Consider the following 112087-nt stretch of genomic DNA (forward strand, 5'->3'; position numbering starts at 1 on the left):
ACATTCCGAACCCGGAAGCTAAGCCTCACAGCGCCGATGGTACTGCAGGGGGGACCCTGTGGGAGAGTAGGACGCCGCCGAACAATTCTTCTGAAGAACCCCCATCCGGATTCCGGATGGGGGTTCTTTGCGTTCTGGTGCTCGGCGCGCCCGGGCACCTCCAGCAGGATGGTTGCCAGGTCGACGCATCCGGGGTCCTCACTAGCCGCTAGAACGTGTCGGAGATTCTTGACGCGTCGGAAATCTCCGACGCATACTGGCCTCATGCCAACGGACGTGTTCGGCGCGCTGGCCAACCCGGTGCGGCGCAGACTGCTCGAAAGCCTGCGAGAAGGCCCTCGCTCCACGGGCGAACTGGCCTCGATGTTCGAGCTCGGGAGGCCCGCGGTCTCCGAGCACCTGGCGGTGCTCCGCGCCGTCGGTCTGGTGCGCGAGGAGCCACGCGGCCGGCACCGCTTCCACCACCTCGAACCGGCCCGACTGGCCGAGGTGAGCGAGTGGCTGCATCCGTTCGAGCACTACTGGAAGCAGCGCCTGGACGCGCTGTCCGATCTCCTGGACGAAGACAACGGGACATGACCGAGAACAACACGATCACCTGCGAGAAGTTCCTGCCCCACCCGCCGGCGGCGGTGTGGAAGGCCCTCACCGACCCCGAGCTGCACGCCCGTTGGTGGGCCGCGGGGGACATCAAGCCCGTCGTCGGACACCGCTTCACCCTCGACATGGGCAACTTCGGCAGCCAGCCCTGCGAGGTGACCGAGGTGGACGACCAGCGGCTGCTGGCCTACCGGTTCGCCGAGGGTTCGCTCGACACCACCATCACCTGGACGCTCCACCCGGAGGGAACGGGCACCCGCCTCGTCCTCGTCCATGCGGGCTTCGACCTCGACTCCCCGATGGGCCGGCAGGCGTACGACGGCATGGGCAGGGGCTGGCCCCACGTCCTCGACCGCCTCGACTCCGTCCTGGGCGAGACGGCATAGGGAGCACACGGGAAGTCGGCCCGGCCGACTTCCCGCTCACGTGGGTCAGCGCTTCAGCAGCGGTTCCGCGATCACCAGCCGGGCGGGCTTCGACGAGTAGCAGTCGCTGCCGGTGCTGTAGGCGATCCCGAGGCGGATGCCGCCGGTGATGTCGAGGTCGATGGTCTGCGGGTTGCCCACGCCGACGGGGAAGGAGGCGAGCTTCCTGTCGTCGACGAACACCTCGACGGTGATCGCGTTGTAGGGCGAGTTGTCGTCGATGCCGACGGCGGAGGCGGTGAAGCGCTTCCAGTTGCGCCCGAGGTTGTAGTCCACCCACCCCCGGTTGGTGCAGGTCGACATCCCGAGCGCGTCGTCGTACGGCTTCGCGTTCAGCGTGCCCGTGACCGGGCGCAGCGGCGAGCCGCTGTTGTCGACGTAGGTCATCAGGCTGAGCCGCTGGGTGTCAGGCCCGGTTCCGGGGGCTGCCGGGGAGGCGGAGCCCGGGGGGCTCGCCGTGACGGTGACCGTCGGGCCTGGCAGGGTGACGGTCAGCCCCGGCACGGTCTGGATCGCGGTGGCCTGCGTCGCGGTCGGCGGACTGACGACGGCGGGAAGGCCGAAGTAGCCGAGCAGGAGCCCCAGCAGGCCGGTGCCGGCGGAGATCAGTGCGGCGATCTCACCGAGCGGGCGCTGACGTTGCGCACCGTCGCCCGGTGCCTCCGGGCCGGGTCCCTGTCGGTGTGGGTCTGGCTGTACGCCGCTCACGGAACAACTCCCCCCAGGCGTCTGGTCGTTGCGCTCGGCAAGTGTTCAGCACGGGGTGCGGCGGCGTCCAGGCATCGGACGCAGGGGAAGTCGGGCGTACGGGGGTTCGGGCGCGCAGGAAGTCGGACGGGTGGGGGAGCCGGCCGCGCAGGAAGTCGGACGGGCCGACTTCCTGCGCGGCGGCCCCCTACTCCTTCGGTGCGAGCGGCGTCAGCGGCAGGGCGACCCGGCTCTCCCAGGCCTGCTCCAGTGCCCGGGTGAACGTCTCCGCGGGCTGGGCGCCCGAGACGCCCAGCCGCCGGTCCAGGACGAAGAACGGCACGCCCGTCGCGCCCATGGCGCTCGCCGTGGCCTCGTCCTCGCGCACCGCCTCCGCGTAGGCCTCCGGATCGGCCAGGACGGCCGCGGCCGCCTCGCCGTCCAGCCCGGCCGCGACGGCCAGCTCGACCAGCCGGCCCGCCTCGAAGGCCGAGCGCTCCTCGGCGAAGTTCGCCCGGTACAGCGCGTCCAGCAACTGCGCCTGGCGGCCGTGCTCCTTGGCGAAGTGCAGCAGGCGGTGCATGTCGAAGGAGTTCGCGGCGTCGCGTCCCTCGCGCAGGTACGGCAGGCCCTCGGCGTGCGCGTTCTCGGCGATCCGGGCCTCCGCCGCCTCGGCCTGCTCCAGGCTCATCCCGTACTTGGCGGCGAGCAGCGGCACGACCGGACGGGCCTCGCGCGGCGCTCGCGGGTCCAGCTCGAAGGAGCGGTGGACGACCTCCACCTCCTCGCGGTGCGGGAAAGCCGTCAGCGCCTGCTCGAACCGGGCCTTGCCGACGTAGCACCACGGACAGTTGATGTCGCTCCAGATCTCCACGCGCACCGCGCCGCACTCCTTCCAGCCTCGCGCGGACCTCCCGCGCCAACGTCCACCGGAACGCCTCCGGGCACCTGGATATTTCTCGCACTGAAATATTCGGGCGAGCCGGTCGGCGGCCTCCCGCCTCAGCGCCGCTCCCACGCCTCGCGCTGGGCGGACACCGTGGGGATGGCGGCGACCGCCTCGGCGAAGCGGCCCTGGGTGCCCAGGATCAAGGCCACGGTTCGGTAGGCCTCGTGTTCGGTGGACGGCCGGAGCACGTCGAGGGCTTCGTCCGCCCGGCCGTCCCGGGCCAGCATCCAGGCCAGCGTGGTGTCCCAGAGACCGGGCTCCCGCTCGCTCAGGGCCTTCGCCTCCGCGGCGCCCTCGGCGTAGCGCTCTGCCTTCCTCGGCTGGGCCGACTACTGGCGGGAGTCGGGGCCCGCTGGGGGACCCGCTGTCGGCGCGGGCTGGGGCGGCGGCGAAGGCGGGTGGCGGGCGCCTGCGGGAGGGAGGGTGCGAGGACGACGCCCACGCGCGGTTCGGCGGGGATCGGATCCCCCAGCACGGCGGCGTCGACGGGCCGTACGGACGGCTCGGCCTCCCGTGGGCGGAGGCGGTCGCGCTGGAGGCCGAGATCAGTACCTGGACGAGGGCGGGTAGGAGGCCTGAGGCGCCGGGCATGGTGCCAGGCGGATCACGCCCCCGGCGACCGGTCTTCCACCGTCGGGTCCCAGAGCCCGCCGGCCTCGCCGCGCGCCAGGTGGTCGGCGTAGACGGCGGCCTTCCAGGCGATCAGCGAGCGGCACTCCTCCAGTTCCCGGATCCGCTCGTCGACCCGCCGCTGGTGGGCGTCCAGCAGCCGCAGCCGTTCGGCCTCGTTGCCCGGGCCCTGCCGCACCAGTTCGGCGAACCGGCGGAGGTCGGCGAGCGGCATCCCGGACTCGCGCAGCCTGACGCAGATCTCCAGCCACTGCACGTCGAGCGCGGCGTACCGGCGGCGCCCGCCCGCTGTGCGCCGCACCGGGCCGACCAGCAGCCCCTCGCGCTCGTAGAAGCGCAGGGCGTGCACGCTGAGCCCGGTGCGCTCGGCCACCTCACCGATGCTGAGTTCCGTCATGTCGTCAGAGCCTAGGAGAACCGGTGGGTAGGGGACTTGATCTAGACCGCACTCCACTTCCTACCGTCGTCGCCATGACCACCAGCACCAGCAGCAGCACGGCCGTCGCCGACCGGCAGCGGCCGACCGGCTCGCCCTTCTCCGCCGCCAGCACCGCCGAGGAGGTCCTGGCGGGCCTCGACCTCTCCGGCCGCACCGCCGTCGTGACCGGCGGCTACTCGGGCCTCGGCCTGGCGACCACCCTGGCACTGACCGCCGCCGGCGCCAGCGTGATCGTCCCGGCCCGCCGCCCGGACGTCGCCCGCGCCGCGCTCCACGGAACCGGGAGCCGGGTCCTCCCGATGGACCTCGCCGACCCCGGGAGCGTGCGCGCCGCCGCCGGGCTGATCCGCGAGGCCACGGACCGCCTCGACCTGCTGCTGGCCGTCGCCGGCGTCATGGCCACCCCGGAGCGGCGCGTCGGTCCTGGCTGGGAGGGGCAGTTGGCCATCAACCACCTCGGGCACTTCCTCCTCGCCTGCGAGCTGTACCCGCTGCTGGCCGCCGCCCCCGACGGCGCCCGCGTCGTCGTCAACAGCTCCGCCGGGCACGCCCTGACCGACATCCGCCGGGACGACCCGCACTTCCGCACCGGCTACGACAAGTGGCTGGCGTACGGCCAGTCCAAGACCGCCAACGCGCTGTTCGCCGTGCAGCTCGACGTGCTCGGGCGGGGCGGCGGCGTCCGGGCGTTCTCGCTCCACCCGGGCAGGATCATCACTGGGCTCCAGCGGGAGATGACCCGGCAGGAGCAGGTCGACCGCGGCTGGGTGGACGCGCAGGGCCGGGTGATCGGCGCGGGCTTCAAGACGGCCTCCCAGGGCGCGGCCACCGGACTGTGGGCGGCCACCTCGCGGCTGCTCGACGGCCGAGGCGGGCTCTACCTGGAGGACTGCGAGGCGGCCCCGGTCTGCGGCCCGGACACCCCGATGGACGATGGCGGCGTCCGCCCGTACGCCGTCGACCCCGACGCGGCCGCCCGGTTGTGGGAGCTGTCCCTCGCCGCGACCGGTGCCGCCCCGGTGCTCCGCTGAGCGGGCCCGTTCCGGGCGGCTCCAGCAGCACGGCTGCTCGCCGACCGTCCGCGCCCGCCGGGCGAGGGCGATCAACTCCTAGGCCGGCGGCAGCAGATCGGACGGGCCGGCGCCCCGGCGGTGACGCACGCGGCACTGACGGGAGTGGGAAGTCGGACCGGCCGACTTCCCACTCCCGCCGGGGAACCGGTCAGCAGGAGATGTTGCCGCCGCCCACGTCGGTGCCCAGGACGCCGACGAACTGCTTGTAGAGGTTGATGCGGCTGTTGCGCTGGTCGGGGTTCTTGCCGTCGCACTCCAGCGCGCCGTTGATGCTGCGGATGGTCTCGCCGAAGCCCTTGTTGTTGACGATGGCGTCGTGCGGGATCATCCTCCCGGCGCCGCTCTGGGTGTTCCAGAACCAGAGGGCCGTCTTCCAGGAGGTCGCCGGGTTTTTCTCGACCTGGTACGGGTCGTGCAGCAGGTCGATGTGCAGGGCGTCGCCGGCCGCCTTGTAGTTGAAGTTCCAGCTCAGCTGGAGCGGCCCGCGCCCGTAGTAGGCGGACTTCCCGGCCGGGCACCCGTACGACTGCGAGGTGTCGCAGTAGTGCGGGTAGTTGGCGGTGTTCTGCTCGACCACGTACCGCAGGCCGCCGGTCTCGTGGCTGACGTTGGCGAGGAAGGCCGCCGCCTCGCGCTTGCGGGTGGCGGCGTCGCCGGTGGTGGCGAACTTCGGGAAGGCGCTCAGCGCGTCGGTCAGGCCCTTGTAGCTGTAGAAGGAGTTCCGGCTCGGGAACATCTTGTCGAACTGGGCCTCGCTGACCACGAAGGAGCCGGCGGCGGAGGCCGGGGCGCTCTGGCCGGCGATGGCGAGGGTGCTCAGCACGGCGGCGGAGGCGGCCAGGGACAGGGTACGAGAGAGCTTCATTGGTCTCCTCGATCTCATTGGCAGGATTGGCACTTCGCTTGCGAAGAACCCCGGCCATCGTGGTTCGTGCCGACCGCCGGCTGAAGCCCTCGGAGGTCTAAACCACCCGTACGAGTCGTATCCGATCCGAAGGGTGGACGGCGGCGCCGCCGGGGTGATCATCGCGCTGTCACCGGCACCGGATAGCCTCCTTCGGAGCGGGACGGAACAGGGCGAGGCCAGTGGGGGAGCAGGGGCTGATGAGCGGTCACACCGACGACGAGGGCGACGAGCGCCTGGCCGCCGAGGGCGAGGTCGCGGTCGCCCGGCTGGCGATCGACTCCGGGGACCTGACGCACGCCGCCGAGCACCTCGGCGACGCGATCCTCGCCGACCCCCAGCTGCCCGAACTGCACGAGGCCCTCGCCGAGTTGTGCGCCGCGGCGGGCGGCCCGGCGGCGGCCCGCGAGCTGTTCCCGCTGGAGGGCCAGGTGTACCTCGGCACCGTGGTCTGCCGGGCCCACGTGGAGGCCGCCGCCGGGGACTGGGACACCGCCGTCGGCCTGCTCGCCTCCGCCGTCCAGTACGAGCCGGCCCGGCCCTGGGCGCGCGCCGCCTGGCTCGCCCGCGAGGACCTGCCCGGCCTGGTCGACCCGGACGCCGTCGCCCAGGCGGTGGCCCGCGCCGCCGGCGCGCTGCCCGACCCGCTCCCGGCCGAACCGGCGGACGCCGTACGGCCGTTCCACGACTTCGTGCAGGCCGTGCTGGCCCGCCACCCCGACCACGTGCTGCTGCTGGCGATGGCCTCCGGCCTGACCCGCCGGCTCGGCGACACCGCCCGCGCCGTCGAACTCGCCGACCGCGCCCACCGGTTGGCCCCCGGCTACCTGCCCGCCGTGATGCTCGGCAACGCCCTGCGCTCGGCCGGCCGCCCGGAACAGGCGCTCGCCGTCTGGGAGGCCGAGCTGGCGAGGACGGCACCGGGCGGCGACGACTCCAGCAGCTACCTCGCCGTCGACGTCGCCGAACTGTACGGCGCCCTCGGCCGCCCCGCCGAGGGCCTGCCCTGGCTGGACAAGGTGCTCGCCGCCGAGCCCGACCACCCCAAGGCGGGCCCGGCCCGGCACGGGCTGCGCCACGCCCTCGACGGCGACCAGGCCCACCTGCTCGCCCTGGCCGACCACCACCGCGCCCACCCCGAGCACGAGTACGCCCTGGAGCTGCTGGAGCGGCTGAGTCACCGGGAGCCCTGGCTCGGCCTGGTCTCCGGCGCCACCGAGGCCACCGTCAACGTGCTGCACCAGGTGCTCTCCGCCCCCGACACCGGCCGCGACACCGAGATCGACTGCACCGCCTCCACCCTGGAGCCGCCCAGTTCGGTGCTGGCCGTCCGGCTCGCGCTGCCGCGCTCCACCGTCGGCTACCAGGCCGTGGGCGAGCCCGACCCCCGGCTGCCGCTGACCGAGCCGACCACCCGGATCTGGGCCTGGGACGGCACCGACCCGCGCCCGGCCGTCGCCCCGCCCGCGCCGCAGAGCGCCGAACTCGTCCGCGCCACCGCCGAGATCTTCTGGCCGACCGTCCCCGCCGCCTACGACCACGCCGTCCGGCTGGCCGGCCTGCCGCTGGACGACCTGCTCGGCGTCCTGGTCCACCCGCCGATGCCGCGCGAGGACGAACTCGGCCGCGCCCTGCTCGCCCACCAGCCCGAACTCTGGGTGCGGGCCGTCCAGGTCTTCGCCTGCCTGGGCATCGCCCACCACCGCACCGACCAGCCCTGGGAGGGCTCCGAGCGCCGCCGGGTGCTGCGGGACCTGCTGCTCGGGCCGGAGGACTGGGTGGTCGAGGCGGCCGGCTTCGCGCTGGTCGCGATCGGCTGGACCGAACCGCAGACCCGGGCCGACGTCGCCGAGCTGCTCCGGCAGCGGCTGCACCACGGCGCCCGGGCCCGCCGCACCCGGGTGGTGACGATCCTGCGCTCGCTCTGCGCGCTGGTGCTCGCCGCGCCCTGGACGTCCGACGAGGACCGGGCGCTCGCCCGGCACCTGACGGCCCGGGAGGACGCCGCCGACGCGGGGGCCGAACCGGAACGGGCGGCGGAACGGGCGCAGGAGCGGGAGCAGCCGAAGGAGACGGCGCGGGCCCCGAAGGAGGAGCCCCGTCCCGGCCGGCTGCGCCGCCTGTTCGGCCGGGGGCAGGGCAGGTCCTAGACCCCGTCCTAGACCCCGGGCAGCGGCTCCTGGTCCACGTCGAACCGGGCCACCCGCTCCGCCGGGTCCCGGCACTCCGGGCCCAGCCGCAGCATCCGTGACTCCGGGTCGTGCAGCGGCCGGTGGCAGCGGCGGCAGGTCACCCGTGGGCGGAGGGTCTGCGCGGTGTCCGTCCCGGGGAGCGGTTCAGCGCCGGTCGGGCCGGTCGGGCCGGTCGCGCCGGTCGCGCCGGGGGGATTGGTCGGGCTGGTCATGGAGAGACGGTAGCCGCCCGCTCCGTCAGGGCCCCCGCCGGTGCGTGACACGATGGCCCCATGGCCACCGACCGCAGCAGCGCAGGAGACCCGGCGCGCACCCTCGCCCTGCTCTGGGGGCTCACCGCCGAGGAGAAGCCCGGCCGGCGCGGGCCACGCCAGGCGCGTTCGACCGGCGAGATCGCCGCCGCCGCGATCGCTCTCGCCGACGCCGAGGGCGTGGACGCCGTCACCATGCGCCGGGTCGCCCAGGAGCTGGGGCTGTCCCCGATGGCGCTCTACACCTACGTGCCGGGCAAGGCCGAGCTGCTCGACCTGATGCTGGACACCGTCTACGCCACGATGCCCCGCAGTGCCCCCGCCGACGAGGGCTGGCGCGCCCGGGTCACCGCCGTCGCGGACGACAACCGGGCCCTGCACCGCGCCCACCCGTGGGTCGCCGCCGTCTCCACCAGCCGTCCGCCGCTCGGTCCCGGCCTGATGGCCAAGTACGAGTACGAGCTGCGCGCCCTTGAGGGCACCGGGCTGCCCGACGTCGACCTGGACGCGGCGCTGACCCACCTGCTCGGCTTCGTCCAGACCTGCGCCCGGATGGCCGCCGACGAGCGCGCCGCCCGGCAGGACAGCGCGATGACCGACGAGCAGTGGTGGGCCGCCAACGCCGAGCTGCTGGCCCGGGTCTTCGACCCCGAGCGCTACCCGGTCGCCGCCCGGGTCGGGGCCGCCGCCGGCGAGGCGCACGGCGGCGCGTACAGCCCGGACCACGCCTACGACTTCGGCCTGGCCCGGCTGCTCGACGGGCTCGACGCCCTCATCGCGGGGCGGTAGCCGGGCCGGCGCGCCCTGCTCACCGCGCGGGGCGCCCTGCTCACCGCGCGGGGCGCAGGCTCACCGCGCGGCGGCCCGCCCGTCGTACTCCCCGCGCGCCGCCTCGACCTCCGGCACCCGCCGCTCCGACCAGTGGGCCAGGGCCGCGACCAGCTCCGCCGCCTCCCGCCCCAGCGGGGTGAGGCTGTAGTCGACCCGCGGCGGGATCACCGGGTGCGCCTCGCGCAGCACGAAGCCGTCCCGCTCCAGCGTCTGGAGGGTCTGGGCGAGCATCTTCTCGCTGACCCCGGAGACCTTGCGGCGCAGTTCGCTGAACCGGTAGCCGCGCTCGTGCAGCGCGCCCAGCACCAGCACGCCCCAGCGGCTGGTGACGTGCTCCAGCACGCCCCGGGAGGGACACATCCGGTCGAAGACGTCGGCGGGGGGCAGCCCGCCGGCCTTCATCTCGCTCACCTTCATGTCAGTACCGTACTTTGAAGTGCGTACTTTCGAAAGGTTAGTGCCGGGCCTAGGGTGAGTTTCGAGGTCGGAACCGCGCGGCAGCCCTCTTGGTGGTCCCGCGCAGCAACCCTGAGGAGCACACCATGTACGTCGTCACCGGTGCCACCGGCCAGCTCGGCCGTCTCGTCGTCGAGCGCCTGCTGGCCGAGGTCCCCGCGAGCGAGGTGGCCGTCGCCGTCCGCTCCGCCGAGAAGGCCGCCGACCTGGCCGAGCGCGGCGTGACCGTCCGCGTCGTCGACTACGACGAGCCGCAGACCCTGGCCGGCGCCTTCGCCGAGGGCGACCGGGTGCTGCTGATCTCGGGCAGCGAGGTCGGCCGCCGGATCCCGCAGCACCGGGCCGTGGTGGAGGCCGCCAAGACGGCCGGGGTCGCGCTGCTCGCCTACACCGGCATCCTGGGGTCGGCCACCTTCCGGCTGGCCGACGAGCACAAGGCGACCGAGGAGCTGATCCTCGCCTCCGGACTGCCGTACGCCTTCCTGCGCAACGGCTGGTACACCGAGAACTACCTGGGCGACGCGGCCGGCACGGTGGCCCGCGGCGTGGTGCTCGGCAGCGCCGGGGAGGGCCGGATCGCCACCGCCCCGCGCCGGGACTACGCGGACGCGGCGGTCGCCGTCCTGGTCGGCGAGGGCCACGAGGGCGGGGTGTACGAGCTGAGCGGCGACGCCGCCTGGAGCCTGCCCGAGCTGGCCGCCGAGCTGGCGAAGGCCTCCGGCGAGCCGGTCGAGCACCGGGACGTGACCCCGGCCGAGCACCTGGACGCGCTGGTCGGCGCCGGCCTGCCGCAGGGCTTCGCCGAGGCCCTGGTGGACGTGGACGCGGGCATCGCGCGCGGCGAGCTGGCCGGCACCACGGGCGACCTGGCCCGGCTGATCGGCCGTCCGACCACCCCGCTCGCCGAGTCCGTCCGCGCGGCCCTGGAGGCCTGAGACGCCGCAGCTCAGGGCCCCGGAACGGCCGGACCGTCCGGCATCCAGGCGATGTCATCCAGGCAATGTCATGACCAAACTCCGGAAACGGAGATGACAGTCGCCCCTCCCGCCCGCTACCGTCGCCTCGACACACGCGCGCGGGAGGGCACTCGGCCATGGCGGGAACAGACCAGCAGGACAACGGCCGGGGCCTCTGGTACGGCGTCGCCGCGTACGGCATCTGGGGCCTGTTCCCCCTGTTCTGGCCGCTGCTGGAACCGGGTGCCGCCGACGACATCCTCGCCAACCGGATGGTCTGGTCCCTGGTCGCGGTCGTCCTGCTGCTGATAGCCCAGCGGCACTGGGGCTGGATACGCCCGCTGCTGCGCCAGCCCCGCCGGCTCGCCATGCTGGCCGGCGCCGCCACCGTGATCTCGGTCAACTGGGGCGTCTACATCTGGGCCGTCAACGCCGGGCACGTGGTCGAGACCAGCCTCGGCTACTTCATCAACCCCCTGGTCACCATCGGCTTCGGCGTCCTGGTGCTCAAGGAGCGGCTGCGCACCGCGCAGTGGACGGCGGTGGGCATCGGCGCCGCCGCCGTCGCGGTGCTGACCGCCGCGTACGGGCAGCTGCCCTGGATCGCGCTCACCCTGGCGCTCTCCTTCGCCACCTACGGCCTGTTGAAGAAGCAGGTCGGGCTGAGCGGGCTGGAGAGCCTGGCGGCCGAGAGCGCCTTCATGTTCCCGTTCGCCCTCGGCTACCTGGTCTACCTGGAGGTCAGCGGGCGCGGCACCTTCGGGCACACGGTGGCCGGCTCGTACGGCTGGGGTCACTCCGGGCTGCTGATGCTCAGCGGGGTGATCACCGCCGTCCCGCTGCTGTTCTTCGGCGCGGCCGCCGTCCGGGTGCCGCTGACCGTGCTCGGGCTGCTGCAGTACCTGGCGCCGGTGTTCCAGTTCCTGATCGGCGTCGCGGTGTTCCACGAGTCCATGCCGCCCGCCCGCTGGGCCGGCTTCGGCCTGGTCTGGGCCGCGCTCGCGCTGCTCACCTGGGACGCGCTGCGCCAGGTGCGGGCCGACCGCGCGGTGCGGGCCGCGGCCGTGCCGCAGCCCGCACCGGTGGCGGCGGCCACCCCGGGGTCCGCCCCGGAAGCCGCCCCCGAGGCCGTCACGCGCTGATGTCCCGGCTGGTGAAGCGGGACCAGGCCGCCGAGCCGAACACGGCGACGTAGGCGGCCTGGAGACCGAGGTCCTTCAGCACGCCGTCCCAGTACATCGGTGCCCGCAGCAGGTCCGCGAAGCTCAGCCAGTAGTGGGAGAACAGGAACGGGCTGACCGCGTCCAGCTGCGGGAAGGCGTCCAGGATCTGGACGGTGACCACCAGCCCGACGGTGGCCGCCATCGCCGCGATGCCGCTGCCGGTGAGGGTGGAGACGAACAGCCCGATCGCCACCAGCCCGGCCAGCGAGGCCGCGACCACCAGGGCCACCAGCAGGGCGCGCAGCAGCGCGTCCCCGAGGCCGATGGTGTCCCCGGAGATCAGCGTGACCGGGCCCAGCGGGAACAGCGCCGCGCCCGCGGCGAGCGCCGTCACCGCCACCGCCGCCGTGGCGGCCGCGCAGAACACCAGCCCGGCGGTGAACTTGGCGGCCAGCAGCCTGGTCCGCCCGGCCGGGGCGACCAGCAGGTAGCGCAGCGTCCCGGCGGCCGCCTCGCCCGCCACCGCGTCCCCGGCGACCACGCCGACCGTCATCGGCAGGAAGACCGGCAGCGCCACCGCGAGCGCCGTGAAGACCAGGAACAGCCCGTTCTGCGTGGTCTGCGCGATGAAGCTCGGGCCGCCGCCGCCCTCGTGCGGACCGTCCGTGTTGAGCTTGACCACCACCCCGATCAGGATCGGCAGCACCGCCAGGATGGCCAGCAGCACCTTGGTGCGCAGCCGGCGGAAGGTCAGGTGCAGCTCGCTGCGGAACAGCGCCAGGAACCCGGCCGTCGTCCGCGGCCGCCGACCCGCCACCGGCGCGAGCGCCTCGGCCTGCGGCGGCGACTCAGCCCGCGACATCGAAACCCTCCCCGGTCAGCGCCACGAAGGCGTCCTCCAACGTGCCCCGCTCCAGCCCGAAACCGTGCACCCGCACCCCGGCCCCGACCAGCGCCGCGCACAGCCTGGGCAGCGCCTCCTCGTCGAGGACGCCGGGCTCGCCGTCCACCCGGTCCTCGCCGGGCACCAGGGCGGTGACCCGGTGGGCCGCCAGCACCTCGGCGGCCCGTGCCACGTCCGGGGTGCGGACCACCAGCCGGCCCTGGGCCCGGGCGGCCAGCTCGGCGACGGTGCCCTGCACCACCAGTCGGCCCCGGGACATCACCGCGGCATGGGTGCAGACCTGCTCGATCTCGTCCAGCAGGTGCGAGGAGAGGAACACCGTGGTGCCCTCCGCCGCGACCTCCCGGACCAGCGTCCGGATCTCCCGCATGCCCTGCGGGTCCAGCCCGTTGGTCGGCTCGTCCAGCACCAGCAGCTCGCGCGGCTGCAGCAGCGCGGAGGCCAGGCCCAGGCGCTGCTTCATGCCCAGCGAGTACGCGCGGGCCTTCTTGCCCGCCGCGGCGCCCAGGCCGACCCGCTCCAGCGCCGCGTCCACCCGCTGCCGGCGGGTGCGCGGGTCGGCGGTCGGGTCGGCGGCGTCGAAGCGCACCAGGTTGTCCCGCCCGGAGAGGAAGCCGTACAGGGCCGGGCCCTCGATCAGCGCGCCCACCCGGGGCAGCACGGTGGCGACGGACTGCGGCATCGGCTCGCCGAGCACGGCGGCCATGCCCGAGGTGGGGGCGATCAGGCCCATCAGCATCCGGATGGTGGTGGTCTTGCCGGAGCCGTTGGGGCCCAGGAAGCCGAAGACGGAGCCGCGCGGCACGGCGAGGTCCAGGCCGTCCACGGCGAGCTGGCCGCCGCGGAAGCGCTTGGTCAGACCGCGGGTCCGGATGACGTCGGCGGAGCCGGCCGAGGACGCGTCGGGAGAGGTGTCGGGGGCGGCGGGGGAAGCGGGGGAAGCGGATGGAACGGGAGCGGGGGCCGGGCGCGGCGCGGCGCCCGTACCCCCGGCCGACTCCGTAACGTCCCCCGTTACGGGAGCCTTGGTCATCCGTCAGTTCACCCCGGCGGCGTGCTGGAGGACCGGCAGGGTCACCGCGCCGGCGAAGACCCGGCCGTCGTCGGTGAGCAGGACGTTGAGCACCTTGGTGCTCACCAGGGTGCCGCCGTCGACCGGCTTGCCGAGCGACTTCACCAGTGCCTGCGGGTTCATCGACCGGGCCGCGTCGCCCCCGCGGCCACCGTGCTTGCCGGCCTTGCCGTCGCCCTTGGGCGCCGCGTCCACGGTGCCGGGCAACTGGGCGGAGACGACCGACGTCCAGCCCTCGCCGATCACGTTCACGCCCGGGTGCCCCTCGGCGCCCTGGTGCCCCTCGCCGCCCCGGTGCGCCCCGGCGCCGCCCGGTGCGCCCTCGGCCGCCGCGTCCGCCTTCCGGTCCGTCACCTTGGCGCCCTTGGGGGCGGTGAACTCGAACGTCTTGGCGTCCGGCTTGGCGAAGGACACCTCGGTGAAGCGGACGTTCAGCACGGTGCTGCCGTCGACGGACGTCACCGTCACCGCCAGTGGCACCCCGTTGTCGGCGTCCACCGCGATCCGGACCTCGGACAGCGTCGAGCCGGACTGGGTGGGCTTCACGCTCAGCTGGTAGGCGTTCTGCCCGGCCACCTTGGCCGTCCCGGCGACCGTCACCGAGGTGGTGCCGGCGCTCGCGGCCAGGAACTGCCTGGCGGCCTCCTGGGGGGTGGTCGGCAGCTCGGACAGTGGCGCCCCGGCGTGCCGCCCCTCGGCGGCCCGCCCGGTCGTGTGCACCGCGCTGTTGGAGGAGCTGTCCCAGGCCCAGGTCTGGTCGCCGTTGTGGACCAGGGTGTAGCCGGACGTCTTCTCCAGCACGTCCACCCGCTGGCGCTCCGGACCGTCCACCGCGACCCGCAGCGTCTGGTCCCCGCCGAGCAGGCCCATCAGCTTGGCCTGCGGGTCCGCGGCGGAGCCCTGGCCGCTGCCGCCGCCGTGCCCGCCGACCGCCCCGCCGAGACCGCCGGCCGCGCCCAGCAGCTGGCCGGGCACCCCGAGGTCGGTGGAGATCGAGACCGTCCCGGAGAGCGTCTGCGCCTCCGAGCCGAGCACCTTGGCGACCAACTGCTCCGCCGACACCGCCGGCAGGTCGGGCGCGCCGTCGGCGGCCAGCGCCGGGACCAGTCCCACCCCTGCGGCGATCACCGCGACGACCGCCACCGGCACCCCGGCGCGCATCAGGACGCGCCGTCGGGAGCGGTACGGCACACCGCCGTCCGGATCGGCCCCCGCCGCCTTCTCAATGGTCATGGCGTCCTCAACTCCTCCGCGAACACGTGTGATTGGCCCTGCCCTCCCATTAGAGGCCGCCGCGCCGCCGCCGTCATCGCCCTGTGGGGCCACATCGGGGTGGCCTTCTTGGGTACGCCGACCCTGAGACGGCCTCAGGGTTCGCTCCATCCGCGGTACCACCCCTGACATAGGCTCGCGCCATGGACGGAACCGCCACGGACTCCAGCACCCCGCCGACCGCCAACGCGATGCGCCGCGCCCTGCGCCGCGCCCGGGACGGCGTCGCCCTCGACGTGACCGAGGCCGCCGTGCTGCTCCAGGCCAGAGGCGACGATCTGCTGGACCTCTGTACGAGCGCCGCCCGGGTCCGGGACGCGGGCCTCGAAGCGGCCGGCCGCCCCGGCGTCATCACCTACTCCAAGAGCGTCTTCATCCCGCTCACCCGGCTCTGCCGCGACAAGTGCCACTACTGCACCTTCGCCACCGTCCCCGGCAAGCTGCGCCGGGAGGGGCACGGGATGTTCATGTCCCCGGACGAGGTGCTGGAGGTGGCCCGCCGGGGCGCCGAACTCGGCTGCAAGGAAGCCCTGATCACGCTCGGCGACAAGCCCGAGGACCGCTGGCCCGAGGCCCGCGAGTGGCTGGACGCGCACGGCTACGACGACACCATCGCCTACGTGCGCGCGATGTCGATCCGGATCCTGGAGGAGACCGGCCTGCTGCCGCACCTCAACCCCGGGGTGCTGGGCTGGACGGACTTCCAGCGCCTCAAGCCGGTCTCCGCCTCCATGGGCATGATGCTGGAGACCACCGCCACCCGGCTGTGGAGCGAGCCCGGCGGCCCGCACTTCGGCTCCCCGGACAAGGAGCCGGCCGTCCGGCTGCGGGTGCTGGAGGACGCCGGGCGCAGCTCCGTCCCGTTCACCAGCGGCCTGCTGATCGGCATCGGCGAGACGTACCAGGAGCGCGCCGAGTCGCTGTTCGCGCTGCGCAGGGTCTCCCGGGCGTACCACGGCGTCCAGGAGCTGATCCTGCAGAACTTCCGGGCCAAGCCGGACACCGCGATGCGCGGCATGCCGGACGCCGAACTGGACGAGCTGGTGGCCACGGTGGCGGTGGCCCGGCACCTGATGGGCCCCGCCGCCTGCCTCCAGGCCCCGCCGAACCTGGTGGACGGCGAGTACGAGCGGCTGATCGCGGCCGGCATCGACGACTGGGGCGGGGTCTCCCCGCTGACCCCGGACCACGTCAACCCCGAGCGCCCCTGGCCGCAGATCGAGCGGCTGGCCGAGCGGTCCGCGGCGGCCGGCTTCGAGCTGCGCGAGCGCCTCGCCGTCTACCCCGAGTACGTGCGCCGCGGCGAGCCCTGGCTGGACCCGCGGGTGCTGCCGCACGTCCGCGCCCTCGCCGACCCGGCCACCGGCCTGGCGGACCCGGACGCGGTGGTCCGAGGCCTGCCCTGGCAGGAACCCGAGGACCTGCCGGAGTCGTACGGGCGCACCGACCTGCACGCCAGCATCGACACCGAGGGCCGCACCGGCGACCGCCGGGCCGACTTCGAGGACGTGTACGGCGACTGGGAGGTGCTGCGCGAGCAGGTGCTCGCGAAGGGCGCCCCCGAGCGCCTCGCCGGGGACCTGCGGGAGGCCCTGGCGGTGGCCGCGGACGACCCGACGCGGCTGACCGACGACCAGGCGCTGGCCCTGTTCCACGCGGACGGCCCGGCCCTGGACGCGCTCTGCCGGATCGCCGACGACGTGCGCCGCGACGCGGTCGGGGAGGACGTCACCTACTGCGTCACCCGGAACATCAACTTCACCAACGTCTGCTACACCGGCTGCCGCTTCTGCGCCTTCGCCCAGCGCCGCACCGACGCGGACGCCTACACCCTCTCCCTGGAGCAGGTCGCCGACCGGGCCGCGCAGGCCTGGGAGGTGGGCGCCACCGAGGTCTGCATGCAGGGCGGCATCCACCCGGACCTGCCCGGCACCGCCTACTTCGACATCGCACGAGCGGTGAAGGAGCGGGTGCCCGGCATCCACGTGCACGCCTTCTCCCCGATGGAGGTGGTCAACGGCGCGACCCGCACCGGGCTGTCGATCCGGGACTGGCTGCAGCGGGCCAAGGAGTCGGGCCTGGACAGCATCCCGGGCACCGCCGCCGAGATCCTGGACGACGAGGTCCGCTGGGTGCTCACCAAGGGCAAGCTGCCGGCCGCCACCTGGGTCGAGGTGGTCACCACCGCGCACGAGCTGGGCCTGCGCTCCTCGTCCACGATGATGTACGGGCACGTGGACACCCCGGCGCACTGGCTGGGCCACCTGCGGCTGCTCGCCGGGATCCAGCAACGGACGGGCGGCTTCACCGAGTTCGTGACCCTGCCGTTCATCCACACCAACGCCCCGGTCTACCTGGCCGGCATCGCCCGGCCCGGCCCGACCGCCCGGGACAACCGCGCGGTGGTCGCCATGGCCCGGCTGCTGCTGCACCCGCACATCCCCAACATCCAGACCAGCTGGGTCAAGCTGGGCGCCGAGGGCGCGGCCGAGATGCTCCGCTCCGGCGCCAACGACCTCGGCGGCACGCTGATGGAGGAGACCATCTCGCGGATGGCCGGCTCGGCGTACGGGAGCTACAAGTCGGTGCGCGACCTCCAGGCGATCGCCGAGGCTGCGGGCCGCCCGCACCGTCAGCGCACCACCACCTACGGCGAGGTGCCGGCCGAGCGGCGGGCCGCGGCGCTGGCCTCGGACGGGCACCTGCCGGCGCTGCTGCCGGTGGTGGACTAGGGCGTGTCCGAACAATTCCCGTCGCACGCCTGGCGCGAATTGTCGGACACGCCCTGAGACCCGTGCCGTCCCGGCCGCCCCGCACGGGCGGCCGGGACGGGGCACCGGACGCCGGGGGAGGGGCCGATCCGATCGGCTCTTCGAATACAGTGCCAGGGCGCGCGGCCGGCCGACCGTCGCGCGGCCCCCACACCCGAGGAAAGGCGCCCCGTCGTGATGCCACTGTGGTCACGCGCCCAGCAGCAGGACTACCGCAGCCGGGTGCGGGGCTGTCTGCTCGGCGGTGCCATCGGCGACGCGCTCGGAGCCGGCGTCGAATTCGAGTCGCTGGAGAAGATCCGGGCCCAGCACGGCCCGCAGGGTGTCACCGGCTACCTCCCCGCGTACGGCCGCACGGGAGCCGTCACCGACGACACCCAGCTCAGCCTCTTCACCGTCGACGGCCTGATCCGCGCCCACATCCGGCGCGACACCGGCAGCTGGCACCCGCCCACCGACCTGCACCTGGCCTATCTGCGCTGGGCCGCCACCCAGCGCGACTGGGGCCCGGACGAGCGCCGCCCCGACCTCGGCTGGCTCGGCCGCGAGGAGTGGCTGTACGCCCAGCGCGCCCCCGGGCAGGGCTGCCTGTCCGGCCTCAGCGGGGCCGAGGCGGAGCGGCTCGGCACCCTGGAGGCCCCGAAGAACCCGCACTCCAAGGGCTGCGGCACGGTGGTGCGGGCGGCGCCCTTCGGGCTGCTCACCACCTGGGAGCCGGGGCTGGTGTTCCAGCTCGCGGTGGAGTGCTCGGTGCTCACTCACGGCCACCCCACCGGCTACCTCGCGGCGGGCGCGCTCGCGGTGATCGTCCAGTCCGTCGCCCGCGGCGGCACCCTGGAGGAGGGCGTGCACCTCGCGCTCGCGCTGCTCTCCGAGCGGCCGGCGCACGAGGAGACCACCGCCGCGCTGCGGGCCGCCCTGGACGCGGTGCGGGCCGGCGAGCCGTCCGCCGAGCGGGTCGAGGCGCTGGGGGAGGGCTGGGTCGCCGAGGAGGCGCTGGCGATCGGGGTCTACTGCGCCCTGGTCGCCCACGACGTGCGCTCGGGCCTGCTGCTCGCCGTCAACCACTCCGGGGACAGCGACTCCACCGGCGCCGTCTGCGGCAACCTGCTCGGGGTGCTGCACGGGGACACCGCGCTGCCGCCGGGCCTGCTGGCCGGGCTCGAAGGGCGCGGGGCGATCCTCGAACTCGCCGACGACTTCGTGCTGGAGCTGGTGCACGGCACCGAACTGCACGACCGGCGGACCCCGGAGGGGGTCAACTGGACCGGCCGCTACCCGGTGGTGAGTTGACCCGGGGCTCCCGGAAACCGGGCCCCCGAAACGGGAGTTGCCCGTAGCGCCGCCGCCGAGGGGCGACGGACACCGCTACGGGCAACTGGTCCGAGTGCGGAACCGGGTGGGCGGTCAGCCCGGGAGCTCACCGAAGAGGCCGCCCGCGGCGGCCGAGGCGAAGGCGTTCCAGGCCTCGGCCGAGAAGCGCAGCTGGGGGCCCCGGGGGTCCTTCGAGTCCCGGACGGCCACCTCCCCCGCTCCTGGGACGGCGATCTCCACGCAGGCGCCCTGGCCCCCGCTGTGACTGCTCTTGCGCCAACCGGCTCCGTACTCGGACGGGGTGATCATTCGTGGAATTCCTTCTCGATGTCGGCTATCAGCGACCGGCTCTCCGCGACACCGAGCGCGGCCGCTCTCAGGTAGTCGTACAGACCGGTATAGCGGCGCACGTCCGCCTCCTTCTCCAGGTAGAGATCGCTCGTCACACCTTCGAAGTAGACAACCGTGGAATCGGCTGACTCCGGGAACTCCAGCAGCGAGAATGTCCCGGTCATGCCGGGATGGGCGCCGTGCGAGAACGGGATCACCTGGATGGTGATGTTCGGGCGCTGGCTGAGCTCCAGCATCTGCCGCAGCTGCTGGGCCATCACCTGCTTGCTGCCGACCTCGCGGCGCAGCACCGCCTCGTCTATGACGGTCCACAGGCTTCCCAGCTGGTTCTCGCCGTGGACGCGCTCCTGGCGCTTCATCCGGACCTGTACCCGGCGCTGCACGGCGACCGCGTCGGTGTCCGGCTGGGTGCCCTCGACCACGGCCTGGGCGTAGTGCTCGGTCTGCAGCAGCCCGGGGACGAAGGAGGACTCGTACGCGCGGATCGAGGAGGCCTCGGCCTCCAGCCCGATGTAGACGCTGTACGGGGTCGGCATGTCGTTGAAGTCGTGCCACCAGCCGCGCTGGCGGGACTCCTTGGCCATCTCCATCAGGCTGGCGCGCAACTGGTCGTCGGGCACCTTGTAGACGTCGCAGAGGTCGCGCACGTCGCGCTGGCTGATGCTGCGGCGGCCGTTCTCCAGCCGGCTGATCTTCGACTGGGAGACCATCAGGCGGCCTGCGACCTCCTCCGCCGTCATGCCCAGGCCCTCGCGGAGCTTGCGCAGCTCCGAACCGAGGCGCCGACGGCGTACGGTGGGATTGACGTTGGCGGACACTTCGACCTCCGGCCGGACCTCTGGTGCTCGTTGGAACGGCAGTCCTCGGAACACTTCGGACATTGGGACCAACCCCCCTGACTCGGAGCAGCATGTCACCTTGGGCCAGGTCGGCGCCGGGGATTCACCGCAGCGCGGTAGAACAGATCATCGGAAAAGCGCTTCCGCGAGACAGCGAAAGCCCCCAGGTGGTAGTGCGGCTCGGTGGCTCGGACAGATGCTGTGGAGACCGCCCCCGGACCGGCCGGCACCTGCCCCGGCCCACGGCACGTGCGGGGGCGGGCGGCTTGCCGGGTGTCCGGGGACGGCGAAGGGGCGGTCGCCGGGCGACTCGCGTCGCGGGGCGACCGCCCCTCGGTGCTCGTGGTGGTGCCGGTGGTGCGTGCGGTGCGTCCGGCGCTCGTCGTGCTCCTGGCGCCGGTGGCACCGGTCGTGCGTCGGGTCGCTCGGCGCCCTCGGGTGGTGCGAGCGGAGCGGCCCGCGCCGCCGGGTGCGCGGCCGGTGGTGTCGGGCGCCGTGAGGGCTGCCCGCCGGGCCGCGCGGACCGTCGTGCTCAGTGGACCGTGGTGCTCGGTCGTCCGTCGTGCTCAGTGGACCGTGGTGCTCGGTCGTCCGTCGTGCTCAGCGTGCGCCGACCCGGGAGGCGGGGACCCGCCCGCCCGAACCCCGGCCCGCCGCACGGGCACCGGGACGGCCGGCGGCGGCCCCGGAACCCTGGGAAGAACGGTTCTGCTGTGCCGGAAGGCCGTTCTGCACGTCCATGACGGCGTGCGCGACCATCCCGCCCAGCGGGTCGTACCGGATCAGGTCGCGCAGCCGCGACCGCGAGGACCGTCCCTCGTTGCCCGGGTACAGGTGCTTGCCCAGCCCGACCGAGTGGGCCAGCGCGGCCAGCGCGGCCGTCCTCGGGTCCGGCGGGACACCGGTGCGGATCGCGGTGTCCAACCGCTGCTTGATCGCGGCGTTGGTGCAGTCGTCGGACGCCTGGTACCGGGTCGTCGGCAGCACCCCGCACACCTGGCCCGGCACGGCCGTGACCATGCCGCAGCGCTCCAGGTGCGCCAGATAGGTCTGCCGCAGCCCCAGCCGGGGCCCGCCGATCCAGTGCGCCGCGCGGACCGGACTGCCGCGTCGGCGCAGCAGTTCCAGTGCGTGGTCAAGGGTCGGGTCGCCGGTCGGCCGTGCGAGCACGACGGCGATCCGGTCTCCCTCCGGTACGATCCGTCCGGCCAGGGACAGCTCGACGAGCTGCGCCCCGGCGAGTCCGAGGTCGAGGGTCTGCGGCTGCGCCGTGGTACCCGTGGTCGGGTCCAAAGCGAGCAGCAAGAGTTCCTCGGGAACAGTTCTGCGGCTCTTGCCCATCCAAGCCTCCCCGCGTGGATGAGAGACAGGGTGACGCCTCTCACACGGGCTTGTCGAGTACGCCTCCGAATCGTGACCTTGCGGTGAGGGCGCGGAACCGGCGGCGGCGGGCCTGGCGTCTGACCGGTGAACAGGCCGTGGCGCGACCGGACGACGACAATAAGCGCCGGTCGGGCGGGGTGTGCACGGCCGGAACGGCCGCCGGTGGCGGAGACTGTACAGGTACACGGGGCGGGGCGTCGGCTTCCCGAAATCGGGTTCGCCGGTGCCCCGCCGGGCGTTGAGGAGGCTGGGATACGTGGGCGAGTCCCCCGACAGGGTGCTGAGGGACGGCGACGAGCGGCAGCGGGACCGCGAGCGCGAACGGACCGGTACGGCGGCGGGCGGCGCCGAGCCGGCCGCGGACGGCTCCGGCCCGGCGGCCGACGGTGCGTCAGCCGCGGCCGCCGCCGAGGCGACCGTCGAGACCTCCGCCGAGGCCTCCTCGGACACCTCCTCGGACGGCCCCGCGGAGACCTCCGGCGAGACGGCCCCGAAGGCGTCCGCCGACGCTCCGGCGACGGCCCCCGGGGGCGGCTCGACCGTACAGCTCCGCGTCCAGGATGTGGACAGCGAGACGACGATGCTGCGGCTGCCGGTGGACAACAAGACCACCGCGCTGCGGCTGCCCGAGGAGCTGGTGAAGGCCGCCGGCAAGGCGAGTTCCGAGGGTGAGGGGGAGAAGGGGGAGTCCTCGTCGGAAACCGTGGAGGCGGCCGAGCCCGCCGGGCGTCCGGTCACCGCCGACCCCCGTCTCACCATGCGGACTGGTGCCGCGGCGGCGGGGAAGGCCGCGGGGAAGGCGGCCGAGCCGTCGGGGGAGACCGGTGCCGAGGGCGTCGCCGAGCCGACGGCCGCACCGGACGGGGCTGCTGACGGAGCGACCGACAAGGCCGACAAAGCCAGCAAGTCCGACAAGGCCGACAAGGCCGCTGAGTCGGAGAAGTCAGAGAAGCCGGAGAAGTCGGATACGGCCGAGGCCGCCGGGGCCGAGGACGACCCGGAGGGCACCGGCGAGGCCGAGGACACCGGCGCCGAGGACACCCCCACCAAGGGCGACGTGACCCTCGCGCTGACCAAGACCGGGCAGCCTGGTCAGCCGTCGGGTCCGGCCGAGAAGCTGGAGAAGCCCGCGCCGCTGCGCGCCTCCGCCGCCCCCGCGGCCGGCACCGTCCCGGAGCCGAAGCCCGAGCCCGAGCCCAAGCCCGAGCCGCGTCCGAAGCCCAGGCCCGTCCCCGAGCCCGAGCCGACCCCCGCTCCGGCGCCGCGTCCGAAGCCGACCCCCGTGCCCGCCCCCGGGCCGGCCCCGAAGCCGCTGCCGCAGCCCGACCCGCGGCCGGTGCCACCGGTCCCGCCGCTGCCCAAGCCCGAGCCGCTTCCCAAGCCCGAGCCGCTGCCCGCGCCGGAGCCGCTGCCGTCGCCGGAGAACACCGCCGAGGCGATGGAGGTCCTGGCCTCCCTCAACGCCCGCCCGGTCTCGCCGCTGCGGCGCGCCCTCAAGCGGGTGACCATCTGGACGGTCTTCCTCGCCGTGGTGCTCGGCGCGCTCGCGGTCGCCCAGCTGCTGCGCCCGCTGCCGGACCCCAAGCTGAAGATGACCGCCGCGGGCGGCTACAGCTTCTCCGGCGACGCGCTCGACCTCGCCTGGCCGGCCAAGGGCCAGTCCGCCGCCGAGGTGGTCGGCATCGGCAGCCTCGGCAGTTCGGGCCCGGAGACGCCGGCCTCGATCGCCAGCGTCACCAAGGTGATGAACGCCTACCTGATCCTGCAGAAGTTCCCGCTGAAGAAGGGGGAGAGCGGGCCGAAGATCACCGTCGACAAGCAGGCCGCGCAGGAGTCCGGCAACGTCGACGAGTCCAAGGTGACGCTCACCGAGGGCCAGGTGCTCACCGAGTACCAGGCGCTGGAACTGCTGATGCTGCCCTCCGCCAACAACGTGGCCCGGCTGCTCGCCCGCTTCCACTCCGGCTCCGAGGCCGAGTTCGTCAAGCTGATGAACGACACCGCGGCCAAGTTCGGCATGGCCAACACCATCTACGCCGACCCGGCGGGCTTCAACGCGGACACCAAGTCCACGGCCAAGGACCAGCTGAAGCTGGCCGAGCAGGTCATGCAGGACGAGATCTTCCGGCAGATCGTCTCCACCCCGGAGACCAACTTCAACAACGCGAAGATCCCCAACACCAACAACCTGATCAACCCGAAGACCGGTGTCATCGGCGTCAAGACCGGCTCCAGCACCCCGGCCGGTGGCTGCCTGATGTGGGCCGCCTACAAGGAGATCGGCGGCGTGAAGCGGCTGATCCTCGGCGTCACGCTGGGCCAGCCGGCCACCTCCTCCGGCCCGGACGGCGGGATCCTGCCCACCGTGCTGAGGGTCAGCGGCAAGCAGATCCAGGCCGCCCAGAACGGCGTCACCGGGCAGACCGTGGTGAAGAAGGGCGACGTCGTCGGGTCGGTGGAGGACGGGCTCGGCCACAAGGTCGCGGTCGTCGCGACCAAGGACCTGGTGGTGGCGGGCTTCCCCGGCATCTCCGGCACGATCACCCTGGACACCCTGAAGATCGGCCACAGCGAGCCGGCCGGCAAGGAGGTCGGCGTGCTGCGGGTCGGCACCGGCGACGACGGCTCGGAGGTCCCGGTGGCCCTCCAGAGCGACCTCAACCCGCCGTCCATCCAGTCCCGGCTGCTGCGCACGCTGTGAGGCGCTGAGCCCGGCGGGCCGTCGAACGCGGCAGGACGAGGAAAGGGAGGAGGGGAGCCGGTCCACCGGCTCCCCTCCTCCCTTTCGCGCGCCCGGCGACGCCCCGCGGACGCGAGTCGAAGACAGGCCCTATACGTCCCGGTCGAGCAGCGCGAGCGTGAGCCCGCCGAGCGGGGTCACCCGGTCCGGGGCGCCGTACCGGGCGCGGAGCAGCTGCGCCTGGTCCGGCGGCATCGTGCCGAGCGGGTCCTCGGTGTCGCCGAGGACGATCAGCCAGATCCGCGACACGTCGCCCAGGCAGGCCTCCGGCTGCGGGCAGGGCGCCGGCGAGAGGTCCTCGGCGTCCTCGGCGCTCCGCGCGACGAAGACCGGGTAGGGGCGCACGTCCGAGGGCAGGTAGTAGCTGACGCCCGGCCAGGCCATCGCCCAGGCCTGGTCACCCAGCGGGGCCGCCATCCCGTCCCCGGCGCGGTAGCCGGCCGAGATCTCCAGGGCCGCCGCCTTGAACGGCTCCACCGAGCGGTTGTGCGACCCCACGTACCGCACCGACTGCAGTTCCGGCAGGGCCTTCACGGCCGGCACCGCGAGCAGCCCGGCGGCCAGCAGCCCGGCCACCGCGGCGGCCCCCCGGGGCTCCCGGCCGAGCCGGCGGGCCAGGCCCGTCACCGCGCCGTACACCGCCCCGGCGCCGCCGCCGGCCAGCGCCGCCCAGGCGGGCACCGTGAACAGCAGGTACCGCCCGAGGAAGTACGAGGTCTCGCCCGACCAGGACACCAGCCAGACGGCCGCCACCGGCAGCACCGCGAGCAGCAGCAGCTGCCAGGCCTGGATCCGCCGGCCGGGCAGCAACAGCGCCAGCAGCGCCAGCGGGAGGAAGGCGTGGAACACGTCCTCCGAGCCGAACAGCACCTCCCCGAAGGAGGTGAGGTCCTCCGTGGAGGGGGTCGGTATCCAGCCCAGCTGCCGGTCCGACTGCCGGCTTCCCAGCAGCACCACCGGCAGCACCGGCAGCGCCGCCACCACGACCGCCAGCGGGTACTGCCACAGCAGCCGCCACTCCACCGCCGAACGGGTCCGCCACAGGTGCAGCGCCACGAGCGCCACCTGCCCGGCGATGGTGCTGAAGGAGATCAGGTGCCCGGCGCCGGCCAGCGCCATGGCCAGGCAGTACGGCACCCAGCGCCGCCAGGACGGCCGGTCCAGCGCCCGCAGCAGGAAGAGCGAGGCCGCCGCGATCGCGCAGGTCACCAGGGCGTAGGAGCGCGCCTCCTGGGCGTACCGGGAGATCTCCGAGGGCACCGCGAGCAGCAGCCCGGCACCGACCGCCGCCACCCGGCTGCCGAACAGCCGCCGGGCGGTGAGCGACACCAGCGCCGCCGCCCCGGCCATCGCCAGCACGGAGGGCATTCGCAGCGCGATCGTCGAGTCGCCGAACACCGCCGTCCAGCCGTGCATCAGCACGTAGTACGCGCCGTTGCTGGCGTCGATGTGCTGGAGCAGCCGGAGCAGGTCGCCCGGCGAGCGGGTGGCCACCGTCCAGGTCGCGATCTCGTCCCGCCACAGGTCCGGCGTCCCCAGCCGGTACCCGCCCACCGCCAGCATGACGAGCGCGGGCCACACCCACACCTGACCCAACAGCCGACCGACCGGGTGCACAGCAGGTCTCATCGAGTCCTTCGTCTCCTTCAACGCGGTGCGCGGGCGCGTCCCACCATGCCGGGCAGGCTACTGGACCAGCCCTGACGCCCCGTCGGCCCCCCGTACCCCCTCCGTCACCCCGCGACCGACCCCCGATCCGGTACGCTGTGAGCGGCCTGGTGGCGTCCGGGCCGCGCCTCAGTAGCTCAGGGGATAGAGCACGGCTCTCCTAAAGCCGGTGTCGCAGGTTCGAATCCTGCCTGGGGCACAAGGTCGCAGGTGTACTGAGGCCCAGGTCAGAGGGGCGATCCCTCCGCTCTGGGCCTCAGCCACTCCTGGGATGTCAGTCCTCCTGTGCCACGTCCGTGCCAGAACCGTCCGGCGGGGCCTCCTTCTCCAGCTCCCGCTGGACCATCTCCCCCATCCGGTCGGCGATGGACCTGTCTCGGCCATCGGTCATGTGCTGGTAGATCAAAGCGGCCCGTGCGGTGCTGTGGCCCATGCGGATCATGAGCTCTCGGGTGCTCGCGCCGCTCCGCGCCGCCAACTCGTTGCCGAAGTGGCGGACGTCGTGGAAGTGCACGTCCTCCGGGAGCCCTGCCTTCACCTTCGCGGCGACCCAGTCGTCCCGGAAGTTGCTCCGGCGGAGCAGGCCTCCGCGTGGCCCGATGAACATGTGGCCGTTCGGGCCCTGCCCCGTGTAGTGCTCCAGGTGGTGCCGGAGGGCGTCCACGATCGAGGCGGGGAAGGCCACCGGTCGGAACCCGGCGCGGCTCTTCGGCGCCTTGTCGTACAGCCTCCCGCTGTACAGCTCGGCCTGGTTCCGGCGGACGCGGAGGACGCGGGCTTCCAGGTCGACGTCCCGCCGGCGGAGAGCGGCCAGCTCACCGAACCGCAGCGTGGTGAACGCGGCGATCAGGACCAGGGCTCGCCACCGGGGGGTGATGGCGCCGGCCACGGCGAAGACCTCGGTCACCGAGAGGACCGGCCGCTCGGGGACGTCGTACGTGTCGGCGCCCTTGATCCGGCACGGGTTGCGCTTGATCAGCTCATCGTCCACGGCCGTGTTCATGATGGCCCGCAGCACCTGGTACGCCTTGACCACAGTCGGCTCGCCCACGCCGGAGTCCAGCAGCCGGGTCCGCCAGGCCCGCACACGCGCCGGGGTGATCTGCATGATGAACCTCGGACCGAGGGTGGGCAGGATGTGCAGTCGGAGCGCGGTCTCGTACCGCTCCCGGGTGGTCTCCTCCAGCCTGCGCTCCTTGAGCCAGCGGGTGGCGTACTCGCCGAAGTTCACCTTGCCGGCGTCCGGATCGACCCACTTTTCGCGGGTGATGTCGGCTTCGAGCTGGCTCAGCCTGACCTCGGCGTCGGTCTTGGTGTCGTACGTCTTCTCGTCGGGCCGCAGCGCTCCCGTGAGCGGGTCGCGGTAGCGGACCTGCCAGCGGCCGGAGGGGAGCTGTCGGACGGCGCCGAAGCGGCGGCGGCTGTTCTTCTTGTTGGCCATCAGGCGGCGTTCCTGTTCGTGGTGCGGCGGGAGGAGATGGGCTGCACGGTGTTCGCGGCGATGAACTCGGCGACGGCGGAGGCCGGGATACGGACGAGGCGGCCGACCTTGACGAAGGTGATCCGGCGCTCCTCGATCAGCCGGCGGGGGAAGCGTTCGCCGCTGGTCTTCCAGGTGCCGAGCATCTCGGCGACCTCGGCGACGTTGAGCAACTGCTCTCGGTCCCCGGGGTTGGGAGTCTTGGCCAAGGTGTCCTCCTGCGGCGGGATGGTGTTCGTGAGCGCTTCCGAGAGCGACGAGTGGTCTTGGGGGCGCCGCAGAACCCGCAGAACCTGCAAAACCCCTCTGTATGGGCCTTGAGCTGCGGGTTTGTTGGCGGGGTTGGTTTCCGCAGAACTCCGGGAAACTCCCGCAAAACCTCGGCCTCTGTGGTGGCTGGTCGGGGTGGTGGGGGTTCTGCGGGAGTTTCCGGAGGTTTTGCGGGAGTGGCGTGGTTTGGTGTTTGTGCTGGTCAGATGGTGTTGGTGGGGGTTTTGCAGGTTCTGCGGGTTCTGCGGCGGGTTCTGGGTGCGGTCAGTTGGTGGAGTGGGTGACGGTGGGGTGGGTCTGGTAGCGAGGGGACGGCGGCCGGCCACCGCGGCTGGTGCGCTTGGGCGGTTCGATCTGCCTGATCCACCCGTGGTCCTCCAGCAGTGCGAGGGCGGGGTCGAGGTCGGCGACGGTGGGGAAGTCCGTGCGGGAGAGGGAGTTGAACAGCTCCCGGCGGCTGATGGACTCGCGGGGGTTGGCGGCGAGCCAGGCCAGGGCGGTGCGGGCCTTGGACAGGGCCGCGTCACTGCCCATGGCGTCAAAGACAGCGAGGGAGTGGGCGGTGAAGTACTCGCCGATGGTCCCGGCGGCGGCCATGGTCTCGCCGCTGATGGCGAGGTCATGGCCATCGGGGTGGGCGGCGAGGTGGAGCAGACCGGCGATTCGGCAGACCGCGCCGTCCAGTTTGGGAGCCCACTTGTTGGTGCCCGCCTGAGCGAGGGCGGCGCCGGGGCGCTGGGCGGCCTCAGTGCGCTTCTGCTGGGCGAGCAGGATCTCGTTCGCCTCGGCGGTGAGGGTGAGGCGCACCATCTCGGTGCGGGCGTGCATGGTGCGGGTGAGAACGCCCATCTGCCGGTCGTACTCGGCGGCTACGTCGTCGGGGATCAGGTCGGGGGTGACGTTGCGGTAGCCGATCATCGACTTCGGCAGCGAGTAGAGGAAGCGGGCGAGCAGACCGCGCGCGTCGGCGCCCTTGGTGTTGGCGAGGTCCTGGAACACCTCGGGCTGCACCGACAGGCCCATGGTCAGGGCCGGGGCGTCGAGGAACTGGGCCTCGCGGCCCTGCCGGTTGACGCGGAGCAGGTCCCCGGCGTGGCCCTTGAGGAACACCTCCATGTTGGGGCTGCCGGAGTAGCGGCCGGCCATGATGTCGAAGATGCCGCCCTCCGGGGAGAGGATCGCGGCCCGGCCGCCCTGGTCGGCCATGAGGGTGGCGAGACCCTCGGGGGTGATGTCGTCGGCGATGAGCTGCGGCTTCGGCGGGATCACCGCGCTCTCGGCCCGCTGGGCCAGGGCGATGGCCTCGGCGGTGGCGCCCTCGCGCTCTTCCAGGTTCGCGGTGGCGGCGCGCTTGGTGGCGGCCTCGGCGGCGGCGCGGGCGACCTTTGCGGCCACCTCCGCCTCGGCGCGGGCGGCGGCGGTCTGCTCCACCAGCTCCTTCTCCACGACGAGCAGGGGCCGGATCATCTCGCCGACCACGGCGGACTTCCGGTTGCCGGGCGGCAGCGCGACGACGGTGTAGACGTTCACCGGCTCGCGCCACCGACCGCGCACGCCCACCTCGGCCTTTCCTCCACAGGCGGTGGACAGGGCGGCCAGGGCCATGCATCCGGCGAGGTCGGGCGGGGTCTGGGTCTCCTCGGCGACGGCGGCGACCATGTCGGCCAGCCAGCCGGGCAGCGTGGTGGTGGGGAACAGCGGGAGCGCGTTGGCCTGGCCGAGGGGGACGGGGCTGTCCCACACGTCGACGGCCTGCGGCGGGGGCTCCAGCTGGTCCCAGCCCTCGCCGAACAGGCTGGTCACGTTCTCGTAGGGCTCTGCGGGGCGAGGGGCGGGTGCGGTCACGAAGACTCCTCCGGGTGTGTGGTCGGGTGGTGAGGGGGCCCGTGCGGGGCCGGGGATGTGTGGGCGCGGCGGGGCCATGGGAGACCGGATAAGCGCTGTTCCGGTCTCCCATGGCGGTGCCCGTGGTCAGGCGGCGCGGGAGGCGTTGGTGGCGGCTTGGAACCCGCGCCGGATGGCGTACTCGCACTCGGAGGACTTCAGGCCGGTCGCCAACCCGGCGTCGAGCAGGGTGTCGTGGGCGAGCTGTTCGTCCAGGGCGCGGGCGTGGATGAGGCGGCCGACGGCGGCGGCGGACGCCCACAGCCGGTTCTTGCGCCCGCCCTCGGTGGTGGCGCGGACCTTGTCGGCCTCACGGGTCAGCACGGCCCGGGTGTAGGCGTCCTGGTGGTGGATCCGCTCCCGCAGGGCCGCCGGGTCCGGGACGGTGACCGGGGCCGCCTTCGGGGCGAAAGCGGCGAGCAGGGCGGGCGGGGCGGGGGTGATGACGCCCGGGTCGGTGCCGGGGGCGAACAGGTAGGGGCCAGCGTCGCCGATGCTCCCGGGGCCGACCAGGTAGCCGCCGGTGCCGCGCACGTCGATGCCGAGCGCGTGACCGCGGGTCTTGCCGACGGAGTTGAGGACGTGGGTGCCGGGCTCGGTGGCCAGCCACAGGTGCCATCCTCCGGACGGGGTGGCGACGGTGGCGGTGGCCGGGACCGTGAACCCGTGCTCGACCTCCAGGGCATGCAGGTCGGCGACGCCGTCCAGGCCATCCTTGACGTCGAGGTCGATACCGATCAGGTACAGCGGCGCCCGGCCGCAGGCGATGCCGTAGCCGCTCGCCCACGGGGCGCGCTGGAACATGCGCCGGATCAGGTCCGGGTCGGTGGTGGCGTCGTGGACGCCGTGGCCGAGCCTGCCGCACTCGCCCCGGCACTGCCCGACCTTGGTGGGCGGGTGCGGGGAGGGCAATGCGGGGGTCTTGTGGGAGGTGAGCGGGAACACGGCGTGCCCGCGCTCGGCGGCGGTCAGAGCCGCGGACAGGGCGCGCTCCCAGTGTTCGGACACGGGAAGCTCCTCTCTGGGCGGGGATTCGGAAAGAAGCCCGGTGCCGGCCTCGCCAACAGCCGCGACCGGCACGGGGGCTGAAGTGCTGTGCCGCTGTTCGGCGCAGACCTTGTGCGAGGGCCTGCGCTCGTCGTCCCGCAGCGGGGTGGGGCGACCGCACCAACGGCACGGGCGGTCGCCCGTGCGGTCGAAGTGGGAGGCGTTGCGCCAGTCGAGCGGGGCGCCCATGGTGTGTCAGTCCTGGCCGGTGCCGCAGGCGCAGTTCTCGGGGGCGGCGCCCTGCCCGATCTGGCAGGCGCAGTAGATGAACCCGAGCGGGGTCTCGGCGGGCTCGCCGCCGGGGCCGTAGCGTCGGACGTCGTCCTCGATCGTGGCGAGTCCGGCGGCGCGGCGGGTGGCGCACGCGTCCGGGCTCTTCTCGATCCCGGTGACGTGGATGCCGAGCGCGCGGGCGGGCAGGTCGAGCCCGCCGACACCGGCGAACAGGTCCACGCCCCGCACGGGCCGGAGCTGCACGGGGAGGTCAGGCAGCACGCCGCACCCGCCCCTCGGGGAAGGCGAGGATGGTCGCGAGCCGGACCGGGGCGGTGGTGGGGGCCGGGGCACCCTCGCCGCCGTCGGGCGGGGCCGTGTCCGTCCGGGCGGTGCGGGTGGCGCGTTCGGCGGCGGACTCGGCGAGCACCTGCTGCACGGCGGTGGAGTCGGCGCGGGCGCCGCGCTGGGAGATGAGGACGGCGGCGCCGAGGACGACGCCGGGGCCGAAGAGGACGGCGGCGGTGATCGCGTCGGTGGTGGTGCTCACGGGGTACCTCCGGTGCGGGCGGCGTGGGCGAGCAGGTTCAGGACGTCGGTGCCGAGCAACGAGGCGCGCTGCTCGATCGCGGTCCAGGAGTCGGGGTCGATGTGCATGAGGGCGGCGAGGGCGGTGGCGGGCTCGCGGTCGGCGGCGGCCTGGAGGGCCTCGCGCAGGTGGACGGCGGCGAGCGGCCGGATCGGGGCGGGGGTGGTCATCGCGGGCGCCGGTTCAGTGGTGGAAGAGGTGGGCGACGGCGGCGAGGGCGGTGTTGACCGGGTCGGCGAGGCCGGTGCTGGCGGTGGTGAAGCCGGAGAGCCAGACGATGACGGCGGTGCCGAGGGTGGTGTGGCGGGCCCGGATGAGGAGGATGGCGGTGATGGCGAGCAGGACGGTGACGCTGATCGTGACGGCCATGGCGGTGCCTTCCGGGGTGGTGGGTGGAGGGCGTTTCGGGGCGGCGCTCGGCCCGCCCGGGTCGGGTCTGGGCGGGCGGTGGAGCCTGTTGTGTGCCTGTAGTGCGGCCTGTCTGTCGCCTGTTGCCTGTCGCCTGTCTGTAGCCTGTAGTCCCGCAGGTCACAGGGGGGATGACAGGCTTTCGGCACGACCGGCCCCCCCTCCGGGGAGGGCGCTACAGGCGACAGACAGGCCGGTTCCGTCAGGCGCCGGCGGGCGGCTCGGGCAGGTGCTGCCGGTGGACGTAGCGGGCCTTGCTGCCCTCGCCGACGCGCACCACTTCGCCGCTCTCGGCCCACGTCTTGAGCCACCCGGCGATGGTCGGGCGGGTGGTGCCGAACTCGGGCTTGAGGATCTTCTCCATGGCGCTGGCGCCGGTGCCCTCGGGCCCGGCCTTGATGAGGAGCATGAGCGCGGCCTCGCGCGCGCCCGGCTCGGCGGCCTTGTCCTCGCGGCCGTTGGTCCAGGTGGACGGGTCGGCCCAGTCGGTGCCGTCCGGGGCGGGCGCGTCCTTGGTGGCGGCGGGCAGCAGCCAGATCGACTCCAGCTCGTCGACCGGCGCGGCGGCGGGGGTGTCCCACCCGGCGGTGGCCTTCCACCCGCCGGCCGGAGCGGCGCCGTTTGCCGGGCCGGACGTGGTGCTCGTCGCGGGGGTGGCTCCGGCGGTGACGGGTTCGGTGCTGGCCCAGAGGTGGCCGCAGCGGTCCATGGTCCAGCGGGCGGTGTAGTCGGCGCCCGCGGCGTCGAGGGAGGGGGCGTCGAGGGCGGGGCGGCGGCGGGCGGTGGCCGCGCTGATCTCCTCGATCATGTCGGGGGTGATGCGTGGCTGGCGGGCCTTGGCGGGCTGCTTGCCCTCGGTGCCGAGCAGCACCGACCCCGGGCCGGAGAAGCTGTCCTCGGCGCGCAGGGCCCGCCAGCCGAAGAGGTGCCCGAGTTCGGAGTCCTCCAGGGCGCCGGTGGCGAGCCTGTTGCTCGCCATCTTGCGGACGAGCGGGTCGGGCAGGACGTCCTGGGTGACGCGCAGGACGGAGATGACGGCGCGGATCGCCATGGCGCGGGCGATGCGGACGACCTCGGAGACCCCGGCGATGATCTGGCGGGCTTCGCGGCTGGCGGCGGCCTCGGCGCCCTCGTCCATGATGATGACGATCTCCGGGATCGTCGGGGAGACGGGCAGTTTGTCGTCGTTGGCGTCGCGCATCGCGTCCTGGTAGGCCGACTTGCGGGTCTTGGCGATGCGGACGGCGGCGGCGAGCATGCGCTTGGCCTCGTCGATGGTGGAGGCGACCCAGTCCACGCCCGGGACGGGGATGTCGGCTCCGGCCCAGCGCGAGCCCTCGCGGCCGATCTGGGCGTCGCGCCAGGCGTTGAGCCAGGGCAGGCCGATGGAGCCGCCGTTGAGGTCGATCACCCACACCAGCACGTCGTTCGTCTGGGTCAGCCGGGCGATGAGGCTGTGGAGCCAGTTGGTCTTGCCGGTGCCGGTGGGGCCGGTGACGATCGTGGAGGCCTGCCGCAGGTCCATCTCCGCCCGGGCCCCGTCGGACAGCAGCGCGACCGGGATCGGGTTGTTGACCGTGGTGGTCTCCTCGATCTCCTCGACGGGGAAGAGGAGTTCGTCGGTGATCACCTTGGTGGTGACCTGGATGAGGACGCGGCGCCGGGAGATGCCGGGCATGACCTGGAGGCCGCAGCCGTCGGGCAGGTCGAGGTCGGAGCCGAGGCCCTCGGCCCGGTCGGCGATGGAGCGGCGGGTGGTGCCGCCCTCGGGGAGTTCGAGTTCGAGGGTGTATCCGGCGCCGGAGGGCCAGTGCTCGATGCCGAGCACGGTGACCTCGACGCCGCAGACCCGCTTGATGCGGTCGGTCCAGTCGGCGGCGAGCTGGCGGCGGGCGCCGATCAGCAGCAGGTGCTGCCGTTTGGCCTGCTCGGTCTCCTCGTGGGCGGCGAACGCGGCGCCGAGGGTGCCGGCGGCGATCCCGGCGACGGCCAGCGAGCCGAGCTCGGGCCACTGCCAGGGGCCGCCGTGGGCGATCGCCCAGGACGACCAGCCGCCCGCGGCCATCCAGCACGTGCCCCGGAACGCCAGGGTGGCGCCGGTGAGCTTGCGGCGCAGGCCGGCGCCGAGGGTGCCGATGGCCCCGGCGGCTCCGGCGGCGAGCGCCCATCCGGCGGGCATGCCGGTGGCGTGGCCGAGCGCGGTGGTCGACAGGGCGCCGAGGGTGCCGTTGAGGGTGCCGGTCAGCAGGCCGTGTCCGGCCTTCCAGTCCAGGCGCGGCCCGGTGGTGGTCTTGGTGTTCTTGGTCATGGTGGCGGTCTCCAGCCGGGAAGGGCGCCGGGCCGTCCACAGGGTGTGGACGGCCCGGCCGGGTGCGAACGCTGGGGAGGGAGCGGGGTGGGTCAGACGTTCCACTTCCGCTCGGCCTCCAGGCCGTTGCGGGGGTTCTCCTGGCGCTCCAGGTCCTCGGCGTGGGCCTTGCGGAAGGTCGGGGAGACTTCCTCCAGGGCGTTGACGACGCGGCCCATCGCCCGGTAGCCGGAGCCGATCTCCTCGACCACGGACGGGTCGACGGGCAGCTGCTCGGCGGCCTTCTCGGCGAGGACCCGCAGCACGTCCTGGAGCGTGGTGAACGCGGTGGGCAGTTCCTCGATCAGGGCCTTGAAGTCGGCCATGGTCTCGGGGTCGAAGGTGGTGGCCGCCTGGAGGATCACGTCGGCGGCGGAGGCGAGGCTGAACGTGGCGGCGGTGCCGTCGAGGGACTCGGACATGGCGTGCTTCTCCTTCGTGGGGGTGCCGAGGGTGATCGGACGGGTCTCGGGGCCCTCGCCCGGCTCCTGCCGGCGGGGGAAGGCACTGGCCAGGGCTTCGGCCATGGCGCGGGACTTGCGGCCGGGGACGTTGACGGTCTCGGCCGGGACCGGGACCTGCGTGCCGTCGGCGGCCTGCTTGCCGAGGATCGCGCCGTCCCGGGTCTGGCGGACGGCGCGGGCACGGGTGGCCAGGCGCTGCCAGGTGCGGCGCATGTGACCGGCGACCTTGCCCTTGTGCTTCCAGTTGCCGGCTAGCGCCGAGCCGAGCCCGACCAGGCCGGTCGCGAGCGCCGCGGCGCCCATCCGGGCCCGGTGCCGCATCGCCGAGCGCCGAAGCGCCGTCGCCTGCACCGGGTTGACCCGCCCGGCCCCGGACGATCCGGCCGGGTTCTTCGGGTTGGCGCCGGAGCCGGTGGCCGGGTCGATACCGGCCGCGCGCAGGGCCTTGGCCTGGCCCTTGGCGACCCGGCGGGCGGTGCGCTCGGCGACCCGCGCCAACCGCTCGTCCCGCCGGGCCGGGCGCTGTGCGGTCCGCCCGGCCGGGGCCGGGTCCTGGAGGCCGGGCAGGCGGGAGGCGGCCTTGGCCAGGGTGTGCACGATCGCCGGCGGCCGGTACCCGCCGGGCCCGTCGTGGCTGTTCCGTCCGGACCGCTTGGACGGCCGGGACACGCCGCCGACGGCGCCGATGTGGTGGGCGGCGGGGGTGGTGGTTCCGGCCGTTCGCGGCATGACCGGCCCCTTCCGGTCGGCGGCGACGGGAGCACCGGCAGCGGCCCGGCGGCCGACCGGGCCGGAGCCCGGCCGGGAGGCGGCACCGGCCGACCCTCCGGAACGGCCATGCGAAGACGCGGAGTTGAAGCCGGTGGTGCGGGCGGGCGGCGAGAAGGAGCCGCCCCGGGCCGCCGCGTGGTGGAAGGCGGCGGCACCGGCGGTGCCCTGGTGGTCGGTGGTGCGGCGGCGGTTGCGGACGCGGCGGGCCAGGCCGCCGAGGGCGGCGGCACCGGCGGCGGCACCGACCACGGCGACCGTGGCGGCGCCGCCCAGCGTCGCGGCCCCGGCCCCGGCCGTCCCGAGGGCGTTGGCGACGGCCACCGCCAGCGGGACGCCCGGCATCGCACCCTGAGGAGCGGGCTGCGGCGCGGACTTGGAGGGCTTCGGGTCGGGGCTCGGCGGGTTCTGGGGGGCGGGAACGACCTCGACCAGCGTCGAGGCGGCCGGTTCGGACATGATGTGCGCTCCGGTTCTCACGTGGACGGACGGTCAGGCGGAGGCGACCAGGGCGGCCATGGTCTCGGCGGCGTGGTGCCACGCCTGGTCGAGCGCGTAGGCGCCGTTCATGCCGTGGTCGGCGAGCCGCACGAAGGTGCCCTTGCCGGTGGCGTCGGCGAGGCGGCGCAGGGGCTCGCGCCGGTCGGCGATGTAGTGCGTCACGGCCGAGAGGGCGAGGGCGGCGGCGACCGGGCCGGGCCGCAGCCGGACGCCCAGCAGCCGGGACCCGGCGAGCAGGGCGGCGGCCTGCGTGGCGGTGTAGGTGGCGACGTGGGCGGCGCAGGCGCGGCGGCCGGCCGCGCTGGACTGCCCGTCGTTGTGGTCGTGGTGGCCCTTGGTCGAGGCCTGGTGGTCGGTCTGGATCCAGTGGTCCGCCACGTCGGCGGCGGCGCGGAGCAGGGCGTAGGCGGCGGCGAAGCGGGCGGCACGGACGCTGGTCATGGAGGCTCCCTGGTCAGGCGGTCGGAGCAGGCAGGGACCCGGACGGCGCCCTCCGGTACGAGGCCGAGGGCGCCGTCTGCGGGGTGAGGGTCAGATCTCGTCGCAGCGGAGCTGGAGGCAGTCGTCGCAGATCGGGATGCTCCACGACTCGTTGTTGAGCTCCAGGGCGAACGGGTCTTCCTGGACGGTGACGTCCGGCTTGCTCTCACCGCAGAAGTGGCAGCTGTCCGTGGCGGGTTCCTCGGAGGTGTCGGCCGAGAGGGTGGTGGGTTCGGGCTGGTGGTAGAAGCCGGTCAGCTTCAGCGGGATGCCGCTGTGGGGGGTGGTGGCGGTGAGCCAGGCGAGCGTGCCGTGCACGGCGGTGTGGTGGTCGACGGCGGCCGGGTCGATGCCGAGGGCGTGCCGCCACTGCTCGAAGTGGTCGAGGCCGTTGTGCAGGGCGACTTCCAGTCCCCACAGGAAGTCGCGGGTGTCGGGCATCCGCAGGTACTGGAGCTGGATGGTCGCGGTGGGCAGGGCCGAGTGGGCGTGCAGCAGGGCCAGCAGGGTGCCGGCCGCGGTGATCTGGTCGGCGGTGGTGGGGCGGAAGTCGGTGGTGGTCACGATGCCTGCTCCTCGGCGCGGGGGGCGGTGTTCTCGGTGGTGGCGGGTACGGCGTGCAGGGCGGGGCGCTCCGAGTCGGCCGTGCCGAACTCCCGGTAGCGGGCGGCGACCCATCCGGTCGACCAGCCGGTCAGCTCGGCCGCACGGCGCTGCGGGAGACCGAGCGCCACGGCGGTTTGGACGGTCAGCCGGGCGTCGTCCTCGGGCAGTCGCTCGGCCGCGGCGGGCGCGGAGAGGAGTTCCTGCCGCAGTCGCTCGGCGTCCTGCGCGGCGGTCTGCTCACGGTCGCGCTCACGGCGCTCACGCTCGCTCGCCTCGCGCTCACGGCGGTGCCGTTCGGCCCGTTCGCTCTCTTCGCGGCGCCGCTGTTCCTGGCGTTCGTCGGCGGCCATTCGCAGCTCGTGTTCACGCTGCTGTGCGGCCATCAGCTCCTCGTGCTCACGGCGCTCACGCTCGGCCCGGTCGGACCGTTCCTGCTCGGTTTGCCGGTCCTCGTGTTCCTGCCGGCGGCGCTCTTCGGCGCGGCGCTCGTGCTCGGCCCGCTCATCGCGCTCACGGGTCTCACGGGCGGCCAGTGCGGCGGCGATTGCCCGCCGGTAGGCCAGCGAGGTCTCCGCCGTGACGATCAGCAGCAGCGGCGCGACCGAGTGGACCGCCACCCCGACCTTGTCGTGATCCAACGCGCTTTGACCCACGTTGAGCAGCACCGTCATGGCGCCGGTCATCCAGCGCAGCACGATCGGCCATCGGCCGCCGTCGCCGCCGAGGCGGGCGAGCGCGCTGTCCAGGCGGACTACGATCACTACCGCCGCGTCCACGACCAGCGGCAGGATCGGGGCCGTCCATTCCCAGCCCTTCGGGCTGTGGTGAGACATCAGCGGGGTCACCGTGAGCATGCTGTAGAGGACCGCGCCGAGCGTGATCGTCCACGTACCCACGGCCAACGCCTTCTCAGCGGACCGGATCTGTTCCTGGTTCATCGGCACCTTCACCGCGACCACCGCCAGACCAGCGGCGAGCGCGCCGTGAGCGAGCGGTGAGCGGCCGTGAGCGCGAGGCTCGTCGTCACGCCGCCACCCGCCCGGTGACCGTGTCGCGGCGGATGACCGCCGGGCGCCGCAGCGGCACCGGGGCCGTGCTCAGCAAGCGCTCGGCGTAGGCGGCCAGCACCGGGTCCTCCCGGCGCAGGTCCGCCACGATGTCCGACGCGGCGTCCATCCGGGCCTCACGCTCGACGGCGCTCTCACCGGGCACACCGGTGAACAGCCGGGTGAACTCCGAGTCGCCGACAAACCCGAGCGCCAGCTCGGCGAACTCGTCCTCGTCCAAGGCCGTCTGGCCTGCAACAATCGACCTCACGGGTCTACCTCTTCCTGGTTGATGAGTGGGCCCGGCGGGGACGGCTCCTCTTCCGGCCAAGGAGTTAGGGAGCCGTCCACCGCGAAGGGCAGTAGGGGGTGAGCTGTGGGTTAGTGCGCCGGCATCGACTCGCTGCCGATGCGGCGACGGGGGCCGGACAGAGCCCGCCGGGTGTCGCTCCAGCGCGGACCGTTGCGGAGCGGGCTCCAGTCCTCGATCAGTCGGCGCTCCTGCTCGCTGATCATGTCCGGGGCGGTCGTCGGACGGGCGGCGAGCAGTTCGTCCACCAGAGCCTCGGCCCGGCCGTTGCGGGTCAGGTCGACCACAGCGCCGCCGTCGGACCCCTTCGCGTCCCGCGTGAACTCCTGCGCCCTGGCGGCGAGGTGTCCCCGGTCCGCCTTGGAGCGGTCCTTGGTGGGCGTCTGCTGCTGGTCCGAGTCGGTGCTGGCGGAGGCCTGGCACGGGTTGCACCGGGTGCCGGTGTTGGCCCGGTTCAGCTTCGTGCCGCACCTGTCGCACTTGGCGGGCTCCTCCTCGGCCACGGCGCGGGACACCGTCCCGGCCTCGGCCAGGGCCGCCGCGCCGGCCGTGAGCACCGTCCGCCAGTCCTGCTCGCCGATCTCACCGCTCCACCGCGGTGCCCGCGTCCCGGTCAGCCGACCGAGACGGCACGCCGCAGCCCGGCGCCGACGCTCGTCGCCCTGGGCCTCCGCCACCCACGCACCCGCCGACATCCGGCAGGAACCGCTGGTCAGCGACGCCACACGGCGGGCGTAGGCGCGTCCGGTCACGGTCGGGGCTGCGGTCGTACGGGGCGTAGCAGGCATGGCGAAGCCTCCTAGGGGCACGTGCGTATCTCAGGGGCGCCCAGACGGGCAAAAGCGGGAGTCGCGGAAGCAAGCAGCACCCGAGCAGTGAGCCTGTCGGCCAACTGGTGCGCACCAGTAGTTTCCAACTGGTGCGCACCAGTGTCAAGTGGTTCGCTGTCGGCCTGTCAGTTCCGGCTGCATCTCTATGGAACTGCGTGCGCCAACAACCCGGTAGCCAGCAGGGGTTAACCCAGTTTTGTTAACCCCCCATGCTGGGCTCCACTGGTGCGGCATGCTGTGGACGAACGGCGTCGCACGGCGGAGGTGGCACATGGCAGAAGGGCTCCGGCGGGCCCGAAAGGATCGCGGCTGGTCTCAGGACCGGCTGGTCCGTGAGATCGTCCGGTACGCCGAGCAGCGGCTTATGGACGTGGCGTCTCCGGCGAGCTTGAAGGTCTACATCTCCGAGTGGGAGAACGGCCGGAGGGCCGTCTCGGACGCCTACGCGACCATTTTGCGTGCCTTGTTCGGGAAGACCGACGACGAGCTATTCGGCGCGCCGCCCCCGGCTGCGCCCACCGCCGATGGCTACGACGCTTTGATCAGCCGTATCGACTCAGCCCGGAGCCTAAGCCTCGGCATGGTGGACGCCCTGCTGGACCAGACGGAGCTGCTGCGGCGTCTCGATCGGCAGATGGGCGCGGCAGCCCTGATCGACCAGATGCGCGCGCACCTTGACGCCTTGGAGGACGCTCTGACCTTTGCTGTCCTTCCGGACGCCAGGCGGCCGGTAGCTACGGCTCTGGCGGGGGCCGCCACCCTCGCGGCCTGGCAGGCACTGGATGCAGGAGCGGTTGAGCGCGCCTGGCGTCACTACGAGCTGGGCAAGAGGGCGGCGTCCGAAGCCGGGCAGCCCATGTACCTGGCTCACGCCATGGCGGAGCAGGCCTACGTCCTGGCTGACGCCGGTCGTCCTGAGATGGCCGTGGACCTGGTGCGCGACGCGCAGCGAACGGGAGGCAGCAGGGTGTCCCCACGGCTTGCGGCCTGGCTGTTCGCGGCGGAGGCCGAGCTGTGCGCGAAGGCGGGGCTCGCGAACGATTGCCAGAGGGCGCTCGACCAGGCGGCGGCCGTGCTGCCGGCAGGAGACGAAGCGCGAGACCCGGACATGCTGAGCATCTTCCTGAACGCCAACCACCTGGCGCGCTGGCGTGGGAACGCCCTTGCGATGCTGGGGGAGGATGACGCGCTGGCGGAGCTGTACGTCGCCCTGGAGGGGATGGATCCCGCCTTCGCGAGGGCTTCAGCGGGGCTGCGATGCGACCTGGCGCAGGCCCACCTGGTGCGGGGAGAGTTCGGCCAAGCCCGAGAACACCTGCAGCAGGCCCGCCTCCTGGCGAACCGAACGGGTTCGGTTCGCTACAGGAGGCGGATTGAGGGTCTTACCGGGCGCCTGTAGGTCGCTGAGGGCGGTTGGCCAGCAGATGGAGCAGGGCGACGAGCGTTCCCGACCCGAGCAACTCGTCCCGAGCGATCATGCCCGGCACCTCGGCAAGGGGAATCCACTCGATCTGTCCGGCCTCCTCGGCGTCGGTCGGTTCTCCGACCTTGGTGGCGCCCCTGGCCACGAAGATTTCGTGGGGGGAGTCGACCATGCCGACCATGGGCTGATAGGTGACCACGTGCTCGACGGCGCCGGGGCGCCAGCCCGTTTCCTCTTCAACCTCCCGAGCGGCGGCGGCGCCGGCGTCTTCACCGGCATCCACGATCCCGCCGGGCAGCTCCCAGCCGAACCTGCCCGGGACGAAGCGGTACCGCCAGAGCATCAGGACGCGGTCCTGGTCGTCCACCACGGCCGTGATGGCAACGTGCTGGAGCCGTACCACGTGGTGCTCAAAGCGCTCGACGCCGGGAGGTTCGACATCGACGAGCGCGAGCTTCACCCACTCGTTGTCGTAGACCAGGCGCTCGCCGTGGATGCGCCACGGCTCCAGCTCCCGCTGCGATGTCTCCGTGGTCGAGTGCTGCCCCTCTGCACTGCGGGCGTTCACGTAGTAGCCGCTTCCCTGTCGGGCGACCACGAGGCCTTCGGCGGCGAGCCGAGACAGAACCAGGCGGACTGTCGTCCGGCCGACGCTCAGGTCGGCCGACAGCTTGCGCTCGGACGGCAGTTTGGTGCCGATGGCGAGTTCGCCGGAGTCGATCCATTTGCGGATGGTTTGCTCCAACCGCTCCGTCTTCTCTCCCATGCCCTTTCGCACTCTCCCGCCCTTCCGACTGGTGCGCGCCAGTCTATGCAGTTTCCATGGTGGCCTTTGTTGGGCCGGAACGGGTGGCTTTCGGTAGGGGCGGCTCGTCGGCAGGTCTGCCCCGATCCGTTGACTGTGGCCGATCGATCTCACCCTGGTGATCCATCAGTTCCCGTGCCACAGCCGTGCCAGGACGGGCGGGGAACCACGGGGAACAGCGGGCGCCAGCGGTGAGGACTCATGCGGGAGTCGCAGTGCCGCAACGGCGCAGGTCAGAGCAGGTAAGCGACACCTGTGCTCCTAAAGCCGGTGTCGCAGGTTCGAATCCTGCCTGGGGCACAGTGAACACGCAGGTCGCAGGCCCTCCCACCCACACCGGGCAGGAGGGCCTGCGGCGTTCCCGGGCCCTCGCCGCCGTTTCCGGGTGACCGTCTCGGGGGCGGCGTACCTCTCCGGGAGGAGGTGGCGGTGGGCGGCCGTCCGCCCACGGAGTGATCATGAAGCAGACCTCGTGCTGACGATGCGCGGCCGCCGCGTCCCTAGGCTCGTCGAGACCCCTGCCGGAGCACCGTTCCCGGTCAGGGCGGACGAGCCGGGGACCCATGACGACGTACCGATACACCGTGGCCGAGCTGCGCGGCCAACTGCGCCAGCTGATCCTGAGCGGCGCAGCGATCGCGCTGGGGGTGGCCTTCCTGATCGCCTCCGTCAGCGGCAGCGGGGCACTGGTGGACTCCTACAGCCAGACCGCGGCCGCCGAGGTCGGGCCCGGTGACATCCAGGTGACCCGGGCCGTCAGGACGGGCGGGCTGGACGCGGCCACCGCGGAGCGGGTGCGGCAGACCGCCGGGGTGGCCGCGGTGGCCCCCCGGCTGACCGGCAAGGGCGGCGTGCTGGCCGCCGACGGGCGGCCGCTCGACCACACCGCCGCGGTCAGCGCCGTCGCCGAGGACCCGGCGCTGCGCTGGCAGCTGCTCAAGGACGGCCGCTGGCCCGCCGGCCCCGGTGAGGTGCTGCTCGACACCGGGACCGCGCACCGGCTGGACGCCGCCGTGGGCGCCGAGGTGCACGTGACCCGGGCCGACGGCACCGCCGCCACCGCCCGGCTGGTGGGCACCCTGGACGAGCGGGGCGCACCGAGCCTCGCCGGAGTGCCGATCATCGGCGTCCCGGCGGACGCGGTCGCCGGCTACGCGACCGGCGTCACCAGCGACCGGCTCGACGTCAGGGTCACCCCCGACGCCTCCCGGACCACGACCGTCGAAGCCCTGCGCACCGCCCTCGGCACCGGCGTCGAGGTGCACACCCGCGAGGCCTCGGTCACCGAGGCGACCCGGCAGAGCAGCACCATGTACGGCGTGGTGCTGGTCGCCGCGCTCTCCTTCGTCCTGATCGCGCTCGCGGTGGCGCGGATGGTGGTCGGCAACACCTTCACGGTGGTGCTCGCCCAGCGGACCCGCCAGCTCGCCCTGCTGCGCTGCGTGGGCGCCGACCGGCAGCAGCTGCGCCGGCTGATCCGCCGCCAGGGCCTGCTGCTCGGGCTGGGCGCCTCGGTGGTGGGCGTGCTGCTGGGGATCGCCCTCGGCGCGCTCGGTACCGCCGTGGTCGGCGGGCTCGACCTCGGGCCGGTGCACCTGTCGCTGATGCCCTCCCCGCTGACCTGCCTGCTCGCCGGGCTGTTCGGCGTGCTGCTGACCCTGCTGGCCGTCCGCGGCCCGGCGAAGGCCGCCGCGGCCGTGCCGCCGATCGCCGCGCTCGGCGGCGCCCCCGCGCCGACCGGCGGGGCGGCCAGGGTGCGGGCCACGGTGTGGACCTCCGGGCTGTTGCTCGGGGGCACGGCGCTGCTGGCGGTCGGCTCGATGACCCCGCCGCCGCTGTCGCTGCTCGCCGTCACCGTCGGTGCCATCGCCAGCTTCTTCGGGGTGCTGCGGCTCTCCCACCGGGTGCTGCCCGCGGTCGTCGCCGTGCTGGGCCGGCCCGCCCGCAGGCTCGGCGGTACGGCCGGGCGGCTCGCCACCCAGCAGCTGCGGCTCAACCCGGGCCGCACCGGGGCCACCGGCTCGGCACTGCTGCTCGGCGTGACCGTGATGGTCGGCGCCGTCACCGCGCTGGACATCACCTCGCAGTCGCTGGTGCCCGTGGTGTCGGCGCGCCAGCCCGGCGTCTTCTCGGCGACGGCCACCGGCGGCGCCCTGCCCGCCGGGGCCCTCGGCGCGCTCGGCGCCGAGCACGGGCTGACCGTCACCCCGGTCCGCTCGGCCACCGTCGACCTCGACGGCCGGCCCACCGTGGTCGCCGCCGTCGACCCCACCCGGCTCAACTCCTCGGCGGACGACGTGGACCGGGCCCGCGGGCTCACCGGCGGCGACGCGCTGAGCGGGCTCGGCGAGACCGGGACGCGCCGGGTCGGCGACGTCGAGCTGCGCCTGCGACCCGGCCGCAGCAGCCTGCCGTTCACCCTGCAGAGCGGCGCCACCCTGCTGGTGACGCCCGCGACCCTGGACCGCCTCGCCCCCGGCGCGCCCGTCACCACGGCCTGGATCAGCCCGGCCACGGGCGACGACCGGCCGACCGCCCGCCGCGCCCTGGACCGCGCCCTCGCCGACCACCCGCAGGTGACCGTCGCCGACACGGCCGCCCAGGCCGACACCCTGCGCTCCCTGCTGGACCGGCTGAAGACCGTCAGCATGGCCCTGCTCTCGTTCTCCGTCGCCATCGCCGGCCTGGGCGTCGCGGCCACCCTGATGCTCAGCATCAGCGAACGCTCCCGCGAGATCGGCATGCTGCGGGCGATCGGCATGTCCCGCGAGCAGCTGCGCCGGATGCTCACCCTGGAGGCCCTGCTCCTCTCCCTGGCCGGCGCCCTGGTCGGGACCGCGCTGGGCGCCGGCTACGGGTGGGCTGCCGCGCGCTCGGTCACCTCGACCGTGGGTACGGTCGGCACCCCGCCCGTCCTGCCGGTGCTGGCCGCCCTGGCGCTGACCGTGCTGGTCGGCCTGGCCGCCGCCGTGCTCCCGGCCCGCCGGGTCGGCCGGATGAGCGCGGTGGCCGCCATGCGGGCCTCCTGACCGCGGTCGCGGTCGCGGCCGGTGCGGCGGGAGCCGGCAGCGGGGCGTCGGGTGCTCAGGCCAGGGTGACCCGGGTCCGGGGCGCGGCCGGCCGGCCGGTGTCGAGGGCGAGGTCCGCGAGGAGGGTCTCGGTCTCGCGGGTGGTGCGCAGGACCACCGGGTCGAGGTCGGCGACGACGACTTCGCGCCGGTCCTCGCTCGCCTCGGCGATCAGCCGGCCGTCCGGGCCCCAGACCGCGCTGCCGCCGCAGGTGTGCCATCCGCCGGTGTGGCCGATGTGGTTGGCGAGCACCGTGTAGACGGTGTTGTCGAGCGCGCGGGCCGGGAACCAGGTGCGGGACTCGTGGTGGCCGTGGCCCATGCTGAACAGCGCGCCGACCAGGTAGGCGTGGCAGCCGTCGAGCGCGGCGGCCCGGGCGTGCTCCGGGAAGCCGGAGTCGTAGCAGATGCCGAGGCCGAGCCGCCAGCCGTCCAGTTCCACGGTGCAGCCGGCCGTCCCCGGGCGGTAGTGCTCGCGTTCGCTCTTGAACAGGTGCTGCTTGTCGTAGCGGGTGACGAAGCCACCGTCCGGCCCGAGGACGAGCGCGGAGATGCGCAGGTCGGCGCCGTCCTGTACGGCGGCTCCGACGATCGCGGCGGTCCCGGTCTCGCGGCAGGCCTCGGCGATCGGCGCGAGACGCGGATCGCCGGGTTGGACCGCGTACTTGGCGGGGTCGGTGCGGATCAGCTCGGGCTCGTATCCGGAGAGGAACTTCTCCGTGAACAGCACCAGCCGGGCACCGGCGCGGGCGGCCTCGCGGATCAGGTCGGCGGCCTGGGCGACGTTGGCGGGTATGTCGCCGGCCACGGCCTGGGCCTGGACGGTGGCGATCCGCAGCGGCTGCTCGGGGTAGCCGGCGGACGGGGCGGGGGAAGCGGGAGCGGAGGTGTCGGACATGGCCGTCACGCTAGCGCGGCGGCCCGCAGGGGGCGGCGGGTTGACGGCGGGTCAGCGACCCGCCCTGCCCGTCCGGTCCCCCTGCCCGTCCTGGGCCTACGCCCGCGGGTCGTGGGGCCCGTCCTCGTCCGGTGCGGCGGCGGTGCGCGAAGGCCGCCCGGCGGACACCGTGACCCGCTGGACCCGGGGCCTGGTGCGCCAGTTGACCCGGCGTACGTCCCGGGCCAGTGCGCCGGGGCGCCAGACCTGGATCACCGCCGTCACGGCGCCCAGCACGATCCCGGCGGCCAGCCAGCCGGCCAGCACGTCGCTGGGCCAGTGCACCCCGAGCGCGACCCTGGTCCAGCCGATGGTCAGCACCGTCGCCGCCGCCACCACGCAGGCGGCGGTCCGGCCGCGACGGTGGACCCGGTACCAGAGCAGGCCGACCAGGACGGCGCAGGTGATCGCCGAGGCCATGGCGTGTCCGGAGGGGAAGCCCGGGCCGCCGGCGTGCGAGACCGGGTCGGTGAAGGTGGGTCGGCTACGGCCGAAGGCCAGCTTCAGGGCCCACAGGGCGCCCCAGCCGATCAGGGTCTGGGCGGCCACCCAGCCGGCCAGCACCCGGGCGCCGATCAACCAGAGCCACCCGGCGGCGATCCCGAGCAGCGTACGCATCGTGACGGTGCCGCCGATGTCCGAGAGGGTCTGCACCGAGGCGGTCCAGATCCGGTGTTCCCGGGCGTAGGTGTGCAGTTCGCCGATCCACTCCTGGTCGAAGCGGACCAGCGGGCGCCACTGGCCGGTGACCAGGACCGCCAGCAGGCCGAACAGCGCGGCACAGCCCAGCGCGAGCGCGGTGTCCCGAAGGAGACTGCGGTTACGCGCGGTGAGGACGGTCGTGCTGTTGGTCAGGTGCATGGCTGACACCTTCCCAGTGTCCTGTGCCGAGCAAGAGCCGGAGTGATAGCGATTCGGCATCTTTTGTGAGGAGGACCTGCGTGCGCCGAAGTGCGGGCGCGGGCGGAAAAGGGGGCGCACGGGGAACGTCGGCGGCTCCTCGCGGGTTCACACGGGTAGGCGGCGACGGGGTGTGGGTCGAGTGAAGAAACCGATCCCGCAACGGTCGTCCGATGGCACGGGGCGTGCCCGACCGGTCACCCAGGGTCCGGAAGCGGGGTGAAACCCGGCAGGATACTGCATCGCCGGGAAGAATCTGAGCGACTTGGGAATGTTGTCCGGAATCTGTTCGTTGGATCGTTACGTGTGAGCCCCCAGGGGCCGCACATCTTGCCCTCACGAGGCAGGCAGGCAGACCTCGGCAACACCAGCAAAGGGAGCAAGCATGGCCACCCGTGCCGTCGTTCGCGACAGGGCCGACCGGAGTCGCGCGGCCCGCCCGACCAACCTCGAGGCCGACCGCGACCTGGTCGGCATGTACCTCGACGAGATCGCCAGGACACCCCTGCTCGATGCCGCCGAGGAGGTCGAGCTCTCGCTGCGGATCGAGGCCGGTGTGTACGCCCAGCACCTGCTGGAGGAGGGCGGACTCCCCGACGGCGTCACGCGTGAGGAGCTGGAGGCGATAGCCGCCGACGCCGAGCGGGCCAAGGACGTCTTCATCCGCTCCAACCTCCGGCTCGTGGTCGCCGTCGCCCGTCGCTACCCGCGCAGCGGCCTGCCGCTGCTGGACCTCATCCAGGAGGGCAACGCGGGCCTGGTGCGCGCCGTCGAGAAGTTCGACTACGCCAAGGGCTTCAAGTTCTCCACGTACGCGACGTGGTGGATCCGGCAGGCGATCACCCGATCCATCGCGGACCAGTCCCGCACCATCCGGCTTCCCGTTCACCTGGTGGAGGAGCTGGGGCGGATCCGGCGCGTCCAGCGGGAGAAGTCCAAGGAGCTGGGCCGCGAGGCTGAGCCGGCCGAGATCGCGGCCGAGCTGGACACCACCGAGGCCCGGATCAAGGACGTGCTGGACTGGGCGCGAGACCCGGTCAGCCTCAACATGTCCGTCGACGACGAGGGCGAGACCCAGTTCGGCGACCTCGTCGAGGACACCGGGGCGACGTCCCCCGAGGACGCCGTGATGGTCATGCTCCGCCGCGAGGAACTGGAGGACCTGATCGGGCGGTTGGACGACCGCACCGCCTCGATCATCCGCTCCCGCTACGGGATGGAGGACGGCCGCGAGCGCACCCTGACCGAGGTGGGCAAGCAGCACGGACTCACCCGCGAGCGGATCCGCCAGATCGAGAAGCACGCGCTGGCCGAACTGAAGAAGATCGCGGACCACGCGGGCTTCGAAGCCGCCTGACGGTCCAGCCGGCCCCACGGGCCGAGCCCCTCACCCGGGCCCTGGCGCGGAGCGCTCCGCACCGGGGCCCGAGGCGTGCCACGGGGCTCTTAGTCTGGAGGGGAGGGACGAACGGACGGAGTGGACGGCGTGAGCGAGCAGGAACAGGGACGGGAAGCGGGCCAGGAGCAGGGCCAGGACCAGGTGCGGGAGCCTCGGAAGGCCTCGGCTGCCAAGGCCCGGCTGGTCTTCCGGGACCCGTTCGACCAGCAGACCAGTGACGACACCGACGCGGGCTGGGGCGACCGCCCCGGGGCCGGGGAGAGCGGTGGGCGGGGGCTGGACTGGTACCTGAGCCAGCGCCCGCCGCACCACGGGGACTGAGGGACGGGGGAGCGGGAACGGGGGAGCGGGACCGCGGGCGACGCGCGCCCACCGGTCAGCGCAGCGGCGTGACCAGCGCGTCGCGGATCTCGGTCAGTAGCTGGACCTCCTTGAGCTCGGCCTCCGCCGCCTTCTCGGCGGCGGACTTGCGGTGGGCCGCCAGCTTGTTCATGGGCAGGATCAGAACGAAGTAGACGACCGCCGCGGTGATCAGGAACTGGAGCGCGGCGCTGAGCACGGATCCCCACAGGATGAGGACCCCGGACGTGACCTCTCCGGTCGGGCTCACCTCGCAGGGCCCCTTGAGGCAGGAACTGTAGGACGCGAGGTCCTTCGTTCCGAATACGCCGACAATCGGATTGATCACGCCTTTGACGAAGGCGTTGATGATGGCGGTGAAGGCCGCGCCGATGACCACGGCCACGGCGAGTTCGACGACATTTCCGCGCAGCAGGAATTCCTTGAAGCCCTTCATGCCGCCTCGAACGACGAAGTCGCATTCCGGTTACGGGTGATCTTCCATAGCCCCGGATTGACAACCCGTCCGGCCCAGCGCGCCCCCGTGGGGCGGCGGCAGACCGGCCCGCGCGGGACCCAGCGCCAGCGCCGCCGCCGTCGCGAGCAGCGCCAGCGCGGGCACCCCGGCCCGCCGTCGCACCGCGCTGCGCCAGCGGTGCCACCCGCCGCACCCGCGCCGGATCGGCGGGAAGCTCGGCAGCTCCTGCCGGGGCGGCACGGCGGGGGCGGGCAGCGGAAGGGAGAAGCTCACGGTCGTCATCGACGCACCTCCGGGTGTCGGCGGGCCGGCCCCTCGCGGACCGGACGAGCCACACGATGGGCGTTTCCGTCGAACTCCGGAAGTCCTTTCCCCAGGCCTGTGGACAACCCGGCCCCTGTGGACGACTTCGTCCACCCACGAGAGTGAGGCGGGCCGGTCCGGCTTGACCGCAAGCCCGTGCGGAGGCGTGCGGAGGCATGCGGAAAGGCCCGCCGCCCCGCGCGGAAGCGGGGTCGACGGGCCTTTCCGAGGACTGCGGGCCGTCCGGGCCGATGCCCGGCGCCGAGGTCAGCTCGCGGCCGGAGCCGGGCTGGACGAGGTCGAGGAGCCGGAGCCCGACGACGACGAAGAAGAGGTCGTGGACGTGCTGGACGACGTCGAAGAGGTCGACGACGACCCGGCGCCCACCGAGCTGCTGGAGGAGGAGCGGCTGTCGGTCCGGTAGAAGCCGGAGCCCTTGAACACGACGCCCACGGCCGAGAAGACCTTGCGGAGCCGTCCCTGGCAGTCGGGGCACGTGGTCAGCGCCTCGTCGGTGAACTTCTGCACCGCCTCCAGGCCGTTGCCGCACTCGGTGCACTGGTACTGGTACGTGGGCACTTGTCTTCCTCCTGGCACTCTCGCCTGATGAGTGCTAACGATGGTCAATGATGCGGTATTCCGCGGGATCAGTCCAGCGACTCCGGTGTGAGATGGACCGGGCCGGGCCGCCGGACCACCGCCGCTCAGCCCTTGGCCGCGCCCACCAGCCGCCCGGTGCCACCGCGTTCCGTCGATCCGGAGCCCGAACCGCCGGCCGGTCCGGCACCCGAACCGGCACCCGAACCGTCGGCCGGAACGTCCCCCGGCGCCACCAGCAGGTGCCGCAGCGAGAACAGCGCGACCAGCCCCAGCCCCGCCCCGACCACGGGCACCAGGAACCCGGTCGAGGGCCCGTGCCCGTCGATCAGCCGGCCCGCCGCCATCGAGCCGACGGCCAGGCCGAGCCCGATGGCGCCGGTCAGCCAGGTGAAGGCCTCCGTCTTCGCCCCGTCCGCGACCAGCGTCTCGACCAGGGTGTAGCCGCTGATCAGGGTCGGCGCGATGGCCAGCCCGCAGACCAGCCCGGCGACGGTCAGCGCGACCAGGTTCGGCATCGCCCACAGCACCGAGCAGCCCAGCACCAGCAGCGCGTAGCTGATCAGCATCCGCTGCTGCACCGGCCGCCGCCAGGCGATGACGCCGTACAGCACACCGGCCAGCATCGAGCCGCCGGCGAAGATCCCGTACACGGTGCCACCGGCGTCGTGCTGTCCGACCGAGTCGGCGAAGGCGTTCACCGACACCTGCATGCCGCCGAACACCGCGCCGACCCCGAGGATGGACCCGGCCAGCAGCCGGACGCCGGGGGAGGCGAGCGCCGAGGCGCGCTTGGTGCCGGGCTGGGGCACGATCCGGGCCGGGGCGGTACGCCGCTGGGCGGCGAAGGCCAGGCCGCCGACGAGGGTCAGCCCGGCCTCGGCGGCCAGGGCGGTGGCCGGGTTGGCGAGGGCGGCGATGCCGGAGGCCAGGATCGGGCCGATCACGAAGGTGAACTCGTCCGTCACGGACTCGAACGCGAACGCGGTGCTCACCCGGGCCGCGGAGGTCTCGGAGGCGCCGTCCGCGGTGAACCTGGCGACCCAGCGGGCCCGGACCATCGCGCCGACCTGCGGCACACTCGCGCCGGCCGGGACGGCGGCCAGGAACAGGCTCCAGGCGGGCGCGTGGCCGAGCGCCAGCGCGATCAGCGCGCCGACCGAGACCGCGTGCACCAGGACGGTCGGCACGAGCACCGCGGCCTGGCCGTAGCGGTCCGCGAGCCGCCCGGTCTGCGGCCCGATCAGGGCCTGGGCGACGGCGGCGACCGCGGTGACCGTACCGGCGGTGCCGTACGACCCGTGGGTCTGGGTGACGAGCAGCAGGATGCCCATGCTGAGCATCGCGTACGGCAGCCGCGCGACGAGGGCGGGGAACAGGAACGTCCAGGCCCCGGGGGTGCGCAGCAGCTCGCCGTACCCGACCCGGGCGGGGGCCGGAGCTGCGGGGGTGGTGGCCGCGTGGTCCGCGGCGGTGTCGACCGTTCGGCGCGCCGTCACGGTCGGTCCTTCCTGCTGCCTGGTAGCGCGGCAGGGCATGGTGGAGCCCCGACGGCGCCGAGAGTCGTCCTCTCGCGCGTCGACCGGGGTAGATACCGGGTCGGGCCGGCCTGGTGGCCGGGGACCGGACCGCGGCCGCCGAGCGGTCGCGCCAACTCTGCGTCAGGCAGATGCTGGGGGTGGTCTAACGATGGTTATACGGCTGGTCGGACCAGCATACAGTTACGCGCGTAGACACCGCCAGCCACCCCCGTCGCCCCCCGCCCCGGCTCCCGGGCGGAAGGCCCGGGAGCCGGGGGGCGGGAGCCGAGGGACGGCCCGGGAGCCGAGGGACCGCCCGGGCTCACCGCCCGTTCAGCCACCCCGCGAGCTTGCCGCCCTTGTCCACGGCCCGCAGCCGCCGCTCCGCCGCCTCGCCGACCTCGTCCGTGGTGACCACCAGCAGCTCGTCCCCGCCGCGCAGCACCGTCGCCTTGTCCGGCACGAAGGAGTTCCCCTCCCGCACGACCAGGGTGACCGCCGCCCCCTTGGGCAGCCGCAGCTCGCTGATCTCCACGCCCGACATCTTCGAGCCGGGGGAGAGCGCGACCGACAGCAGGTGCCCGTGCAGCTTCTCCAGCGGCGCGGACTCGATGCCCAGGTCCTGGCCCATGTCGCCCTCGTCCAGCCGCAGCCGCTTGGCCACCCACGGCAGGGTCGGCCCCTGGAGCAGGGTGAAGACGACGACCAGGATGAAGACGATGTTGAAGACGTCCTCGGCCCGGTGCGCGCCGGACACCACCGGGATGGTGGCGAGCACGATGGGCACCGCCCCGCGCAGGCCGGCCCAGCTCAGCAGCGCCTGCTCGCGGGCCGGCACCTTGAAGGGGGTCAGCGAGAGCATCACCGACAGCGGCCGGGCCAGGAAGACCAGCACCGCGCCGATCACCAGCGCGGGCACCACCGCGTCGCCCATGGACTCGGGCGTGACGAGCAGGCCGAGCAGCACGAACATGCCGATCTGCCCGATCCAGGCCAGTCCGTCGGCGAAGCCCCGGACGGCCGGGCCGTGCGGCAGCTTGGAGTTCCCGAGTATCACCGCGCTGACGTAGACGGCGAGGAAGCCGGAGCCGTGCAGCAGCGCGCCGCCGGCGTACGCGAGCACGGTGAGCGCCATCACGGCGATCGGGTAGAGGCCCGAGGAGGGCAGCGCGACGTGCTTGAGCCCGTAGGCGCCTATCTTGCCGACGGCGAGGCCTATCGCGGCGCCGATCGCCAGCTCGGCGATGATCGTGCCGATCAGGACGTACCAGGAGTCCAGCTCCCCGGTGGTGGCGAAGGCGACGACCAGGATGACCACGGGCGCGTCGTTGAAGCCGGACTCGGCCTCCAGCAGGCCGGTGAGCCGGTTCGGCAGCGGGACCATCCGCAGCACCGAGAAGACGGCGGCCGCGTCGGTCGAGGAGACGATGGCGCCCAGCAGCAGCGAGGTCCGCCAGTCCAGGCCGACCAGCCAGTGGGCGCCGGCCGCGGTGGCGAAGACGCTGACGCCGACGCCGACGGTGGCGAGCGCGGTCGCGGCCGGCATCACCGGCTTGATCTCGCGCCAGCTGGTCTTGAGGCCGCCCTCGGCGAGGATCACCACGAGTGCCGCGTAGCCGAGCACCTGGGTGAGCTCGGCGTTGTTGAAGGTGACACCGATCCCGTTCTGGCCCAGCGCCACACCGATCCCCAGGTAGATCAGCAGGCTGGGCAGCCCTGATCGGGTCGAGAGGCGTACGGCGCCCACCGCGAACAGCAGGATCACGGAGGACTCAAGCAGGAGCTGGTTCAGGTGGGAGACGTTCACGCAGGGGCACCTCGGGCAGGCAGGGGCGGACGGGGTGTCTGGTGGTGCTGTGGGGCCGACGCGTTAAGAAGTCGTCAATACTCCCCTTGTGGATCGTTACGCAGTCTAACATTTTGCCATATCTTTAGCTTGGTCCCCCGTTCACGGTGCCCGGCCCTCTCGGCCTAATGTGGTGCCCTGTCACGGCCGCAGGCCCTGGACACGCCCGCCCGCCCCGAAGTCAGGACCGCAAGGACCCAGATGCCCCGCTCGAAGAAGTTCCGGCGCGCCCGTCTGATCGTGATCGTGCTGGTCGTGCTGCTGGTGGCCGGCGCCGGCTACGGCGGCTACCGCGGGGTCTCCGCGGTCCGCGCCTCCTTCCCGGAGGTCGACGGCAGCGTCAAGGTGGCCGGCCTGAGCGCGCCCGTCGACGTCAAGCGGGACGCCAACGGCATCCCGCAGCTGTACGCCGACACCAACGAGGACCTGTTCCGCGCCCAGGGCTACGTCCAGGCGCAGGACCGTTTCTGGGAGATGGACGTCCGTCGGCACATCACGGCCGGCCGGCTCTCCGAGATGTTCGGGGACGGCCAGGTCGACACCGACGCCTTCGTCCGCACCATGGGCTGGCGGCAGGTGGCGCAGAAGGAGTTCGACACCAAGCTGTCGCCGGAGACCAAGAAGTACCTCCAGGCCTACTCGGACGGCGTGAACGCCTGGCTCGCGGAGCACCCCGGCGGCGCGAAGGCCTCGCTGGAGTACAGCCTGCTCGGCGTCGTCAACAGCGGCTACCAGCCCGAGCAGTGGTCCCCGGTCGACTCGGTGGCCTGGCTCAAGGCGATGGCCTGGAACCTCTCGGGGAACCTCCAGGAGGAGATCGACCGCTCGCTGCTGGCCCAGGACTTCGGCCCGGACAAGATCGCCGAGCTGTACCCGGACTACCCGTACGCCCGCAACGGCACGATCGTGAAGACCGGCACGGTGGCCGGCGACAACTACCGCCCCGCCGACGGCTCCCCGCAGTCCGGCGCGGCCCCCGGCACCGCCACCGCCCAGGGCGCGGCCACCACCAAGGCGCTGCTGCAGGGCCTGACCGACCGGATCGACGCGATGCCGCAGCTGCTCGGCCGCCCCGGCCAGGGCATCGGCTCCAACTCCTGGGTGGTCGCCGGCTCGCACACCACCACCGGCAAGCCGCTGCTGGCCAACGACCCGCACCTCGGCCCCGGCCTGCCCTCGGTCTGGTACCAGATGGGCCTGCACTGCCGGACCAGCTCCCCGGCCTGCCAGTTCGACGTCTCCGGCTTCACCTTCGCGGGCATGCCCGGCGTGGTGATCGGCCACAACAAGGACATCGCCTGGGGCTTCACCAACCTCGGCGCCGACGTCACCGACCTGTACCTGGAGAAGGTCACCGGCCCGGAGACGTACCAGGTGGACGGCAAGGACGTGAAGTTCGACCTCCGCAAGGAGACCATCAAGGTCGCCGGCGGGGAGGACCGCACCATCACCGTCCGCACCACCCAGACCGGCGCCCCGCTGATCTCCGACCAGAGCAGCGAGCAGCAGAACGTCGGCAAGTACGCCCCCAACGGCCCGTCCGCCCCCGACCGCGGCACCAGCGGCTACGGCGTCGCCCTGCAGTGGACGGCGCTCAGCCCCGGCAAGACCATGGACGCCGTCTTCGAGCTGGACAAGGCGAAGAACTGGGACGAGTTCCGCGCCGCCGCCAAGGACTTCACCGTCCCCGCGCAGAACCTGATCTACGCCGACGCCAAGAACATCGGCTACCAGGCCCCGGGCACCATCCCGGTCCGCGGCAAGGGCGACGGCAGCTACCCCGCGCCGGGCTGGGACTCCACGTACCAGTGGAAGGACCCGATCCCCTTCACCGCGCTGCCCTGGAGCCTCAACCCCTCGGCCGGCTACATCGTCACCGCCAACCAGGCCGTGGTGGACCCGAGCTACAAGTACACCCTGACCAAGGACTGGGAGTACGGCACCCGCGCCAAGGAGATCACCGACCAGATCGAGGGCCTGCTCAAGAACAACGGCAAGATCTCGCCGGACGACATGCAGACCCTCCAGCTGGACAACACCAGCGTGATGGCCAAGACGCTGGTCCCGCTGCTGCTCAAGCAGCCGGTCAGCGACCCGTACGTGCGCGAGGCCCAGGACCTGCTGAAGGACTGGAACTTCCACCAGGACGCCGACTCGGCGGCCGCCGCCTACTACAACGGCGTCTGGCGCCAGCTGCTGACCCTGGCCTTCGGGCAGAAGTTCCCGGCCGACCTGCGGGCCAAGGACAACTGCCTGCTGGTCCGCCAGCAGGACGACCCCACCAAGCCGGACAGCTCCACCAAGATCGTCACCGAGTGCGGCACCCGCGAGCCGGGCAAGGCCCAGCCGGACGGCGGCGACCGCTGGACCGAGGTCGTGCGCCAGCAGCTGGAGAAGCCCGACAGCTCGTGGTGGACGTACATCGACGACCAGCACAAGGAGCAGAAGGGCCTGGACAACCTGCTCCAGGAGGCGATGAAGAACGCCCGCCAGGAGCTGACCTCGCTGCTCAGCAAGGACGTCTCCACCTGGAGCTGGGGCCGCCTGCACAAGCTGGAGCTGCGCGAGCAGACCCTCGGCACCGACGACTCCTCGATCGCCTCCGGCGCGGTGCACAAGCTGCTCAACCGCGGCCCGTACCGGCTCTCCGGCGGCTCGGCGGCGGTCGACGCGGCCGGCTGGAACGCGGCGGCCGGCTACCAGGTGGACTGGATCCCGTCGATGCGCATGGTGGTCGACCTGAACGACCTGGACGCCTCGCGCTGGGTCAACGTCGGCGGCGCCTCCGGCCACGCCTTCCACGACAACTACAACGACCAGACCGACCTCTGGCTCAAGGGCAAACTGCTGACCTGGGCCTACTCGCCGGACGCGGTCGAGAAGGCCACCAAGCACAAGCTGGTGCTGACCACCGGCTGACGTCCTAGCCCGTACGGCCAGTACAGCCCGTACAGCCCGTACGGCCGGTAAAGCCCGTACGGCCCGGCCACCGGCGGCCCCGTTCCCCCGAGGGAGCGGGGCCGCCGCCGTTCCCGCCCACGGCCGCCGGCCTCAGCCGAGCCCGCGCACCCCCGAGGGCAGCACCGCCAGGTCCACCGGCCGGTCGTGCGGCTCGGCCGGCACCCGCTCCAGCAGCTCGTGCTCGTACAGCAGCACCGCCAGCACCGGCCGCACCCCCGCCCGCTCCAGCCGGGCCAGCACCCGGTCGTAACTGCCGCCGCCCCGGCCCAGCCGCAGCCCGGAGCGGTCCACCGCCAGGCCCGGCAGCAGCACCACCGCGGCCTCCGTCACCGCCCGCGGGCCGAGCCGCGGGCCGACCGGCTCCAGCAGTCCGCGCCCGGCCGGGGCCAGCGCGTCGGGGCCCGCGTACTCGGCCCAGTCCAGGTCGTTGTCGGCCAGCAGCACCGGCAGCAGCACCCGCACCCCGCGCGCCCGCAGCGCGTCCAGCAGCGGTCCCGTCCCGGGCTCGGAGCCCACCGAGACGTAGGCGGCCACCGTGTCGCCCGCGGCGGCCAGCTCACCGGCGTGCCGGGCCAGCGCGCCGGCCGCCGCCGAGCGTTCCCCGGCGGCCAGTTCGCGCCGTCGGGCCAACAGCCGTGTCCTCAGGCCGCTCTTCTCGTTGGGCATCCGATCCTCGTTCATCCGATCCTCCTGGCCTGCGCACCGTCGACGCGCAGAGCCTGACACGCGAAGGGGCGCCCCCCATTGACCACCCCGCTGCTGGTCCAGGCCCTGGCCGCACTGAGCGTCCCCGCACTGGCCGGCGCCACCGCCCTCGGACTGCGCGGACGGCGGGAACGGGCCGGGGCCGCCGCCGGGGCGCAGCGGCTGCGCGCGCGGATCGCCGAGCTGGAGGACCGCTGCGACGAACTGGAGCGCACCGCCTCCTGCGACCCGCTCACCGGCGTGTGGAACTACCGCCACCTCCAGCTCACCCTGGACCGCGAGATCGAACGGGCCCGCCGGGCCGAGCACACCGAGCAGGCCGAAGGGCCGCGCCCGCTCGCCGTGCTGATGCTGGCCATCACCGGCTTCGACGCGGTCGTCGCCGAGCACGGCCGGGGCCGGGCGGGCGCGGTGCTGCGCGACCTCGCCCAGCGGCTCGCGATGGAGATCCGCCGGGCCGACACCCTCGGCCGCTACGGCGGCGAGGAGTTCCTGGTGGTGCTGCCGGACACCGGCGCCGAGGGCGCCGCGCAGGTCGCCGAACGGCTGGTCTGGTCGGTGCGCCGGCACCTGCTGCTGGACTGGTCCTCCGGCCCGCGCGAGTCCCGTCCCGCCGCCGGCAACGGCCTGACCGCCGCCGCCGGCATCGCCGTACTGCCCGAGGACGGCACCCACGCGGCCGTCCTGCTGCGCGCCGCCGACGCCGCGCTCACCGCGGCCAGGGCGGCCGGCGGCGACTGCTGGCGGCTGTCGACCCGGCCGTCCGAGGAGTCCGACCGACCCGGCGGCGACCGCCCCGAGCAGGCCACTTGCCCGCCCGGTCACGGAGCGGAGGGCGAAGGTGACCGTTCGGAAAAGGCGGGTAGTCTGTCGGCCTGTGTCGGCGGGGACCTGCTCTCCCAGCCGGTCGTGACCCATACACCAGCCACCGTGGCCGGGCCCCGCGACGCGCTGTCCTAGCCGTCCGACTGCGCTCGGCCGGGCGAAAACGTGCCTGAGTAAGGTAAACGCATGACGACGACCAACTCCCGAGTGCCGGTAACCAAGGCCGTGGTTCCCGCGGCCGGACTGGGCACCCGCTTCCTCCCGGCGACCAAGGCCACCCCGAAGGAGATGCTCCCGGTCGTCGACAAGCCGGCGATCCAGTACGTCGTCGAGGAGGCCTCCGCCGCCGGCCTGTCCGACATACTGATGGTCACCGGGCGCAACAAGCGCGCGCTGGAGGACCACTTCGACCGCGCCTACGAGCTGGAGGAGCTGCTGGTCCGCAAGGGCGACGAGCAGCGCCTGGCCAGGGTCCGGGAGTCCGTCGAGCTGGCCAACATGCACTACGTCCGCCAGGGCGACCCGAAGGGCCTGGGCCACGCCGTCTCCGTCGCCGAGCAGCACGTCGCCGGCCAGCCCTTCGCCGTCCTGCTCGGCGACGACCTGATCGACCCGCGCGACCCGCTGCTCTCCCGGATGATCGAGGTGCAGCAGCAGCTCGGCGGCTCCGTCGTCGCGCTGATGGAGGTCGACCCCTCCCAGATCCACCTCTACGGCTGCGCCGCCGTCAAGGCGAACGGCTTCGGCGAGGACGTCTTCCAGGTGACCGACCTGGTCGAGAAGCCCGAGCCCGGCGAGGCCCCGTCGGCCTACGCCGTGATCGGCCGCTACGTCCTCGACCCGCTGGTCTTCGAGGTGCTGCGGGAGACCCCGCCCGGCCGCGGCGGCGAGATCCAGCTGACCGACGCCCTGCGCGAGCTGACCAACCGCGAGGCCGCGGACGGCGGCCAGGTGCACGGCGTGCTCTTCAAGGGCCGCCGCTACGACACCGGCGACCGCGCCGACTACCTGCGCGCTATCGTCCGTCTGGCCGCCGAACGCGAGGACCTGGGCCCGGAGTTCCGCTCCTGGCTGCGGGAGTTCGTCGACACCGAGATGCAGGACTGACACAGGAACGACCACGACCGAGAGCGAGCCGCCGATGACCGGGTCCACCGAGCACAGCACCATGCCCAGCGCCTGCTGCGACACCGGAACGGACCCGGCCCCGGCGGCCCCGCGGCTCTGGACGGTGGACGAGCACCTCGCCGACGTGCTGGCCGCGGTCGGCCCGCTGCCCGCGATCGAGCTCCGGCTGCTCGACGCCCAGGGCTGCCGGCTCGACGAGGACGTGGTCGCCGACGGCGACCTGCCGCCCTTCGACAACAGCTCGATGGACGGCTACGCGGTCCGCACCGCCGACACCGAGGGCGCCACCGACACCTACCCGTCGGTGCTCTCGGTGGTCGGCGACATCGCCGCCGGCGCCGCCGAGCTGCCGAAGGTCGGCCCCGGCCAGGCCGCCCGGATCATGACCGGCGCCCCGCTGCCGCCCGGCGCCCAGGCCGTCGCCCCGGTCGAGTGGACCGACGGCGGCACCGGCACCGGGGTCGCCGCCGACGCGATGACCGCGCCCGTCCCCGACGAGGAGGTCCGGGTGCTGCGCCCGGTCGCCGCGGGCGCGCACATCCGCCGCCGCGGCAGCGACGTCGCGGCCGGCACCCGGGTGCTGGACGGCGGCACCAGGCTCGGCCCCGCCCAGCTCGGCCTGCTCGCCGCGATCGGCCGGCCGACCGTGAAGGTCCGCCCGCGTCCCCGGGTCGTGGTGCTGTCCACCGGCAGCGAGCTGGTCCAGCCCGGCGAGCCGGTCGGCCCCGGGCAGATCGCCGACTCCAACAGCTTCACCCTCACCGCGGCCGCCCAGGAGGCCGGCGCCATCGCCTACCGGGTCGGCGCCGTCCCGGACGACGCCGACCGGCTGCGCGCCGTCCTGGAGGAGCAGCTCGGCCGGGCCGACCTGATCGTCACCAGCGGCGGGGTCAGCGTCGGCGCGTACGACGTGGTCAAGGAGGTCTTCGAGTCCTACGGCGGCGTCGACTTCCGGCGGCTGCGGATGCAGCCGGGCAAGCCGCAGGGCTTCGGCCGGATCGGCGGCGCGGCCGGGGTGCCGCTGCTCGCCCTGCCCGGCAACCCGGTGAGCGCCTACATCTCCTTCGAGCTCTTCGTCCGCCCGGTCATCCGCACCATGCTCGGCGCCGCCGACGTGCACCGCCCGGTCGTCCGCGCGGTGTGTCCGGCGGCGCTGCGCTCCCCGGCCGGCCGCCGGCAGTTCCTGCGCGGCCGTCACTCGGCGGCGGACGGCACGGTCGAGCCGGTGGGTGGCGCCGGATCGCACCTGGTCGGCGCGCTGGCCCGGGCGAACTGCCTGATCGCCGTCCCCGAGGAGACCACCGAACTGCCCGCCGGCAGCGAGGTCGACGTGGTGTTGCTGGACTCCTGATCGGCCACCAGGACCCGGGAACGGTACGGTAGCGCGGTATTCGACCTGCGCGCCCCTGGAGTTCCCCGTGACGACACCTCCCCCCGGCGACCGCCTCACCCACGTCGACGACCAGGGCGCGGCCCGGATGGTCGACGTCTCCGAGAAGGCCACCACCGCGCGCACCGCCGTGGCGGCCGGCCGGGTGCGGGTCTCCCCGCAGGTGGTCGAGCTGCTGCGCGGCGAGGGCGTGCCCAAGGGCGACGCCCTCGCGGTGGCCAGGATCGCCGGGATCATGGGTGCCAAGAAGACCCCGGACCTGATCCCGCTCTGCCACCCGATCGCGGTCTCCGGCGTCAAGGTCGACCTCGCCGTCGCGGACGACGCGGTCGAGATCACCGCCACCGTGAAGACCGCCGACCGCACCGGCGTCGAGATGGAGGCGCTGACCGCCGTCGCGGTGGCCGGGCTGACCGTCGTCGACATGGTCAAGGCGGTGGACAAGGCCGCCACGATCGAGTCCGTCCGGGTGCTGAGCAAGACCGGTGGCAAGAGCGGCGACTGGTTCGCCCCGGAGGTGGACGCATGACGGCCCCGGCCGGGAGGGCGCTGGCCGTCACCGTGTCGAACCGGGCCGCGGCCGGGGTCTACGAGGACCGGGGCGGCCCGCTGCTGGTGGCCGGACTGACCGCGATGGGCTTCACCGCCGACGGCCCCCGGGTCGTCCCGGACGGCGAGCCGGTGGAGGCCGTGCTGCGCGAGGCCGTCGCGGCCGGCTACGACGTGGTGCTGACCACCGGCGGCACCGGCATCTCGCCGATGGACCTCACTCCCGAGATGACCGCCCGGGTGATCGACCGTCAGGTCCCCGGCATCGCCGAGGCGGTCCGCGCGTACGGCCGGGAGAAGGTGCCGACCTCGGCGCTCTCCCGCGGGCTCGCCGGGCTCGCCGGACGTACCCTGATCGTCAACCTGCCGGGCTCGACCGGCGGCGTCAGGGACGGCCTGGCCGTCCTGGAGCCGCTGCTCGCCCACGCCGTCGACCAGCTCGGCGGCGGGGACCACCCCCGGACCGACGCCCCAGCACCCGGGAGAGCGCACTGAACGCCGGTTGGCCGGTAGAACTCCAGGAGGGGGAGGTCGTGCTGCGCCCGATCCGGGCCCGCGACCAGCGCGAGTGGCAGGAGGTCAGCCGCCGCAACCGGGACTGGTTGCGCCGCTGGGAGGCCACCGTCCCGCCCGGCCCGGCGGGTCGGGTGGCCGGCCCCCGGCCGACGTACCGGCAGATGGTCCGCTTCCTGCGCGGCGAGGCCTCGGCCGGCCGGATGCTGCCCTTCGTCGTGGTCCACAAGGGCCGGCTGGTCGGCCAGTTGACCGTCGGCGGGATCACCTGGGGGTCGATGTGCTCGGCCAACATCGGGTACTGGGTGGACGAGGCGGTGGCCGGCCGCGGCATCATCCCGACCGCCGTGGCGCTTTCGGTGGACCACTGCTTCCGCACGCTCGGGCTGCACCGGATCGAGGTCTGCATCCGTCCGGAGAACGCCCCGAGCCGACGGGTGGTGGAAAAGCTCGGCTTCCGCTCGGAGGGAATCCGTCCGCGCTATCTCCACATCGACGGCGACTGGCGCGACCACCTCGTCTACGCGTTGACCGACGAGGAGGTCCCGGAGGGGATGCTGGAGCGCTGGCGGGCGCTCAGTTCCGGGCGCCGTCGAGGTAATTGAATATATGTTCGAAACAAATATCGATATGGCATCGGAGGGGCACCGGACCCCCACAAACAGCGGCAAAATAGTCGGAGAATCAGCTTGATCACACGACACGCCGTGCCAAATTGCTGCCAGGCCTTCCCCGGCGCCCGTACGGTGTGAATCGTGAGCAGTAGCGGCCTTATCTACGCCGTCATCGTAGGGGCCTGGGCCGCCTATCTGGTGCCGATGTGGCTCCGCAGGCAGGACGAACTCAACGAGGCGCGCCCGACGGAACGCTTCAGCACCGCCATCCGCCTGCTGGCCGGGCGTTCGGCGCTGGAGCGGCGGGCAGCCCGGGCCCTGGGCGACGAACCGCGTGACGACGAGCAGAGCAACGACGGTCCTCCCGAACGGGACGCGACCGCCTCCGGCGACCCCGCGCGGGAGCCCGAACCCCCGGCGCAGCGCCCGGTCGAACGGCCGGCCCCCGAGCCGCGGGCCGGAGTCGAACGCCGGGCGCTGCTGCTGGCCCGCCGGCGGCGGATGGTCACCGCCCTCTTCCTCTCCTTCGCGCTCGGCGCGGTGGTCGCCGCAGTGGCCGGACTGGCCTTCCTCTGGGTCCCGGCCGTCCCGGCGGTCCTCCTCACCGTGTACATCGGCCACCTGCGCAAGCTGGAGCGCCAGCGGTACGAGGTGAAGCTCGACCGGGTCCGGGCCGCCCAGGCGGCCGAGCGGCTGCGCAAGCGCGAGCAGCAGCGCGCCGCGGCCCCGGTGCCCGGCGAGGCCCCGGCCGAGGCCCCCGTCGCCGCGGAGCCGGCCCCGGCCCCGCCCGTCGGGGAGCGCGCCGCGCGCCGTGCGCACCTGCGGCTGGCGGCGGACCCTGAGCAGCCCACCGTCTCGGTGCCCTCCGCCTCCGCGGTGGCGGAGGCGACGGAGCACGAGGAGTGGGTCGACGGCATGCGCGAGCGCGGTGCGGCCGGCCCGGACTCCTGGGAGCCGGTGCCCGTCCCGCTGCCGACCTACGTGACCGCCCCGGTCGCCCCCAGGGTCTCCCGCGGCCTCGACCTGTCGTCCCCCGGCACCTGGACGGCGGGCCGCCCCGCGGAGCCCCGCAAGACCCCGCTGTTCGACCAGTACGCCGAGCCGCAGGCTCCCGAGTCGCGCCCGCGCGCGGCCAACGAATGACCAGGGCCACCCCCCGTCGGCACCGCGAACCGGGGGGTGGTCACGGACCCCCTCCGAAAGGTGCTAGAGTTTCTTCTCGTTGGGGCTGTGGCGCAGTCCGGTAGCGCACCTCGTTCGCATCGAGGGGGTCAGGGGTTCGAATCCCCTCAGCTCCACCCAACGACTGTTCACGAGTTCTGCTCGTGAATGGTCACGAGATCCCGCCTGATCCTTGTGATCGGGCGGGATCTCTGCGTTGTGGGGGCCTGTTCGAGGCGGTATCTGACCCGGTGGGCCCCGGGGTGTGGCATTCGGCGGTCTGCGGCGGCGGTTCGGGGGTGGTCCGAGGTGCGGGAGGCGTGCCGGGGCCGCCGCTGGGCCAGGGACCAACGGCGGCTGGGGGTTGGACTCTTCAGGACTCGGGCGGACGTCTCGTTAGTCGGGCGGTGGGGGAAGTCCGTTGGTGGTGAGTGGGATCGGCGTCAGGCCGTCGTGTTCGGCCTGCTCGCTGTCGCCTGCGGTGGGTTCGGTGCTGTTGCTGCGGGTCCAGTCGTGGAGAATCTGCAGGTTGATCATGCAGATCATCAGGGCGAGCAGGATGCTCTGGGCGACTCGGCCGTGGGCGAGGCGCCTCTTGGGGTCGGCGATGTCGATGCGGTGGCCCTTGGCACGGCCGTTGAGGCCTTCGTTGTGGGCTCGGATCGGCTTGTAGGCGTCGTGCCAGTCGGGGCTGAGGTAGTGCCGGTCCTGGCGGAACTTGTCGAGTTTTCCGAGGTCGCCGGGGTGGACGGTGATCGTCGGCTTGCGGCAGATTCTCGGCAGCTGGGATGCGGGCGGTGGCCGCAGGCGCTCGGCGGGGCTGATCTGGACGGTGGGCTTCGCCGATGCGTGGGCGGCGGTGGAGCGGGCGTTGGTCAGGTCGACGACTGCCGGGGGTTCGGCGTCGGGCCGGTGCAGTCGGTTGAAACGCGGGCAGGAGACTGCCGGGGACGGGCCGGCCGCGGGGCATTGAAGGCGGACGGTGCCGTTCGGGGCGGGGCCCTGTTTGAGTTTGAGGAAGTACGGCTCCCGCGTGGCGAGGCGTTCTTCCAGCTTGTCGTCGAGGTCACGGGCGGCCTTGTCGTCCAGGCCGGTGGTCGCGGTGGCGAGCGCCTCGGGCATGCACGGACAGGCGAGGGTGCCGTCGACGAGCATCGCGCCCAGGTGGGTTCCCTGGACGCCGCGCTATTCCTGTTTGTAGTCGAGGGCGAGCTGGTAGCCGAGCCGCCGTGCGGGCTGCTGGAAGTGCTCGCTTCGCTGGTCGGTGTAGGCACGGTCGGCGGCCAGCAGCCCAATCGGCAGGCCCAGAGGGGACAGGGCGTTCAGCGCGTGGACGGCGTTGGGGCCGACGCGCTTGCCGGGCGTGTCCAGCACCAGGCCGAGGGCGAGCTGGGGGTGCTTGCCGACCCGCCGGCCGGCGTTCGCGCGCCCGGCGGGATGACGACGGCTGGCGGCGACCAGGAGCGTCGCGCTGTGCCCGAAGATCCCTTCATCGCTGCCGCCGCTGAAGTGCCAGCCGGCCGTGGTCTCGACGGACGCGAGCTCTCGCCGGTGGCTGGCCGGGTGGTGCCAGGCCGGCACCGAGGTGGTGTCGACGCCGATGTCTCCGCGCCAGTTCTGCAGGTGGCCCCGGCGCTGAGCGAGTCGGACCGTGATCAGTACGAGGCGGTCGCTGATCTCCTGCAGCAGGGCCCGGCGGCGTACGTGCTCGGCGTCGTCGTCCTCCCAGGCGGCGGCGTACTCGCCGGCCTCGGCCAGCGGCAGGCGGCGCCTGCGATCGCACCGGGCAGGGTCGAGGGCGGTGGTCAGGCGGTCGAAGGACCGGTAGAGGCGGCGGGAGAACGCGATCCGCGCCCAGTCGTCCGTGCGGTCGAAGTCGGGGACGCCGAGCCAGGTGCGGGCGGTGGGGGTGAGCTGGTCGAGCAGGATTCGGCAGGCGTCCGCCAGGCTCGCGCTCGCGTTGTAGTGCAGGGCCAGCAGCAGGCCCACCAGCACCGTGCGGACGGGCAGGCCCTCCGGTCCGGGGCGGCCCTGGAGCTCGCCGTCGATGAGCTCCAGGGCGCCGGAGCGGTGGAGCAGGAAGTCGAGCTGGCCGACTTTCGAGTCCGCGATCTGTGCGGGCGCGTCGGTGACCGGCCGCGGCCGGCAGGGTCTGATCTTCTCGGGATCGCGCCACGAGCGCGGCAGGCTCACGCCGGGCGGCCGCGCAGGAGCCGGGCCGCGGTGGCGTCGTCGAGTGGCGGGACGAAGTGCTGGTAGCGGGCGAGGGAGGCGGCGGAGGCGAGCCCCGCGGCCTTGGCGATCAGGGCGTGGTCGATACGGGCCGTCATGAGGTCGACGATCCAGCTGGCCCGCAGCCTTCCAGCCGACAGTGGTGGCAGCCCGCCGGTGGGCCGGTGCAGCAGCGACCAGCCGCTGATGAGGTTCTTGGCGTAGGGCGCGGTTCTGCGCGGGCGGAACAGGTAGCCGCCGCCCGCCAGTTCGACGATCTCGGCCAGGACGTCCTCCCAGTCGGCACGGGCGACCACGGGAGAGCGAGTGACGCCGGTGTGCACCAGCGGATGCCCGCGGCCCTCACTGCGGAGGTCCGGGCCACGGGTGGCGGCAACTTCCCTGGGCATCAGCCCGCAGCCCGCCCCCAGGGCCATCAGGGCGAGAGCGTCAGTTCGCTGCTGGCCGCGCAGGCGGCCCGCCCAGTGCCACAGCCCCGTCAACTCCTGTGCACTATAGGGTTCTTGCGGGTTTGCGGGCGCGTGAAGCCTGGGCGGGACGGGCTCGCCCCGGTCGGTCCAGGCCAGCGCGTCGCGTACGCGCCGCAGCCAGGTGCGGTAGGTCTGCACCGTGGTCGGCGCGACCGATCCCGCCCGGGACAGGACGTAGGCGTCGATGACCTCGCCCCGCAGCCAGGTGTCCGGATCGCGCGGCAGGCCGCTCGCCTCGGCCCACAGGGCCAGAGCGGATGTGACGTGCAGCAGCCGCTCGACGTCGTAGGGCACCGCCATGACGGTGGCGGCGACGATCGACCGAACCAGCGGCGCGACGTCGTCCCAGGCGGGCTGGGCCTGGCGGGGCCGGTAGCGGGCGATCTTCGCGGAGGTGTCTGGATCAAGGACCACGCTCCACGAATACCGGCTGGTCAAGCAGCCGTCAGGCGATTGATCCACTTCGATGGACAGGATGGTGCGAGTATGGTCGGCGGAAGCGCCCGCGTGCGCCCCCCTCGGGAGCTGACCGAGGATCCGGAAGCCTGGCCCCGTCTGGCCTGCGGGGATGTCGGGGCGGAGGTGGTGCGGGAGATCTCCCGCCGCCTTGCCGAGGCTCTTGCCGCCAAGGGGACGAGCCTGCGTCAGGCCGCTTCCGGATCCGGGGTGAACCGGCAGGCGATCGCCGACCTGCTGGCGGGGAGGTCCTGGCCGGACGTCGCGACCGTCGCCCGCCTGGAGAACTTCCTCGCCGTGCCGCTGTATCCGCACCGCGGCTGAACGCGCATCGCGCATGGTGAACGGCCTTTCCGTCCCCGGGGCAGTGTCCCGGGAACGACGAAATAGGCCACGCACCCCCCGAGGTCAGCGGGCTTCCTCTACGCTCGGGGGTGCGTGAACCACTTGATAGGGCCCACGTGAAGGTTCCGAAGAGGCAGCAACCGCGACGGAACCGGTTCCCTCCTCCCTGCCAGGGGAGGAGGGAACACCTCTATGAAGGGCGCGTCGTCAGGCGGCCCCCTTCGCGTACGGCTCCTCGGCGCGGGCGACAGCGAAGACGCCGGCAGGGCCCTCAACGGCCCTGCCGTTCTTCACCAGCCGCTTGCACATCGAGCGGGTCGTCTCGATCGGCGCCCGGCCTTCATGGCCGCTCACCGGCCGGCCCAGCGCCTCGGTGATGTCCCGCACCCGCATCGGCCGCGCCGCTGTGACCAGGATCTGCAGGATCGCTTGCATCCTCTCCCCGGACCTCGCCCTCCCCGTGCCGCCGTCACGGCCACCACCGGGACCGGACAGCGTTCGGCTCGCGGCCTGCTGGCTTGCGACGGCTGGCCGGCTCGGCGGCCAGGCAGATCCGGATTCGTCGGCCTCCGGCGTCGGCGCGGGGGCGGCCTCGGCCGGATCGGGACCCAGGAATGAATCCGCGGTGCCGTCCGTGATCTCGGCGAGCACCTCCGCCAACTGGTCCCGGGCACCACTGGCCCTTTCCAACTCGGCGTGGACCAGCGCGAGTTCCGCCTCCAGTTCCACTTGCCGCCGTCGCAGCCGATCGGTCTTGGCGCTGTAGAACTCCACGGCGGTCCGAAGCCCCGGAGCCGCAGCGGCCTCATCCGTTCCCACGGATCCCATACGCCCTCCCGAGACGTCCCGGCGCACCAGTGCGACCGCAGACATCGTAGGGAATGCCAGACACGTCAGGCAGGCAAACGCCCAACCATGTCTGGCACTTGGGAGAGAAAGACGCCAGACGACGTAGGTCGGAGTCGGCAACCGTAACCGCCTGATGCCGAGACCAGCGGCCCAGCCCAGGTAGCGACTGCGTCGCTGCGCTGCGGTCTTGGGCCCGGCCCGTCGGGGTTGCCAGGCCGTCGGCCATGGCTTGCCGGCCGGCGGGGCCGTCTGGAGTTTCGCGGGAACACGGCTTGGCCGACCACCCCGGACGGCAGCCCCAGTTCCTCAGCTGCTCGTCTGGCAGCTTCACCCGGCCCCGGAGTGCGGGGCGACCAGCACCCCGGACACCATGTGCTCACCATCCGGCTCCGGGAGGCGCCGTGTCCCATAGGCTGGGGCGATGGAGCACCCCAGTGCAGAGTTCCGACAGCTTCCGGAACGCTATCTTCGCCGGCCGTGGCAGGCATCTGATGGTCTTTCCTCATTCGATGTGGAGACGGCCGAGGCGCGAATCGGCCAAGCCCTCCCCGTATCGCTGCGCAGCTTCTACCTGGCCGCAGGCGCCTGCGTGGAACTGCTGAACGGCTACCACGAGTTCGTGCCGATCGAAGCGCTCTGCACCGAAGACGGGCATCTCGTGTTCGCGCACGAGAACCAGGACGTCGTCTCCTGGGGATTCCGTGTCGAGGACCTCGGAGAACCGGACCCCCAGGTGTGGCAACGCGTGAACGACGGCTCCACCGATCCGCCCTGGTACAGCGAGGAAAAGGCACTCGCCGACTTCCTGGGCGAGATGTTCGACTTCCTCGGCGGCGGCGACGTGACGGCTCCGTAGCCGGTTCCGGGACGGCCTCGCCGCCTTCCGGCTGGTGCCGGTATCCGCGCGGGTACGCCACCCTCACCGAGCCGATCCCCGGCACCGGCGCTGAGCCGGAAACAACAGCTCCGAGGGGGAGACGCATGGACGCGGTACCGACCTTCGTGCGCAGTTACCACCGAGCTCTGGGGCGTGCGTCCATGACCATGCTCGGGTGCGGGCTGCTGCTGTTCGTCCTGGCGGTGACGTACCTCATACCGCACGACACTCACGTGGAATCGGTCCTCAACGGTCGGGGTGTACACGTCCGGGGAGTCGTCACGGAGTGCGTGTCAGCAGGCACCAATGGTGACGGTTCCACCTCTGCCAACTCCCAGTGCCGGGTGCGCTTCGCGGCATCCGACGGACGCACCGTCGAAGCGCAGCTGGCTTACGTGACGAGCGACATCGAGAAGGGCCAGAGCGTCACCGTCGTGTACGACCCGCAGGACACCGGGCTTGTCGCCCTTCCTTCGAGCATCGGCTTCTGGAACACCCTCGTCCGGAACGCGCTGGACTGGCTCGCCCTGGTGGCTTCCGTGGTCATGCTGCTCGCCGGGACCGCGGCTCTCGCCTGGTACCTGCGGCTGCGAGGTCGGATGAGGCGGGCATGAGCGCGACAGCGGCCACGCCGGCCGATGTGGCGCGAGCCCGGTCCGAGATTCCGCTCGGCCTGCCGGCTCCGCTACTGGCCCTGTGGAACGTGAGGGACGGTCTGCTCACCGGAACCGGCGTGGCCGTCTACTCGGCCGGGTGCATCGGCGAACGCAACACCACCCACGAGGTCGGACAGTACGCACCGGGTTTCATCCTCATCGGCGACGACAGCGGCGGCCGCGGGTTCCTCCTGCGTGCCGACGATCCGGACTCCGCCGTGTTCTCCTCCGACCTGGGCGATCTGGATCCCGCGGACTTCGACGTCGAGTCCACGGACTTCGCGTCCTGGATCGAATCGCTCTGATGTCCGTGTCCCTGGCGCGGACAAGCGCCCGCTCGGACCGTCGACCCACCCCGGGCCACCGGCGAGGATGCCGAGCCGGACACAAGTGTCCGGCCGAAGGAGGAGTCGGTCGCCGCTTTCGAGCTGTGGGTGGGCCCAGACGCCACGGTCACCCGGCCGGCGCCCTACCCGTGTGACCCTCGCCACCCGGGTGAAGGCGGGCGGCCGAATCGGGAAGCGATCTTCAGCGGCGTGGGAAGCGATCTCCGCGGGGCCGAAACCGCCCCTGGTCAGCTGTACTCGTGAACGGCCCACCCAACAGATCGACTCCGGTCGGTCGACGAAATCCCGCCGGGAGGCAACTCCCGGCGGGATTTCGTGTTTTGGGCCCCGGGTCCACGGCCGGGGCCGTTTCCAGGGTGGCTGTGGGGGAGGTCACATCACCCTTCCGGGCCGGTTTCTGACGCGGTTTGGGGCTCGGAGGGGTCGGTTATGGTGGGTGGGCCCAGACGCTGACGAGGGAACGATCTGGTCTATCTCGACGGGGTGCCATCGCGGTGCGCGAGTTCGGTCTGAAACGGTGGGGGCGGCAGACGGGCCCGGATGGGTCCGGCGGCGCAGCGGAAACCGGAAGACCGAATTCCTGGACCCTCCCGGCGGCCTGTGTGGCGGCGGTGTCACTGGCGGTGTTCGCCTGGTTCCGGCACACCCACGGGGCCACCATGGTCGACATGCTGGTCTACCGGGCCGAGGGCGAGGCCGTCGTCCGCGGCGAGGACCTGTACGCGATGCGGCTGCCCGGCTGGGACCTGCCGGCCACCTACCCCCCGTTCGCGGCGATGCTCTTCGTGCCGAGCACCTGGTTCGACGTGAGCACCCTGCGCGTCCTGGTGATGCTCCTCAACTACGCGCTGCTCGCCGCGGCCGTCCACCTGTCGCTCAAGCTGGCCGGCTGGCCCAGGCAGCACCGCGCGGCCGTGGTGATCCTGGCGACCGGCCTCGGCATCTGGCTGGAGCCGGTCTTCACGACCTTCCAGTACGGCCAGGTCAACCTCGGCATCCTCTGCCTGGTCCTGTGGGACCTGACCCGCCCGGACGGCCACCGCCTCAAGGGCGTGGGGATCGGCCTGGCCACCGCCATCAAGATCACCCCGGGCCTGTTCGCCGTCTACCTGTTCCTGACCGGCAGGGTCAGGGCCGCCCTGGTCTCGGCCGGCACCTTCCTGGCGGCGGGCCTGATCGGCTGGGCCGCGCTGCCGGACGCCTCGTGGGGGTTCTGGACCACCTACCTCTGGGACCCGAGCCGGGTCGGCGTGACCGTCCTGGTGGATAACCAGTCGCTGCGCGGCGCCGTCTGCCGGCTGCTCGACGTCAACGACCCGGGCCCGGTCGGGCTCGTCGCCTCGGCGCTGGTCGCGGCCCTCGGGCTCGGGGTGGCGGTGCTGGCCGGACGCTCGACGCGGATGCTGCGCCGGGCCGACGCCTGGGGCGCGGTCTGCGCCGCGCTCACCGCGCTGCTGGTCTCGCCGATCAGCTGGACCCACCACTGGGTCTGGTGCGTCCCGCTGCTCGCCCTGCTGGCGGTGGAGGCCAGGACCAGGGGCCGGCAGGTGCTGTTCGGCCTGACCCTGCTGGTGTTCCTCTCCCACGTGATGTGGACGGTGCCGCACCGGTGGGGCCGCGGCGTCGCCTGGTACTGGCAGCTGCCCGGCGCGATCTACCCACCGATCGCGATCGCCGTCCTGGTCACCCTGGGCGTACGGCTGTACCGCGCCCGGCGGCAGGCCGCGGACGGCGCCGGGACCCCACTCGCCACCAGGCCGGACCGCGAGGCCGCCCTGACGAACCGGACCTGACGGACCGGACCCGCGGACCCAGACCGGACGGATCGGACCCGACGTGACCACCCAGACCGCACCCCCGCCGCCGGCCGCCGCCGGACCGGCCGCCCGCCGACTGGCCGAGGCCGTCCTGCTCGGCCCGGCCCGGCGCACCGCGCTGCTCACCGCGCTCTGCTTCGCGGTGACCTGCGCCATCGGCCTGCAGGGCTGGACGTCCGTGTCGCTCGGCGGCTTCGACCTCGGCATCTTCGACCAGGGCGTGCGCGGCTACGCCCACTTCGGGCTGCCCGTCTCGACGCTGAAGAGCTTCCACCACGAGTTCCCGCCCGGCTTCTCCCTGCTGGGCGACCACTTCTCGCCGGTGCTGGCGCTGCTCGCGCCGCTGTACTGGATCTGGGACGACCCGCGTTCGCTGATCATCGGGCAGTCGCTGCTGTTCGCGGCCGGGGTGCCGCTGGTCCGGCGGATCGCCGGGCACGCCTTCGCCGCCGCCGAGCCGCGCACCGCCCGCCGGGCCGCCGACCTGGCCGGCCTGGTCTACGGGCTCGGCTGGCCGCTGCTGGTGGCCGCCCGGGTGGGCTTCCACGAGGTCGCCTTCGCGGTGCCGCTGACCCTGCTGATGCTGGAGCGCGGCCTGGCCCGCCGGTACGGCACCGTGGTGCTCGCCGCCCTGCTGCTGTGCTGCACCAAGGAGGACCTCGGTCTGATGGTCGGGGCGTACGGCCTGGTGCTGCTGCTGCGCACCCGCCGCACCGGCGACCGGGCGGGCCGCCTCACCGGTCTCGGGCTGCTGGTGGGCGGGCCGGTCGCCTCGGCGGCCGCCATCACCTGGCTGATCCCGGCGATGGGCGGGGAGCCGGGCTACTACTGGAACTACGGCTCGCTCGGCACGGACGGCGGCGACGCGCTGCGCAACCTGCTGCACGACCCGTTCCTGCTGGTGCAGGCCGCCTTCGACCAGCCGCTCAAGCCGTTGCTGCTGCTCTGGCTGTTCGGCACCACGCTGCTGCTGCCGCTGCGCTCGGCCACCGTGCTGTGCGCGCTGCCGCTGCTGGCCGAGCGGATCCTGTCCAGCAACCCCAACCACTGGTCGATCGCCCGGCACTACGACTCGCTGCTGTGGCCGGTCCTGCTCACCGCCGCGATCGAGGTGCTGGGCCGGCTGAGCGCCGCGGGGCGGCCCGAGCGGAGCGTGCGGCGGGCCCGCCGGCTGGGACTCGGCGCGGCCGGCATCGCCCTGCTGGCCGCGGTGCCGATGGGGCTGCTGCCGCTGGCCGTACCGTCCTCCTGGACGCCCAAGACGAGCGAGGCGGCGCTGGTGCGGGCGGCCGCGCTGATCCCGGACGGGGCGTTCGTCGAGGCGGACAACCAGATCGCGCCGCGGTTGACCGCCCGGACGGACGTGGTGCTGGTGGACGGCACACCGCGCGGGCGCGAGTACGTGCTCACCCGGGGCGACAAGCGGTCCTTCCCGTTCAAGACGGACAAGGAGCAGGCCGAGCGGATCCGGCTGCTGCTGGCGCACGGCTACCGGCAGGTGTGGGCCGAGGACGGGGTCGTGCTGCTGCACCGGGAGGGCGACGAGCCGATCCCCGGCGAGCACGTGCCGGGGCCGGACAGCAAGCCGGTCCAGGACGAGGTCCCGTCCGACGTGGGGCACAACCTGTTCCGTGGCTGAGACGCGCCGGAGGGCCGGCCGGAACGAGTCCGGCCGGCCCTCCGCGGGCTTCTCGGGGGTGCCTCAGGGGCGGTCGGAGCCGGTGTAGCTGCCGCTCGGGTGGGAGCCCTGGGCCGGGACGGCGCCGTAGCGGCCGGGCCGGTGGCCGTGCGGGTGCCGGGTCAGGTTGTAGCCGAGGACGCCGGCCAGCGCGGCCAGGAAGCCGCCGCCGATCGTCCAGTACCAGCGGCTGTTCCAGCCGGAGAACCAGCCGGTGTACCAGTGCTCCTCCTGCGCCACCGGGGCGGCCGCCTTGGCCGTACTGGCGCCGCCGCCGGCCGGCGGGACCAGCGGGGCCTTCAGCTCGCCGCCCTCCGGCTGGGCGTTGTCGGCGTCGCCCTTGGCCGCGACGTGCAGCTTGACCGCGGAGGCCAGGCCGAGGTCGGGCTGCGGGACGTCGCTGACCGACAGCCGCACGTAGTAGGTGCCGGGCAGCGGGTCGCCGGACCACGGCTCGGCCCAGGTGCGGACCTCGCGCAGGGTGCAGTCCAGCGCCAGGGAGGCGGTGCCCTGCTCGGCGGTGGCGTTCTGGGTGCCGGCGGTGCACGCCTGGCGGCGGCGCAGCCCGTCGAAGACCTCGACGGACCAGGTCTGCGGGCCGTGCCGGTCGGCCGTGGGGGCCAGGGTGACGGCCAGGCTGATCGTCGGGGTCTGGCCCTCGGAGGCGCCGAACGCCCAGTACAGGTAGTCACCGGTGGAGACGGCGACGTTGGCGTCCTGGCCGGGGGAGAGGTTGACCGCGGTCAGGAAGGAGGTGCCGGCCTTGGTGGCCGGGGCCGGGGTGCCGCTCGCACTGGCCGAGGGGGAGGGCGAGGCGGCCGAGGCGGTCGGCGCGCCCAGGGCGCTCAGGGCCAGGGCGGGCAGCAGGGCGAGGGCGGCGAGGGCGCCGCGGATCGTCGTACGCATGGTCAGTTCTCCCTCCAGACGGAGATCCGCCAGCGCGCGATCCAGCCGAAGACCAGGCCGAAGGCCAGGCCGGCCAGGGTGAGGGTGAGCAGCAGGATCCAGCCGCGGCCGAGGCCCATCGCGGCGCCCTCCGGGGCGGGCGAGGCGGAGGCCAGGTCGACGGTCAGCTCCAGCGGCATGCCCGGGTCGGCCTGGACGCCGGCCTGCGGGGCCAGCGCGTTGCTCACGACCAGGCAGACGGTGGTCTCCGGCTTGTCCTTGGAGTCCTTGGAGGCCGTGGGGCTCGCGGTGACGTACCCCTTGGAGTCGGCGGTGGACCAGCGCAGGCCGGTGGAGACCACGTCGGTGCGGGAGCTGCCGGCGTCGGTGCCGCGGACCAGCTCCTGGCCGGTCGCGCTGGTGGCCTGGAGCAGCACCCCGTAGTCGCGGGCCACCGGGCGGTCCAGGGCGACGCTGACCGAGGCGCGCAGCTCCTGGCCGGACTTGACCGGGACCTTGTAGACGCGGTGCTCGGAGAACTTCTCGCGGTCGGTGTAGACGCCCGGGGCGAGGACCGGGGCGTTCTCGCACTTGTCGGTGCCGGTGGTCTTGACCGGGGTCACGGTGTAGGTGTCGTTGGAGCGGTCGACCAGCTGCTTCACCTTGTCGGTGAGCTGCTCCTGGGTGCGGACGTCGGTGTAGGTGCCGCCGGTCGCGTTGGCGATGCAGAGCAGCTGCTGGCGGGTCTTGTCGTCGTGGGCCAGGCCCAGGGTGTCGACCACCAGGTGGATGCCCTGGGAGGCGAGCTCGCGGGCGACGTCACAGGGGTCGGGCGGGGTGCAGGTGTCCTCGCCGTCGGTGATCAGCACCACGCGGCGGGTGGTCTCGCCCTTGCCGAGGTCCTGGGCGGCGCCGCGCAGCGCCAGCCCGATCGGGGTGAACCCGGTGGGCCGCAGGGTGGCGACGGCGGTCTTGGCCTCGACCTTGTCGGTCTTGCCGACCGGGTAGAGCTGCTTGGTGTCCTGGCAGCCCAGGGCCTTGTCGTTGCCGGGGTAGGTCGCGCCCAGGGTGCGGATGCCGAACTCGGTCTCCGCGGGCAGCGCGTCGATCACCTCGTTCAGCGACTGCTGGGCCACCGCGATGCGGCTCTTGCCCTGGATGTCCGCTTCCCGCATGGAGCCGCTGACGTCCAGGACGAGGTCGACCCGGGGGGCCTCCTTGGTCTTGGGAGCGGACCCGGCTGATGGTTCGTCGGCGTGGGCGGGCAGGCCGAGGAGCAGCGAGGCGCCCGTTATCGCCAGGGCCGCCAGCAGGCTGCCGAGCCTGGTCTGTGGTCGTCGTCCGGTAGTCACCCGGCCGATACTAGGGATCATCAGTTCGTCATGGCGAAACGAGTCCCGATCGTGCCTCGACCAGCTGCGGCGTGAACTCCGGCGCACGGATGGGGAATTAGCTCACGCCGGCTTTACCGCCGATGGATAGCCTTCCGTACACAACGGGTGGGGACGGGGGCGTGATGGAGCTGACGGCGGTCGGCAAGCGGTACGGGCGGCGGGATCGGTGGATCCTGCGCGGGGTCGATCTGGCGGTCGGGCCGGGCGAGTTGGTGCGGATCGCCGGGCGGAACGGGAGCGGAAAGTCGACGCTGCTGCGGCTGGTCGCCGGGATCGAGCGGCCGAGCACGGGGCGGGTGGTGCGGCCCGGGCCGACGGCCTACGTGCCCGAGCGCTTCCCGCCGGCGCTGCCCTTCGACGCCGTCTCCTACCTGCTGCGGGTCGGCCGGGTGCACGGGCTGTCGGCGGAGCGGGCGCGGCGGCGGGCGCAGGAGTGGCTGGACCGCTTCGGTGTCGCGGACCGGGCGGGCACGCCGCTGAGCCGGCTGTCGAAGGGCACCTGCCAGAAGGTCGCGGTCGCCCAGGCGCTGCTGCCCGAGGCGCGGGTGCTGCTGCTGGACGAGGCCTGGACCGGGCTGGACCCGGAGGCCAGGGCGGTGCTGGACGAGGCCGCCGCCGAGCGGGCGGCGGCGGGCGGCACGGTGCTGTTCGTCGACCACGACCCGGCCCGGCTGGCCGGACTGACCAGCGCCGCGTACCGGGTCGGCACGGACGGCGCGCTGCGGCCCGTCGAGGACGGGGCGGGGGAGCAGGGGCCGCAGGGCCCGGTGATGGAGGTCGAGGTGGACGTCGAGGACGGCGCCCCGCTGCCGCCGCTGCTGCCGGGGGCGCCGGAGGTCACCGCGCTGGCCGGGACGGCGGTGCGGCTGGCGGTCCCGGCCGCGCACTCGGACGCGCTGCTGCGCCGGCTGCTGCTGGGCCGCCCGGCCGTCCGGGTGCTCTCGGTGCGGCGGCGCGAGGAGCCCGGGGCGGGGGAGCGGTGATGGCGCGGATCGGTTCGCTGACCCGGTACCACCTGGAGCTGCTGCTGCGCTCGCACGCCTGGCTGCCGCCGTTCCTGGCGTACGCGCTGCTGCTGGTGGTCGGGGTCGCGGCGGGCGACCCGCTGCTCGGCGGCCTCGGCTTCGGCGCGGGGGTGCTGCTGCCGGTGAGCGCCTGGTACGTGCGCAGCGTGCTGAACGCGGAGCCGCCGGCCTCGCGGGCCTGCCTGGTGGCGGCGGCGGGCCCGGTCCGGGTCCACCTGGGGGCGCTGCTGGCGGCGCTGACGGTGTCGCTGGTGCTGGCGGCCGGTCAGGTGGCGGCGGTGTGGTGGACCAGCGGGTCGGTGGCCAACGCCGGGGCGGAGCGGGAGCCGGGGGCCGGGGTGGCGGTGTCGGCCGGGCTGGTGGCCTCGGCGGTCTGCGCGCTGCTGGGGGTGCTGGCCGGGGCGCTGGCGAACCGTCCGGTGCTGGGCCGGGCGCAGTACGGCATCCCGACGGCGCTGGCGCTGGCCACGCTGCTGCTGGTGGTGCCGTACTCGCCCGCCAACGCGGCGGTGCGCGGGCTGGTGTCGGCGGCCCGGACCGGACGGATCGCCGTGCCGTGGCCGAGCCTGGCGGCCGCCGTCGTGCTGCTGGCCGCGGTCGGCGCGGGGGTGGCGGCACTGGCCGGGCGGCGGCCGGAGTGAGCGGGCGTGCCGGGTGATTCCGGCAATGGCGGACACACCGCACCGAAGAGCCGATAAATATGGATAACACTCGTTAGGGTGCGGAATCGGGACATGGTGCCACCACACGGGCGCCCCTCCCCGGCCTGTCCGACACCCTGGAAGGACCCCGCAGTGAGCAACCTCTTCGCGATCGCCTACCCGGACCTCGCCACCGCCCAGGCGGTGCGCAGCGAGGCGATCGGGCTCCAGAAGCAGAAGCTGATCGAGCTGGAGGACGCGGTCGTCGTCGAGCGTCGCGCGGACGGCCGGATCAAGCTGCACCAGCAGGTCAGCACGACCGGGGCGGGCGCCGCCGGCGGCGCGCTCTGGGGCGGGGTCATCGGCCTGCTGTTCTTCATGCCCCTGGTGGGCGCGGCGGTCGGCGGTGCGACCGGGGCCGCGGTCGGCGCCTCCACCGACATCGGGGTGGACGACGACTTCATGCGCCAGGTCGGCGAGCACCTCCAGCCCGGCACCGCCGCCGTCTTCCTGCTGGTGCGCAAGGCGACCGCCGACAAGGTGGTCCCGGCGCTGGCCCGTTTCGGCGGGCAGATCATCCAGACCTCGCTGTCGGCCGAAGCCGAGGCCGAGCTGAAGGCGACCGTCGAGGCCTCGCGGGCCCAGGCCTCCGTCTGACCCTCCCCGTCTGACCGCCGCTCCCCCCCGGGGCGGACCCGCCCCGCCGCCGGTCCGCCCCGGTCGGCGTCCCCCCGGCCGGCGGCACCGGGTCCTTCCCCATCCCAGGACGGTCCGTGGCGACACCCTCCGCCGTGCCGAGATCCGCCGCCGGGCCGAGCCGGCCGGTGCCGACCAGGCGCACCACCGAGCTCGTCCTGGTGGTCGGCGCCGTCCTGATCGCCGTCTACGGCTACGTCGAGGTCGGCGTCAACCTGGACGGCCACGTGCCGGCCGACGCGGCCGAGTACGGTGCCGCGCTCGGTGTGCTCGCCCTGGCGGCGCACGGCGTGGTCCGGTGGCGGGCCCGGTACGCGGACCCGCTGCTGCTGCCGATCGCGGTGCTGCTGAACGGGATCGGGCTGGTGGTGATCTACCGGCTGGACCGCGCCACGCCGGGGCGCGCCGGTGCCGCCTCCACCCAGCTGCTCTGGTCGGCCCTGGGGGTGGCGCTGTTCATCGCGGTGGTGCTGCTGGTGCGCGACCACCGCCGGCTGCAGCGGTACGCCTACATCGGGGCGCTGCTGGCGCTGGTCCTGCTGGTGCTGCCGATCTTCTTCCCGCCGGTGTACGGCTCCCGGATCTGGATCGTGATCGGGCCGCTCTCCTTCCAGCCGGGGGAGTTCGCCAAGATCCTGCTGGCCGTCTTCTTCGCCGCCTACCTGGCGGTGCACCGGGACGCGCTGGCGCTCACCGGCCGGCGGGTGTGGCGCCTGCAGCTGCCGCCCGGGCGGGTGCTCGGGCCGGTGCTGCTGATCTGGGCGGCGTTCGTCGGCGTCCTGGTGCTGGAGACCGACCTCGGCACCTCGCTGCTGTTCTTCGGCCTGTTCGTGGTGATGCTCTACGTGGCCACCGCGCGCACCGGCTGGATCGCCATCGGCCTGGGCCTGGCCGCCGTCGGGGCGGTGGCGGTGGGCTGGCTCTCGCCGCACGTGCACAGCCGGGTCACGGACTGGCTGGACCCGCTGGGCTCGATCGCGGCGGGCCGGGGCGCCAACCAGATCGCCCAGTCGCTGTTCGCCTTCGCCTGGGGCGGCGAGCTGGGCACCGGGCTCGGCAACGGGCACTCGGTGCTGATCGGCTTCGCCGCCAAGTCGGACTTCATCCTCGCCACCATCGGCGAGGAGCTCGGGCTCACCGGGCTGATCGCGGTGTTCCTGCTGTACGCGGTGCTGGTCTCGCGGGGCTTCAGGACCGGCATCGCGCTGCGCGACCCGTTCGGGCGGCTGCTGGCGATCGGGCTGGCCGCGATCGTCGGGCTCCAGGTGTTCGTGGTGGCGGGCGGGGTGCTCGCGCTGATCCCGCTGACCGGGATGACCATGCCGTTCATCGCCCAGGGCGGCTCCTCGGTGGTCACCAACTGGATCATCGTCGCGCTGCTCGTACGCATGAGCGACACCGCCCGGCGGCCCGCTCCGGAGGAGGTCCGATGACACGCGCGCGGCCCGGGGGCAACGGCCCGCAGGGGCTGCCCGGCATCTCCGTGACCGGTCGCCGGGCGGGCACCTTCTGCCTGCTGCTGATCGCGGCGCTGTGCGCGCAGGCCACCCGGGTGCAGGTGTTCCAGGCGAAGGAGCTCGACCACAACAGCGCCAACCAGCGGCGCACCATCGAGCGCTACGCCCAGCCGCGCGGCGACATCATGGTCGGCTCGGAGCCGGTCACCGGCTCCGAGCCGACCGGTGGCCGGTACGCGTACAAGCGCGGCTACACCGACGGCCCGACCTACGCGGCGGTCACCGGCTTCGCCTCGCAGGCGTACGGCACCACCCAGCTGGAGGCGACCGAGGACGACGTGCTGACCGGCACCGACGGCCGGCTGGCGGGCTGGTCGGTCTGGGACGCCGTCTCCCGCCGGCAGAACCCCGGCGGGGACGTGTACACCACGCTGAACCGGGCCGCCCAGCAGGCCGCGATGCGCGGGCTCGGCGACCAGAAGGGCGCGGTCGCCGCGATCGAGCCGGCCACCGGGCGGATCCTGGCGCTGGCCAGCACGCCCTCCTACGACCCGGGCGCCTTCGCCGGGTACGGCGCCGACGACCAGGCGGCCTGGAACCGGCTGCAGGCCGACGCGGACGAGCCGATGCTCAACCGGGCGCTGCGTCAGACCTACCCGCCGGGCTCGACCTTCAAGGTGGTCACCGCCGCGGCCGCGCTGGCCGACGGGGTGGTCACCGACCCGAACGCGCCGACCGACGCGCCGTACCCGTACGTGCTGCCCGGTACGACCACGCCGCTGGTCAACGACACCCCGGTGTGCGACCGGGCGGGCCTGTCGCTGGCCGAGGCGATGACCGCCAGCTGCAACAGCGTGCTGGGCTACCTGGGGGTGCGGGTCGGGCTGGACCGGATGGCCGCGATCGCCGGGGACTTCGGCTTCAACGACGCGAAGCTGGACGTCCCGGTGCGCGCGGCCCGGTCGAACTTCGACACCCGGATGGACGACGCGCAGCTGGCGCTCTCCTCGATCGGGCAGTTCGACACGGCGGCCACCCCGTTGACGATGGCGATGGTCGCCGCCGGGATCGCCAACGACGGGACGGTGATGCGTCCACAGCTCGTGGACAGGCTGACCAGGAGCGACGGCACCACGGTGCAGCTGATGCGGCCGTCCGTCTACAAGCGGGCGACGACGCCGGCGGTGGCCGCGCAGGTGCGCGGGCTGATGACCGACGTGGTGGAGAAGGGCACCGGCGGCAGCGCCCGGATCGCCGGGGCGGTGGTCGGCGGCAAGACCGGGACGGCCCAGCACGGGGTGGGCAACAGCGGCACGCCGTACGCCTGGTTCATCGCCTGGGCCGCTCCGGCCGGTTCGGACGCGGTGCCACCGGTGGCGGTGGCCGTGGTGGTCGCGGACAGTGACGCCACCGACGTGACGGGTGGTGCGCTGGCCGCGCCGATCGCCCGGTCGGTGATGCGCGCGGTGCTCGGCCGATGACCCCGGCAGGGGTGTTGAGCTGCTGCTTTAACGGTCCGACAGAGGATGTGCCGTTTACGAAGTGTCCGGTTTGTACATCGATATGCGCCGATTCGGACAATGCGCGGGTTGGTACTGTTCGTTTGCGACACTGGTGCTTTCGCCGTGGACTGTCCCATCTTTGTTCGGTTGGTCCCCGATGGCACCCCGTGGCATGTCGGGTGACCAGACGCTAGGACACCCTCCCCCGCCCAGAAGGACCGCAGTTTTGGCCAGCAACACTCTTGGTGCGCGTCTGCTGCGACGCAAGCCCGTCTCGACACTGATCGCCGAGACCGAAGGCAAGGACTCCCTCCCGGCCGGCGCGCCCGAGGAGGGCGGGCGCTCCGGCATCCACCTGCGCCGCTCGATCGGCCTGTGGCAGCTGTCGTCGATCGGCATCGGCGCCACCATCGGCACCGGCATCTTCTTCGTGCTGAACACCGCGGTGCCCTCGGCCGGCCCGGCCGTCATCCTGTCGTTCGTGATCGCCGCGGTCACCGCCGGCCTCACCGCGCTCTGCTACGCCGAGATGGCCTCCGCGATCCCGGTCTCCGGCTCCTCGTACTCCTACGCCTACGCCACCCTCGGTGAGGGCGTCGCCTTCGGCGTCGGCATCTGCCTGCTGATGGAGTACGGCGTCTCCGCCTCCGCCATCGCGGTGACCTGGGCCGAGTACCTGAACAAGTTCTTCGACCTGGCCTTCGGGTTCAAGATCCCCGAGCAGCTGTCCGGCGCGCCGGACAGCACCCACTGGTTCAACCTGCCGGCGCTGCTGCTGGTCGCCATGGTCTGCTTCCTGCTGATCCGCGGCGTGAGCGAGTCGGTCAAGGTCAACGCGGTGATGGTCGCGATCAAGATCGCGATCCTGCTGATGTTCATCTGCGTGGCGCTCACCGGCTTCCACTCCGGCAACCTGACCCCGTTCATGCCGCTCGGCATCGGCGGTGTGCAGGTCGCCGCGTCCAGCATCTTCTTCTCCTTCATCGGCCTGGACGCCGTGTCCACCGCCGGTGAGGAGGTCAAGAACCCGCGCCGCACCCTGCCGCTGGCGATCATCATCTCGCTGGTCGTGGTGACCCTGCTCTACATCCTGGTCGCCGTGGCCGGCATCGGCGCCCAGTCGTGGACCAAGTTCGACGGCCAGGAGGCCGGCCTCGCCCAGATCCTCCAGGACATCACCGGCCAGAGCTGGCCCGCGATGGTCTTCGCGTTCGGCGCGATCGTCTCGATCTTCAGCATCACCCTCGTGGTGATCTACGGCCAGACCCGCATCCTGTACTCGATGGGCCGCGACGGCATGCTGCCCAGGCGCTTCGCCGAGCTCTCCCCGCGCAGCGGCACCCCGGTGTGGAACACCCTCGTGGTGGGCCTCGGCGTGGGCGCGCTGGCCGCGTTCATCCCGCTGCGGGTCCTGGCCGACATCACCAGCCTGGGGACGCTCATCGCCTTCTCGGTGGTCTCGATCGGTGTGATCGTGCTGCGGCGCACCCAGCCCGACCTGCCGCGCGGCTTCAAGGTGCCCGGCTACCCGGTCGTCCCGCTGATCAGCGTCGGCTTCTGCATCTACCTGATCACCGGCCTGCACGCCGACACCTTCCGGGCCGGCGCGATCGCCCTCGCCGTCGCCGTGGTCGTCTACTTCGGCTACAGCATCAAGCACTCCCGGCTGGAGCCGGCCGAGCCGCAGGCCGTCTCCTCGGACAGCAGCGCCGGCTGACCCGCGGACGAACCCCGTGTGAAGGGCCGTCGACCGCCGAGGCGTCCGGCGGCCCTTTTCACGCCATCCCCGTCCGGTGTCCGACGCCATGGCGACACGGCCCGGCTCCCACCCATAACCTTCCACCATGGTGAGCACCCGCACGCCCGGCCACTCCCGCCCGCGCGGCCGCTTCACCGGCCGCCGCAGAACGCCGGCGCAGACCTGCGCGATCGAGTCGTCGTCCAGACCCGGACGACCGCCGCGCGGCTTCTCCGTCCGCCCCTTCCCCCGACAGCGCGGCGAGAGCACCTTTCCGCCCACGCCCGACCGGCCGAACACCGCCGGGCTCGCCGCGCTCGTCTCGACGCGGACCGCCCAACTGCTCGGCTGCCTGGTCGCGGCCGGCTGGGCCGCCGCCTTCCCGCTCGTCTCCGACCTGGACAACCAGCGGGTGTGGGGCCTGATCGCGGCGCCCGCCTACCTCCTGGCCGGACTGCTCTGCCTGACCCTGCCGCGCCGCTTCGCGGCCCGTGCCGCCGCCTCGGTGGCCCTCGTCGGGGCCGTCCTCGTCCCGCTCGGACTGCTCGCCCTGCACGGCCGCCACCAGTCCGAGGTGATGGTGGTCGAACGCTCGGCCCACCTGCTGCTCACCACCGGCACCGCGTACCTGCCGCACCCGGTGGTGGTCACCGACTACAACCCGTACCTGCCGGCGATGTCCCTGTTCGGGATGCCGCGCCAGCTGCTCGGCGACTCCACCGCCTTCGCGAGGGTCGCCGGGGACGCCCGGATCTGGTTCGCGCTGACCTTCTTCGCCTGCCTGCTGGGCGCCTGGCGGCTGCTGCGGCCCACCCGGCCCGGCGGCGGCGACCCGCGCGCGCCGCTGCTTCCGCTGGCCGTCCTCACCGCCTCGCCGCTGATCGCGCTCGCCCTGGCGGTCGGCGGGGTGGACCTGCCGCTGATCGGGGTCTGCTGCCTGGCCATGGCGCTCGCCGAGCGGGACCGCACGGTCGGCGCCGGGCTGGTGCTCGCCCTCGCCTGCACCCTCAAGTGGACGGCCTGGCCCGCGCTGCCCGTCGCCGTCCTGCTGCTCTGGCGGCTGTACGGCCGGCGGCCCGCGGCCAGGACCGCGCTGATCGGGGTCGGGGTGAGCGCGCTGGTGATCCTGCCCTCCGCGCTGACCCAGGCGGACGCGCTGCGCGAACAGGTGGTGCGCTTCCCGCTCGGGATGACGGCGATCCGCACCCCGGCGGGCAGCCCGCTGCCCGGCAAGGTGCTGGCCGGTTTCGGGCCCACCGGGCACGCGATCTCGCTGGCGCTGATGACCGTGGCCCTGGTCGGGGTGGCGATCTGGCTGCTGGCCCGACCGCCGGTCTCCGCGATCGCGGCGGCCGACCTGCTGGCCGCCGGGCTCGCCATCGCCTTCATGCTGGCCCCGGCCGGGCGGTTCGGGTACCTGGCGCTGCCGGCGGTGCTGGTGATCTGGCCCCGGCTGGCGGCCGGGCGCTGGAGCGGACGGCCCCCGCTGCCGACCGCCGCCCGGATACGCGAAAGGCGGCAGCCCGTCCTGCCGCGCCGGTAGGGAACGGGACGAGCCCGCCGGGCCTCCGGGCCGGGCGGGCTCGTCGCTCGTCGGGGGCCTCAGCGACCGCCGGCGGCCTTCAGGATGGAGGCGACGGCCGGGCCGGCCGCGTCCACGCCGTGGCCGCCGCCCTGCACCTCGGAGGCCACCGCGAGGTTGCCGCGGTAGGCGGTGAACCAGCTGTTGGTGACGTCGACCCCGGCGACCTCGGCGGAGCCGGTCTTGGCGCCCGCGTTGTCGGTGATGCCGGCCATCACGTCCCTGGCGGTGCCGCCGGTGGCGGTGGCCGCCATCATCGCCTTCAGCTTGGCGTCCACGTCCGGGGAGAGCGGGCGGGCGGCCTTCTGCTGCGGCAGCTCGGCGACCAGGATCGGCTGCCTGAACTCGCCGCTCTGCACGGTGGCGGTGACCGAGGCGATGGCCAGCGGGTTCATCTGGACCTTGCCCTGGCCGATGTAGTTCATGGCCTGCTCGTCCTTGCTGCCCGGAGTCGGCGGCACCTTGCCGTCGGTGTTCGGCAGGCCGGTCTTCCACTCCAAGCCGATGCCGAACACGTCCTTGGCCGTGCCGGACAGCGTCTCGGGCTTGAGGCTGGTCAGGCCCTGGTCGATGAAGGCGGTGTTGCAGGACATCATGAAGTCCTGCTGGAGCGTGTTGGTCGGGAAGGCGCCCGGGAACGAGTTCGGGATCGCGTGCGGGTTGCTGCTCTTCTCCGGGCAGGCGACCACGGTGTCCGGGTTGACCCCGGACTCCAGCAGTGCCGCCGAGGTGACGATCTTCATCGTCGAGCCCGGCGCGAGCAGCCCGAGGAAGGCCCGGTTCTGGCCGGTGGCCGGCGAGTTGGCGAAGGCCAGCACCTGGCCGGTGCTCGGCTCGATCGCCACGACGGAGCCGGGCTTGCCGGCCAGGTCCGTCATCGCCTTCTCGGCGGCGGCCTGGAGGGTGTTGTCGATGGTCACCTTGAACGGCTTGCCGGGCTTCGGCTCGACGATGGTGAACAGCTTGTCCACGGCGCCCTTGCCGGCCGGGTCGGTGATCACCACCGCGGTGCCCGCGTCCTGGTCCTTGGCCGGGTCCGGCGGCAGCAGCTTGTTGGCGTTGTCCTGGAGGGTGGTCATCAGCGTCGTGGTGAGCGAGGCGCCCTGGATCGGCTTGCCGTTGCGGTCCACCACGGTGGACGGCGGGGCGAAGACCGGCTGGACGGAGATGGTCTCGTTGCCGGACAGGTGCGGGTGGATCACCGACGGCGCCCAGTGCACGGCCGGGGTGTTGTCGCTCATCTTCACGACGCTGAGGAAGCCCTGGTAGTCCCAGGCCCGGTTGGTGCCCGCGAACTCGGCGCGCGCCTTGTACGACATCAGCGTGCCGGTGGGCCCGGGCGTGGCGGACGGCGAGTCGCCGGCGCCCGGCGTGCCGGCACCCGGCGTCGCAGAGGCCGAGGCGGACGGCTTGGCGGCCGGGGCGGGGGTGCCGGTGGCGGCGGCGAAGACCTGCTGGGTGGTCGGGCCGAACGGGGTGAGGGTCAGCGCGCTCGGCTTGACCTGGTCCTTGAACGCGGTCAGGGCGGTGGTGGCCGCGGCCGGGTCGTCGGTGAGCGAGGCCGCCTTGGCGATGTCACCGGCCGCCCAGGCCGTCAGGAAGTCCTTCATCCCGGCAGCCGCCTGCTCGGCCGACGGCGGCTCGGCGACCACGGTGCGCGGCTTCTTGCCGCCGGGGCTGTCGGAGCCGCTCATCAGGCTGTACGCGCCGTAGCCGCCGCCCGCGAGGACGGCGATGGACACGCCGGTGATGATGCCGATCTTCGCGCCACTGCGCATGGTGCAGGTCCCCCAGGGGTCTCGCGGCCGGGCGCAACCGGCCGGGGCCGGAAACGCGGTACCCCTCCACCCTAGGCAGCGCGGATCGGTGCGCCGGCGAATCGCCCGGCACTTGTGACGGATCTGGTACGTGCCGTGCACCGCATACGGACGATTCGTGGGAACCCGGTGCTCGCCGGGCCGGCGGTCAGATCCAGCTGTTGAACCACATCCGCCGGCGCCAGTCCTCCAGCGGGACGGTCTGCCCGGTGAACAGCGGGAAGAAGAAGAGGAAGTTCCAGACGATCAGCAGGATCAGCAGGCCGGCCGCGGTGGAACCGATGATCCGGCGGTCCCGGGAGGCGCCGGCGGGGCCGATCAGGGCGCCGATCAGCATCGTCACCGCGAGCACCAGGAACGGGACGAAGACCACCGCGTAGAAGAGGAAGATCGTCCGCTGCTGGTAGGCGAACCAGGGCAGGTAGCCGGCGGCCAGGCCGCAGAGCAGCGCGCCGGCCCGCCAGTCCCGCCGGGCCGCCCAGCGCCACAGGCAGTAGGCCAGCGCCACGACGCCCGTCCACCACAGCAGCGGGGTGCCGATGCCCAGCACCTCGCGGGCGCAGTCGGCGGCGGTGCAGCCGGCCTGGCCGTACTTGGGGGACTCGTAGAAGAAGGACACCGGCCGGCCCAGCACCAGCCAGGACCACGGGTTGGACTGGTAGGTGTGCGGGTCGCTCAGGCCGACGTGGAAGTCGTAGACCGTCGAGTGGTAGTGCCACAGCGCGCGCAGGGCCTCGGGTATCCACGGGAAGTCGGTGGAGCGGCCGACCGCCCAGTCGCGGCCCCAGCCGCCCTGCCCGGGGGCGGTGCTGCTGGCGAACCAGCCCCACCAGGAGGCGATGTAGACGGCGACCGAGACCACGACGACCGAGACGAAGGCCGGCACCACGTCCCGGGCGAGCACCGCCACGAAGGGGCGCGGGGCGCCGGCCAGGCGGCGGGCGCCGACGTCCCAGAGCACGGTCAGCAGGCCGAAGGCCGCCGCGACGTACAGGCCGCTCCACTTGGTGGCGCAGGTCAGGCCGACGCAGACGCCGGCCGCGATCCGGTACGGGCGCCAGCCCAGGTTCAGCCGCTGGGCGAGCTCGGCGTTCTCGACCCCGCCCAGCCTCGCGGCCAGCAACGCCCGGGTGCGGTCGCGGTCCAGCAGCAGGAAGCCGAAGGCGGCGAGGGTCCAGAACATCACCACCAGGTCGAGCAGGGCGGCCCGGCTGAGCACCAGGTGCAGGCCGTCCACCGAGAGCAGCAGGCCCGCCACGCAGCCCAGCAGCGTGGAGCGGAACATCCGGCGGGCGATCCGGGCCACCATCAGCACCGACAGGGTGCCGAGCAGGGCCACCGCGAACCGCCACCCGAAGGGGTTCATGCCGAACAGCTGCTCGCCCACGCCGATGATCCACTTGCCCACCGGCGGGTGCACCACGTACGAGGGCGTCGCCCGGTACGGGACGGCCGCGCCGGGCGTCATGATCGTGGTGTTGGCGTCCTCCGGCCAGCTGATCTCGTAGCCGCCGTGCCAGAGCGCGTAGGCGTCCTTGGCGTAGTACGTCTCGTCGAAGATGATCGCGTGCGGCTGTCCGAGGTTCGTGAACCGCAGCAGGCCGGCGAACACCGCCACCGCGATCGGCCCGAGCCAGCCGGCCCAGCGGCAGAGGAAGGCCCACAGGCCCTGCGGCAGCGAGACGCCCATCCGCAGCAGCAGCGGCGACCGGGGCACGTCCCGGGGCGTCACCCGGGGGCCGTCCGGCATCGGCGGCACCAGGCGTTCGGTGAGGGGCGCGGTGGGGCGGGCGGTGTAGCCGTACCGGGCCAGGCGCTCGCGCCAGCCGGCGGGTCCGTCCTGCGGTGGACGGGGGGACGGCAGGCCGACACCGCCGTACGCGGAGTGGTCCGTACCAGTGGGCGTCTGCGCCGCCGTGTCGCCGTTCATCCGCCACATCGTAGGGGCGCTCTTCGCACGTGTGTCCGCTCCCTCGGAAGCTGACCGAATCGTCACCAAAAGCCCCGGGCGCGCGGCAGCTGCGAGGATGGGGACCGTGACAGGAGTACTCGTTCTCGCAGGCACCCCCATCGGCGACGTCTCGGACGCCCCGCCCCGACTGGTCGACGAACTGGCCACGGCGGACGTGATCGCGGCCGAAGACACCCGCCGGCTGCGCCGGCTCACCCAGGCACTCGGGGTGACCCCGGCCGGGCGGGTGGTCTCCTACTTCGAGGGCAACGAGGTCGGCCGCACCCCCGAACTGGTCGAGGCGCTGCTCGGCGGCGCCCGGGTGCTGCTGGTCACCGACGCCGGCATGCCCTCCGTCTCCGACCCCGGCTACCGGCTGGTCGCCGCCGCCGTGGCCGCCGACGTCAAGGTCACCGCGGTGCCCGGGCCCTCGGCGGTGCTCACCGCGCTCGCGCTGTCCGGCCTGCCGGTGGACCGCTTCACCTTCGAGGGCTTCCTGCCGCGCAAGAGCGGCGACCGGGCCCGGCAGCTCGCCTCGATCGCCGCCGAGCCGCGCACCATGGTGTTCTTCGAGGCGCCGCACCGGATCGCCGAGGCGCTGACGGCGATGGCCGAGGCGTTCGGGCCGCAGCGGCCGGCCGCCGTCTGCCGCGAGCTCACCAAGACCTACGAGGAGGTCAAGCGCGGGCCGATCGGCGAGTTGGCGACCTGGGCCGCCGACGGTGTCAAGGGCGAGATCACCGTCGTGGTCGCCGGCGCCCCGCCGGCCGCGCCCCAGGAGCTGACCCCGGCCGAGCTGGCCCGGCTGGTGGCCGTCCGCGAGGAGGCCGGGGAGCGCCGCAAGGAGGCCATCGCGGCCGTCGCGGTGGAGCTCTCGCTGCCCAAGCGGGAGGTCTTCGACGCGGTCGTGGCGGCGAAGAAGGAGGGCCTGGAGAACACCCCCGGAAAGGCGCCGGGAAAGTCCCCGGGAGGGGCTCGGGGAAAGGAGTGAACACCGGGGGTTGCGTTGCTCACGGGGAGTCGTACCGTGGAGAGAAGGCCCCGGTAAACACCCGTTGAGCTGAAGCTTCGGTCGCGGTTCCCGGTCTCGGGGAGGCCCTTCGTATAGGGCTCCCCAACCCGCATCCAAGTCTTCACAAGTGGGGCGTCGGCCGAGGTGGTCCGGGCATTCCCTGGAAGGGAAAGACCCAGCCGGACGAGCGTCCGGCGGGCGCTGGGAGACGGCCATGAGCGATGTTGTCGGTAGCCCCCGCAGTGGCGGCGCACTGAGCACGGCCGGTCTGGCCGGCCGGCCGCACACTCCCGTCGAGACCGTACGGGAGGCCTACTCCTTCGCGTGCCTGCGCTGCGCGTACGGCTGGGAGCAGGCGTACGACATCGAGCACCACGTGGCCAAGGACGGCCACGTCGTGTTCGAGTACCACGCCAACGGCGTCCGGGTGCCGTCCCCGCTGCTCAAGCCGACCTGCCCGGGGTGCGGCGGCCACACCGTGCGGATCATGCGCGAGGGCCGGGTCGCCTCCGCCGACCAGCCCTGGCAGCACGCCCCCGGCTACCCGGCGCACGCCGAGCCGGCCGGGACGCCCCCGGTGGCCGAGCCCGTCCGGCCGCGCGGACGCTGGGCCCGGTTCTGGTCGCGGCTCCTGGGCTGACACCGGGGTGACGGGACGGTCCGCCCCCGGCCGGGGAACAACTCGGTCGAGGGCGGTCCGCGCGCCCGACTAAGCTTTCCGACCATGGCGGCCACTGCAGACCACAGCACCACCGGGGCGAACGCCCCGGCGTTCTACGTTTCCACCCCGATCTACTACGTCAACGATCGCCCCCACCTGGGCCACGCGTACACCACCGTGGCGGGCGACGTCCTCACCCGCTGGCACCGCCAGCGCGGCGAGAAGGTGTGGTACCTGACCGGGACCGACGAGCACGGTCAGAAGATCATGCGGACCGCCGAGGCGAACGGCGTCACCCCGCAGGAGTGGTGCGACAAGCTGGTCGAAGAGGCCTGGAAGCCGCTCTGGGAGCACCTGGAGATCGCCAACGACGACTTCATCCGCACCACCGAGGAGCGGCACACCGCCCGGGTGCAGGAGTTCGTCCAGGACCTGTTCGACAAGGGCGAGATCTACAAGGGCGGCTACTCCGGCCCGTACTGCGTCGGCTGCGAGGAGTTCAAGCTCCCGTCCGAGCTGCTCGACGGCGCGACCGCGGACGAGAAGCTCTGCTCCGTGCACAAGCGGCCGGTCGAGTGGCTGGAGGAGGAGAACTACTTCTTCCGCCTCTCCGCCTACGGCCCGCAGCTGCTGGAGTTCTACGCGGCGAACCCGGACTTCATCCAGCCCGCCTCGGCCCGCAACGAGGTGCTGCGCTTCGTCGAGCAGGACCTCAAGGACCTCTCGATCTCCCGCTCCACCTTCGACTGGGGCGTGCCGCTGCCCTGGGACGAGAAGCACGTCCTCTACGTGTGGGTGGACGCGCTGCAGAACTACATCACCGCGGCCGGCTACGGCAGCGACCCGGAGCGCTTCGCCGAGCTGTGGCCCGCCTCGGTCCACCTGGTCGGCAAGGACATCCTCCGCTTCCACGCCGTCATCTGGCCCGCCATGCTGATGGCCGCCGGGCTGCCGCTGCCCAAGCGGGTCGTGGCCAACGGCTGGCTGATGGTCGGCGGCGAGAAGATGTCCAAGTCCAACCTGACCGGCATCGCGCCCACCGACCTGACCTCGCACTTCGGCGTGGACGCCTACCGGTACTACTTCCTCCGGGCGATCCCGTTCGGCACCGACGGCTCGTTCTCCTGGGAGGACTTCACCGCCCGGTACACCTCCGAGCTGGCCAACGACTTCGGCAACCTGGCCTCCCGGGTCGCCGCGATGGTCGGCAAGTACTTCGACGGGGTGCTGCCGGAGGCCACCGCGGCGGGCGACGCCGAGCAGGCCGTCGCGGACGGGCTGACCAGGGCCGCCGAGACGGCCGACCGGAAGATCGGCGAGGAGCTGGACTTCGCCGGCGGCATCGCGGCGATCTTCGAGTTCGTCAAGCAGGTCAACGGCTACCTCACCGAGCAGGAGCCCTGGAAGGTCGCCAAGGACGACTCGGCCGAGGGCCGGGCCCGTCTCGCCACCATCCTCTACACCGCCGCCGAGTCGCTGCGCGCCACTGCCGTGCTGCTCAACCCGGTGATGCCGTCCACCGCCGAGAAGCTGTGGGTCTCGCTGGGCGCCGAGGCCGCCGGGCTCGGCGCGCTCAGCGCCCAGACCGTCGCCACCGTGGCCGACTGGGGCCGGCTGCCCGCCGGTGCCACCGTCACCAAGGGCGAGATCCTCTTCCCGCGCCTCGAAGAGAAGCCGACCGCCTGACATGGCCGCCAAGGACGACGCCCGGTCGACCCCGCCGCCACTGCCGGAACCCCTGGCCGTGGCGGTGGCCGACTCGCACACCCACCTCGACATGCAGTCCGGCACCCCGGCCGAGGGCCTCGCGAAGGCCGCCTCGGTCGGGGTCACCACGGTGGTCCAGGTGGGCTGCGACGTGCCCGGCTCGCGCTGGGCCGCCGAACTGGCGGCGCAGTACGAGCAGGTGCACGCGGCCGTCGCCCTGCACCCGAACGAGGCGCCGAGGATCTTCCTCGGCGACGCGGACGGATGGTCCGGGCAGCAGCGGGTCGCGGGCGGCCGGGCGGCGCTCGACGAGGCGCTCGCCGAGATCGACCGGCTCGCCGCGCTGCCGCAGGTGCTGGCGGTCGGCGAGACCGGCCTGGACTACTTCCGCACCGGGCCGGAGGGCGTGGAGATCCAGAAGGAGTCGTTCCGCCGTCACATCGAGATGGCCAAGCGGCACGGCAAGGCCCTGGTCATCCACGACCGGGACGCCCACGAGGACGTCATCGCCGTCCTGCTGGAGGAGGGCGCCCCGGAGCGGACCGTCTTCCACTGCTACTCCGGCGACGCGGAGATGGCGAAGACCTGCGCCGAACACGGCTGGTACCTCTCCTTCGCCGGCCCGGTCACCTTCAAGGCCAACCAGCCGCTGCGCGACGCCCTGCTCGCCACCCCGCCGGACCGGATCCTGGTCGAGACCGACGCCCCGTTCCTCACGCCGCACCCCTACCGCGGCCGCCCGAACGCCCCGTACCTGATCCCGGTCACGGTGCGCTCGATGGCCGCCACCCTGGGCCTGGCCGAGGACGAGCTGTCCGCGGCCATCGCGGAGAACACGGCGCGGGCCTTCGGGTACTGAGCCGGGGCGGACGGGCTCCGCGCCCCGGCGCCGTTCCCGGTGGAGACCGACCTCGCCGAGGCCGTCGAACTCCGAGGGCCCCGGCGCCCGTATCCTTGGCGCGTGAGCAGCACCGACCCCACCCCTGACAGCCGCCCCCAGTCTCCGGCCGGGGGGACCCCCTTGCTGGGCAGCGCCGACATCCGGGAGCTGGCGGCCGCGTTCGGCGTGAAGCCGACCAAGCAGCGCGGGCAGAACTTCGTCATCGACGGCAACACCGTGCGGCGGATCGTCCGGGCCGCCGACGTGACGGAGCAGGACGCGGTCGTGGAGGTCGGGCCCGGGCTCGGCTCGCTCACGCTGGCGCTGCTCGAGGTGGCGCGGCACGTCACCGCGGTCGAGATCGACCCGGTGCTGGCGCAGCACCTGCCGGACACCGTCGCGGCCCGGATGCCCGGCAAGGCGGACGCCTTCGACCTGGTGTTCAGCGACGCCATGGAGGTCACCGAACTGCCCGGGCCGGCGCCCACCGCGCTGGTCGCCAACCTCCCGTACAACGTCGCGGTGCCCGTCCTGCTGCACATGCTGGCGACCTTCCCCAGCATCGAGCGGACCCTGGTGATGGTGCAGAGCGAGGTCGCCGACCGGCTCGCCGCCAAGCCGGGCAACAAGGTGTACGGCGTGCCGTCGGTCAAGGCCAACTGGTACGCCGACGTGAAGCGGGCCGGCGCCATCGGGCGGAACGTCTTCTGGCCCGCCCCCAACGTCGACTCCGGGCTGGTCTCGCTGATCCGCCGCGAGCCGCCGAAGACCACTGCCAGCCGCGAGGAGGTGTTCGCGGTGGTCGACGCCGCGTTCGCCCAGCGGCGCAAGACCCTGCGCGCCGCGCTGGCCGGCTGGGCCGGCTCCGCCGTCCGGGCCGAGCAGGCGCTCGCGGCCGCCGGGATCGACCACAAGCTGCGCGGCGAGATGCTCACGGTGGAGCAGTTCGCCGCGATCGCCGAACACAAGCCCGCCGAGGACGCCGCGTGATCACCGTACGGGTACCGGCCAAGGTCAACGTCCAGCTGGGGGTCGGCGGGCTGCGCGCCGACGGCTTCCACGACCTGGCCAACGTCTTCTTCGCCGTCGCCCTCGGGGACGAGGTCACGGCCGGTCCCGGAGAGGGCGTGACGCTGAGCTGCTCCGGCCCGGACGCCGCCGTCGTCCCGCTGGACGACAGCAACCTCGCCGCCCGCGCCGCCCGGCTGCTCGCCGCCCACCACGGCATCGCCGACCCCGGCGTGCACCTGCACATCGCCAAGGCCATCCCGGTGGCCGGCGGCATGGCCGGCGGCAGCGCCGACGGAGCGGCGGCACTGGTCGCCTGCGACGCGCTCTGGCAGCTGGACACCCCGCTGCCGGTGCTGCTGGAGCTGGCCGCCGAACTCGGCTCCGACGTGCCGTTCGCCCTGCTCGGCGGCGTCGCGCTCGGCCGCGGCCGGGGTGAGATCCTGGAGCCGCTGGCCGTCGAGGGCACCTTCCACTGGGTCTTCGCGGTCGCCGAGGGCGGCCTGTCCACCCCCGCCGTGTTCCGCGAGTGCGACCGGCTGCGCGAGGAGGCCGGCACCGGCTCCAGCGACACCGACGTCCCCACCCCGGACGCCGATCCGGCGCTGCTCGCCGCGCTCGCCGAGGGCGACACCGTCGCCCTGGCCGCCGCGCTCGCCAACGACCTCCAGCCCGCCGCGCTCTCGCTGCGCCCCGCGCTCGCCGCCACCCTGCGGGCCGGCACCGAGGCGGGCGCGCTCGGGGCGATCGTCTCCGGCTCCGGGCCGACCTGCGCGTTCCTGGCCAAGGACGCCGAGGCCGCCGCCGCGGTGGCCGAGGCGCTGCGGGCCTCCGGCACCTGCCGGACGGCGCACGCCACGCACGGGCCGGTGCCGGGCGCGTCCCTGCTGGGCTGAGGCGGTGGGCGGGCTCGTGGCGGGCCGAGGCGGTGGGCGGGCTCGTGGCGGGCCGAGGCGGTGGGCGGGCTCGTGGCGGGCCGAGGCGGCGGACGGGCTCGTGGCGGACGGGCTCGGGCGGGCTGACGCGGTGAAGGTGCTCCGGCGGGCCCATTAGGCTGGGGAGATCGGGGTGTCCCGACAGGGGAACCCGGCCGTCGAGCGGCGGGCCGCCCCGCGACCGCCGAACCCAGGAGCGCAGCACACGTGGCCGTCAACCTCGCCACCATCGAGTCCGTCACGAAGGTCTACGGCACCCGCACCCTGCTGGACGCGGTCAGCCTGGGCGTCAGCGAGGGCGACCGGATCGGCGTCGTCGGCCGCAACGGCGACGGCAAGACCACCCTCATCCGGATGCTCGCCAAGCTGGAGGAGCCCGACGGCGGCCGGATCACCCACTCCGGCGGGCTCCAGATGGCCGTCCTCACCCAGCACGACTCGCTGGACCCCGAGGCCACCATCCGGCACGAGGTGATCGCCGACCGGGCCGACCACGAGTGGCTCGGCGACGCCCGGATCCGCGACATCATCGAGGGCCTCTTCGGCGGCCTCGACCTGCCCGGGTTCGCCGACGGCCTGGACACCGTCATCGGCCCGCTCTCCGGTGGCGAGCGCCGCCGGATCGCCCTCGCCAAGCTGCTGCTCGGCTCGCCCGACCTGATCATCCTCGACGAGCCCACCAACCACCTCGACGTCGAGGGCATCAACTGGCTCGCCGAGCACCTCCAGAAGCGCCGCTCCGCGCTGGTCTGCGTCACCCACGACCGCTGGTTCCTCGACCAGGTCTGCACCCGGATGTGGGACGTCCAGCACGGCGAGGTGCACGAGTACGAGGGCGGCTACTCCGACTACGTCTTCGCCCGCGCCGAGCGCTCCCGGGTCGAGGCCGTCGAGGAGCAGAAGCGCCAGAACATGGCCCGCAAGGAGCTGGCCTGGCTGCGCCGCGGCGCCCCCGCCCGCACCTCCAAGCCGCGCTACCGGATCGAGGCCGCCAACGCCCTGATCGCGGACGTGCCGGAGACGCGCGACAAGTCCGAGCTGATGAAGTTCGCCAACGCGCGGCTCGGGAAGACGGTCTTCGACCTGGAGGGCGTGACGGTCAAGGCCGGCCCGAAGCTGCTGCTGGAGAACATCACCTGGCAGCTCGGCCCCGGCGACCGGATCGGCCTGCTCGGCGTCAACGGTGCCGGCAAGACCTCGCTGCTGCGCGCGCTGCGCGACGCGTACACGAGCGAGGGCGACGTCCAGCCGGCGTCCGGCGTCATCAAGGTCGGCAAGACGGTCCGGCTGGCGTACCTGTCGCAGGAGGTCGCCGAGCTGGACCCGGCGACCCGGGTGCTCCAGGCCGTCGAGCAGGTCCGCTCGCGGGTCGACCTCGGCAAGGGCCGGGAGATGAGCGCCGGCCAGCTGTGCGAGCAGTTCGGCTTCGGCAAGGACAAGCAGTGGACGCCCGTCGGCGACCTGTCCGGTGGGGAGCGGCGCCGGCTCCAGCTGCTGCGGCTGCTGATGGACGAGCCCAACGTGCTCTTCCTGGACGAGCCCACCAACGACCTGGACATCGAGACGCTCAACCAGCTGGAGGACCTGCTCGACGGCTGGCCCGGCTCGATGATCGTCATCAGCCACGACCGCTTCTTCATCGAGCGCACCACGGACACCGTCCACGCGCTGCTCGGCGACAAGAAGATGCGGATGCTGCCGAACGGCGTCGACGAGTACCTGGAGCGCCGGGCCCGGATGGCCGCCGCGGCTCAGGCCGCGGCTCCCTCGGCCGCCGCGGCCGCGCCGGCCGAGACCGCCGCCGCCGCGGCCGGGCTCTCCGGCGGGGACCTGCGGGCGGCGAAGAAGGAGATGCAGAAGCTGGAGCGGCAGATCGCCAAGCTGGACGAGAAGGAGTCCAAGCTGCACGCCCAACTCGCCGAGCACGCCGCCGACTTCTCCAAGGTCGCGGAGCTGGACACGCAGCTGCGCGCGGTCCGGGAGGAGAAGGAGGAGCTGGAGATGAGCTGGCTGGAGCTGGCCGAGCAGGTCTGATCCGGGGCACCCGGCCCTGATCGGGGGCACCTGGCTCTGATCGCGGTCATCCGGCTCCGGAACGGGGTCGCCTGGCTCCGAGCGGGGTCACCTGGCTCCGATCGGGGTCACCCGGCGGGCCGGTTGCCCAGGAGTGTCTCCAGCTCCTGGGCCGCACGGCCCAGCGCGCTGCGCGTCGGGTCGTGCGGGGCGGCCGGACGGTCCGTCGGGGCTGCCGGGGCCGGCGGGGCCGCCGGCGGGTGGTGCGCCCGGGCGGCGGCGGTCAGTTCGTCCAGTGCGTTCCGCACCCGGTCGACCTCGGACGGGTCCGGCACCCGGCCGCCGTACCGGATCTGCGCGGCGAAGGCCGCCACCGCGCCGCCCAGCCGCTCCAGCGCCGTCGTCGCCGGCAGCCACCGCTCGGCCAGCCGGCCGGTGGGCGGCGGCTCGGCCAAGCCCTGCCGCACCTCCCGGCGGGCGTCCGCCAGTGACCGGTAGGCCGTGCGGCGCAGCCACACCTGGGCGTTGCCGCCGTGGACGTCGCCGTTCCGGAGAGTGGTGTCGAGGACGACGGCGTCGAGGTAGGCCCGCAGCGCCGTCGTGGCGTCGACCAGCCGGGGCTCGATCCGGTGGCGAGGCCGCTCCGGCCACAGCAGGTAGCCGAAGAGCAGGACGATCGCGCTCGCCAGCACGGAGTCCAGGACCCGGGGCCAGAACTCGGCGGCGCTGCTCTGCCCGCCGAGTTGGAGCAGGATCAGCGCCATCGGCGTCATCACCACGGTGTTCAGCCCGTAGTGCGCCGCCGTGGCGTACGGGAGCAGGGCCACGCAGCCGGCCGCCATCGCCGTCAGCGCCCACTCGTCGGTGGTGGCCATCAGCAGCGCCGCGGTCACGGCCACCCCGAGCACCGTGCCCACCGAGCGGCTCACCGCGCGCAGGAACACCGAGCCGAGGTCCGGCTTGAGCACGAAGGCGATCGTCATGGGCACCCAGTAGCTCTTGCTGAGCGGGAAGTTGGCGGTGACCGCCGAGCCGACCGCGATGCACAGCGCGACCCGCAGGCCGTACCGGACCGAGCCCCGGGACAGCAGCCGCGCCCGCAGCCGCCAGGGGTCCGGCGGCGGCGCGGGGGCGGTGCCGATCCGGGTGTCGCGGCCGGCCACGGTGTCGGCGGCGGCGCGCAGGGCCACGTCCAGGGCCTGCCGGGAGGGGGTGTCGGGCCGCCAGTCGGGCACGGCGACCTCGCCGCCGCCCTGCCGGACCGCGGCGGCCAGCCGGGCCGGCACCTCGGCCACCTCCGGCGGGACGGGGCGGCGCGCCCACAGCAGGCCGGTCGCGGCCTCGGTGGCGGCGAGGGCGGCCTCGTACATCCGGCGGCGGCGCTCCTGGCGGTCCCGGTGGTCCCGGCGGCTCGTACGGCTCGTACGGCTCGTACGACTGGTGCGGTTCGTGTGGCTGGTGCGGCTCGTGCCGAGCAGGTCCTGGAGCTGGTTCAGGCGGGCCGTCAGCACCTGGCGCGAGGACGCCGCCCGCGGGCCGCCCAGGTCGACGAGGGTACGGCCGAGCGCCTCGTACGCGGCGGCCAGCGCCCGGTTGCGCGGATCCGCGGCCGGCCGGTTCGGCGCCCCCGCGGGCAGCAGCCCGAGCAGCACCACGAACGCGGCCCCGACCAGCATCATCGGCGGCGCCGCCCACCACGGCCGCGGCAGCGGCATCCCACTGCCCAGCGCTGCCGACACCAGCAGCAGCATCCCGGCCGCCGAACCGCGCGGACCCGTCGCGCTCAACGCGCCGGAGGCGAAGGCGGTCAGCGTCAGCGCGACCCCCAGGCCAAGGCCGTCCGCGCCGGTGTGCTGGAGAGCGGTGCCGATCAGCATGCCGAGCGCGGAGGCGAGCACCGCCGTCCCGATCCTGGCGGCCCGCAACCTGCCCGGCTCGACCCGGTCGTTCATCGTCGCGTGCATCGCCCCGAGCCCGGCGAACACCCCCAGATCCAGCCGGTGCACCACCAGCCCCACCGCCAATGGCAGTGCCATCCCCAACGCTGCCCGCACCATCAGCGCCACCGGCAGCGGCGGCCGCGCGGGCCGTGCGGCACGGGCCCACCAGGGGGAAGGGGAGGCGTCGGAGGAGCTCACGCGGTCACGTCCGTTCTGCGGCCTTGGGTCGCTGCTGTGCGACATTGCGCGGCAGATGGGGCGTACCGGGTCAGTCTACCCAGGGCTGTCGCGGCGCCTCGTACGTGTCAAGTTCGTACCGATCGCGTACGGGCGGGCCAAGGGCCCTGCCGGTCCGACAGGGGGGGTGGCTACGATGACGGAGGAGCAGCCCGTCCACAGGGCGGTCGGTGCGCCGACCAGGACGGTGCGAACCAGAAGTTGACGGTGTGTTGCGGCACGTGGCCGCCCGGGACGCCCGGGTGCGGCCGGCCGTACGGGGGAGAGGTGAACTGCTGTGGCAGGAGCTAACGGGGACGGGTCGGGGACGCCTGCACCGGCGAACCCTTCGGGGGACGCGACGCCGTTCATGCTGGACCAGAAGATCACGTTGCCTTGGGTCGGGGGGATCAACCTCGCACCCATCGTCAGCACGGTGCAGACCAACGTCAGCGCCAGCGACCTGGTGGCGGCCTTCGGCAAGCAGAACGTCAAGGTCGAACTCGACACGCTCACGACGTTCGCGGGCAAGGTCGAGGCCCTGCTCGCCGCGATGGACGGCTCGCCCGCGGCGCCGTACAAGCTTCAGGAACAGAAGCTGACGGGCAAGAGCTTCGCGAGCGCGGAGTTCGCCGAGGCGACGGCCCTGACCAGCGCCTACGAGAAGGTGCACGCCCAGCTGGTCCAGCTGCACAAGGACTTCGTGTCGCAGATCGAGGCGATGAAGAACGCGGTCGTGAAGTCGGCGAGCGCCTACTCGACCAACGAAGACCACACGACGGCCGCCCAGAACGCGGTCGCGAAGGGTGCGGGTGTCACCGCGCCGGCGACCGGGTCAAGCGCCGGCACCGGGAACTTCTGATGGCAGTCGGTGGAGGCGGTTCACGGGGAAACGGGGAGTAGGCAGTGTCAGACGGAACGAACTTCGAAGCGATCGACCACTCTGGGCTCAAGGGCATGGTCACCGGCGCCGAGCCGTCGTTGGTGCTGGACCGTGGCAACAAGCTCCAGGACGCCGGACGCGTTCTGAAGGAGCTCAGCCAGGCGCTCAAGTCGCACATCGGCAACATCACTTGGGAAGGGCCGGCCGCCGAGAGCTTCAAGACCTGGGCAGGCAACCTCCAGCAGTCGGCCGAGCTGCTGGGCAACTACTCGGCGGGCGCGGGCGGGGCCATGCACCAGGCCGGCGAGGCACTCAGCCTGGCCAAGTCCGCCGTGCCGGACGTGCCGACCAGTGACATAGCCACGGTGAACACCCGAAAGCACCAGGGTGCGCCCGACGCCGCGGCCCAGGCGTCGGCCAACTTCACGCTGGAGGGGCCGACCCCCGCGAATCTCGACTCGATCATGAAGAAGCGCAATCCCGGCACGTGGGTCACCGCGGCCGAGGCTGATGCCGCTTCGCAGCGTGTCTACAAGGCACACCAGGAAGCCATCCACCAGATGGAGAAGCTGGGGCAGGCGTACGCCGCTGCGACGACGACGCTGAACGGGCTCGGCGCCGACCTGACCCTGCCGGGGACGCCCGCACCGTCGAATCAGAATGACTCCACGGCGATCTCCCGAGACGGCGGGAGTGGTGGCAGTGCCGGCTCCGGCGGCTCCGTCCGCACCCCTCGCACGGGTGGCGGCAGCGTCGGTGGGTCCAACCCTGGCGGCGGCGAAACCTACGGCGGCGGAAAGGTCCTGCCCCGGGACCCCGGCTCCGGAGGCCCCGGCCCGTCCAACCCGGGCAACACCCCGCCCCCGCCGCACGGTGGCGGCGGCCAGGTGCCACCCGCGCCGCAGGACCCGGGGGCCTCGATCCCGCCGTACCACCCGTCAGACCCGGTGAACCGTCCGGGCACCGACCTCAACAGTCTGCCCCCGTCGCCGACCCTGCCCACCCAGACCGGCCCGTACGGCCCCGGCGGCGGTCACCTGCCCACGGACGGACCGACCACCCTTCCCGGCTACCCGAGCGGGCCGGGTGGCTCGAACAACGGACCCGGCATCCCCGGCGGCGGCCCGGTCCCGGGCTTCCCCGCCGGAACGGGCGGCGGTTCCATCCCGGCCAAGGGTGGCGGCCGCGGCTTCGTCCCCAACAAGGGAGGCGGCCAGATCCCGGCGCGTACGTCCCAGTTCGGCGGCGGCCCGGGGCAGGCGAAGGGCGGCAACCCGGGGCTGCCCAGCGGAACGGTCTTCGGCGCCCGTGAGGCGGGGGCCGGCGGTGGCCGGGTCGGTGGGGCGACCGGCATGGGTGGCGGCATGCACCCCGGCATGGGCGGCGCCCACGGTGGCGCCGTCGGCGCCGGCGGCGGCTCGCGCGCCCGGGGTCTGTCCTCGACCACCGGTGGCACGGTCGGCGGCCGCAAGGGGCCGACGGCCGGCGGGGAGTTCACTCCGGGCGGTACCGGTCTGCGCAACCGCGCGGCGGGCGCTGCCGAAGGCGGCGCCCCGTCCAGGCAGAACGGCATGATGGCGCCCGGAACGGCGGGCCACGGAGGCCGGAACGAGCGCGACCGCCGCAAGCGGGCCGACTACCTGCACGAGGACGAGGAAACCTGGACGAGCGGTACGCCGCACAGCAACCCGGACGTGGTTGAGTAGGACGGCGACAGCTGCCCGGCCACTGGGCCTTCCCAGTGGCCGGGCAGGTTTGTTCGGGGCGCGCTTCCCGGTCGACGGAGAGATTGACGAGGAGTTGTGATGGGGCGGACGAACGCGCGAGCGCGTTGGCGGGCTGCTGCTGCGGCACTTCTGGCGGCGGGGATCGTGGTCGGCCCGGTCGCAGCGCCCGCAGTTGCGGACGGCTCGATTCGCGAAAAGCAGTGGCATCTGGATTCCATGCGCGCATCGGAGATGTGGAAGGTTACCAAGGGGCAGGGGATCACGGTTGCCGTCATTGACGGTGGGTTCAAGTTGGATCACCCCGATCTCGTGGGGCAATTTCTGCCGGGCAAAGACTTCAGTGGCGGATCCGGTGGAGTCGGAACCTATGCCGATGGCCACGGAACCGAGATGTCCAGCTTGATCGCTGGAACCGGAAAGAGCGTTGGCGGGACGGGCGCTTACGGCCTGGCCCCGGGCGTGAAGATTCTTCCGCTCAAGATCAACAACGGGTCCGTCTCGGCGGCGCTTCCGTCTGACTTCATTTCTCAGGTTGGCCAGGCGGTAAATTATGCGGTTGACCAGGGCGCAAAGGTCATCAATATCTCGCAGGGTATGGATGCCGCCAGGTTCTCGTCGGGGGACGTGGGAAGTTTGACCCGGATCCTCGCGGAGGCAAGGTCCAAGGGGGTTCTTGTGGTCGCGAGTGTCGGGAACGAGGCGCAGTCGGGAAATCCCGTGTCTTATCCGGGCGGGCTGCCCAACGTTGTCGGTGTCGGGGCCGTCGATCACGGAGCTACGGTGACCGCGGAATCCGAGAAGGGGTCACAGGTGGTTCTTGCTGCTCCCGGCATGGATATCGTGGCGGCCTGCACTGCGGATACCGGATATTGCCAGAGTCACGGGACATCGGATGCCGCCGCCCTGGTATCGGCCTCGGCTGCTTTGGTTTGGTCGGTGCATCAGGACTGGACCGCGAATCAGGTTTTGCGGGTCCTCATCAATACGGCGGGTAAGCCGCAGGACGGGTCTGTTCGCAACGATCTCATCGGCTACGGCGCCGTGCGGCCGCGTGTCGCGTTGACGGACCCGGGGGATCCTGGTCCCGCGAACGTGTCGCCGCTGGCGACTGACGCGGCTGCGCCGTCGGCGGCTCCGGCGCCTTCGGCGAGTGCGTCCGCTCCCGTGTCGTCGGTGCCGAGCCCGTCGGGGAGTCCGACGGGTGTGGCGGTGGGCGCGCCGTCGGTGCAGCCCCAGGTTGAGGAGTCCTCGGGTTCGAGTAGTCCCCTGCCGATCGTGGCCGGTGTGGTTGTCGGCCTGTTGGTGGTGGCCGGGGTGGTGTTCGCGGTGGTGCGGCGTCGGCGGAAGCCGGCCGGGCAGCCCGACGTGGTCCAGGTGCCGCCGCAGCAGCCGATGGGGGCGGTGCCGCCGCCTCCGCCGTCGTACCAGCCGCCGGTGCCGCCGGAGGACAACCCGTACGCACGATGATCGATCGTCAGCGGACGGCGACGACTGCCCGGCCACTGGACCTTCCCAGTGGCCGGGCAGGCTTGTTCGGGGCGCGCTTCCCGGTCGACGGAGAGATTGACGAGGAGTTGTGATGGGGCGGACGAACGCGCGAGCGCGTTGGCGGGCTACTGCTGCGGCACTTCTGGCGGCGGGGATCGTGGTCGGCCCGGTCGCAGCGCCCGCGGTTGCCGAGGACACGATCCGGCAGCAGCAGTGGCATCTGGAGGCCATGCACGCCCCGGAGATGTGGAAGGTCACCAAGGGGCAGGGCATCACCGTCGCGGTGATCGACAGCGGGTTCAAGTTCGATCATCCGGACCTGGAGGGGCAGTTCCTGCCCGGCCAGGACTTCAGTGGAAGTTCCGGCGGCGTGGGTTCGTTCGCGGACGGCCACGGCACGGCGATCTCCAGCTTCATCGCCGGGACGGGAAAGGGAAACGGGGGCACTGGCGCACAGGGGCTGGCGCCAGGCGTCAAGGTGCTTCCGTTGAAGATCAACACCGGCAAGGTCGGGTCGGTCGTATCGACCGATTTCCTTGGTCAGATCGGGCAGGCCGTCGACTATGCCGTCGCTCAGGGTGCGAAGGTCATCAATATTTCGCAAGGGATCGACGCGGTGACCGCCTTCCCGGCGGATGTGGCAAAACTCAACGGGATCATCGCGGCGGCCAGGGAAAAGGGAGTCCTGGTGTTCGCCGCCGTTGGGAACGAAGCCGAGAAGGGGAATCCCATCGAGTACCCCGGTGCGCTTCCCGGGGTGGTCGGCGTCGGGGCTTCGGATCGAAACGGTACTGTCACGGCGGAGTCCGAACGAGGCCCGCAGGTGGTATTCGTCGCGCCTGGCATGGATATGGTCGCGGCTTGCACCGCGTCCACGGGCTACTGCAAGAGTCACGGCACATCGGATGCGACCGCCGTGGTGTCGGCCTCCGCGGCATTGGTGTGGGCGACGCATCCGAACTGGACGGGCAACCAGGTTCTGCGGGTGCTCATTAATACCGCGGGAAAGCCCAATGACGGGTCTGGCCGCAATGACATCGTCGGTTACGGCGCGGTGCGCCCGCGTGTTGCTCTGACGGACCCGGGGGACCCCGGCCCTGCGAACGTGTCGCCGCTTCCGGTTGGCTCTGCTGCGCCGATGGTGGCCCCGACGCCTACGGCGAGTGCGTCCGCTCCCGCGTCGTCGGTGCCGAGTCCGGCTGACACGCCGGCCGAGGTGGCCGTTGGCGCGCCGTCGGTGCAGCCCAAGGTTGAGGAGTCCTCGGGTTCGAGCAGCCCCCTGCCGATCGTGGCCGGTGTGGTTGTCGGCCTGTTGGTGGTGGCCGGGGTGGTGTTCGCGGTGGTGCGGCGTCGGCGGAAGCCGGCCGGGCAGCCCGAGGTGGTCCAGGTGCCGCCGGTGCCGCCGCAGCAGTCGATGGGGGCGGTGCCGCCGCCTCCGCCGTCGTACCAGCCGCCGGTGCCGCCGGAGGACAACCCGTACGCGAGGTAGCCGAGTTCGGGGTCGGACAGATGCGCGAGGGCGTCGGGTTCATCCTGGCGCCCTCGCGCGCGTTCGTGGGGCGTGAGGGGTGCGGGTGTGCGCCGGGGTCACTCGGGTGGAGGCTGGTGGGGGTGGGGTGGGGGTGGCGAGGGTTGGCGGTATGGATGCGGAGGGTGCTTGGCGGGTCGGGCAGGTGCGGCGGGCGGCGGCTGCGGCGCTGATCGGGACGGCGATCGAGTTCTACGACTTCTTCATTTACGGGACGGCGGCCGCGTTGGTGTTCGGGCCGGTGTTCTTTCCCGGACTGGGCACGGTGGGGGCGCTGTTGGCGGCGTTCTCGGTGTACGCGGTGGCGTTCCTGGCCCGGCCGGTGGGGGCGGTGGTGTTCGGGCACTTCGGGGACCGGGTGGGGCGGAGGGCGACGCTGGTGGTGTCGCTGCTGCTGATGGGGCTGGCGACGGCCGGGGTTGGGCTGCTGCCGGGGTTCGGGGCGTGGGGGTGGTGGGCGCCGGCGGTGCTGGTGGTGCTGAGGGTGTGCCAGGGCATCGGGTTGGGCGGGGAGTGGGGCGGGGCGGCACTGCTGATCGCGGAGAGCGCCCCGGCCGGGCGGCGGGGGCAGTACGGGGGGTTTCTGCAGCTGGGGCCGACGATCGGGTTCGTGCTGGCGAACGGGGTGTTCCTGGCGCTGCAACTCGGCCTGGACGAAGGGGCGTTCCGTGCGTGGGGTTGGCGGGTGCCGTTCCTGGGCTCGTTCGTCATGGTCGCGGTGGGGCTGTTCGTCCGACTGCGGGTCGAGGAGTCGCCGCTGTTCCGGACGGCGGGCCGCCGGGAGCGGCTGCCGGTGCTGGAGGTGCTGCGCGGGCACTGGCGTCCGGTGCTGGCGGGTGGCGGGGCGATCACCGTGGGGTACGCGCTGTTCTACCTGACCACGACGTACGCGCTGGCGTACGCGACCGGCGGGCTCGGGGTGGCGAGCACGCTGGTGCTGTCGATGCTGCTGGTCGGCGCGGTGGGCATGGCGGCGACGGTGTGGCTGAGCGCCTCGCGCAGTGACCGGTGGGGCCGGCGGCGGACGCTGTTCTGGGCGACGGGTCTGGCCGCGGTCTGGGCGCTGGTGCTGTTCCCGCTGCTGGAGACGGTGAGCCGGCCGCTGATGTTCGTCGCCTTGGCGGGGGCGATGGTGCTGCTGGGCGGCATGTTCGGGCCGTTGGCGGCGTTCCTGCCGGAGCTGTTCCCGACCCGGGTGCGCTACACGGGCGCGGCGCTGACGTACAACCTGGGCGGGGTGGTCGGCGGGGCGACGACGCCGCTGGTGGCGACCCGGCTGACCGGGGCGTACGGGACGGCGCAGCCGGTGGGCTGGTACCTGGCGGTGCTGGGGGTGCTGGCGCTGGGGTGTCTGCGGTTGCTGCCGGAGAACACCGGCGCGGAGCTCGACTCGCTGGGCGGCTCGGTGGGCGGGGCGGTGGCCGGTTCGACGGAGGGGCCGGTCGACGGCCCGGTGGACGGCGGACGCCGCCGGGCGCCCCGGTGGGGGACGGACCCGGCGGCGTAGCGGCGCGGGGGCTCAGCCGGCCAGGGCGGCGCGGCCGGCCAGCACGACGGCGGTGTGTCGGGCGACGCGCTCGCCCAGGTGCTCGGCGGTGGCGATGTCGGCCTTGTGGACGCCTTCCGGGCCGGCGTCGACCGGGGACGAGGCGGCGGCGCCGTTGAAGAAGCCGAGCCGGTTGAGGTCGTTCTCGGAGCCGGTGGTGGAGTTCCAGCCGGGCTTGAGGCCGAGGTTGACCCAGTTCATGCCGTGCTGGGCGGCGAGGGTCTGGAAGAAGCCGAGGGTGCCGGCCTTGTCGCCGTTCTTGGAGCCGGAGTTGGTGAAGCCGGCCGCGACCTTGTCCTTCCAGGCGTCGGTGAACCAGCGCTTGCTGGTGGCCTCGGCGAAGGTGTGGAAGGCGCCGGAGGCGGTGCCCATGTAGGTGGGGGAGCCGAAGACGATCGCGTCGGCGCCGTCCAGCTGGGCCCACTGCTCCTCGGTGATGGTGTCGACGGCGATCGTGACGACCTGGGCACCCGCGGCGGCTGCGCCCCGGGCGACGGCCTCGGCGATCACGGCGGTGTGGCCGTAGCCGGAGTGGTAGGCGAGGGCGACGGTCGGACGGACGGCGGTCATGCGGCACTCCAGGGGACGGGCGCGGGCAGGCGTGGGGACGGGAAGGGGTGCGGCGTGGTGGCAGCGACCCCGACTCGGCTGGTCTCCAATATAGACCAGGTCTCCATTGGTTACCAAGGGCGGAATGGAGACCGGCAGGGCTACTCTGGACGCATGACGACGGAGCAAGCGGCGCGGGCTCGGAACGGACGGCCCGCGGAAGCGAACGGGCATGACGCGCAGGACGGGCATGACGTCCGGGGTGGGCGGGAGTACGACGTGTTCGCGCGGCTCTGCCCCAGTCGCGAGGTGTTCGCCGAGCTGGCCGACAAGTGGTCGATGCTGATCCTGGTGAGCCTGCGCCTCTCCGGGGCGCAGCGCTTCTCCGAACTCCAGCGCGGGATCGGCGGGGTCAGTCGCAAGATGCTCACCCAGTCCCTGCGCAACCTGGAGCGCAACGGGCTGGTGCTCCGTACGGTCTTCCCGGAGACGCCGCCGCGGGTGGTCTACGACCTGCTGCCGCTCGGTCGCGAGCTGGCCGGGCTGCTGGACCCGGTCGGCGAGTGGACGGAGCGTCGCGCCGGGCAGATGCTGGCGGCCCGCGAGGAGTTCGACGCGGTGCACGGCGAGGGCTGAGGTCCGCGTACGGCGAGGGTCGAGTTCGGCGCACGGCGAGGGCTGAGCCGTGCTCCGGTCCCCGGTATGGGCGGCACGGAGGCCGATTTCCCTTCCGGGCCCGGAGCCGTGTAATGTCTTCCTTGTTCGAGCGGCCGGGAGAAACACCGGCAAGCGAGCAAGCCCCTATAGCTCAGTCGGTAGAGCGTCTCCATGGTAAGGAGAAGGTCTGCGGTTCGATTCCGCATGGGGGCTCCACTGAAAGACCCTCGCCTCATGGCGGGGGTCTTTCGCGTTTCCCGGCCGGTTCCGCACCGCCGACACGCCACGGCCTAGCGGGCCGGGTGCGGAATGCGCTGTGATGGTGCGTCATCGGCCGCCCGCCCGAGGGGTGCGGGCGCGAGCCGGACCCCGACCTGGAGGGCGTCATGGGTGTTCGACTCGTGGTGGTGGACGACCACCGGCTGCTGGCCGAGGCGCTGGCCACCGCACTTCAACTGCGCGGTCACCGGGTGCTCGCGGTCGGCTCCCCGGCGGGTGCCGCCGCGGATCTGGTGGTCGGGCGGCGGCCGGAGGTGTGCCTGCTGGGGGCGGCCGCGCCGGGGGAGCCGGGCGCCTTCGACGGGCTGCGCCGGATTCGTCGCGAACGCCCCGAGGTGGCCGTGATCGTGCTCGGTCCGGTCGGCGAACTGCACGGGGTGGCGGCGGCGTTCGCGGCCGGAGCGGCCGGGTACGTGCCCAGCGACGAGCGGATCGAGGTGGTCGAGCGGGCCATCGGGCGGGCGCGCGCGGGTGAGGCCGCGGTCGCGGTGGACATCCTGCGCGGGGCCTTCGACCAGCTGCTGCGCCCGGCGGCGGAGCCGGACGACGAGGCCGTCCGGCTGCTGCGACTGCTGACCCGCCGTGAGGTGCAGGTGCTGGCCCGGATCGCGGACGGCGAGGACACCGCGGCGATCGCCGCCGGGATGCGGATCGCCGCCAGCACCGCCCGGACCCACGTCCAGCGGGTGCTGATGAAGCTCGGCGCGCGGACCCGGCTGGAGGCGGCCGCGGTCGCGGCGCGCACCGGTCTGCTGGAGCGGATGGCCGGCGGCTGACGACCCGGTGAACCGGTGGTCGACGACTTGGTGAACCGGTGGCTGACGACTCGGTGAGAAGGCTGGAATCAGTCGTCCGTGTGGTGCGGAGCACCCCGGGGGGATTGGGAGAATGACCCCAGTCGTACGCATTCCGTCGATGGCTTCCGCCCGACGGGCGGACCGTCGTTCGCTGGAGGTCGCAACATGAGTAAGTACCTGGTCACGGGTGGCGCCGGCTACGTCGGCAGTGTGGTCGCCGCCCACCTGCTGGAGGCGGGGCACCAGGTGACCGTCCTGGACGACCTCTCCACCGGTTTCCGCGAGGGCGTCCCGGCCGGTGCCGAGTTCGTCGAGGGCCGGATCCAGGAGGCCGGCAAGGTGCTGGACGGTTCCTTCGACGGCGTGCTGCACTTCGCGGCCTCCTCGCAGGTCGGCGAGTCGGTCGCGGACCCGGAGAAGTACTGGCGCAACAACGTGGCCGGCTCGCTGGAGCTGATCAGCTCGATGCGCGCGGCGGGCGTGCGCAAGCTGGTGTTCTCGTCCACCGCCGCCACCTACGGCGAGCCCGAGGTCGTGCCGATCGCCGAGACCGCCCGTACCGCGCCGACCAACACCTACGGCGCCACCAAGCTCGCCGTGGACCACCTGATCACCAGTGAGGCCGTCGCGCACGGTCTGGCCGCCGTCTCGCTGCGCTACTTCAACGTGGCCGGTGCGTACGGTGCGTACGGTGAGCGGCACGACCCCGAATCGCACCTGATCCCGCTGGTCTTCCAGGCCGCGCTGGGGCAGCGCCCGCACATCGCGGTGTACGGCGACGACTACCCGACCCCGGACGGCACCTGCATCCGCGACTACATCCACGTCGCCGACCTGGCCGAGGCGCACCTGCTGGCGCTGGACACGGCCGAGCCGGGCGAGCACCTGATCTGCAACCTGGGCAACGGCAGCGGTTTCTCGGTGCGCGAGGTGATCGAGTCGGTGAAGCGCGTCACCGGCCGGGAGATCCCGGTGCGGGTCGAGGGCCGCCGGGCCGGCGACCCGGCGGTGCTGGTGGCCTCGGCCGCCCGCGCCCACGAGACGCTCGGCTGGACCCCGCGCCGCCCGAACCTGGACGAGATCGTCGCCGACGCCTGGAAGTTCACCCTGGCGAAGAACAGCCACTGAGCAACAGCGGAACGGCCGCTGGGCAACAGCGGAACGGCCGCTGGGCAACGAGCGCCGGGGAAGGGCCGGCCGGGGGGAGATCCCGGCCCGACCACCGGTGGGGCGCCGCCCCGGGAACGTCCCGGCGCGGCGCCCGGCAGGGGTGTCCGGATGGCCCAAGTCCGGCCACCCGCGCACCTTCTGACGAAACTTCACCGAATCGCCACGAGCGCGTTTCCCGCCCCGTACGCTGAGTGCGGTACCGGTGGGGGCCGGCGCCCATTCGGTCTCACCGGCCACCGGTGGGCGGGTGGAACGGCGGGTCCGGAACGCGGATGCCGGGCCGGTCCCCGCCCCCGGGCTCGGGCGGTCTGAGCAGGGGGAGGGACGATGGCGCGGATTCGCGTCCTGGTGGTCGACGACCACCGGATCTTCGCCGAGGCACTGGCCGCGGCGTTGGCCGCCGAGCCGGACGTGGAGGTGGGGGCGGCCGGCAGCGCCGCCGCCGCCGAGCGGGCCTTGGAGCGTGCGGCCGGCGAGGGCCGCGCCTACGACGTGGCACTGATCGACGCCGACCTCGGAGTCGAGACGGGCGGTACGGGCGGAGTGCCCGGTACGGCCGGGTTACCCGGCGGGCCCGGGGCGGCCGGGCAGCCCGGCGGACCGGGGGCACCCGGAGCCGGAGCCGGCGGAGCGCTCTCCCGTCGGCGGTCGGGCGCGGAGCACGGCGACGAGGCCCGGCACGGCCGCGCCGCCCCGCCCGTACCGCAGCCGCGCCGGCCGGCCGTACCGCCGGGGGCGCCCGTCGCGCTGTCGGGCGGGCCGCTGCCCGGCGCCCGTCCGGTGGTGGACCCGCTGCGGGGCGACCAGCTGAGACCCGCGGCCCCGACGCCCGACGGCATCACCCTGCTGGCCCGGCTCCGCCGCGCCCACCCCGGGCTGCGCGCCGTCGTGCTGGCCGCCGCCGACGACCCGCACCGCGCCGCCCGCGCCCTGCACGCGGGCGCCACCGGCTGGGTGGCCAAGGAGAGTTCGCTGGCCCGGCTGCTCGCGGTGGTCCGGGGCGTGCTGCGGGACGAGACGCACCTGCCGCCCGCGTTGCTCACCGGGGTGATCCGCGAACTCACCACCGCCCGGCGGGACCGCACCGAGAGCGAGCGGCTGGTGGACACCCTGACCCCGCGGGAGAAGCAGATCCTGCGCTGCATGGTCGCGGGCCTCGGCCGGCAGGCCGTGGCGGAGCGGCTCTACCTGTCGCCGCACACCGTCCGGACGCACATGCAGAACGTGCTGGGCAAGCTCGGGGTGCACTCCACGCTGGCGGCCGTCGCGGTCGCCCGCCGGGCCGGGGTCAGTCCCGCCGAGCCGGCCGTGCCCCCGCCGCCCTCGGTGGTCGGCAGCGTCGAACGGCCCTGAGTCGGGAACCGCGGCGACAGAGGAGCCCGGGAGCCGCCGTCAGCCCGGGATGTTGTCGAACGGGGTGACCAGCACCCGCAGCAGCGCGGCGAGTTCGGTCTGCTGGTCGGAGCTGAGCTGGGCGAGCAGTTCGCGTTCGTGGGCGAGCAGCCCGGCGAGCGCCTGGTCGGCGCGGTCGCGGCCGTCGTCGGTGAGCCGGACCAGCACGCCGCGCCGGTCGTCCGGGTCGGGCAGGCGCTTGACCAGGCCCTTGCCGGTGAGCCGGTCGATCCGGTTGGTCATGGTGCCCGAGGTGACCAGGGTCTGGGTGAGCAGCTGGCCGGGGGAGAGCTGGTACGGGGAGCCGGCCCGCCGCAGGGCGGTCAGGACGTCGAACTCCCAGGGCTCCAGGCCGTGCTCGGCGAAGGCGGCGCGGCGGGCGCGGTCCAGGTGCCGGGCGAGCCGGCTGACCCGGCTGAGCACCTCCAGCGGCTCCACGTCGAGGTCGGGGCGCTCCCGGCGCCACGCTGCGACCAGCCTGTCGACCTCGTCCTCCATGACGATCAGTGTATCGGTGGATGTGTCGATGTGAAGTCTCTTGACATCGAGAAATGTGCCGGAGAGGCTAACCGAGATATCTTGATGTCGAGATACTTGCGAGGTGAACCATGACCGGCCCCGTCTGGGACCCGGAGCAGTACCTGCGCTTCGCCGACGAACGCACCCGCCCGCTGCGCGACCTGCTCGCCCGCGTCCCCGCCCTCCCGCACCCCGGTGCCGAGACGATCCTGGACATCGGCTGCGGCCCGGGTAACTCCACCGCCGTCCTGCGCGAGCGCTGGCCGCACGCCCGCCTCACCGGCGTCGACAACTCCGCCCCGATGCTGGCCGCCGCCCGCACCGACGGCGAGCCCGGCGCCGAGTACCTGCTCGCCGACGCCCGCGACTACGACCCGGCCCCGGCCCGGCCGGACCTGATCGTCTCCAACGCCACCCTCCAGTGGGTGGACGGGCACCTGGCGCTGCTGCCGCGCTGGGCGGACGCCCTCCGGCCCGGCGGGGTGCTCGCCTTCCAGGTGCCCGGCAACTTCGACGCCCCCAGCCACACCCTGCTCGCCGACCTGCGCCGCAGCGCCCGCTGGCGGGACGCGCTCGGCGGGGATGCCGTCCGGGCCGTCGTCCACCGGCCCGAGCGCTACCTCGACGCCCTGGCCGCCGCCGGCTGCCTCCCGGACGTCTGGGAGACCACCTACCTGACCCTGCTGCCGGGGACGGACCCGGTCCTGGAGTGGGTCAAGGGCACCGCGCTGCGCCCGGTCCTCACCCGGCTCACCGACCCGGCCGACCGCGCCGCCTTCCTCGCCGAGTACGGGCGGCTGCTGCGCGAGGCCTACCCGGCCGGGGCGCACGGCACGGTGTTCCCGTTCCGGCGGATCTTCGCGGTGGGAACCAGGCAGCCGGACTGAGCCGGACTGAGCCGGACGGGCCGAGCGGGTCGAGTCGGACGGGCCGGGCCGGTTGGGCCGAACGGGGTGGCCCGTGACGGCCCCGGCCGGTCAGGCCCTGCGCTCGCCGACCAGCTTCGGGTGCCGCTCCAGGCCCTCCAGCCCGTGCCAGGCGAGGTTCACCAGGTGCGCCGCCACCGTCGCCTTGTCCGGCTTGCGGACCTCCAGCCACCACTGCCCGGTCAGTGCGACCATCCCGACCAGCATCTGCGAGTACATCGGGGCCAGCCGGGCGTCGAAGCCGCGGGACTTGAACTCCAGGCCCAGGATGTCCTCGACCTGGGTGGCGATGTCGCTGATCAGCGAGGCGAAGGTGCCGGTCGACTGGGCCACCGGGGAATCCCGGACCAGGATCCGGAAGCCGTCCGTCGAGGTGTCGATGTAGTCCATCAGCGCGAAGGCGGCCTGCTCCAGCAGCTCGCGCGAGTGCCCGCCGGTCAGGGCCCCGGTCACCATGTCCAGCAGCAGCTGCATCTCGCGGTCGACGACCACCGCGTAGAGCCCCTCCTTGCCGCCGAAGTGCTCGTACACCACGGGCTTCGACACCCCGGCGCGCTCGGCGATCTCCTCCACCGAGGTGCCGTCGTAGCCGCGCTCCGCGAAGACCGTCCGGCCGATCTCCAGCAGCTGCTCGCGCCGCTGCTTGCCGGTCATCCGGACCCGGCCGCCCCGGCGGCGCGGGGTCGGCGCGGAGCCGCCCTCGCCGGGGCCGGCCGCCGGTGCAGCGGGCCGCGGACGGGCCGGCGCCGAGGCGGGCGCCGCGTCCGTCCGCGTGCTGTGGTGACCGCCTGTGCTGTCTGCGCTGCTCCCGTTCACCCCTACATCATGCTGGAAGCGACGCCTCATGCGGCGCGGCGGGCGGCGATCCGCTGCGCGTCCGGCCAGCGGACGTCCCGGACCCAGCCGGCCAGCTCGAACCAGCGGATCAGCCGGGCCGAGGAGTCGATCTGCCCGCGCAGCACCCCGTGCCGGGCCGCGGTCGGGTCGGCGTGGTGCAGGTTGTGCCAGGACTCGCCGCAGGAGAGCAGGGCGAGCCACCAGACGTTGCCGGAGCGGTCGCGGGAGCGGAACGGGCGCCGGCCGACGGCGTGGCAGATCGAGTTGATCGACCAGGTGACGTGGTGCAGCAGTGCCACCCGGACCAGCGAACCCCAGAAGAAGGCGGACAGCGCCCCTTCCCAGGACAGGCTCACCAGGCCGCCGATCAGCGCGGGCAGCAGCAGCGAGATGCTGGTCCAGAGCCAGAACAGCCGGGAGATCCGCCT

The 112087-nt window shown here is 73.2% G+C and carries 103 protein-coding genes, 4 tRNA genes and 1 rRNA gene (1 of these 108 cut by a window edge); 57 read left to right on the forward strand and 51 right to left on the reverse strand.

Annotated features, from left to right (window positions below; genetic code table 11):
• From rrf to ACIQ87_RS23650, 3 genes are all read left to right on the forward strand, one after another.
• Window positions 1-83 (forward strand): 5S ribosomal RNA (gene rrf, locus ACIQ87_RS23640); the annotation flags it as partial.
• Window positions 84-264: 181 nt separating this feature from the next.
• Window positions 265-579, forward strand: a complete 315-nt coding sequence (locus tag ACIQ87_RS23645; RefSeq protein WP_402409830.1) for an ArsR/SmtB family transcription factor — start codon at window positions 265-267, stop codon at window positions 577-579.
• Window positions 576-986 carry an SRPBCC domain-containing protein gene (locus ACIQ87_RS23650; protein WP_402409831.1) on the forward strand — a complete coding sequence of 137 codons (411 nt, stop codon included), beginning with the start codon at window positions 576-578 and terminating at the stop codon, window positions 984-986. Before ACIQ87_RS23645 ends, ACIQ87_RS23650 begins: the two co-directional genes overlap by 4 nt.
• 45 nt (window positions 987-1031) lie before the next feature.
• Here the strand turns inward: ACIQ87_RS23650 and ACIQ87_RS23655 are convergent, their stop codons facing one another.
• The 4 genes from ACIQ87_RS23655 to ACIQ87_RS23670 all read right to left on the reverse strand — a co-directional run bounded on the left by ACIQ87_RS23655 (window position 1032) and on the right by ACIQ87_RS23670 (window position 3688).
• Complete coding sequence (locus ACIQ87_RS23655; protein ID WP_402409833.1) at window positions 1032-1733, reverse strand: NPCBM/NEW2 domain-containing protein; 702 nt, start codon at window positions 1731-1733, stop codon at window positions 1032-1034.
• Window positions 1734-1920: 187 nt separating this feature from the next.
• Window positions 1921-2592 carry a DsbA family oxidoreductase gene (locus ACIQ87_RS23660; RefSeq protein ID WP_402409835.1) on the reverse strand — a complete coding sequence of 224 codons (672 nt, stop codon included), beginning with the start codon at window positions 2590-2592 and terminating at the stop codon, window positions 1921-1923.
• A gap of 122 nt (window positions 2593-2714) precedes the next feature.
• Window positions 2715-2888: a hypothetical protein gene (locus tag ACIQ87_RS23665; RefSeq protein WP_402409837.1), complete on the reverse strand. Its 174-nt coding sequence runs from the start codon at window positions 2886-2888 to the stop codon at window positions 2715-2717.
• A 377-nt stretch (window positions 2889-3265) separates the two neighbouring features.
• On the reverse strand, window positions 3266-3688 hold the full coding sequence (locus ACIQ87_RS23670) for a MerR family transcriptional regulator (protein ID WP_402409839.1): 423 nt from the start codon (window positions 3686-3688) through the stop codon (window positions 3266-3268).
• A gap of 74 nt (window positions 3689-3762) precedes the next feature.
• On the opposite strand from ACIQ87_RS23670, the gene ACIQ87_RS23675 reads away from it, so the two are divergent.
• Entirely contained in the window at window positions 3763-4761 is a 999-nt protein-coding gene (locus ACIQ87_RS23675; protein ID WP_402409841.1) for an oxidoreductase, read from the forward strand.
• Window positions 4762-4951: 190 nt separating this feature from the next.
• Here ACIQ87_RS23675 and ACIQ87_RS23680 read toward each other — a convergent pair whose 3' ends face one another.
• Window positions 4952-5668, reverse strand: coding sequence for a chitinase (locus ACIQ87_RS23680; RefSeq protein WP_402409842.1), 717 nt, complete (start codon window positions 5666-5668; stop codon window positions 4952-4954).
• 239 nt (window positions 5669-5907) lie between these two features.
• Here ACIQ87_RS23680 and ACIQ87_RS23685 point away from each other — a divergent pair, with 239 nt between their 5' ends.
• Window positions 5908-7857 carry a hypothetical protein gene (locus ACIQ87_RS23685; RefSeq protein ID WP_402409844.1) on the forward strand — a complete coding sequence of 650 codons (1950 nt, stop codon included), beginning with the start codon at window positions 5908-5910 and terminating at the stop codon, window positions 7855-7857.
• Window positions 7858-7865: 8 nt separating this feature from the next.
• On the opposite strand, the gene ACIQ87_RS23690 is transcribed toward ACIQ87_RS23685, so the two are convergent.
• Window positions 7866-8111 (reverse strand): DUF6011 domain-containing protein, encoded by a 246-nt coding sequence (locus ACIQ87_RS23690; protein WP_402409846.1) that lies wholly within the window; start codon window positions 8109-8111, stop codon window positions 7866-7868.
• A gap of 60 nt (window positions 8112-8171) precedes the next feature.
• Between ACIQ87_RS23690 and ACIQ87_RS23695 the strand changes: the two genes are divergently transcribed.
• On the forward strand, window positions 8172-8939 hold the full coding sequence (locus ACIQ87_RS23695) for a TetR/AcrR family transcriptional regulator (RefSeq protein ID WP_402409848.1): 768 nt from the start codon (window positions 8172-8174) through the stop codon (window positions 8937-8939).
• Between the two features lie 60 nt (window positions 8940-8999).
• On the opposite strand, the gene ACIQ87_RS23700 is transcribed toward ACIQ87_RS23695, so the two are convergent.
• Window positions 9000-9398: a winged helix-turn-helix transcriptional regulator gene (locus ACIQ87_RS23700; protein ID WP_402409850.1), complete on the reverse strand. Its 399-nt coding sequence runs from the start codon at window positions 9396-9398 to the stop codon at window positions 9000-9002.
• 125 nt (window positions 9399-9523) lie between these two features.
• Here ACIQ87_RS23700 and ACIQ87_RS23705 point away from each other — a divergent pair, with 125 nt between their 5' ends.
• Complete coding sequence (locus ACIQ87_RS23705; RefSeq protein ID WP_402409852.1) at window positions 9524-10372, forward strand: SDR family oxidoreductase; 849 nt, start codon at window positions 9524-9526, stop codon at window positions 10370-10372.
• A gap of 158 nt (window positions 10373-10530) precedes the next feature.
• Window positions 10531-11535 (forward strand): EamA family transporter RarD, encoded by a 1005-nt coding sequence (gene rarD / locus ACIQ87_RS23710; RefSeq protein WP_402409853.1) that lies wholly within the window; start codon window positions 10531-10533, stop codon window positions 11533-11535.
• Here rarD and ACIQ87_RS23715 read toward each other — a convergent pair.
• The 3 genes from ACIQ87_RS23715 to ACIQ87_RS23725 are packed head-to-tail and all read right to left on the reverse strand — an operon-like array spanning window position 11525 to window position 14765.
• On the reverse strand, window positions 11525-12418 hold the full coding sequence (locus ACIQ87_RS23715; RefSeq protein ID WP_402409854.1) for an ABC transporter permease: 894 nt from the start codon (window positions 12416-12418) through the stop codon (window positions 11525-11527). The two genes, rarD and ACIQ87_RS23715, sit on opposite strands and share 11 nt — an antisense overlap.
• Window positions 12405-13493, reverse strand: coding sequence for an ABC transporter ATP-binding protein (locus tag ACIQ87_RS23720; RefSeq protein WP_402409856.1), 1089 nt, complete (start codon window positions 13491-13493; stop codon window positions 12405-12407). The genes ACIQ87_RS23715 and ACIQ87_RS23720 overlap by 14 nt, the downstream gene beginning before the upstream one ends.
• 3 nt (window positions 13494-13496) lie before the next feature.
• Entirely contained in the window at window positions 13497-14765 is a 1269-nt protein-coding gene (locus ACIQ87_RS23725; RefSeq protein WP_402409857.1) for an outer membrane lipoprotein carrier protein LolA, read from the reverse strand.
• Window positions 14766-14947: 182 nt separating this feature from the next.
• Here ACIQ87_RS23725 and ACIQ87_RS23730 point away from each other — a divergent pair, with 182 nt between their 5' ends.
• On the forward strand, window positions 14948-17536 hold the full coding sequence (locus ACIQ87_RS23730) for a bifunctional FO biosynthesis protein CofGH (protein WP_402409859.1): 2589 nt from the start codon (window positions 14948-14950) through the stop codon (window positions 17534-17536).
• 216 nt (window positions 17537-17752) lie between these two features.
• Window positions 17753-18868 carry an ADP-ribosylglycohydrolase family protein gene (locus ACIQ87_RS23735; RefSeq protein WP_402409860.1) on the forward strand — a complete coding sequence of 372 codons (1116 nt, stop codon included), beginning with the start codon at window positions 17753-17755 and terminating at the stop codon, window positions 18866-18868.
• A gap of 114 nt (window positions 18869-18982) precedes the next feature.
• Here the strand turns inward: ACIQ87_RS23735 and ACIQ87_RS23740 are convergent, their stop codons facing one another.
• The 3 genes from ACIQ87_RS23740 to ACIQ87_RS23750 all read right to left on the reverse strand — a co-directional run bounded on the left by ACIQ87_RS23740 (window position 18983) and on the right by ACIQ87_RS23750 (window position 21420).
• The gene (locus tag ACIQ87_RS23740) at window positions 18983-19198 is read right to left on the reverse strand and encodes a DUF397 domain-containing protein (RefSeq protein WP_392874118.1); all 216 of its coding nucleotides are present in this window, start codon (window positions 19196-19198) and stop codon (window positions 18983-18985) included.
• Complete coding sequence (locus tag ACIQ87_RS23745; protein ID WP_402409861.1) at window positions 19195-20058, reverse strand: helix-turn-helix domain-containing protein; 864 nt, start codon at window positions 20056-20058, stop codon at window positions 19195-19197. Before ACIQ87_RS23745 ends, ACIQ87_RS23740 begins: the two co-directional genes overlap by 4 nt.
• Before the next feature lie 621 nt (window positions 20059-20679).
• Window positions 20680-21420 (reverse strand): GPP34 family phosphoprotein, encoded by a 741-nt coding sequence (locus tag ACIQ87_RS23750; protein ID WP_392914763.1) that lies wholly within the window; start codon window positions 21418-21420, stop codon window positions 20680-20682.
• A gap of 298 nt (window positions 21421-21718) precedes the next feature.
• Between ACIQ87_RS23750 and ACIQ87_RS23755 the strand changes: the two genes are divergently transcribed.
• Window positions 21719-24163, forward strand: coding sequence for a D-alanyl-D-alanine carboxypeptidase (locus ACIQ87_RS23755; RefSeq protein WP_402409863.1), 2445 nt, complete (start codon window positions 21719-21721; stop codon window positions 24161-24163).
• Between the two features lie 129 nt (window positions 24164-24292).
• Here the strand turns inward: ACIQ87_RS23755 and ACIQ87_RS23760 are convergent, their stop codons facing one another.
• A complete protein-coding gene (locus ACIQ87_RS23760) occupies window positions 24293-25831 on the reverse strand; it encodes a glycosyltransferase family 39 protein (RefSeq protein WP_402409865.1) in 1539 nt (512 codons plus the stop codon).
• Between the two features lie 165 nt (window positions 25832-25996).
• Here ACIQ87_RS23760 and ACIQ87_RS23765 point away from each other — a divergent pair.
• Window positions 25997-26069, forward strand: a tRNA-Arg gene (locus ACIQ87_RS23765).
• A gap of 75 nt (window positions 26070-26144) precedes the next feature.
• Here ACIQ87_RS23765 and ACIQ87_RS23770 read toward each other — a convergent pair.
• The 15 genes from ACIQ87_RS23770 to ACIQ87_RS23840 form a co-directional block, all read right to left on the reverse strand.
• Window positions 26145-27311: a tyrosine-type recombinase/integrase gene (locus ACIQ87_RS23770; protein ID WP_402409866.1), complete on the reverse strand. Its 1167-nt coding sequence runs from the start codon at window positions 27309-27311 to the stop codon at window positions 26145-26147.
• Complete coding sequence (locus ACIQ87_RS23775) at window positions 27311-27559, reverse strand: excisionase family DNA-binding protein (protein WP_402409868.1); 249 nt, start codon at window positions 27557-27559, stop codon at window positions 27311-27313. The genes ACIQ87_RS23770 and ACIQ87_RS23775 overlap by 1 nt, the downstream gene beginning before the upstream one ends.
• 325 nt (window positions 27560-27884) lie before the next feature.
• A complete protein-coding gene (locus tag ACIQ87_RS23780) occupies window positions 27885-29465 on the reverse strand; it encodes a YfjI family protein (protein WP_402409870.1) in 1581 nt (526 codons plus the stop codon).
• A gap of 126 nt (window positions 29466-29591) precedes the next feature.
• Window positions 29592-30512 carry a bifunctional DNA primase/polymerase gene (locus ACIQ87_RS23785; protein ID WP_402409872.1) on the reverse strand — a complete coding sequence of 307 codons (921 nt, stop codon included), beginning with the start codon at window positions 30510-30512 and terminating at the stop codon, window positions 29592-29594.
• A gap of 234 nt (window positions 30513-30746) precedes the next feature.
• Window positions 30747-31046 (reverse strand): hypothetical protein, encoded by a 300-nt coding sequence (locus tag ACIQ87_RS23790; protein ID WP_402409874.1) that lies wholly within the window; start codon window positions 31044-31046, stop codon window positions 30747-30749.
• Window positions 31036-31314 (reverse strand): hypothetical protein, encoded by a 279-nt coding sequence (locus ACIQ87_RS23795; protein ID WP_402409876.1) that lies wholly within the window; start codon window positions 31312-31314, stop codon window positions 31036-31038. Before ACIQ87_RS23795 ends, ACIQ87_RS23790 begins: the two co-directional genes overlap by 11 nt.
• A complete protein-coding gene (locus ACIQ87_RS23800) occupies window positions 31311-31523 on the reverse strand; it encodes a hypothetical protein (protein ID WP_402409877.1) in 213 nt (70 codons plus the stop codon). The genes ACIQ87_RS23795 and ACIQ87_RS23800 overlap by 4 nt, the downstream gene beginning before the upstream one ends.
• Before the next feature lie 13 nt (window positions 31524-31536).
• On the reverse strand, window positions 31537-31722 hold the full coding sequence (locus ACIQ87_RS23805; RefSeq protein ID WP_402409879.1) for a hypothetical protein: 186 nt from the start codon (window positions 31720-31722) through the stop codon (window positions 31537-31539).
• Between the two features lie 241 nt (window positions 31723-31963).
• Window positions 31964-34069, reverse strand: coding sequence for a hypothetical protein (locus ACIQ87_RS23810; protein ID WP_402409880.1), 2106 nt, complete (start codon window positions 34067-34069; stop codon window positions 31964-31966).
• Window positions 34070-34161: 92 nt separating this feature from the next.
• Window positions 34162-35799, reverse strand: coding sequence for a hypothetical protein (locus ACIQ87_RS23815; RefSeq protein ID WP_402409882.1), 1638 nt, complete (start codon window positions 35797-35799; stop codon window positions 34162-34164).
• Between the two features lie 33 nt (window positions 35800-35832).
• A complete protein-coding gene (locus ACIQ87_RS23820; protein WP_402409884.1) occupies window positions 35833-36282 on the reverse strand; it encodes a hypothetical protein in 450 nt (149 codons plus the stop codon).
• Between the two features lie 90 nt (window positions 36283-36372).
• Window positions 36373-36885: a hypothetical protein gene (locus tag ACIQ87_RS23825; protein WP_402409886.1), complete on the reverse strand. Its 513-nt coding sequence runs from the start codon at window positions 36883-36885 to the stop codon at window positions 36373-36375.
• Window positions 36882-37865, reverse strand: a complete 984-nt coding sequence (locus ACIQ87_RS23830) for a DUF2637 domain-containing protein (RefSeq protein ID WP_402409888.1) — start codon at window positions 37863-37865, stop codon at window positions 36882-36884. Before ACIQ87_RS23830 ends, ACIQ87_RS23825 begins: the two co-directional genes overlap by 4 nt.
• Before the next feature lie 85 nt (window positions 37866-37950).
• Window positions 37951-38244, reverse strand: a complete 294-nt coding sequence (locus tag ACIQ87_RS23835; protein WP_402409889.1) for a hypothetical protein — start codon at window positions 38242-38244, stop codon at window positions 37951-37953.
• A gap of 110 nt (window positions 38245-38354) precedes the next feature.
• The gene (locus ACIQ87_RS23840; protein ID WP_402409891.1) at window positions 38355-39071 is read right to left on the reverse strand and encodes a hypothetical protein; all 717 of its coding nucleotides are present in this window, start codon (window positions 39069-39071) and stop codon (window positions 38355-38357) included.
• 313 nt (window positions 39072-39384) lie between these two features.
• Between ACIQ87_RS23840 and ACIQ87_RS23845 the strand changes: the two genes are divergently transcribed.
• Window positions 39385-40512, forward strand: a complete 1128-nt coding sequence (locus ACIQ87_RS23845) for an XRE family transcriptional regulator (protein ID WP_402409893.1) — start codon at window positions 39385-39387, stop codon at window positions 40510-40512.
• On the opposite strand, the gene ACIQ87_RS23850 is transcribed toward ACIQ87_RS23845, so the two are convergent.
• Window positions 40496-41302: a GntR family transcriptional regulator gene (locus tag ACIQ87_RS23850; RefSeq protein WP_402409895.1), complete on the reverse strand. Its 807-nt coding sequence runs from the start codon at window positions 41300-41302 to the stop codon at window positions 40496-40498. The genes ACIQ87_RS23845 and ACIQ87_RS23850 overlap by 17 nt on opposite strands.
• Before the next feature lie 270 nt (window positions 41303-41572).
• Here ACIQ87_RS23850 and ACIQ87_RS23855 point away from each other — a divergent pair.
• Window positions 41573-41638 (forward strand) — tRNA-Arg (locus ACIQ87_RS23855).
• A gap of 266 nt (window positions 41639-41904) precedes the next feature.
• Window positions 41905-44370: an FtsX-like permease family protein gene (locus tag ACIQ87_RS23860; RefSeq protein WP_402409897.1), complete on the forward strand. Its 2466-nt coding sequence runs from the start codon at window positions 41905-41907 to the stop codon at window positions 44368-44370.
• Between the two features lie 55 nt (window positions 44371-44425).
• On the opposite strand, the gene ACIQ87_RS23865 is transcribed toward ACIQ87_RS23860, so the two are convergent.
• Together ACIQ87_RS23865 and ACIQ87_RS23870 are read right to left on the reverse strand one after the other, a co-directional pair.
• Complete coding sequence (locus ACIQ87_RS23865; protein ID WP_402409899.1) at window positions 44426-45307, reverse strand: carbon-nitrogen hydrolase family protein; 882 nt, start codon at window positions 45305-45307, stop codon at window positions 44426-44428.
• A 96-nt stretch (window positions 45308-45403) separates the two neighbouring features.
• Window positions 45404-46207, reverse strand: coding sequence for a phosphatase PAP2 family protein (locus ACIQ87_RS23870; protein ID WP_402409901.1), 804 nt, complete (start codon window positions 46205-46207; stop codon window positions 45404-45406).
• A 424-nt stretch (window positions 46208-46631) separates the two neighbouring features.
• On the opposite strand from ACIQ87_RS23870, the gene ACIQ87_RS23875 reads away from it, so the two are divergent.
• Both ACIQ87_RS23875 and ACIQ87_RS23880 read left to right on the forward strand, forming a co-directional pair.
• On the forward strand, window positions 46632-47603 hold the full coding sequence (locus ACIQ87_RS23875) for a sigma-70 family RNA polymerase sigma factor (protein WP_402409903.1): 972 nt from the start codon (window positions 46632-46634) through the stop codon (window positions 47601-47603).
• Between the two features lie 129 nt (window positions 47604-47732).
• On the forward strand, window positions 47733-47966 hold the full coding sequence (locus ACIQ87_RS23880; RefSeq protein WP_402409905.1) for a hypothetical protein: 234 nt from the start codon (window positions 47733-47735) through the stop codon (window positions 47964-47966).
• 55 nt (window positions 47967-48021) lie between these two features.
• On the opposite strand, the gene mscL is transcribed toward ACIQ87_RS23880, so the two are convergent.
• The 5 genes from mscL to ACIQ87_RS23905 all read right to left on the reverse strand — a co-directional run bounded on the left by mscL (window position 48022) and on the right by ACIQ87_RS23905 (window position 52689).
• The gene (gene mscL, locus ACIQ87_RS23885) at window positions 48022-48441 is read right to left on the reverse strand and encodes a large conductance mechanosensitive channel protein MscL (RefSeq protein WP_402409907.1); all 420 of its coding nucleotides are present in this window, start codon (window positions 48439-48441) and stop codon (window positions 48022-48024) included.
• 30 nt (window positions 48442-48471) lie between these two features.
• Complete coding sequence (locus ACIQ87_RS23890; protein ID WP_402409908.1) at window positions 48472-48744, reverse strand: hypothetical protein; 273 nt, start codon at window positions 48742-48744, stop codon at window positions 48472-48474.
• Window positions 48745-49032: 288 nt separating this feature from the next.
• The gene (locus ACIQ87_RS23895) at window positions 49033-49344 is read right to left on the reverse strand and encodes an FmdB family zinc ribbon protein (protein WP_402409910.1); all 312 of its coding nucleotides are present in this window, start codon (window positions 49342-49344) and stop codon (window positions 49033-49035) included.
• 125 nt (window positions 49345-49469) lie between these two features.
• The gene (locus tag ACIQ87_RS23900; protein WP_402409912.1) at window positions 49470-50861 is read right to left on the reverse strand and encodes an MFS transporter; all 1392 of its coding nucleotides are present in this window, start codon (window positions 50859-50861) and stop codon (window positions 49470-49472) included.
• A 343-nt stretch (window positions 50862-51204) separates the two neighbouring features.
• A complete protein-coding gene (locus ACIQ87_RS23905) occupies window positions 51205-52689 on the reverse strand; it encodes a potassium/proton antiporter (protein WP_402409914.1) in 1485 nt (494 codons plus the stop codon).
• 240 nt (window positions 52690-52929) lie between these two features.
• Here ACIQ87_RS23905 and ACIQ87_RS23910 point away from each other — a divergent pair, with 240 nt between their 5' ends.
• Window positions 52930-55647: a penicillin acylase family protein gene (locus ACIQ87_RS23910; protein WP_402409916.1), complete on the forward strand. Its 2718-nt coding sequence runs from the start codon at window positions 52930-52932 to the stop codon at window positions 55645-55647.
• A gap of 132 nt (window positions 55648-55779) precedes the next feature.
• Here ACIQ87_RS23910 and ACIQ87_RS23915 read toward each other — a convergent pair whose 3' ends face one another.
• Window positions 55780-56370 carry a 5-formyltetrahydrofolate cyclo-ligase gene (locus ACIQ87_RS23915; RefSeq protein WP_402409918.1) on the reverse strand — a complete coding sequence of 197 codons (591 nt, stop codon included), beginning with the start codon at window positions 56368-56370 and terminating at the stop codon, window positions 55780-55782.
• Window positions 56371-56433: 63 nt separating this feature from the next.
• On the opposite strand from ACIQ87_RS23915, the gene ACIQ87_RS23920 reads away from it, so the two are divergent.
• From ACIQ87_RS23920 to ACIQ87_RS23955, 8 genes are all read left to right on the forward strand, one after another.
• A complete protein-coding gene (locus ACIQ87_RS23920; RefSeq protein ID WP_402409920.1) occupies window positions 56434-57354 on the forward strand; it encodes a GGDEF domain-containing protein in 921 nt (306 codons plus the stop codon).
• A 51-nt stretch (window positions 57355-57405) separates the two neighbouring features.
• Window positions 57406-58326, forward strand: a complete 921-nt coding sequence (gene galU / locus ACIQ87_RS23925; RefSeq protein ID WP_392874068.1) for a UTP--glucose-1-phosphate uridylyltransferase GalU — start codon at window positions 57406-57408, stop codon at window positions 58324-58326.
• Between the two features lie 34 nt (window positions 58327-58360).
• Entirely contained in the window at window positions 58361-59698 is a 1338-nt protein-coding gene (glp, locus tag ACIQ87_RS23930; protein WP_402409922.1) for a gephyrin-like molybdotransferase Glp, read from the forward strand.
• A gap of 127 nt (window positions 59699-59825) precedes the next feature.
• Window positions 59826-60266, forward strand: a complete 441-nt coding sequence (gene moaC / locus ACIQ87_RS23935) for a cyclic pyranopterin monophosphate synthase MoaC (protein ID WP_392874286.1) — start codon at window positions 59826-59828, stop codon at window positions 60264-60266.
• Entirely contained in the window at window positions 60263-60781 is a 519-nt protein-coding gene (locus ACIQ87_RS23940) for a molybdenum cofactor biosynthesis protein B (protein WP_402409924.1), read from the forward strand. The genes moaC and ACIQ87_RS23940 overlap by 4 nt, the downstream gene beginning before the upstream one ends.
• Complete coding sequence (locus ACIQ87_RS23945) at window positions 60778-61404, forward strand: GNAT family N-acetyltransferase (RefSeq protein WP_402410039.1); 627 nt, start codon at window positions 60778-60780, stop codon at window positions 61402-61404. The genes ACIQ87_RS23940 and ACIQ87_RS23945 overlap by 4 nt, the downstream gene beginning before the upstream one ends.
• A 150-nt stretch (window positions 61405-61554) precedes the next feature.
• Window positions 61555-62556, forward strand: a complete 1002-nt coding sequence (locus ACIQ87_RS23950; RefSeq protein ID WP_402409926.1) for a hypothetical protein — start codon at window positions 61555-61557, stop codon at window positions 62554-62556.
• 81 nt (window positions 62557-62637) lie between these two features.
• Window positions 62638-62711, forward strand: a tRNA-Ala gene (locus ACIQ87_RS23955).
• Between the two features lie 259 nt (window positions 62712-62970).
• On the opposite strand, the gene ACIQ87_RS23960 is transcribed toward ACIQ87_RS23955, so the two are convergent.
• From ACIQ87_RS23960 to ACIQ87_RS23970, 3 genes are read right to left on the reverse strand one after another with little or no spacing between them, the layout of a single operon-like run.
• Window positions 62971-63729 (reverse strand): hypothetical protein, encoded by a 759-nt coding sequence (locus tag ACIQ87_RS23960; RefSeq protein WP_402409927.1) that lies wholly within the window; start codon window positions 63727-63729, stop codon window positions 62971-62973.
• A gap of 30 nt (window positions 63730-63759) precedes the next feature.
• Window positions 63760-64767, reverse strand: a complete 1008-nt coding sequence (locus ACIQ87_RS23965) for a hypothetical protein (protein WP_402409929.1) — start codon at window positions 64765-64767, stop codon at window positions 63760-63762.
• Complete coding sequence (locus tag ACIQ87_RS23970) at window positions 64764-65690, reverse strand: hypothetical protein (RefSeq protein ID WP_402409930.1); 927 nt, start codon at window positions 65688-65690, stop codon at window positions 64764-64766. The genes ACIQ87_RS23965 and ACIQ87_RS23970 overlap by 4 nt, the downstream gene beginning before the upstream one ends.
• A 93-nt stretch (window positions 65691-65783) precedes the next feature.
• Here ACIQ87_RS23970 and ACIQ87_RS23975 point away from each other — a divergent pair, with 93 nt between their 5' ends.
• The gene (locus ACIQ87_RS23975; protein ID WP_402409932.1) at window positions 65784-66056 is read left to right on the forward strand and encodes a helix-turn-helix domain-containing protein; all 273 of its coding nucleotides are present in this window, start codon (window positions 65784-65786) and stop codon (window positions 66054-66056) included.
• 228 nt (window positions 66057-66284) lie between these two features.
• Here ACIQ87_RS23975 and ACIQ87_RS23980 read toward each other — a convergent pair whose 3' ends face one another.
• Entirely contained in the window at window positions 66285-66851 is a 567-nt protein-coding gene (locus tag ACIQ87_RS23980; protein WP_402409934.1) for a hypothetical protein, read from the reverse strand.
• 496 nt (window positions 66852-67347) lie between these two features.
• Between ACIQ87_RS23980 and ACIQ87_RS23985 the strand changes: the two genes are divergently transcribed.
• From ACIQ87_RS23985 to ACIQ87_RS24005, 5 genes are all read left to right on the forward strand, one after another.
• A complete protein-coding gene (locus ACIQ87_RS23985) occupies window positions 67348-67782 on the forward strand; it encodes a hypothetical protein (protein ID WP_402409936.1) in 435 nt (144 codons plus the stop codon).
• 125 nt (window positions 67783-67907) lie between these two features.
• Window positions 67908-68417 (forward strand): DUF3592 domain-containing protein, encoded by a 510-nt coding sequence (locus ACIQ87_RS23990; protein ID WP_402409938.1) that lies wholly within the window; start codon window positions 67908-67910, stop codon window positions 68415-68417.
• On the forward strand, window positions 68414-68764 hold the full coding sequence (locus ACIQ87_RS23995; protein WP_402409939.1) for a hypothetical protein: 351 nt from the start codon (window positions 68414-68416) through the stop codon (window positions 68762-68764). Before ACIQ87_RS23990 ends, ACIQ87_RS23995 begins: the two co-directional genes overlap by 4 nt.
• Before the next feature lie 644 nt (window positions 68765-69408).
• The gene (locus ACIQ87_RS24000; protein WP_402409940.1) at window positions 69409-70599 is read left to right on the forward strand and encodes a glycosyltransferase 87 family protein; all 1191 of its coding nucleotides are present in this window, start codon (window positions 69409-69411) and stop codon (window positions 70597-70599) included.
• A gap of 43 nt (window positions 70600-70642) precedes the next feature.
• Window positions 70643-72262 (forward strand): DUF2079 domain-containing protein, encoded by a 1620-nt coding sequence (locus ACIQ87_RS24005; protein WP_402409941.1) that lies wholly within the window; start codon window positions 70643-70645, stop codon window positions 72260-72262.
• Between the two features lie 63 nt (window positions 72263-72325).
• Here the strand turns inward: ACIQ87_RS24005 and ACIQ87_RS24010 are convergent, their stop codons facing one another.
• Window positions 72326-73207, reverse strand: a complete 882-nt coding sequence (locus ACIQ87_RS24010) for a peptidase (RefSeq protein ID WP_402409942.1) — start codon at window positions 73205-73207, stop codon at window positions 72326-72328.
• 2 nt (window positions 73208-73209) lie between these two features.
• Window positions 73210-74538, reverse strand: coding sequence for a VWA domain-containing protein (locus ACIQ87_RS24015; protein WP_402409944.1), 1329 nt, complete (start codon window positions 74536-74538; stop codon window positions 73210-73212).
• A 164-nt stretch (window positions 74539-74702) separates the two neighbouring features.
• Here ACIQ87_RS24015 and ACIQ87_RS24020 point away from each other — a divergent pair, with 164 nt between their 5' ends.
• The 7 genes from ACIQ87_RS24020 to ACIQ87_RS24050 all read left to right on the forward strand — a co-directional run bounded on the left by ACIQ87_RS24020 (window position 74703) and on the right by ACIQ87_RS24050 (window position 83182).
• Entirely contained in the window at window positions 74703-75563 is an 861-nt protein-coding gene (locus ACIQ87_RS24020; protein ID WP_402410040.1) for an ATP-binding cassette domain-containing protein, read from the forward strand.
• Entirely contained in the window at window positions 75563-76246 is a 684-nt protein-coding gene (locus ACIQ87_RS24025; RefSeq protein WP_402409946.1) for an ABC transporter, read from the forward strand. Before ACIQ87_RS24020 ends, ACIQ87_RS24025 begins: the two co-directional genes overlap by 1 nt.
• A gap of 153 nt (window positions 76247-76399) precedes the next feature.
• Window positions 76400-76903: a DUF1269 domain-containing protein gene (locus ACIQ87_RS24030; RefSeq protein ID WP_402409948.1), complete on the forward strand. Its 504-nt coding sequence runs from the start codon at window positions 76400-76402 to the stop codon at window positions 76901-76903.
• Between the two features lie 116 nt (window positions 76904-77019).
• Entirely contained in the window at window positions 77020-78375 is a 1356-nt protein-coding gene (locus ACIQ87_RS24035) for an FtsW/RodA/SpoVE family cell cycle protein (protein WP_402409950.1), read from the forward strand.
• A complete protein-coding gene (locus ACIQ87_RS24040) occupies window positions 78372-79880 on the forward strand; it encodes a penicillin-binding transpeptidase domain-containing protein (protein ID WP_402409952.1) in 1509 nt (502 codons plus the stop codon). The genes ACIQ87_RS24035 and ACIQ87_RS24040 overlap by 4 nt, the downstream gene beginning before the upstream one ends.
• A 178-nt stretch (window positions 79881-80058) precedes the next feature.
• Complete coding sequence (locus ACIQ87_RS24045; RefSeq protein WP_402409953.1) at window positions 80059-81618, forward strand: amino acid permease; 1560 nt, start codon at window positions 80059-80061, stop codon at window positions 81616-81618.
• Window positions 81619-81745: 127 nt separating this feature from the next.
• Window positions 81746-83182: a glycosyltransferase 87 family protein gene (locus tag ACIQ87_RS24050; RefSeq protein WP_402409955.1), complete on the forward strand. Its 1437-nt coding sequence runs from the start codon at window positions 81746-81748 to the stop codon at window positions 83180-83182.
• 59 nt (window positions 83183-83241) lie between these two features.
• Here ACIQ87_RS24050 and ACIQ87_RS24055 read toward each other — a convergent pair whose 3' ends face one another.
• The gene (locus ACIQ87_RS24055; RefSeq protein ID WP_402409957.1) at window positions 83242-84999 is read right to left on the reverse strand and encodes a penicillin-binding transpeptidase domain-containing protein; all 1758 of its coding nucleotides are present in this window, start codon (window positions 84997-84999) and stop codon (window positions 83242-83244) included.
• Between the two features lie 187 nt (window positions 85000-85186).
• A complete protein-coding gene (locus ACIQ87_RS24060) occupies window positions 85187-86977 on the reverse strand; it encodes a dolichyl-phosphate-mannose--protein mannosyltransferase (protein ID WP_402409959.1) in 1791 nt (596 codons plus the stop codon).
• A 97-nt stretch (window positions 86978-87074) separates the two neighbouring features.
• Here ACIQ87_RS24060 and rsmI point away from each other — a divergent pair, with 97 nt between their 5' ends.
• From rsmI to ACIQ87_RS24095, 7 genes are all read left to right on the forward strand, one after another.
• A complete protein-coding gene (gene rsmI, locus ACIQ87_RS24065) occupies window positions 87075-87980 on the forward strand; it encodes a 16S rRNA (cytidine(1402)-2'-O)-methyltransferase (protein WP_402409961.1) in 906 nt (301 codons plus the stop codon).
• Window positions 87981-88215: 235 nt separating this feature from the next.
• Window positions 88216-88641, forward strand: coding sequence for a hypothetical protein (locus ACIQ87_RS24070; protein WP_402409963.1), 426 nt, complete (start codon window positions 88216-88218; stop codon window positions 88639-88641).
• Window positions 88642-88725: 84 nt separating this feature from the next.
• Complete coding sequence (gene metG / locus ACIQ87_RS24075) at window positions 88726-90348, forward strand: methionine--tRNA ligase (protein WP_402409965.1); 1623 nt, start codon at window positions 88726-88728, stop codon at window positions 90346-90348.
• Window position 90349: 1 nt separating this feature from the next.
• Window positions 90350-91228 carry a TatD family hydrolase gene (locus ACIQ87_RS24080; protein ID WP_402409967.1) on the forward strand — a complete coding sequence of 293 codons (879 nt, stop codon included), beginning with the start codon at window positions 90350-90352 and terminating at the stop codon, window positions 91226-91228.
• A gap of 102 nt (window positions 91229-91330) precedes the next feature.
• The gene (gene rsmA / locus ACIQ87_RS24085; RefSeq protein ID WP_402409969.1) at window positions 91331-92239 is read left to right on the forward strand and encodes a 16S rRNA (adenine(1518)-N(6)/adenine(1519)-N(6))-dimethyltransferase RsmA; all 909 of its coding nucleotides are present in this window, start codon (window positions 91331-91333) and stop codon (window positions 92237-92239) included.
• Window positions 92236-93153, forward strand: a complete 918-nt coding sequence (locus ACIQ87_RS24090) for a 4-(cytidine 5'-diphospho)-2-C-methyl-D-erythritol kinase (protein WP_402409971.1) — start codon at window positions 92236-92238, stop codon at window positions 93151-93153. Before rsmA ends, ACIQ87_RS24090 begins: the two co-directional genes overlap by 4 nt.
• A 246-nt stretch (window positions 93154-93399) precedes the next feature.
• Window positions 93400-95226 (forward strand): ABC-F family ATP-binding cassette domain-containing protein, encoded by a 1827-nt coding sequence (locus ACIQ87_RS24095; protein ID WP_402409973.1) that lies wholly within the window; start codon window positions 93400-93402, stop codon window positions 95224-95226.
• Window positions 95227-95333: 107 nt separating this feature from the next.
• On the opposite strand, the gene ACIQ87_RS24100 is transcribed toward ACIQ87_RS24095, so the two are convergent.
• Window positions 95334-97343 carry an FUSC family protein gene (locus ACIQ87_RS24100; protein WP_402409975.1) on the reverse strand — a complete coding sequence of 670 codons (2010 nt, stop codon included), beginning with the start codon at window positions 97341-97343 and terminating at the stop codon, window positions 95334-95336.
• Between the two features lie 388 nt (window positions 97344-97731).
• On the opposite strand from ACIQ87_RS24100, the gene ACIQ87_RS24105 reads away from it, so the two are divergent.
• The 5 genes from ACIQ87_RS24105 (at window position 97732) to ACIQ87_RS24125 (ending at window position 104494) form a co-directional block, all read left to right on the forward strand.
• Window positions 97732-98223 carry a hypothetical protein gene (locus ACIQ87_RS24105; RefSeq protein WP_402409977.1) on the forward strand — a complete coding sequence of 164 codons (492 nt, stop codon included), beginning with the start codon at window positions 97732-97734 and terminating at the stop codon, window positions 98221-98223.
• A gap of 44 nt (window positions 98224-98267) precedes the next feature.
• Window positions 98268-99950: a WXG100 family type VII secretion target gene (locus tag ACIQ87_RS24110; RefSeq protein WP_402409979.1), complete on the forward strand. Its 1683-nt coding sequence runs from the start codon at window positions 98268-98270 to the stop codon at window positions 99948-99950.
• A gap of 99 nt (window positions 99951-100049) precedes the next feature.
• Entirely contained in the window at window positions 100050-101438 is a 1389-nt protein-coding gene (locus tag ACIQ87_RS24115) for a S8 family serine peptidase (RefSeq protein WP_402409981.1), read from the forward strand.
• Between the two features lie 112 nt (window positions 101439-101550).
• Window positions 101551-102948, forward strand: coding sequence for a S8 family serine peptidase (locus ACIQ87_RS24120; protein ID WP_402409982.1), 1398 nt, complete (start codon window positions 101551-101553; stop codon window positions 102946-102948).
• A gap of 151 nt (window positions 102949-103099) precedes the next feature.
• Window positions 103100-104494, forward strand: coding sequence for an MFS transporter (locus ACIQ87_RS24125; protein ID WP_402409984.1), 1395 nt, complete (start codon window positions 103100-103102; stop codon window positions 104492-104494).
• Window positions 104495-104506: 12 nt separating this feature from the next.
• Here ACIQ87_RS24125 and ACIQ87_RS24130 read toward each other — a convergent pair whose 3' ends face one another.
• On the reverse strand, window positions 104507-105103 hold the full coding sequence (locus ACIQ87_RS24130; RefSeq protein WP_402409986.1) for a flavodoxin family protein: 597 nt from the start codon (window positions 105101-105103) through the stop codon (window positions 104507-104509).
• Between the two features lie 153 nt (window positions 105104-105256).
• Between ACIQ87_RS24130 and ACIQ87_RS24135 the strand changes: the two genes are divergently transcribed.
• The 5 genes from ACIQ87_RS24135 (at window position 105257) to ACIQ87_RS24155 (ending at window position 109338) form a co-directional block, all read left to right on the forward strand.
• Window positions 105257-105718, forward strand: coding sequence for a winged helix-turn-helix transcriptional regulator (locus ACIQ87_RS24135; protein WP_402409988.1), 462 nt, complete (start codon window positions 105257-105259; stop codon window positions 105716-105718).
• Between the two features lie 161 nt (window positions 105719-105879).
• Window positions 105880-105955, forward strand: a tRNA-Thr gene (locus ACIQ87_RS24140).
• A 170-nt stretch (window positions 105956-106125) separates the two neighbouring features.
• Entirely contained in the window at window positions 106126-106794 is a 669-nt protein-coding gene (locus ACIQ87_RS24145; protein ID WP_402409989.1) for a LuxR C-terminal-related transcriptional regulator, read from the forward strand.
• Window positions 106795-106980: 186 nt separating this feature from the next.
• The gene (galE, locus tag ACIQ87_RS24150) at window positions 106981-107943 is read left to right on the forward strand and encodes a UDP-glucose 4-epimerase GalE (RefSeq protein WP_402409991.1); all 963 of its coding nucleotides are present in this window, start codon (window positions 106981-106983) and stop codon (window positions 107941-107943) included.
• Between the two features lie 369 nt (window positions 107944-108312).
• On the forward strand, window positions 108313-109338 hold the full coding sequence (locus tag ACIQ87_RS24155; protein WP_402409992.1) for a LuxR C-terminal-related transcriptional regulator: 1026 nt from the start codon (window positions 108313-108315) through the stop codon (window positions 109336-109338).
• A gap of 39 nt (window positions 109339-109377) precedes the next feature.
• Here the strand turns inward: ACIQ87_RS24155 and ACIQ87_RS24160 are convergent, their stop codons facing one another.
• A complete protein-coding gene (locus ACIQ87_RS24160) occupies window positions 109378-109875 on the reverse strand; it encodes a MarR family winged helix-turn-helix transcriptional regulator (RefSeq protein WP_402409994.1) in 498 nt (165 codons plus the stop codon).
• A gap of 110 nt (window positions 109876-109985) precedes the next feature.
• Here ACIQ87_RS24160 and ACIQ87_RS24165 point away from each other — a divergent pair, with 110 nt between their 5' ends.
• Entirely contained in the window at window positions 109986-110783 is a 798-nt protein-coding gene (locus tag ACIQ87_RS24165) for a methyltransferase domain-containing protein (protein ID WP_402409996.1), read from the forward strand.
• 90 nt (window positions 110784-110873) lie between these two features.
• On the opposite strand, the gene ACIQ87_RS24170 is transcribed toward ACIQ87_RS24165, so the two are convergent.
• Both ACIQ87_RS24170 and ACIQ87_RS24175 read right to left on the reverse strand, forming a co-directional pair.
• The gene (locus ACIQ87_RS24170; RefSeq protein ID WP_207811632.1) at window positions 110874-111476 is read right to left on the reverse strand and encodes a TetR/AcrR family transcriptional regulator; all 603 of its coding nucleotides are present in this window, start codon (window positions 111474-111476) and stop codon (window positions 110874-110876) included.
• Window positions 111477-111664: 188 nt separating this feature from the next.
• Window positions 111665-112087, reverse strand: partial view of an acyl-CoA desaturase gene (locus tag ACIQ87_RS24175; RefSeq protein ID WP_402409998.1) — the 3' portion only. It continues 636 nt past the right edge of the window; 423 of the gene's 1059 nt are visible here — the last part of the coding sequence; the start codon falls outside the window, past its right edge; it ends in the stop codon at window positions 111665-111667.

This window comes from Kitasatospora sp. NPDC096204, from assembly GCF_044763205.1.
GTDB lineage: Bacteria > Actinomycetota > Actinomycetes > Streptomycetales > Streptomycetaceae > Kitasatospora.

Bases quoted from the DNA above. Each gene is read 5' to 3' on its own strand.
- ACIQ87_RS23645 (WP_402409830.1), top strand. From the start codon at position 265: ATGCCAACGGACGTGTTCGGCGCGCTGGCCAACCCGGTGCGGCGCAGA.
- ACIQ87_RS23650 (WP_402409831.1), top strand. From the start codon at position 576: ATGACCGAGAACAACACGATCACCTGCGAGAAGTTCCTGCCCCACCCG.
- ACIQ87_RS23665 (WP_402409837.1), bottom strand. From the start codon at position 2,888: ATGCTGGCCCGGGACGGCCGGGCGGACGAAGCCCTCGACGTGCTCCGG.
- ACIQ87_RS23670 (WP_402409839.1), bottom strand. From the start codon at position 3,688: ATGACGGAACTCAGCATCGGTGAGGTGGCCGAGCGCACCGGGCTCAGC.
- ACIQ87_RS23675 (WP_402409841.1), top strand. From the start codon at position 3,763: ATGACCACCAGCACCAGCAGCAGCACGGCCGTCGCCGACCGGCAGCGG.
- ACIQ87_RS23680 (WP_402409842.1), bottom strand. From the start codon at position 5,668: ATGAAGCTCTCTCGTACCCTGTCCCTGGCCGCCTCCGCCGCCGTGCTG.
- ACIQ87_RS23685 (WP_402409844.1), top strand. From the start codon at position 5,908: ATGAGCGGTCACACCGACGACGAGGGCGACGAGCGCCTGGCCGCCGAG.
- ACIQ87_RS23690 (WP_402409846.1), bottom strand. From the start codon at position 8,111: ATGACCAGCCCGACCAATCCCCCCGGCGCGACCGGCGCGACCGGCCCG.
- ACIQ87_RS23695 (WP_402409848.1), top strand. From the start codon at position 8,172: ATGGCCACCGACCGCAGCAGCGCAGGAGACCCGGCGCGCACCCTCGCC.
- ACIQ87_RS23700 (WP_402409850.1), bottom strand. From the start codon at position 9,398: ATGAAGGTGAGCGAGATGAAGGCCGGCGGGCTGCCCCCCGCCGACGTC.
- ACIQ87_RS23705 (WP_402409852.1), top strand. From the start codon at position 9,524: ATGTACGTCGTCACCGGTGCCACCGGCCAGCTCGGCCGTCTCGTCGTC.
- rarD (WP_402409853.1), top strand. From the start codon at position 10,531: ATGGCGGGAACAGACCAGCAGGACAACGGCCGGGGCCTCTGGTACGGC.
- ACIQ87_RS23715 (WP_402409854.1), bottom strand. From the start codon at position 12,418: ATGTCGCGGGCTGAGTCGCCGCCGCAGGCCGAGGCGCTCGCGCCGGTG.
- ACIQ87_RS23720 (WP_402409856.1), bottom strand. From the start codon at position 13,493: ATGACCAAGGCTCCCGTAACGGGGGACGTTACGGAGTCGGCCGGGGGT.
- ACIQ87_RS23725 (WP_402409857.1), bottom strand. From the start codon at position 14,765: ATGACCATTGAGAAGGCGGCGGGGGCCGATCCGGACGGCGGTGTGCCG.
- ACIQ87_RS23730 (WP_402409859.1), top strand. From the start codon at position 14,948: ATGGACGGAACCGCCACGGACTCCAGCACCCCGCCGACCGCCAACGCG.
- ACIQ87_RS23735 (WP_402409860.1), top strand. From the start codon at position 17,753: ATGCCACTGTGGTCACGCGCCCAGCAGCAGGACTACCGCAGCCGGGTG.
- ACIQ87_RS23740 (WP_392874118.1), bottom strand. From the start codon at position 19,198: ATGATCACCCCGTCCGAGTACGGAGCCGGTTGGCGCAAGAGCAGTCAC.
- ACIQ87_RS23750 (WP_392914763.1), bottom strand. From the start codon at position 21,420: ATGGGCAAGAGCCGCAGAACTGTTCCCGAGGAACTCTTGCTGCTCGCT.
- ACIQ87_RS23760 (WP_402409865.1), bottom strand. From the start codon at position 25,831: ATGAGACCTGCTGTGCACCCGGTCGGTCGGCTGTTGGGTCAGGTGTGG.
- ACIQ87_RS23770 (WP_402409866.1), bottom strand. From the start codon at position 27,311: ATGGCCAACAAGAAGAACAGCCGCCGCCGCTTCGGCGCCGTCCGACAG.
- ACIQ87_RS23800 (WP_402409877.1), bottom strand. From the start codon at position 31,523: ATGACCACCCCCGCCCCGATCCGGCCGCTCGCCGCCGTCCACCTGCGC.
- ACIQ87_RS23805 (WP_402409879.1), bottom strand. From the start codon at position 31,722: ATGGCCGTCACGATCAGCGTCACCGTCCTGCTCGCCATCACCGCCATC.
- ACIQ87_RS23810 (WP_402409880.1), bottom strand. From the start codon at position 34,069: ATGACCAAGAACACCAAGACCACCACCGGGCCGCGCCTGGACTGGAAG.
- ACIQ87_RS23815 (WP_402409882.1), bottom strand. From the start codon at position 35,799: ATGTCCGAACCGGCCGCCTCGACGCTGGTCGAGGTCGTTCCCGCCCCC.
- ACIQ87_RS23820 (WP_402409884.1), bottom strand. From the start codon at position 36,282: ATGACCAGCGTCCGTGCCGCCCGCTTCGCCGCCGCCTACGCCCTGCTC.
- ACIQ87_RS23830 (WP_402409888.1), bottom strand. From the start codon at position 37,865: ATGAACCAGGAACAGATCCGGTCCGCTGAGAAGGCGTTGGCCGTGGGT.
- ACIQ87_RS23840 (WP_402409891.1), bottom strand. From the start codon at position 39,071: ATGCCTGCTACGCCCCGTACGACCGCAGCCCCGACCGTGACCGGACGC.
- ACIQ87_RS23845 (WP_402409893.1), top strand. From the start codon at position 39,385: ATGGCAGAAGGGCTCCGGCGGGCCCGAAAGGATCGCGGCTGGTCTCAG.
- ACIQ87_RS23850 (WP_402409895.1), bottom strand. From the start codon at position 41,302: ATGGGAGAGAAGACGGAGCGGTTGGAGCAAACCATCCGCAAATGGATC.
- ACIQ87_RS23860 (WP_402409897.1), top strand. From the start codon at position 41,905: ATGACGACGTACCGATACACCGTGGCCGAGCTGCGCGGCCAACTGCGC.
- ACIQ87_RS23865 (WP_402409899.1), bottom strand. From the start codon at position 45,307: ATGTCCGACACCTCCGCTCCCGCTTCCCCCGCCCCGTCCGCCGGCTAC.
- ACIQ87_RS23870 (WP_402409901.1), bottom strand. From the start codon at position 46,207: ATGCACCTGACCAACAGCACGACCGTCCTCACCGCGCGTAACCGCAGT.
- ACIQ87_RS23875 (WP_402409903.1), top strand. From the start codon at position 46,632: ATGGCCACCCGTGCCGTCGTTCGCGACAGGGCCGACCGGAGTCGCGCG.
- mscL (WP_402409907.1), bottom strand. From the start codon at position 48,441: ATGAAGGGCTTCAAGGAATTCCTGCTGCGCGGAAATGTCGTCGAACTC.
- ACIQ87_RS23890 (WP_402409908.1), bottom strand. From the start codon at position 48,744: ATGACGACCGTGAGCTTCTCCCTTCCGCTGCCCGCCCCCGCCGTGCCG.
- ACIQ87_RS23910 (WP_402409916.1), top strand. From the start codon at position 52,930: ATGCCCCGCTCGAAGAAGTTCCGGCGCGCCCGTCTGATCGTGATCGTG.
- ACIQ87_RS23915 (WP_402409918.1), bottom strand. From the start codon at position 56,370: ATGAACGAGGATCGGATGCCCAACGAGAAGAGCGGCCTGAGGACACGG.
- galU (WP_392874068.1), top strand. From the start codon at position 57,406: ATGACGACGACCAACTCCCGAGTGCCGGTAACCAAGGCCGTGGTTCCC.
- glp (WP_402409922.1), top strand. From the start codon at position 58,361: ATGACCGGGTCCACCGAGCACAGCACCATGCCCAGCGCCTGCTGCGAC.
- moaC (WP_392874286.1), top strand. From the start codon at position 59,826: ATGGTCGACGTCTCCGAGAAGGCCACCACCGCGCGCACCGCCGTGGCG.
- ACIQ87_RS23940 (WP_402409924.1), top strand. From the start codon at position 60,263: ATGACGGCCCCGGCCGGGAGGGCGCTGGCCGTCACCGTGTCGAACCGG.
- ACIQ87_RS23960 (WP_402409927.1), bottom strand. From the start codon at position 63,729: ATGCTCGTCGACGGCACCCTCGCCTGTCCGTGCATGCCCGAGGCGCTC.
- ACIQ87_RS23985 (WP_402409936.1), top strand. From the start codon at position 67,348: ATGGAGCACCCCAGTGCAGAGTTCCGACAGCTTCCGGAACGCTATCTT.
- ACIQ87_RS23990 (WP_402409938.1), top strand. From the start codon at position 67,908: ATGGACGCGGTACCGACCTTCGTGCGCAGTTACCACCGAGCTCTGGGG.
- ACIQ87_RS23995 (WP_402409939.1), top strand. From the start codon at position 68,414: ATGAGCGCGACAGCGGCCACGCCGGCCGATGTGGCGCGAGCCCGGTCC.
- ACIQ87_RS24010 (WP_402409942.1), bottom strand. From the start codon at position 73,207: ATGCGTACGACGATCCGCGGCGCCCTCGCCGCCCTCGCCCTGCTGCCC.
- ACIQ87_RS24020 (WP_402410040.1), top strand. From the start codon at position 74,703: ATGGAGCTGACGGCGGTCGGCAAGCGGTACGGGCGGCGGGATCGGTGG.
- ACIQ87_RS24025 (WP_402409946.1), top strand. From the start codon at position 75,563: ATGGCGCGGATCGGTTCGCTGACCCGGTACCACCTGGAGCTGCTGCTG.
- ACIQ87_RS24040 (WP_402409952.1), top strand. From the start codon at position 78,372: ATGACACGCGCGCGGCCCGGGGGCAACGGCCCGCAGGGGCTGCCCGGC.
- ACIQ87_RS24045 (WP_402409953.1), top strand. From the start codon at position 80,059: ATGGCACCCCGTGGCATGTCGGGTGACCAGACGCTAGGACACCCTCCC.
- ACIQ87_RS24050 (WP_402409955.1), top strand. From the start codon at position 81,746: ATGGTGAGCACCCGCACGCCCGGCCACTCCCGCCCGCGCGGCCGCTTC.
- ACIQ87_RS24055 (WP_402409957.1), bottom strand. From the start codon at position 84,999: ATGCGCAGTGGCGCGAAGATCGGCATCATCACCGGCGTGTCCATCGCC.
- ACIQ87_RS24060 (WP_402409959.1), bottom strand. From the start codon at position 86,977: ATGTGGCGGATGAACGGCGACACGGCGGCGCAGACGCCCACTGGTACG.
- ACIQ87_RS24070 (WP_402409963.1), top strand. From the start codon at position 88,216: ATGAGCGATGTTGTCGGTAGCCCCCGCAGTGGCGGCGCACTGAGCACG.
- metG (WP_402409965.1), top strand. From the start codon at position 88,726: ATGGCGGCCACTGCAGACCACAGCACCACCGGGGCGAACGCCCCGGCG.
- ACIQ87_RS24080 (WP_402409967.1), top strand. From the start codon at position 90,350: ATGGCCGCCAAGGACGACGCCCGGTCGACCCCGCCGCCACTGCCGGAA.
- ACIQ87_RS24105 (WP_402409977.1), top strand. From the start codon at position 97,732: ATGCTGGACCAGAAGATCACGTTGCCTTGGGTCGGGGGGATCAACCTC.
- ACIQ87_RS24115 (WP_402409981.1), top strand. From the start codon at position 100,050: ATGGGGCGGACGAACGCGCGAGCGCGTTGGCGGGCTGCTGCTGCGGCA.
- ACIQ87_RS24120 (WP_402409982.1), top strand. From the start codon at position 101,551: ATGGGGCGGACGAACGCGCGAGCGCGTTGGCGGGCTACTGCTGCGGCA.
- ACIQ87_RS24125 (WP_402409984.1), top strand. From the start codon at position 103,100: ATGGATGCGGAGGGTGCTTGGCGGGTCGGGCAGGTGCGGCGGGCGGCG.
- ACIQ87_RS24130 (WP_402409986.1), bottom strand. From the start codon at position 105,103: ATGACCGCCGTCCGTCCGACCGTCGCCCTCGCCTACCACTCCGGCTAC.
- ACIQ87_RS24135 (WP_402409988.1), top strand. From the start codon at position 105,257: ATGACGACGGAGCAAGCGGCGCGGGCTCGGAACGGACGGCCCGCGGAA.
- ACIQ87_RS24145 (WP_402409989.1), top strand. From the start codon at position 106,126: ATGGGTGTTCGACTCGTGGTGGTGGACGACCACCGGCTGCTGGCCGAG.
- galE (WP_402409991.1), top strand. From the start codon at position 106,981: ATGAGTAAGTACCTGGTCACGGGTGGCGCCGGCTACGTCGGCAGTGTG.
- ACIQ87_RS24155 (WP_402409992.1), top strand. From the start codon at position 108,313: ATGGCGCGGATTCGCGTCCTGGTGGTCGACGACCACCGGATCTTCGCC.
- ACIQ87_RS24160 (WP_402409994.1), bottom strand. From the start codon at position 109,875: ATGGAGGACGAGGTCGACAGGCTGGTCGCAGCGTGGCGCCGGGAGCGC.
- ACIQ87_RS24165 (WP_402409996.1), top strand. From the start codon at position 109,986: ATGACCGGCCCCGTCTGGGACCCGGAGCAGTACCTGCGCTTCGCCGAC.
- ACIQ87_RS24170 (WP_207811632.1), bottom strand. From the start codon at position 111,476: ATGACCGGCAAGCAGCGGCGCGAGCAGCTGCTGGAGATCGGCCGGACG.